This is a genomic window from Ruegeria sp. AH12 (assembly GCF_056541465.1).
Map to the genome: position 1 here is coordinate 56,506 of NZ_JBQFYL010000002.1, position 111,084 is coordinate 167,589.

General features: G+C 56.2%; 113 protein-coding genes, 2 tRNA genes and 1 pseudogene (2 of these 116 cut by a window edge). 61 read left to right on the forward strand and 55 right to left on the reverse strand.

Going from position 1 to position 111,084, the window contains the following annotated elements:
- The 3 genes from ACR0EL_RS04305 to pdxH all read right to left on the reverse strand — a co-directional run.
- A protein-coding gene (locus tag ACR0EL_RS04305) for a DUF192 domain-containing protein (RefSeq protein WP_480498999.1) crosses the window boundary here: on the reverse strand, positions 1–321 show its 5' portion. Its footprint begins 147 nt before the window's first position; 321 of the gene's 468 nt are visible here — the first part of the coding sequence; it begins with the start codon at positions 319–321; its stop codon lies off the left edge, out of view.
- A 7-nt stretch (positions 322–328) separates the two neighbouring features.
- Positions 329–835 (reverse strand): cold-shock protein, encoded by a 507-nt coding sequence (locus ACR0EL_RS04310; protein WP_353007746.1) that lies wholly within the window; start codon positions 833–835, stop codon positions 329–331.
- 142 nt (positions 836–977) lie between these two features.
- Positions 978–1,583, reverse strand: a complete 606-nt coding sequence (gene pdxH / locus ACR0EL_RS04315) for a pyridoxamine 5'-phosphate oxidase (protein ID WP_480498522.1) — start codon at positions 1,581–1,583, stop codon at positions 978–980.
- Between the two features lie 135 nt (positions 1,584–1,718).
- On the opposite strand from pdxH, the gene fabI reads away from it, so the two are divergent.
- The 5 genes from fabI to trpE all read left to right on the forward strand — a co-directional run bounded on the left by fabI (position 1,719) and on the right by trpE (position 7,739).
- Entirely contained in the window at positions 1,719–2,525 is an 807-nt protein-coding gene (fabI, locus tag ACR0EL_RS04320) for an enoyl-ACP reductase FabI (RefSeq protein WP_480498524.1), read from the forward strand.
- A gap of 4 nt (positions 2,526–2,529) precedes the next feature.
- Positions 2,530–3,039, forward strand: a complete 510-nt coding sequence (gene gpt, locus ACR0EL_RS04325; protein WP_353007750.1) for a xanthine phosphoribosyltransferase — start codon at positions 2,530–2,532, stop codon at positions 3,037–3,039.
- An 81-nt stretch (positions 3,040–3,120) separates the two neighbouring features.
- Entirely contained in the window at positions 3,121–4,296 is a 1,176-nt protein-coding gene (locus tag ACR0EL_RS04330) for an aminotransferase (protein ID WP_480498526.1), read from the forward strand.
- Between the two features lie 80 nt (positions 4,297–4,376).
- A complete protein-coding gene (locus ACR0EL_RS04335; RefSeq protein WP_480498528.1) occupies positions 4,377–6,218 on the forward strand; it encodes a peptidyl-prolyl cis-trans isomerase in 1,842 nt (613 codons plus the stop codon).
- 9 nt (positions 6,219–6,227) lie between these two features.
- Entirely contained in the window at positions 6,228–7,739 is a 1,512-nt protein-coding gene (gene trpE, locus ACR0EL_RS04340; protein ID WP_480498530.1) for an anthranilate synthase component I, read from the forward strand.
- Positions 7,740–7,785: 46 nt separating this feature from the next.
- Here trpE and ACR0EL_RS04345 read toward each other — a convergent pair whose 3' ends face one another.
- Positions 7,786–9,195, reverse strand: coding sequence for a divergent polysaccharide deacetylase family protein (locus tag ACR0EL_RS04345; protein ID WP_480498531.1), 1,410 nt, complete (start codon positions 9,193–9,195; stop codon positions 7,786–7,788).
- A 196-nt stretch (positions 9,196–9,391) separates the two neighbouring features.
- Here ACR0EL_RS04345 and ACR0EL_RS04350 point away from each other — a divergent pair, with 196 nt between their 5' ends.
- The 6 genes from ACR0EL_RS04350 to lexA all read left to right on the forward strand — a co-directional run bounded on the left by ACR0EL_RS04350 (position 9,392) and on the right by lexA (position 14,217).
- Positions 9,392–9,973 carry an anthranilate synthase component II gene (locus tag ACR0EL_RS04350; RefSeq protein ID WP_480498533.1) on the forward strand — a complete coding sequence of 194 codons (582 nt, stop codon included), beginning with the start codon at positions 9,392–9,394 and terminating at the stop codon, positions 9,971–9,973.
- Positions 9,970–10,989: an anthranilate phosphoribosyltransferase gene (gene trpD, locus ACR0EL_RS04355; protein WP_480498535.1), complete on the forward strand. Its 1,020-nt coding sequence runs from the start codon at positions 9,970–9,972 to the stop codon at positions 10,987–10,989. The genes ACR0EL_RS04350 and trpD overlap by 4 nt, the downstream gene beginning before the upstream one ends.
- Positions 10,986–11,798 (forward strand): indole-3-glycerol phosphate synthase TrpC, encoded by an 813-nt coding sequence (gene trpC, locus ACR0EL_RS04360; RefSeq protein WP_480498537.1) that lies wholly within the window; start codon positions 10,986–10,988, stop codon positions 11,796–11,798. The genes trpD and trpC overlap by 4 nt, the downstream gene beginning before the upstream one ends.
- Positions 11,798–12,271 (forward strand): cyclic pyranopterin monophosphate synthase MoaC, encoded by a 474-nt coding sequence (gene moaC / locus ACR0EL_RS04365; RefSeq protein ID WP_353007758.1) that lies wholly within the window; start codon positions 11,798–11,800, stop codon positions 12,269–12,271. The genes trpC and moaC overlap by 1 nt, the downstream gene beginning before the upstream one ends.
- Positions 12,268–13,440, forward strand: coding sequence for a molybdopterin molybdotransferase MoeA (locus ACR0EL_RS04370; protein WP_480498540.1), 1,173 nt, complete (start codon positions 12,268–12,270; stop codon positions 13,438–13,440). Before moaC ends, ACR0EL_RS04370 begins: the two co-directional genes overlap by 4 nt.
- A gap of 78 nt (positions 13,441–13,518) precedes the next feature.
- Positions 13,519–14,217 (forward strand): transcriptional repressor LexA, encoded by a 699-nt coding sequence (gene lexA, locus ACR0EL_RS04375; RefSeq protein WP_170532872.1) that lies wholly within the window; start codon positions 13,519–13,521, stop codon positions 14,215–14,217.
- Here the strand turns inward: lexA and ACR0EL_RS04380 are convergent.
- Entirely contained in the window at positions 14,211–16,262 is a 2,052-nt protein-coding gene (locus ACR0EL_RS04380; protein ID WP_480498542.1) for a ComEC/Rec2 family competence protein, read from the reverse strand. The genes lexA and ACR0EL_RS04380 overlap by 7 nt on opposite strands.
- A gap of 78 nt (positions 16,263–16,340) precedes the next feature.
- Between ACR0EL_RS04380 and gltX the strand changes: the two genes are divergently transcribed.
- Both gltX and gltA read left to right on the forward strand, forming a co-directional pair.
- Positions 16,341–17,741 (forward strand): glutamate--tRNA ligase, encoded by a 1,401-nt coding sequence (gene gltX, locus ACR0EL_RS04385; protein ID WP_480498544.1) that lies wholly within the window; start codon positions 16,341–16,343, stop codon positions 17,739–17,741.
- A gap of 122 nt (positions 17,742–17,863) precedes the next feature.
- Positions 17,864–19,159, forward strand: coding sequence for a citrate synthase (gene gltA, locus ACR0EL_RS04390; protein ID WP_170532864.1), 1,296 nt, complete (start codon positions 17,864–17,866; stop codon positions 19,157–19,159).
- A 45-nt stretch (positions 19,160–19,204) separates the two neighbouring features.
- On the opposite strand, the gene ACR0EL_RS04395 is transcribed toward gltA, so the two are convergent.
- Positions 19,205–20,272, reverse strand: coding sequence for a PA0069 family radical SAM protein (locus ACR0EL_RS04395; RefSeq protein ID WP_480498546.1), 1,068 nt, complete (start codon positions 20,270–20,272; stop codon positions 19,205–19,207).
- Positions 20,273–20,559: 287 nt separating this feature from the next.
- Between ACR0EL_RS04395 and ACR0EL_RS04400 the strand changes: the two genes are divergently transcribed.
- A complete protein-coding gene (locus ACR0EL_RS04400) occupies positions 20,560–21,258 on the forward strand; it encodes a corrinoid protein (RefSeq protein ID WP_170532858.1) in 699 nt (232 codons plus the stop codon).
- Positions 21,259–21,453: 195 nt separating this feature from the next.
- Positions 21,454–22,110, forward strand: a complete 657-nt coding sequence (locus ACR0EL_RS04405; protein WP_480498548.1) for a DUF1638 domain-containing protein — start codon at positions 21,454–21,456, stop codon at positions 22,108–22,110.
- A 9-nt stretch (positions 22,111–22,119) separates the two neighbouring features.
- Here ACR0EL_RS04405 and ACR0EL_RS04410 read toward each other — a convergent pair whose 3' ends face one another.
- Positions 22,120–22,530, reverse strand: coding sequence for a SufE family protein (locus tag ACR0EL_RS04410; RefSeq protein WP_480498550.1), 411 nt, complete (start codon positions 22,528–22,530; stop codon positions 22,120–22,122).
- A gap of 140 nt (positions 22,531–22,670) precedes the next feature.
- On the opposite strand from ACR0EL_RS04410, the gene ACR0EL_RS04415 reads away from it, so the two are divergent.
- Positions 22,671–23,195 carry a hypothetical protein gene (locus ACR0EL_RS04415; protein WP_353007770.1) on the forward strand — a complete coding sequence of 175 codons (525 nt, stop codon included), beginning with the start codon at positions 22,671–22,673 and terminating at the stop codon, positions 23,193–23,195.
- A 6-nt stretch (positions 23,196–23,201) separates the two neighbouring features.
- Here the strand turns inward: ACR0EL_RS04415 and rnd are convergent, their stop codons facing one another.
- The 3 genes from rnd to purM all read right to left on the reverse strand — a co-directional run bounded on the left by rnd (position 23,202) and on the right by purM (position 26,113).
- Positions 23,202–24,359, reverse strand: a complete 1,158-nt coding sequence (gene rnd / locus ACR0EL_RS04420; protein WP_480498552.1) for a ribonuclease D — start codon at positions 24,357–24,359, stop codon at positions 23,202–23,204.
- Between the two features lie 114 nt (positions 24,360–24,473).
- Positions 24,474–25,070, reverse strand: coding sequence for a phosphoribosylglycinamide formyltransferase (gene purN, locus ACR0EL_RS04425; RefSeq protein WP_480498553.1), 597 nt, complete (start codon positions 25,068–25,070; stop codon positions 24,474–24,476).
- Positions 25,067–26,113: a phosphoribosylformylglycinamidine cyclo-ligase gene (gene purM / locus ACR0EL_RS04430; RefSeq protein ID WP_480498555.1), complete on the reverse strand. Its 1,047-nt coding sequence runs from the start codon at positions 26,111–26,113 to the stop codon at positions 25,067–25,069. The genes purN and purM overlap by 4 nt, the downstream gene beginning before the upstream one ends.
- A gap of 107 nt (positions 26,114–26,220) precedes the next feature.
- On the opposite strand from purM, the gene ACR0EL_RS04435 reads away from it, so the two are divergent.
- A tRNA-Ile gene (locus tag ACR0EL_RS04435) sits at positions 26,221–26,297 on the forward strand.
- Between the two features lie 122 nt (positions 26,298–26,419).
- Here the strand turns inward: ACR0EL_RS04435 and ACR0EL_RS04440 are convergent.
- Positions 26,420–27,547, reverse strand: coding sequence for a Hint domain-containing protein (locus tag ACR0EL_RS04440; RefSeq protein WP_480498557.1), 1,128 nt, complete (start codon positions 27,545–27,547; stop codon positions 26,420–26,422).
- 605 nt (positions 27,548–28,152) lie between these two features.
- On the opposite strand from ACR0EL_RS04440, the gene ACR0EL_RS04445 reads away from it, so the two are divergent.
- The gene (locus ACR0EL_RS04445) at positions 28,153–28,653 is read left to right on the forward strand and encodes a flavin reductase family protein (protein WP_480498559.1); all 501 of its coding nucleotides are present in this window, start codon (positions 28,153–28,155) and stop codon (positions 28,651–28,653) included.
- On the opposite strand, the gene ACR0EL_RS04450 is transcribed toward ACR0EL_RS04445, so the two are convergent.
- The 3 genes from ACR0EL_RS04450 to ACR0EL_RS04460 are packed head-to-tail and all read right to left on the reverse strand — an operon-like array spanning position 28,650 to position 30,882.
- Entirely contained in the window at positions 28,650–29,129 is a 480-nt protein-coding gene (locus ACR0EL_RS04450; RefSeq protein ID WP_480498561.1) for a DUF6505 family protein, read from the reverse strand. The genes ACR0EL_RS04445 and ACR0EL_RS04450 overlap by 4 nt on opposite strands.
- Positions 29,126–29,824, reverse strand: a complete 699-nt coding sequence (locus tag ACR0EL_RS04455) for a biotin/lipoate--protein ligase family protein (protein WP_480498563.1) — start codon at positions 29,822–29,824, stop codon at positions 29,126–29,128. The genes ACR0EL_RS04450 and ACR0EL_RS04455 overlap by 4 nt, the downstream gene beginning before the upstream one ends.
- Positions 29,821–30,882, reverse strand: coding sequence for an Mrp/NBP35 family ATP-binding protein (locus ACR0EL_RS04460; RefSeq protein WP_480498565.1), 1,062 nt, complete (start codon positions 30,880–30,882; stop codon positions 29,821–29,823). Before ACR0EL_RS04460 ends, ACR0EL_RS04455 begins: the two co-directional genes overlap by 4 nt.
- A 108-nt stretch (positions 30,883–30,990) precedes the next feature.
- Between ACR0EL_RS04460 and ACR0EL_RS04465 the strand changes: the two genes are divergently transcribed.
- The gene (locus tag ACR0EL_RS04465) at positions 30,991–31,719 is read left to right on the forward strand and encodes a hypothetical protein (RefSeq protein ID WP_480498566.1); all 729 of its coding nucleotides are present in this window, start codon (positions 30,991–30,993) and stop codon (positions 31,717–31,719) included.
- On the opposite strand, the gene ACR0EL_RS04470 is transcribed toward ACR0EL_RS04465, so the two are convergent.
- Positions 31,713–33,668, reverse strand: a complete 1,956-nt coding sequence (locus tag ACR0EL_RS04470) for a 4Fe-4S binding protein (protein ID WP_480498568.1) — start codon at positions 33,666–33,668, stop codon at positions 31,713–31,715. The two genes, ACR0EL_RS04465 and ACR0EL_RS04470, sit on opposite strands and share 7 nt — an antisense overlap.
- Positions 33,669–33,927: 259 nt before the next feature.
- Between ACR0EL_RS04470 and ACR0EL_RS04475 the strand changes: the two genes are divergently transcribed.
- From ACR0EL_RS04475 to ACR0EL_RS04520, 10 genes are all read left to right on the forward strand, one after another.
- A complete protein-coding gene (locus tag ACR0EL_RS04475; protein ID WP_480498570.1) occupies positions 33,928–34,482 on the forward strand; it encodes a DUF3305 domain-containing protein in 555 nt (184 codons plus the stop codon).
- Positions 34,479–35,060 (forward strand): DUF3306 domain-containing protein, encoded by a 582-nt coding sequence (locus ACR0EL_RS04480; RefSeq protein ID WP_480498572.1) that lies wholly within the window; start codon positions 34,479–34,481, stop codon positions 35,058–35,060. Before ACR0EL_RS04475 ends, ACR0EL_RS04480 begins: the two co-directional genes overlap by 4 nt.
- Positions 35,061–35,063: 3 nt before the next feature.
- Positions 35,064–35,675 carry a TorD/DmsD family molecular chaperone gene (locus tag ACR0EL_RS04485; protein ID WP_480498574.1) on the forward strand — a complete coding sequence of 204 codons (612 nt, stop codon included), beginning with the start codon at positions 35,064–35,066 and terminating at the stop codon, positions 35,673–35,675.
- A 58-nt stretch (positions 35,676–35,733) separates the two neighbouring features.
- Entirely contained in the window at positions 35,734–35,922 is a 189-nt protein-coding gene (locus tag ACR0EL_RS04490; protein WP_170376587.1) for a ubiquinol-cytochrome c reductase iron-sulfur subunit N-terminal domain-containing protein, read from the forward strand.
- Positions 35,923–36,075: 153 nt separating this feature from the next.
- Positions 36,076–38,970 (forward strand): formate dehydrogenase subunit alpha, encoded by a 2,895-nt coding sequence (locus ACR0EL_RS04495; RefSeq protein ID WP_480498576.1) that lies wholly within the window; start codon positions 36,076–36,078, stop codon positions 38,968–38,970.
- A gap of 15 nt (positions 38,971–38,985) precedes the next feature.
- Complete coding sequence (gene fdh3B, locus ACR0EL_RS04500) at positions 38,986–39,582, forward strand: formate dehydrogenase FDH3 subunit beta (protein WP_039530246.1); 597 nt, start codon at positions 38,986–38,988, stop codon at positions 39,580–39,582.
- A 73-nt stretch (positions 39,583–39,655) separates the two neighbouring features.
- On the forward strand, positions 39,656–40,864 hold the full coding sequence (locus tag ACR0EL_RS04505; protein WP_480498578.1) for a formate dehydrogenase subunit gamma: 1,209 nt from the start codon (positions 39,656–39,658) through the stop codon (positions 40,862–40,864).
- Complete coding sequence (locus ACR0EL_RS04510) at positions 40,865–42,127, forward strand: c-type cytochrome (protein ID WP_480498580.1); 1,263 nt, start codon at positions 40,865–40,867, stop codon at positions 42,125–42,127. It begins immediately after the preceding gene.
- A gap of 13 nt (positions 42,128–42,140) precedes the next feature.
- Positions 42,141–42,266 carry a hypothetical protein gene (locus ACR0EL_RS04515; RefSeq protein WP_353007795.1) on the forward strand — a complete coding sequence of 42 codons (126 nt, stop codon included), beginning with the start codon at positions 42,141–42,143 and terminating at the stop codon, positions 42,264–42,266.
- Complete coding sequence (locus ACR0EL_RS04520) at positions 42,267–43,139, forward strand: substrate-binding domain-containing protein (protein ID WP_480498582.1); 873 nt, start codon at positions 42,267–42,269, stop codon at positions 43,137–43,139.
- Between the two features lie 39 nt (positions 43,140–43,178).
- Here the strand turns inward: ACR0EL_RS04520 and ACR0EL_RS04525 are convergent, their stop codons facing one another.
- From ACR0EL_RS04525 to ACR0EL_RS04575, 11 genes are all read right to left on the reverse strand, one after another.
- Positions 43,179–43,994 (reverse strand): ABC transporter substrate-binding protein, encoded by an 816-nt coding sequence (locus ACR0EL_RS04525; protein ID WP_480498584.1) that lies wholly within the window; start codon positions 43,992–43,994, stop codon positions 43,179–43,181.
- 19 nt (positions 43,995–44,013) lie between these two features.
- Positions 44,014–44,748 (reverse strand): ATP-binding cassette domain-containing protein, encoded by a 735-nt coding sequence (locus ACR0EL_RS04530; RefSeq protein ID WP_480498587.1) that lies wholly within the window; start codon positions 44,746–44,748, stop codon positions 44,014–44,016.
- Positions 44,741–45,454 (reverse strand): ABC transporter permease, encoded by a 714-nt coding sequence (locus tag ACR0EL_RS04535; RefSeq protein ID WP_480498589.1) that lies wholly within the window; start codon positions 45,452–45,454, stop codon positions 44,741–44,743. Before ACR0EL_RS04535 ends, ACR0EL_RS04530 begins: the two co-directional genes overlap by 8 nt.
- Before the next feature lie 159 nt (positions 45,455–45,613).
- Entirely contained in the window at positions 45,614–46,603 is a 990-nt protein-coding gene (locus tag ACR0EL_RS04540; RefSeq protein WP_480498591.1) for an ABC transporter substrate-binding protein, read from the reverse strand.
- Between the two features lie 62 nt (positions 46,604–46,665).
- Positions 46,666–47,511, reverse strand: a complete 846-nt coding sequence (locus ACR0EL_RS04545; RefSeq protein ID WP_480498593.1) for an ABC transporter permease — start codon at positions 47,509–47,511, stop codon at positions 46,666–46,668.
- A complete protein-coding gene (locus ACR0EL_RS04550; protein ID WP_480498595.1) occupies positions 47,508–48,440 on the reverse strand; it encodes an ABC transporter permease in 933 nt (310 codons plus the stop codon). Before ACR0EL_RS04550 ends, ACR0EL_RS04545 begins: the two co-directional genes overlap by 4 nt.
- Positions 48,437–48,874 carry an N-acetyltransferase family protein gene (locus tag ACR0EL_RS04555; RefSeq protein WP_480498597.1) on the reverse strand — a complete coding sequence of 146 codons (438 nt, stop codon included), beginning with the start codon at positions 48,872–48,874 and terminating at the stop codon, positions 48,437–48,439. The genes ACR0EL_RS04550 and ACR0EL_RS04555 overlap by 4 nt, the downstream gene beginning before the upstream one ends.
- Positions 48,864–49,652 (reverse strand): ABC transporter ATP-binding protein, encoded by a 789-nt coding sequence (locus tag ACR0EL_RS04560; RefSeq protein ID WP_480498599.1) that lies wholly within the window; start codon positions 49,650–49,652, stop codon positions 48,864–48,866. Before ACR0EL_RS04560 ends, ACR0EL_RS04555 begins: the two co-directional genes overlap by 11 nt.
- Positions 49,649–49,975: a hypothetical protein gene (locus tag ACR0EL_RS04565; protein ID WP_480498601.1), complete on the reverse strand. Its 327-nt coding sequence runs from the start codon at positions 49,973–49,975 to the stop codon at positions 49,649–49,651. Before ACR0EL_RS04565 ends, ACR0EL_RS04560 begins: the two co-directional genes overlap by 4 nt.
- Before the next feature lie 75 nt (positions 49,976–50,050).
- Positions 50,051–51,505 (reverse strand): dihydropyrimidinase, encoded by a 1,455-nt coding sequence (gene hydA, locus ACR0EL_RS04570; protein WP_353007810.1) that lies wholly within the window; start codon positions 51,503–51,505, stop codon positions 50,051–50,053.
- 91 nt (positions 51,506–51,596) lie between these two features.
- Positions 51,597–52,847, reverse strand: a complete 1,251-nt coding sequence (locus tag ACR0EL_RS04575; protein WP_480498603.1) for a Zn-dependent hydrolase — start codon at positions 52,845–52,847, stop codon at positions 51,597–51,599.
- A 170-nt stretch (positions 52,848–53,017) separates the two neighbouring features.
- On the opposite strand from ACR0EL_RS04575, the gene ACR0EL_RS04580 reads away from it, so the two are divergent.
- Complete coding sequence (locus ACR0EL_RS04580; protein ID WP_480498605.1) at positions 53,018–53,626, forward strand: TetR family transcriptional regulator C-terminal domain-containing protein; 609 nt, start codon at positions 53,018–53,020, stop codon at positions 53,624–53,626.
- 47 nt (positions 53,627–53,673) lie between these two features.
- On the opposite strand, the gene preA is transcribed toward ACR0EL_RS04580, so the two are convergent.
- The 3 genes from preA to ACR0EL_RS04595 are packed head-to-tail and all read right to left on the reverse strand — an operon-like array spanning position 53,674 to position 57,213.
- Positions 53,674–54,978 (reverse strand): NAD-dependent dihydropyrimidine dehydrogenase subunit PreA, encoded by a 1,305-nt coding sequence (gene preA / locus ACR0EL_RS04585; RefSeq protein WP_480498607.1) that lies wholly within the window; start codon positions 54,976–54,978, stop codon positions 53,674–53,676.
- 20 nt (positions 54,979–54,998) lie between these two features.
- Entirely contained in the window at positions 54,999–55,835 is an 837-nt protein-coding gene (locus tag ACR0EL_RS04590) for a class I SAM-dependent methyltransferase (RefSeq protein WP_480498609.1), read from the reverse strand.
- A gap of 43 nt (positions 55,836–55,878) precedes the next feature.
- A complete protein-coding gene (locus tag ACR0EL_RS04595; RefSeq protein ID WP_480498610.1) occupies positions 55,879–57,213 on the reverse strand; it encodes an NAD(P)-dependent oxidoreductase in 1,335 nt (444 codons plus the stop codon).
- A 300-nt stretch (positions 57,214–57,513) separates the two neighbouring features.
- Between ACR0EL_RS04595 and ACR0EL_RS04600 the strand changes: the two genes are divergently transcribed.
- From ACR0EL_RS04600 to ACR0EL_RS04610, 3 genes are all read left to right on the forward strand, one after another.
- A complete protein-coding gene (locus ACR0EL_RS04600; protein ID WP_480498612.1) occupies positions 57,514–58,509 on the forward strand; it encodes a hypothetical protein in 996 nt (331 codons plus the stop codon).
- A 71-nt stretch (positions 58,510–58,580) separates the two neighbouring features.
- Positions 58,581–59,873: an O-acetylhomoserine aminocarboxypropyltransferase/cysteine synthase family protein gene (locus tag ACR0EL_RS04605; RefSeq protein ID WP_480498614.1), complete on the forward strand. Its 1,293-nt coding sequence runs from the start codon at positions 58,581–58,583 to the stop codon at positions 59,871–59,873.
- 3 nt (positions 59,874–59,876) lie between these two features.
- On the forward strand, positions 59,877–60,587 hold the full coding sequence (locus tag ACR0EL_RS04610; RefSeq protein WP_480498616.1) for a GNAT family N-acetyltransferase: 711 nt from the start codon (positions 59,877–59,879) through the stop codon (positions 60,585–60,587).
- A 2-nt stretch (positions 60,588–60,589) separates the two neighbouring features.
- On the opposite strand, the gene ACR0EL_RS04615 is transcribed toward ACR0EL_RS04610, so the two are convergent.
- The gene (locus ACR0EL_RS04615; protein WP_480498618.1) at positions 60,590–61,285 is read right to left on the reverse strand and encodes an SIMPL domain-containing protein; all 696 of its coding nucleotides are present in this window, start codon (positions 61,283–61,285) and stop codon (positions 60,590–60,592) included.
- 163 nt (positions 61,286–61,448) lie between these two features.
- On the opposite strand from ACR0EL_RS04615, the gene ACR0EL_RS04620 reads away from it, so the two are divergent.
- Complete coding sequence (locus tag ACR0EL_RS04620; RefSeq protein ID WP_480498620.1) at positions 61,449–63,410, forward strand: hypothetical protein; 1,962 nt, start codon at positions 61,449–61,451, stop codon at positions 63,408–63,410.
- A gap of 106 nt (positions 63,411–63,516) precedes the next feature.
- Here the strand turns inward: ACR0EL_RS04620 and hppD are convergent, their stop codons facing one another.
- Entirely contained in the window at positions 63,517–64,614 is a 1,098-nt protein-coding gene (gene hppD, locus ACR0EL_RS04625) for a 4-hydroxyphenylpyruvate dioxygenase (RefSeq protein WP_480498621.1), read from the reverse strand.
- Positions 64,615–64,752: 138 nt separating this feature from the next.
- On the opposite strand from hppD, the gene ACR0EL_RS04630 reads away from it, so the two are divergent.
- Entirely contained in the window at positions 64,753–65,217 is a 465-nt protein-coding gene (locus tag ACR0EL_RS04630) for an Lrp/AsnC family transcriptional regulator (RefSeq protein WP_480499000.1), read from the forward strand.
- 19 nt (positions 65,218–65,236) lie between these two features.
- Positions 65,237–67,117: a cation:proton antiporter domain-containing protein gene (locus ACR0EL_RS04635; protein WP_353007828.1), complete on the forward strand. Its 1,881-nt coding sequence runs from the start codon at positions 65,237–65,239 to the stop codon at positions 67,115–67,117.
- Positions 67,118–67,145: 28 nt separating this feature from the next.
- On the opposite strand, the gene cobT is transcribed toward ACR0EL_RS04635, so the two are convergent.
- On the reverse strand, positions 67,146–68,156 hold the full coding sequence (cobT, locus tag ACR0EL_RS04640; protein WP_480498624.1) for a nicotinate-nucleotide--dimethylbenzimidazole phosphoribosyltransferase: 1,011 nt from the start codon (positions 68,154–68,156) through the stop codon (positions 67,146–67,148).
- 78 nt (positions 68,157–68,234) lie between these two features.
- Here cobT and cobS point away from each other — a divergent pair, with 78 nt between their 5' ends.
- Positions 68,235–68,999 (forward strand): adenosylcobinamide-GDP ribazoletransferase, encoded by a 765-nt coding sequence (gene cobS / locus ACR0EL_RS04645; RefSeq protein ID WP_480498626.1) that lies wholly within the window; start codon positions 68,235–68,237, stop codon positions 68,997–68,999.
- 341 nt (positions 69,000–69,340) lie between these two features.
- Here cobS and ACR0EL_RS04650 read toward each other — a convergent pair whose 3' ends face one another.
- The 5 genes from ACR0EL_RS04650 to ACR0EL_RS04670 all read right to left on the reverse strand — a co-directional run bounded on the left by ACR0EL_RS04650 (position 69,341) and on the right by ACR0EL_RS04670 (position 74,318).
- Complete coding sequence (locus ACR0EL_RS04650; protein ID WP_170532727.1) at positions 69,341–69,856, reverse strand: CarD family transcriptional regulator; 516 nt, start codon at positions 69,854–69,856, stop codon at positions 69,341–69,343.
- 283 nt (positions 69,857–70,139) lie between these two features.
- A complete protein-coding gene (fdxA, locus tag ACR0EL_RS04655) occupies positions 70,140–70,478 on the reverse strand; it encodes a ferredoxin FdxA (RefSeq protein ID WP_170532724.1) in 339 nt (112 codons plus the stop codon).
- Positions 70,479–70,543: 65 nt separating this feature from the next.
- On the reverse strand, positions 70,544–70,909 hold the full coding sequence (locus tag ACR0EL_RS04660) for an RNA-binding S4 domain-containing protein (RefSeq protein ID WP_480498628.1): 366 nt from the start codon (positions 70,907–70,909) through the stop codon (positions 70,544–70,546).
- A gap of 6 nt (positions 70,910–70,915) precedes the next feature.
- The gene (locus ACR0EL_RS04665) at positions 70,916–73,726 is read right to left on the reverse strand and encodes a helicase-related protein (RefSeq protein ID WP_480498630.1); all 2,811 of its coding nucleotides are present in this window, start codon (positions 73,724–73,726) and stop codon (positions 70,916–70,918) included.
- A 22-nt stretch (positions 73,727–73,748) separates the two neighbouring features.
- The gene (locus ACR0EL_RS04670) at positions 73,749–74,318 is read right to left on the reverse strand and encodes a tetratricopeptide repeat protein (RefSeq protein ID WP_480498632.1); all 570 of its coding nucleotides are present in this window, start codon (positions 74,316–74,318) and stop codon (positions 73,749–73,751) included.
- Between the two features lie 69 nt (positions 74,319–74,387).
- Here ACR0EL_RS04670 and ACR0EL_RS04675 point away from each other — a divergent pair, with 69 nt between their 5' ends.
- The 4 genes from ACR0EL_RS04675 (at position 74,388) to ACR0EL_RS04690 (ending at position 78,385) form a co-directional block, all read left to right on the forward strand.
- Entirely contained in the window at positions 74,388–74,678 is a 291-nt protein-coding gene (locus ACR0EL_RS04675; RefSeq protein WP_170532712.1) for an SCP2 sterol-binding domain-containing protein, read from the forward strand.
- Positions 74,678–75,625, forward strand: a complete 948-nt coding sequence (locus ACR0EL_RS04680) for an alpha/beta hydrolase (RefSeq protein ID WP_480498635.1) — start codon at positions 74,678–74,680, stop codon at positions 75,623–75,625. The genes ACR0EL_RS04675 and ACR0EL_RS04680 overlap by 1 nt, the downstream gene beginning before the upstream one ends.
- A 103-nt stretch (positions 75,626–75,728) precedes the next feature.
- Entirely contained in the window at positions 75,729–77,549 is a 1,821-nt protein-coding gene (locus ACR0EL_RS04685; protein ID WP_480498637.1) for a M3 family oligoendopeptidase, read from the forward strand.
- Positions 77,550–77,632: 83 nt separating this feature from the next.
- On the forward strand, positions 77,633–78,385 hold the full coding sequence (locus ACR0EL_RS04690; protein ID WP_480498639.1) for a hypothetical protein: 753 nt from the start codon (positions 77,633–77,635) through the stop codon (positions 78,383–78,385).
- 9 nt (positions 78,386–78,394) lie between these two features.
- Here ACR0EL_RS04690 and ACR0EL_RS04695 read toward each other — a convergent pair whose 3' ends face one another.
- The 4 genes from ACR0EL_RS04695 to ACR0EL_RS04710 all read right to left on the reverse strand — a co-directional run bounded on the left by ACR0EL_RS04695 (position 78,395) and on the right by ACR0EL_RS04710 (position 81,914).
- Positions 78,395–78,664, reverse strand: coding sequence for a DksA/TraR family C4-type zinc finger protein (locus tag ACR0EL_RS04695; RefSeq protein ID WP_480498641.1), 270 nt, complete (start codon positions 78,662–78,664; stop codon positions 78,395–78,397).
- Between the two features lie 56 nt (positions 78,665–78,720).
- Complete coding sequence (locus ACR0EL_RS04700; RefSeq protein ID WP_480498643.1) at positions 78,721–79,695, reverse strand: Gfo/Idh/MocA family protein; 975 nt, start codon at positions 79,693–79,695, stop codon at positions 78,721–78,723.
- Between the two features lie 141 nt (positions 79,696–79,836).
- Entirely contained in the window at positions 79,837–80,733 is an 897-nt protein-coding gene (rpoH, locus tag ACR0EL_RS04705) for an RNA polymerase sigma factor RpoH (RefSeq protein WP_353007844.1), read from the reverse strand.
- A gap of 146 nt (positions 80,734–80,879) precedes the next feature.
- Entirely contained in the window at positions 80,880–81,914 is a 1,035-nt protein-coding gene (locus ACR0EL_RS04710) for an RluA family pseudouridine synthase (RefSeq protein ID WP_480498645.1), read from the reverse strand.
- Between ACR0EL_RS04710 and ACR0EL_RS04715 the strand changes: the two genes are divergently transcribed.
- Positions 81,913–82,218, forward strand: a complete 306-nt coding sequence (locus ACR0EL_RS04715; RefSeq protein WP_480498647.1) for a DUF6476 family protein — start codon at positions 81,913–81,915, stop codon at positions 82,216–82,218. The two genes, ACR0EL_RS04710 and ACR0EL_RS04715, sit on opposite strands and share 2 nt — an antisense overlap.
- 12 nt (positions 82,219–82,230) lie before the next feature.
- On the opposite strand, the gene ACR0EL_RS04720 is transcribed toward ACR0EL_RS04715, so the two are convergent.
- The 4 genes from ACR0EL_RS04720 to ACR0EL_RS04735 all read right to left on the reverse strand — a co-directional run bounded on the left by ACR0EL_RS04720 (position 82,231) and on the right by ACR0EL_RS04735 (position 87,890).
- Positions 82,231–84,135 carry an ATP-grasp fold amidoligase family protein gene (locus tag ACR0EL_RS04720; protein ID WP_480498649.1) on the reverse strand — a complete coding sequence of 635 codons (1,905 nt, stop codon included), beginning with the start codon at positions 84,133–84,135 and terminating at the stop codon, positions 82,231–82,233.
- 25 nt (positions 84,136–84,160) lie between these two features.
- Positions 84,161–85,216: a glycosyltransferase family 2 protein gene (locus ACR0EL_RS04725; RefSeq protein ID WP_480498651.1), complete on the reverse strand. Its 1,056-nt coding sequence runs from the start codon at positions 85,214–85,216 to the stop codon at positions 84,161–84,163.
- Between the two features lie 31 nt (positions 85,217–85,247).
- The gene (locus ACR0EL_RS04730) at positions 85,248–85,910 is read right to left on the reverse strand and encodes a class I SAM-dependent methyltransferase (protein ID WP_480498653.1); all 663 of its coding nucleotides are present in this window, start codon (positions 85,908–85,910) and stop codon (positions 85,248–85,250) included.
- A gap of 96 nt (positions 85,911–86,006) precedes the next feature.
- Positions 86,007–87,890 carry a glycosyltransferase family 2 protein gene (locus ACR0EL_RS04735; RefSeq protein ID WP_480498655.1) on the reverse strand — a complete coding sequence of 628 codons (1,884 nt, stop codon included), beginning with the start codon at positions 87,888–87,890 and terminating at the stop codon, positions 86,007–86,009.
- A gap of 193 nt (positions 87,891–88,083) precedes the next feature.
- On the opposite strand from ACR0EL_RS04735, the gene ACR0EL_RS04740 reads away from it, so the two are divergent.
- From ACR0EL_RS04740 to ACR0EL_RS04770, 7 genes are all read left to right on the forward strand, one after another.
- Positions 88,084–89,352: a glycosyltransferase gene (locus ACR0EL_RS04740; protein WP_480498657.1), complete on the forward strand. Its 1,269-nt coding sequence runs from the start codon at positions 88,084–88,086 to the stop codon at positions 89,350–89,352.
- Complete coding sequence (locus ACR0EL_RS04745) at positions 89,339–90,121, forward strand: FkbM family methyltransferase (RefSeq protein WP_480498659.1); 783 nt, start codon at positions 89,339–89,341, stop codon at positions 90,119–90,121. Before ACR0EL_RS04740 ends, ACR0EL_RS04745 begins: the two co-directional genes overlap by 14 nt.
- 111 nt (positions 90,122–90,232) lie before the next feature.
- Entirely contained in the window at positions 90,233–91,033 is an 801-nt protein-coding gene (locus tag ACR0EL_RS04750) for a glycosyltransferase family 32 protein (protein WP_480498661.1), read from the forward strand.
- A gap of 172 nt (positions 91,034–91,205) precedes the next feature.
- On the forward strand, positions 91,206–91,970 hold the full coding sequence (locus ACR0EL_RS04755; protein ID WP_480498663.1) for a hypothetical protein: 765 nt from the start codon (positions 91,206–91,208) through the stop codon (positions 91,968–91,970).
- An 820-nt stretch (positions 91,971–92,790) separates the two neighbouring features.
- Positions 92,791–93,426, forward strand: coding sequence for a hypothetical protein (locus tag ACR0EL_RS04760; protein WP_480498665.1), 636 nt, complete (start codon positions 92,791–92,793; stop codon positions 93,424–93,426).
- A 565-nt stretch (positions 93,427–93,991) separates the two neighbouring features.
- Positions 93,992–94,390: a hypothetical protein gene (locus ACR0EL_RS04765; protein ID WP_480498667.1), complete on the forward strand. Its 399-nt coding sequence runs from the start codon at positions 93,992–93,994 to the stop codon at positions 94,388–94,390.
- Entirely contained in the window at positions 94,387–94,926 is a 540-nt protein-coding gene (locus tag ACR0EL_RS04770) for a hypothetical protein (protein WP_480498668.1), read from the forward strand. The genes ACR0EL_RS04765 and ACR0EL_RS04770 overlap by 4 nt, the downstream gene beginning before the upstream one ends.
- 811 nt (positions 94,927–95,737) lie before the next feature.
- Here the strand turns inward: ACR0EL_RS04770 and ACR0EL_RS04775 are convergent.
- A complete protein-coding gene (locus tag ACR0EL_RS04775; protein WP_480498670.1) occupies positions 95,738–97,054 on the reverse strand; it encodes a hypothetical protein in 1,317 nt (438 codons plus the stop codon).
- Between ACR0EL_RS04775 and ACR0EL_RS04780 the strand changes: the two genes are divergently transcribed.
- Positions 97,053–97,205, forward strand: a complete 153-nt coding sequence (locus ACR0EL_RS04780; protein WP_480498672.1) for a hypothetical protein — start codon at positions 97,053–97,055, stop codon at positions 97,203–97,205. The genes ACR0EL_RS04775 and ACR0EL_RS04780 overlap by 2 nt on opposite strands.
- Before the next feature lie 125 nt (positions 97,206–97,330).
- Positions 97,331–98,002 carry a hypothetical protein gene (locus ACR0EL_RS04785; protein ID WP_480498674.1) on the forward strand — a complete coding sequence of 224 codons (672 nt, stop codon included), beginning with the start codon at positions 97,331–97,333 and terminating at the stop codon, positions 98,000–98,002.
- Positions 98,003–98,262: 260 nt separating this feature from the next.
- Here ACR0EL_RS04785 and ACR0EL_RS04790 read toward each other — a convergent pair whose 3' ends face one another.
- Positions 98,263–98,493 (reverse strand): hypothetical protein, encoded by a 231-nt coding sequence (locus tag ACR0EL_RS04790; protein ID WP_480498676.1) that lies wholly within the window; start codon positions 98,491–98,493, stop codon positions 98,263–98,265.
- Between the two features lie 193 nt (positions 98,494–98,686).
- Here ACR0EL_RS04790 and ACR0EL_RS04795 point away from each other — a divergent pair, with 193 nt between their 5' ends.
- Both ACR0EL_RS04795 and ACR0EL_RS04800 read left to right on the forward strand, forming a co-directional pair.
- On the forward strand, positions 98,687–99,706 hold the full coding sequence (locus ACR0EL_RS04795; protein ID WP_480498678.1) for a hypothetical protein: 1,020 nt from the start codon (positions 98,687–98,689) through the stop codon (positions 99,704–99,706).
- Positions 99,707–99,984: 278 nt separating this feature from the next.
- A complete protein-coding gene (locus ACR0EL_RS04800) occupies positions 99,985–100,365 on the forward strand; it encodes a hypothetical protein (protein WP_480498680.1) in 381 nt (126 codons plus the stop codon).
- 346 nt (positions 100,366–100,711) lie between these two features.
- On the opposite strand, the gene ACR0EL_RS04805 is transcribed toward ACR0EL_RS04800, so the two are convergent.
- The 5 genes from ACR0EL_RS04805 to ACR0EL_RS04825 form a co-directional block, all read right to left on the reverse strand.
- Complete coding sequence (locus ACR0EL_RS04805) at positions 100,712–100,957, reverse strand: hypothetical protein (protein WP_480498681.1); 246 nt, start codon at positions 100,955–100,957, stop codon at positions 100,712–100,714.
- A 24-nt stretch (positions 100,958–100,981) separates the two neighbouring features.
- A complete protein-coding gene (drt2, locus tag ACR0EL_RS04810) occupies positions 100,982–102,316 on the reverse strand; it encodes an antiviral reverse transcriptase Drt2 (RefSeq protein ID WP_480498682.1) in 1,335 nt (444 codons plus the stop codon).
- A 519-nt stretch (positions 102,317–102,835) separates the two neighbouring features.
- Positions 102,836–104,104 (reverse strand): hypothetical protein, encoded by a 1,269-nt coding sequence (locus ACR0EL_RS04815; RefSeq protein ID WP_480498683.1) that lies wholly within the window; start codon positions 104,102–104,104, stop codon positions 102,836–102,838.
- Complete coding sequence (locus ACR0EL_RS04820) at positions 104,097–104,501, reverse strand: hypothetical protein (RefSeq protein WP_480498684.1); 405 nt, start codon at positions 104,499–104,501, stop codon at positions 104,097–104,099. The genes ACR0EL_RS04815 and ACR0EL_RS04820 overlap by 8 nt, the downstream gene beginning before the upstream one ends.
- Before the next feature lie 152 nt (positions 104,502–104,653).
- A complete protein-coding gene (locus ACR0EL_RS04825) occupies positions 104,654–105,373 on the reverse strand; it encodes a hypothetical protein (RefSeq protein ID WP_480498685.1) in 720 nt (239 codons plus the stop codon).
- A gap of 64 nt (positions 105,374–105,437) precedes the next feature.
- Here ACR0EL_RS04825 and ACR0EL_RS04830 point away from each other — a divergent pair, with 64 nt between their 5' ends.
- From ACR0EL_RS04830 to ACR0EL_RS04850, 5 genes and pseudogenes are all read left to right on the forward strand, one after another.
- Complete coding sequence (locus ACR0EL_RS04830) at positions 105,438–105,689, forward strand: type II toxin-antitoxin system ParD family antitoxin (RefSeq protein WP_480498686.1); 252 nt, start codon at positions 105,438–105,440, stop codon at positions 105,687–105,689.
- Entirely contained in the window at positions 105,686–105,982 is a 297-nt protein-coding gene (locus tag ACR0EL_RS04835; protein WP_480498687.1) for a type II toxin-antitoxin system RelE/ParE family toxin, read from the forward strand. Before ACR0EL_RS04830 ends, ACR0EL_RS04835 begins: the two co-directional genes overlap by 4 nt.
- Positions 105,983–106,210: 228 nt before the next feature.
- Positions 106,211–106,510 carry a hypothetical protein gene (locus ACR0EL_RS04840; protein WP_480498688.1) on the forward strand — a complete coding sequence of 100 codons (300 nt, stop codon included), beginning with the start codon at positions 106,211–106,213 and terminating at the stop codon, positions 106,508–106,510.
- Positions 106,498–107,385, forward strand: a complete 888-nt coding sequence (locus ACR0EL_RS04845; RefSeq protein ID WP_480498689.1) for a recombinase family protein — start codon at positions 106,498–106,500, stop codon at positions 107,383–107,385. The genes ACR0EL_RS04840 and ACR0EL_RS04845 overlap by 13 nt, the downstream gene beginning before the upstream one ends.
- A 23-nt stretch (positions 107,386–107,408) precedes the next feature.
- Positions 107,409–107,462 (forward strand): annotated as a pseudogene (locus ACR0EL_RS04850) (hypothetical protein); the annotation flags it as partial.
- A 556-nt stretch (positions 107,463–108,018) separates the two neighbouring features.
- Here ACR0EL_RS04850 and ACR0EL_RS04855 read toward each other — a convergent pair.
- Positions 108,019–108,105: transfer RNA gene (locus ACR0EL_RS04855), tRNA-Leu, on the reverse strand.
- A 141-nt stretch (positions 108,106–108,246) separates the two neighbouring features.
- Here ACR0EL_RS04855 and ACR0EL_RS04860 point away from each other — a divergent pair.
- From ACR0EL_RS04860 to lipB, 3 genes are read left to right on the forward strand one after another with little or no spacing between them, the layout of a single operon-like run.
- On the forward strand, positions 108,247–108,465 hold the full coding sequence (locus tag ACR0EL_RS04860; RefSeq protein ID WP_480498690.1) for a DsbA family protein: 219 nt from the start codon (positions 108,247–108,249) through the stop codon (positions 108,463–108,465).
- Positions 108,466–108,499: 34 nt separating this feature from the next.
- Positions 108,500–108,904: a DsbA family oxidoreductase gene (locus ACR0EL_RS04865; protein ID WP_480498691.1), complete on the forward strand. Its 405-nt coding sequence runs from the start codon at positions 108,500–108,502 to the stop codon at positions 108,902–108,904.
- A gap of 39 nt (positions 108,905–108,943) precedes the next feature.
- A complete protein-coding gene (lipB, locus tag ACR0EL_RS04870) occupies positions 108,944–109,600 on the forward strand; it encodes a lipoyl(octanoyl) transferase LipB (protein ID WP_480498692.1) in 657 nt (218 codons plus the stop codon).
- 482 nt (positions 109,601–110,082) lie between these two features.
- Here lipB and ACR0EL_RS04875 read toward each other — a convergent pair whose 3' ends face one another.
- Together ACR0EL_RS04875 and ACR0EL_RS04880 are read right to left on the reverse strand one after the other, a co-directional pair.
- Positions 110,083–110,502, reverse strand: a complete 420-nt coding sequence (locus ACR0EL_RS04875) for an HIT family protein (RefSeq protein WP_480498693.1) — start codon at positions 110,500–110,502, stop codon at positions 110,083–110,085.
- Positions 110,503–110,586: 84 nt separating this feature from the next.
- Positions 110,587–111,084: the 3' portion of a glutathione S-transferase family protein gene (locus tag ACR0EL_RS04880; RefSeq protein ID WP_480498694.1), read on the reverse strand. 258 nt of this gene lie beyond the right edge of the window; 498 of the gene's 756 nt are visible here — the last part of the coding sequence; the start codon falls outside the window, past its right edge; it ends in the stop codon at positions 110,587–110,589.

The window sequence follows — 111,084 nt, forward strand, 5'->3', positions numbered from 1 at the left end:
CGGAATCGCGTCTTCATGCACGCTGCTGACTGCGCCGGTTTTGTCGATGAAGATCATGTCCAGCGGAATCAGGGTGTTCTTCATCCAGAACGCCACACGCTGAGGCGGATCGAAAACAAACAGCATCCCCGACCTATTGGGTAGGGACTCTCGGAACATCAACCCACGCGAACGCTCTTGGGGCGTCATGGCCACTTCAACGTTGAAACGTATCTGAGTCTGATCACTCTTCAGCTCAACACGGTCAGGACGGCACTCCGCCAACGCACCCCCAGCCCAAACGATAAAGATCAGGGCAGGAACGGCGAAGCGAGATATCATGTTGGAATCATTCGTCCAGCGCGGCTTCCCAGGCAAGCACCTGTGCTGCCATCCGGCCTCGTTTTCCATCGATCACGCGCATGGCCAGCGCTTCGCCGGGTTGCAGATCGGCAAGGCCCGAGCGGCGCAAAACTTCAATATGCAAAAACACATCCTCACCGCGGCCAAACACATTGGCAAAGCCAAAACCTTTGCCCTTGTCGAACCATTTCACCCGCGCGGCCTCCATCGGGGCATCTGCGATCACGTCTGGATCAAGTTCGGCGAAATCGGCCAGCAGCATAGAATCTGCACGCGCCGGCGGATCAACACTGATCACCTCGACCGCCTGAACGCCCCGGTCTGTGCGATGCGTCATAATTTCGATGCCCGCGCCATCCGCGACAGAGCTTTGACCAAAATTGCGCAAGACGTTCACATGCAACAGAATATCCGGACCGCCTTCGTCAGACACAACGAACCCGTACCCTTTCGCAGGGTCGAACCATTTCACGTGTCCACGTACGCGATACATATTATTCAGATCGTCCGGCACTGTATTCCTTACGCGCATTTATTAAGATCGTTAAGGTTTGTTTGTTTATGGGAATGGCTCGTAAATTCAAGCTGAAAAAACCCATTGTTTTCTGAGTGTTGCATTTCACGTAACGCGAACATCATGGATTCAGCCTTTCCACTTGCCAAACTGATCCGGGCTCATCCCTTTGCCATCTAAAGCGGTCATGCAGGCGAAAAGCCCCATCTGCCCAGAATTCAATTTCAGTCGGCGCGATTCTGTACCCTCCCCAAAATGGCGGTCGCGCAGGGTTCGGCCCATGTTTCGCAGTTACCTTTGCAACCTCGGCCATTAACGCAGCGCGACTGCTCAGCGGCTGAGACTGCCGCGAAGCCCAGGCCCCCAATCGGCTTTTAAGCGATCTGGATGCATAATACTCATCCGCTTTCGGACCCGTTTCGCGGGTTATTGTACCACGAACTCGGATTTGACGCCGCAAAGATTTCCAGTGCATCACAAATGCCGCTTTGCCCGCACCATCCAGTTCTAACGCTTTGGTGCTTTCGTAGTTTGTGTAGAAAACGAAGCTGTCCGGTTCGATCTCTTTCAAAAGAACCATGCGAACATTGGGCAGACCGTCGTGATCGACAGTCGCCAACGCGATTGCGTTCGGATCGTTGACTTCACTCTCTTCAGCCTCAGCTAACCACCGAGCCGCTATTTCAAACGGATCGGAGCCAGCAAAGATGCCATCGCGCTCGTTCATTTCCATCCCCAGGAAAGTACTGAGTAGGAACCTAAGGCGATAACCCGCTACGGGCAAGAGCGGATGGCCTTGATGCAGCGCTAACGATGGCATAAACCAACGCAATACAACGCGAAGACAGGCGGAGAACCAAACATGGCAAATCAGTTGATGGCCGGCAAACGCGGCCTCATCATGGGACTGGCCAATGACAAATCAATCGCATGGGGAATCGCGCGCGCTTTATCCGATGCCGGGGCCGATCTGGCTTTTTCTTATCAAGGCGACGCTCTGAAGAAACGGGTCGACCCACTGGCAGCGCAACTTGGCAGCGAAATCGTCCTGCCGTGCGACGTCAGCGATGAGACGTCAATCGACGCATTGTTCACCGCGCTTGAAGCAAAATGGGGCGAGCTGGATTTTATCGTTCACGCCATCGGGTTCTCGGATAAGAACGAACTGCGCGGTCGTTATGTCGACACCAGCCGCGCGAATTTCAATTTGACCATGGATGTGTCCGTCTTTTCCTTCACAGCCGTGATGCAGCGCGCAGAAAAGATGATGGGCGAAGGCGGCAGCGCCGTGACGCTGACCTACTATGGCGCCGAGCAGGTCATGCCGCACTATAATGTCATGGGCGTCGCCAAAGCCGCGCTTGAAGCATCGGTCAAGTATTTGGCCGAGGATCTGGGCAAGGATGGCATCCGCGTGAACTCAATCTCGGCCGGGCCGATCAAGACACTGGCCGCCAGCGGCATCGGGGACTTCCGCTATATCATGAAATGGAACGAGTATAACTCACCCCTGCGTCGCAACGTAACCATCGACGATGTCGGCAACTCGGCACTCTATCTGCTGTCCGACCTCAGCAGTGGCGTGACGGGTGAGAATCTGCATGTAGATTCAGGCTATCACATCGTCGGCATGAAAGCCGTGGATGCACCGGACGTAGAAAAGGGCTGAGATCATGAGCGCCAAAGACCGCCTGCCCCACGAAAAAGGCTTTCATATCAGCTGGGATCAGATTCACCGCGATTCCCGCGCTCTGGCCTGGCGGCTGGATGGGCAAGGCCCCGATGATGGATCCTGGCGCGCGGTTGTCGCGATCACCCGTGGCGGAATGGCCCCGGCCATGATCGTCAGCCGTGAGCTGGACATCCGCACCGTCGACACGATCAGCGTACGCTCCTACCACCATCAGGAACAGGGCGAGGCCGAGGTGCTCAAGGCCCCGGATGCCCCGTTGATGGGCGATGGCGAAGGCGTTCTCATCATCGACGATCTGGTCGACAGCGGCAAAACCCTGGATCTGGTGCGCCGGATGTTTCCAAAGGCGCATTTCGCGACGGTCTATGCCAAACCCAAGGGCCGCCCGATGGTCGACACGTTCATTACCGAGGTCAGCCAGGACACCTGGATCTTCTTCCCATGGGATATGGCCTTGCAATATGTCGAACCCTATCGCGGCACGGACTAACTTCTTCTGTTCAAAAATACCTCGGAGCGCGAGGCAGAGCCTCGCACAAGCCCTGCTGGCACTGTCCAAGGACAAAACTCAATGACTCAAACCCGCACCAGCGTCACCTTTCCGCCCCCGGTGATGGAGGCGCGCCGCTGGCTGGACGGGGTTACGTTTTCGGATGACCAGCCGCTGATCAATGTCAGTCAGGCGGCCCCGGTCGATCCACCACCGCTGGCCATGCGTCAGGCCATGGCCGAGTTCGCAGTGGAGCAAGATAGCGCCCATCTCTATGGGCCCGTCTTGGGTAACAGTGATTTACGCGCGGAACTGGCTGATCAGATCAGCGCCCACTATGCCGCGACGGTTGCCGCGAACCAGGTTGCCATCACCTCGGGGTGCAATCAGGCGTTTTCGGCCGTCATCTCGGCGATCACGGATCAGGGGGACGAGGTCATCCTACCTACCCCATGGTACTTCAATCACAAAATGTGGCTGGACATGGCAGGCGTCCACGCTGTCGACTTGCCAACCGGCGCTGATCTTTTGCCTGATCCCGAACAGGCGCGTGCGCTGATCACCGACAAAACCCGCGCTATTTCCTTGGTCACGCCCAACAATCCCGGCGGGGTCGAATACCCGGCGGACCTGCTTCGCGCCTTTTACGATCTGGCGCGCGAGGCTGGCATCTACCTGCTGGTCGACGAGACCTACCGCGATTTCGACAGCCGTAGCGGCCCACCGCATGATCTGTTCCAACAGCCCGGCTGGGATCAGACGCTTGTGCATCTCTATTCTTTCTCGAAAGCCTACCGCCTGACCGGTCATCGCGTAGGAGCGATTGCGGCCAGCGCCGCCCTGCTGGCCGAGATCGAGAAGTTTCTGGATACAGTCGCCATTTGCCCCGGCCAGATCGGCCAATTTGCGGCCCTGTGGGGCATGCAGAACCTCGGCCAATGGTTGGCCGGGGAACGCGATGAAATCCTCGACCGGCGCGCCGCCATCACGGATGGGATGCCAAAGCTGACCGCCAATGGCTGGCGGTTGTTGGGCCTTGGCGCATATTTCGCCTATCTCGAACACCCGTTCGATATCCCTTCGGACGAACTTGCCCGCCGCCTCGTTCCAGAAGCCGGTATTCTCCTGCTACCCGGTACGATGTTCATGCCCGCAGGCGATCCTACCGGTCAGCGCCAGGTGCGCATCGCTTTTGCCAATCTGGATCGAGCTGGGATTGGGCAATTGTTCGACCGCTTGCAGGCAGTTTCCTTCTAAGCTTGCCCCCCGGCGGTGCCCGTCGTATTCAGGGCGGCGACCAACAGGGCAGAGACCTGCCAAAACACCAAGAGGGCATCATGGCTGCAGGCAAGAACAGTCTTTCGAAAACCTTTGTCTGGATATTGATGGGCCTTTTGTTCGTCGGTCTTGCCGGCTTTGGCGCCACCAATCTCAGCGGCACCATCCGCACTGTTGCACAGGTGGGTGACGAAAGCGTCTCGGTCGATGCCTATGTACGTGAGCTGCAGCGTGAGATCCGTGCCGTTGAGGCCCAGACCGGGCAATCTCTGCAGATGTCTCAGGCCCGAGAGCTGGGTTTGGAGCAGCGCGCCTTGTCCCGCCTGACCGCCCTCGCCGCGCTGGACAACGAAGTCAGCCAGTTGGGCATTTCGATTGGCGACGAAAACCTGCAGGAAGAGATCGTGGCGATCCCGGCCTTTCAGGGCGTTGATGGAACCTTTGACCGCGAAGCCTATCGGTTCCAACTGGATCAACTAGGTATCTCGGATACCGAATTCGAATCGGACCTGCGCAAGGAATCCTCTCGCACGATCCTGCAGGCAGCTATGACCAGCGGCGTGGTGATGCCCGACACGCTGACACAAACGCTGGTCGATTATCTGGGTGCGCGGCGCAGCTTTACCATTGCGACCCTCGGGGTTGAGGCGCTGACGACACCGGTTGCTGAACCAACCGATGAACAGGTTCAGGCGTTTTATGATGAACACACCGATTTGTTCACCCTGCCCCGCACCAAACGACTGACCTATGCGATCCTTTCGCCCGAGATGTTGATCGATACGGTCGAGGTCGACGAAGATACACTGCGCCGACTCTACGACCAGCGCGCGGCTGAATATCAACAACCCGAACGCCGGTTGGTCGAACGGCTGAACTTCCCCAGTGAAGAGGCCGCAAATGACGCCATAGCGCAGCTTGAAGTCGGGGGCATCACGTTCGAACAACTGGTGCGCGACCGTGAGCTTGAGTTGAGCGATATCGATCTGGGCGATGTCACCCGCGACGATCTGGGCGACGCCGCCGATGCTGTATTCGCGGCAGAACTGGATCAGGTTGTCGGACCTCTGCCCTCGGTCTTTGGCCCGGCTTTGTTCCGGATAAACGGCTCACTGGCCGCCAACAACGTTCCTTTCGAAGAGGCTGAACCAAGCTTGCGCGAAGAACAGGCTTCCGAGCGCGCGCGCCGCCTGATCGAAGCCCAATCTGAGGATATCAACGACCTGCTGGCCGGTGGTGCCACGCTGGAAGAGTTGGCTGCTGAAACCGAGATGGTGCTGGATCAGATCGACTGGACCCGCGACAGCAGCGAACAGGTTGCTGCTTACGACGGGTTCCGCGTGGCCGCCGAAGCGGTACAGGAAGGTGACTTCCCCGAGATCGCGTTCCTTGAGGATGGATCGATCTTCGCTCTGCGTTTGGAAGAAGACCTGCCCCCGCGACCCGAACCCTTGGATAGCGCGCGTGACCGCGTCGCTGCAGCCTGGATTGCGGCCGAGACAAACGCGGCGCTTCAGGATCAGGCCGCCTCGGTCCTGCTGGACCTGGCAACCAATGGCGATTTCACCGCAACCGGCCTGCCCTTCCGTGTGGAAAACGCCCTGACCCGCACCGCTTTTCTGGAGGATGTGCCCCCCAGCTTCATGGCAGACGTTTTCGAGATGGAGCCCGGCGAACTGCGCGTGATCAGCGGCAATGGTGCCGCCTTGATCGTACGTCTTGACGAGATCCTGCCACCGGATGAAACCGACGAGTTGCGGCAGCTGCAAGAGGCCCTCAGCGCTCAACTGGATCAGGCCTTGGCGCAGAACATCTTTGACGCCTATGTCCGCGACGCGCAGACCCGTGCGCGCCCAGTGGTCGATCAGCAAGCCCTGAACGCCGTGCAGGCGAGTTACTAAGGGACCACTATGGCACTGACACCCGATTTCGACACATTCGCCCGCGCCTATGAGGCGGGTGAAAATCAGGTCGTTTACACGCGCCTTGCCGCCGATCTGGACACACCCGTCTCATTGATGCTGAAGCTGACCGGTGCGCAAAAAGATGCCTTTATGCTGGAATCCGTCACGGGCGGAGAGGTGCGCGGGCGTTATTCGATCGTTGGCATGAAGCCTGATCTGATCTGGCGCTGCCGGGGCGAAACATCCGACTTGAACCGATCCGCCCGGTTCGATCCCGAGGCGTTTGAACCGCAAACCGGCAACCCAATGGACAATCTGCGCGCCTTGCTGGCCGAAAGCCGTATCGCGCTGCCCGATGATCTGCCACAGGCGGCTGCCGGGCTGTTCGGCTATCTGGGCTACGACATGGTGCGTCTGGTCGAGTATCTGCCGGATGTGAACCCTGATCCGCTGGGCCTGCCCGATGCGATCATGCTGCGCCCTTCGGTCGTGGCGGTTTTGGATGGCGTCAAAGGCGAAGTCACCGTTGTGTCACCCGCATGGGTCAGCGACGGGCAATCGGCCAAGGCGGCCTATGCGCAGGCCGCCGAACGCGTGATGGACGCTGTCCGCGATCTGGAACGCGCCATGCCAGCGGAAACCCGCGATCTGGGTGACGCGTCTGAGGTTGCTCCGCCCGTGTCGAATTTCACCAAATCCGGCTATATGGAAGCGGTTGAAAAGGCCAAGGAATACATCCGAGCAGGCGACATCTTTCAGGTCGTCCCGGCACAGCGCTGGACACAGGATTTCCCGCTGCCGCCGTTCACGCTCTATCGGTCTTTGCGCCGCACCAACCCTTCGCCGTTCATGTTCTACTTCAACTTCGGTGGCTTTCAGGTCGTGGGCGCCAGCCCCGAGATTCTGGTGAGGGTCTTTGGCGACGAAGTCACCATTCGTCCCATCGCAGGCACCCGCCCGCGCGGCGCGACGCCAGAGGAAGACAAAGCAAACGAGTTGGATTTGCTGGCCGACAAGAAGGAATTGGCCGAACATCTGATGCTGCTGGATCTGGGTCGCAACGATACGGGCCGCGTCGCCAAGATCGGCACTGTACGCCCAACCGAAGAGTTCATCATCGAACGCTACAGCCACGTGATGCATATCGTGTCGAACGTGGTAGGTGAATTGGCCGAGGACAAAGATGCGCTGGATGCCTTCTTTGCTGGGATGCCTGCGGGTACAGTCTCGGGCGCGCCAAAAGTCCGTGCGATGGAGATTATTGACGAGCTGGAACCTGAAAAGCGCGGCGTCTATGGCGGCGGTGTTGGTTATTTCAGCGCGGGTGGCGACATGGATATGTGTATCGCCCTGCGCACAGCCATCGTGAAAGACCAAAAGCTTTACATTCAGGCGGGCGGCGGCGTGGTCTATGACAGCGACCCCGAGGCAGAGTTTATGGAAACCGTTCACAAATCGAACGCCATCCGGCGGGCAGCAGCAGATGCGGCGCGGTTCACCTCAACAGGCAACAGCTAAACAGAAAAAAGGCGGCGATTCCGGATCAGCCGCCTTTCGTCAGCCCTTACTGAACCTCGCGCTTCATCACCGCAGAAATTGGCGCCATGGCGACCCGGCTGGCGCGATCCTCAAGCCCCCAAAGTAGCAAGGCAGAAATCGTTTCGGGACGCACACGGCCCAGCATCACCACAGTGCCCTCCTGCCCGGCGCGGAAGACGGCCTGATCCAGAAAACGGCGCATGATCTTGGGGTCCTGACGGGCCCCGTCAATATCTCGGAATATGACGCTGGATGGGATTCCGTTGCGCGCGGCGATCTGCTGGACGGTATTGAGCCCGTTGTCTTGTGTGATCAGCCCACGACCCGTGACACCTGCAATCTCGGCGACCTGGTCGGCCAGCTTGCGATTGCCCTGAATGCCGGTTTCAACCCCTTCCAGAATTCCTACAGTTTCCGGCAGGGTCTCCAGCCAGACGGCCATCGAAACTTCGGCATCCTGTGCGCTGGCAGCCTCGGGCAGATCGGCCAATGCCATCACCTCAAACCCGGCAGCGCGGTGGCGCGCCATTTTTTCAGCGGCGTTTGGATCAGACGGGCTGACGGCAAAGCTGATCGGATAGGGAAAGTCCTGCAAGGCCTCGGCCCCGAAGGATTGTTCATCATCGATCAGAATAATCGACATCAGCGGTTTGGATTCGGCATTTTCAAATGCGGCGGCGTAGGCTTCGATGGGTTTGCCCATAGGGATCAGCCCTGTGACATCACCTGTTTCCTCAGCCGGTGGATCGTCGCGTTCGGTCAGCGGCACTACGCGCTTGCCGACGATCGTGCTGGTGCTGGTCTCGTTCTCTCCACCAATCTGAGGCAAGGCGGCGATACGCGGCAAAGTGCGCGGCAGAGTATCCTCGTCCCCTTCGACAGCAATCGGGCTGTTTTCGAACGGGTTTTCTTCGGTGCTGTCTTCGGTTGAGCCTGGAACGTCGATGCTTGGCAAAGGTTCCAGAACCGCAACTCCTTCAGCTTCAGGCGCAGCGGGTGCCTCACCGATCACCTGTGGCTGCACTTCATCCTGAGGGGTTTCAGGCGCAGCTCCGGGCAGTGGCGGCGCAGCAGGCGGGTTTGTCAGCACCGCAACCTCGTCCGCTGCGCCGGGATCCGGCTGTTCGGGCTGTTGCCCCGGCCCCGTGATGTTTGGCTGGGCGTCTGTCTCTTGCTCAAGACCTGACAGATCGGCCACATCCTCTTCTTGGAAATCGGCAGCTTTTGGCCCAGCGGGTTGCGCATCGACCAAATCGGCGTCTGATCCGGTCTCGGTCACACTGGCCGAGGCTTCGGATGTAGTGACATCCTCGGGCTGTGGTGCCTCGGTTGCCACAACCGGTTTTTGGGTCAACGGTGCCTGCAACGACAAAACCGCGCCCAAGATCAAAACAACGACCGCACCCGCGACCATTCCTCCGACAAATCCGCCCATGTCCAACGCCTTTCGCCTGTCTACTGCTACGCCCGTTCTTACGTCATCTTTTGCAACGCTTGGCCTGATGGCGCGTCTGGAACGGGTTGTCCTCTTGACGCTGCCGCCCAAGCCTGAGCATGTATGTCCCGACATTATACCGTGGCCGGGGGCTGTATCGCCAGCCTGAAATGCCCAAGCTAAGATAAGTGCCCAAATGCTGCTGCTGATCGACAACTACGATTCGTTTACCTACAACCTGGTGCATTATCTGGGCGAACTTGGGGCCGAAATGGTCATTCGCCGAAATGATGCGCTGGATGTGCAGGAAGCCATGGCGATGAATCCTGCCGGTATTCTGCTCAGCCCCGGCCCTTGTGACCCGGATCAGGCTGGGATTTGTCTGGCCTTGACCGAAGCTGCCGCCGAGACAAAAACACCTTTGATGGGTGTATGTCTGGGTCATCAGACCATTGGCCAGGTCTTTGGGGGCAAAGTGATCCGCTGCCATGAGATCGTGCATGGCAAGATGGGCACGATGAAACACACGGGCAAAGGTGTCTTTGCCGGACTGCCCTCGCCCTTTGAAGCCACCCGCTATCATTCGCTGATCGTTGAGCGTGAGACCCTGCCCGACTGCCTTGAGATCACGGCAGAACTGGAAGACGGTACAATCATGGGGCTGCAACACAAGGAACTGCCCATTCATGGCGTGCAGTTCCACCCGGAATCTATCGCCTCCGAGCATGGCCACGCCCTGCTCAAGAACTTCCTGCAAGAACTGAAAGTCCCCGCATGAGCGACGCATTGAAACCGCTGATCGGTGCGTCTGCCGACCGGCCCCTGACCCGCGCCGAGGCGGAACAGGCCTTTGGCATTCTATTCGATGGCGAGGCCACACCCAGCCAGATCGGTGGGTTGCTGATGGCCATGCGAACACGTGGCGAAACCGTGGACGAATACGCCGCCGCCGCCGCTGTGATGCGCGCCAAGTGTAACGCGGTCACCGCCCCGGCGGGCGCGATGGATATCGTCGGCACCGGCGGGGATGGCAAAGGGACACTGAATATCTCGACCGCGACGGCCTTTGTCGTGGCGGGTACCGGTGTCACCGTGGCCAAACACGGCAACAGGAACCTCAGTTCAAAATCCGGCGCAGCAGATGCGTTGGGACAGATGGGTATCAACGTGATGGTTGGCCCGCAAGTGGTTGAAAAGGCGCTGAATGAGGCGGGTATCTGTTTCATGATGGCCCCTATGCATCACCCAGCAATTGCCCATGTCATGCCGTCTCGGCAAGAACTTGGGACGCGCACGATCTTCAACATTCTCGGCCCGCTGACCAATCCGGCGGGCGTCAAACGGCAACTGACTGGAGCCTTCTCGCGCGACTTGATCCGTCCGATGGCGGAAACGCTGGGCTTGCTGGGTTCAGATCGCGCATGGTTGGTCCATGGCTCGGACGGGACGGATGAGTTGACCATCACCGGTGTCAGCTGGGTCGCAGCCCTGGAAGACGACACCATAAAAGAGGTTGAACTGCACCCCGAAGACGCGGGCCTGCCCGTACATCCGTTCGAAGAGATCGTCGGCGGAACCCCGGAAGAAAACGCTGCTGCCTTCGGCGCATTGCTGGATGGTGCGCCGTCGGCCTATCGTGATGCTGTTCTGCTGAACTCTGCCGCTGCTTTGGTCGTGGCGGAGGCCGCGAGCGATTTACGCGAAGGCGTTGAAAAGGCAGCCGAAAGCATCGACAGTGGCAAAGCCAAAGAAAAGATCAACGCCCTTGCGCGGATCACACAGGAAGCTGCATGACCGAGACTGTTCTGGACAAAATCAAAGCCTATAAGCTGGAAGAGATCGAAGCGGACAAGGCACAAAAATCGCTGGCCGAGCTGGAAAGCGAAGCGCGAGATGCGACTGAGGTGCGTGGCTTTGCCGAGGCGTTGCACAACGCATCGCGCACCGGCTACGGTTTGATTGCCGAGGTCAAAAAAGCCAGCCCCTCCAAAGGTTTGATCCGCCCGGATTTTGATCCGCCCGTTCTGGCACAAGCCTATGAAAACGGCGGCGCAGCCTGTTTGTCGGTTCTAACCGACACGCCCAGTTTTCAGGGTGCCAAAGAATATCTGACTGCTGCGCGCGCTGCGACCGATTTACCCGCTTTGCGCAAGGATTTCATGTACGATCCCTATCAGGTCGTCGAAGCGCGGGCCTTGGGGGCAGATTGTATTCTGATCATCATGGCCTCGGTCGAGGATGCCCAAGCCGCCGAACTGGAACAAACCGCGTTTGACTGGGATATGGACGTTCTGATCGAAGTTCACGATGAAGCCGAGCTTGACCGCGCGACGCAGCTCAAAAGCCCGCTGATCGGCATAAACAACCGTAATCTCAAGACCTTCGAGACCACTCTTGATACAACCCGGCGCCTGTCAAAACTTGTGCCAGGAGATCGGACGATTGTCTGCGAAAGCGGTCTGGGCGCGCCGGAAGATCTGGCCGATATCGCTCGCTACGGTGCAAGGTGTTTCCTGATCGGCGAGAGCCTTATGCGGCAGGATGACGTCAGTGCGGCAACTCGCCAAATCCTGTCGAACCCGCTGATCCCAGGGGTGATGTGATGCCGCTTACGCATTTTGATGCCGAAGGTCAGGCGCATATGGTCGATGTCTCGGACAAGGATATCACTGACCGCGTTGCGGTGGCTGCCGGTTACATCAAAATGGCGGCAGAAACTTTTGATTTGATTTCAGAAGGCCGCGCCAAGAAAGGCGATGTTCTAGGCGTTGCGCGTCTTGCGGGGATCATGGGAGCCAAAAAAACGCCCGACCTGATCCCGCTGTGCCACCCGCTGCCCGTAACCAAGGTTGCTGTTGAACTGACGCTGGACCCTGATCTACCGGGTGTCCAAATCGAAGCCACGGTCAAAACCTCGGGCCAGACCGGCGTTGAGATGGAGGCGCTGACCGCTGTCTCGACCGCCGCGCTCACGGTCTATGACATGACCAAAGCCGTGGACAAGGCAATGGAGATCGGTGGCATACGCGTTTTGCTGAAAGATGGCGGTAAATCAGGGCGTTACGAAGCGCAATGATATCGGTCGAAGACGCACGCACCCTGCTGTTTAATCTGGTCGCCCCGCTTCCCTCCGAACACGTACCACTTGCCAAATCGGCGGGTCGCGTACTGGCCGAAAACGTCGTCGCAACCCGCGATCAGCCGCCCTTTGCCGCCTCATCGATGGACGGCTACGCAGTCAAAGCGGCCGAGGTCGAACGTCACGCGATGTTCAAAGTTGTAGGCGAGGCCGCCGCGGGCAATCGGTTCGATGGTAGTGTCAGCCCTGGACAAGCCGTGCGGATATTCACCGGCGCGCCGGTGCCGGAAGGGGCTGACTTCATTGTCATACAGGAAGATGTGGACCGTCGCGGCGATCTGATCACCATCACCGACGCGCCCGGCCCCAAGACTAATATCCGCCCCGCAGGGGTGGACTTTGCCAAAGGCACCACAATCGCCGCCCCGCGCCTGATCCGGCCCGAGGATCTGGCGTTTATGGCCGCCATGAACATCCCCCAGGTCCCGGTTGCGCGGAAACCGCAGATCGCCCTGATCTCAACCGGGGACGAATTGGTAATGCCGGGTGAGACCCCGGGCCCGGATCAGATCATCGCCTCGAACACGTTCGGCCTGCAGGCGCTGCTCGAAAGGGTTGGCGCCCATGTCCGCGTTCTGCCCATCGCACGGGACACGGTCTCTTCGCTGGAAACTGCGTTTGGACTGGCGGAAGGGGCTGATCTGGTGGTCACCATCGGCGGTGCTTCGGTCGGGGATTATGATCTGGTTTCCGAAGTATCCGAGGCGCTGGGAATGGAGCGATCCTTCTACAAAATCCGGATGCGCCCCGGAAAGCCGTTGATGGCTGGGCGGATGGGCGATGCCGCAATGGTTGGGCTGCCCGGGAACCCCGTCAGTGCGATGGTATGCGGCTATCTGTTCCTGATTCCGATGGTACGACGGATGTTGGGGCTCGATACGGTCGTGACACCCTTCCAGCATGCGGTTCTGGCCGAAGCGCTGCCTGCAAATGGGCCACGTGAACACTATATGCGTGCCATTATTGACGAAAACGGCATCCGCGCCTGTGCCGATCAGGACAGTTCTCTGCTAAGTGTTTTAGCCGAAGCCAACGCTCTGATCATGCGTCCACCCGAGGATCCAGAGTGCCCGATTGGGGCCGAAGTGCTCTATCTGCCGATCTAGAGCATCCTCAAATTCGTTGACACAAAACGTGAACATGCGTAGAACAAAAGAAAACGCATGAGCGACGAGGTGTGAGCGATGCTGACCAAGAAGCAGTTGGATTTGCTGGAATTCATCCACAAACGCGTACAGCGGGATGGCGTTCCGCCCAGTTTTGACGAAATGAAGGCCGCGCTGGATCTGCGATCCAAATCCGGCATCCACCGATTGATCACAGCGCTGGAAGAACGGGGCTTTATCCGCCGTCTGGCGCATCGAGCCCGTGCAATTGAGATCGTGAAGCTACCCGAAAGCCTTGGGGGCGAACCCACGACCGGATTTACCCCTCGGGTCATCGAAGGCGACAAGCCCGAAGGCCCGCGCCCTGCGAATTTCGAACCGGTCTCGGTCGATGCGCTGGAATTGCCTGTCATGGGCCGGATCGCTGCTGGTGTACCGATTGCGGCCATCAGCCATGAATCGCATCGTGTGGCCGTGCCCGGCCCGATGGTATCCGGCCAAGGATCGCATTACGCGTTGGAAGTGCAAGGCGACTCGATGATTGATGCTGGTATCAATGACGGTGATGTTGTCATCATCCGGGAAACGTCGACCGCCGACAATGGCGACATCGTGGTTGCACTGGTCGAGGATCAGGAGGCGACGCTGAAACGCTTCTTCCGCCGTGGCAACGCCATCGCGCTTGAAGCCGCAAACCCGGCCTATGAAACGCGCGTTCTGCCTGAAGACAAAGTTAAGGTTCAGGGGCGTCTGGTCGGGCTGATCCGCAGCTACTGATCACCAGACTTGCCACGGTCCCCGGTAGATTTCGGGGACCAGAGACGGTGTCCCGTCAGATCGGCACTGGTGATCACTTTACCACCCGAGATGGACAGGCTGCCTGTGTGGTACAGCCGATCCGGGTCAAACACCCCGCAATCACCCTGGATGGTCAACTCTACCGCCGAGACGACAATCTGGTTCGCGTTGCATTCCGTAAATCCGCGTGCAGCCCGTTTGCCAGTGATGTGAACAACCTCGGTCCCCTGCACGGCGATGCGCTGGATCAGATCGGCCTTGCCCGGCCAGCGCCCGGCCGCCTGCCCCTGATCCTGCCCGTCGCCGTCATTCTCCAGCCAGACGGTTGCGACAAAGCCGCTGCCTTTCTTCTTGCTCAGCGCCCGGCCTTCTTCAGTCATGACACCAACCAGCCCGCCGGATTCCGCGACCAAAACCTCGGGGCGATGATCCGAGGTCCACAGCAGGAACGCCGCTGCCACCGGGCCAAGGCCCACCCAGCGCATCCGCCCCTGCCAGAGCGCCAGCCAAAGCCCACCAAGGGCAATGATAGGCAACACGAACCAAGGCGGGCTGACCACGTAGCCTTGCGCCCCCTCAAGGCCCGAGACCCAATCAGCAACCAACAAAATCCAGCTTAGCCCGATCCCCATGACCTCGAGCGCGATCCAGTCCAGACCAAACGGCGCCAACAACGCAGCAACCACGGCAGACGGTACAACAACCGTCCCCATCACGGGCACGGACAGCAGATTCGCCAAAAGCCCGTAGTGCGACATGGTGTTGAAATGCGCCGCCCCAATCGGGGCGGTGGCAAGACCTGCTATGGCGGAAGACAACAACACACCCAGAAAGGGTCTGAGCCATTTCGGGCCCGGTGTCGGACCAAAATCGCGCAACGTGCCAAACACCGCCACCAAGGCGGTCGTGGCAGCAAACGACATCTGAAAACCAGGGCTGAGCAATGTCTCAGGGCGCAAGATCAACACGATCAGCGCAGCCACCGCCACCGCCCGTAACGAAATCGCCCGGCGGTCGATCAGAATGGCCCCGAACATGACGCTGACCATAATAAACGCCCGTTCTGTCGCCACATTGCCCCCTGACAGCATCAGGTAAATAACTGCAGCCACAAGAGCCCATCCGGCCGCCAGTTTTCGCACTGGCATCCGTAACGCGAGGGTTGGGATCATCGACAGTCCGATCCGGCAGGCCACGAAGACAAATCCGGTCAACAATCCCATATGCAGGCCGGAGATCGCCAGCAAATGCGCAAGGTTCGATGCCCGCAGCGCGTCCAGCGACGCCTGTCCCATGCCGCTGCGATCTCCGGTCGTGACCGCAGCGGCAAACCCGCCGACCTCACCCGGCAGGAGACTGTGCACATGGCCCGAGATCGCCATCCTGATCGCCGTGATCCGAACGCCATCCAGCGCATCCTGTGGCGGGGCGATCGTGAGGACCGGAACACGTGTGTATCCGACCGCGCCCAAGCGTTGAAACCAGGCATGGCGTCGGAAATCGAACCCTCCGGGCTCGACCGGGCCCTGTGGTGGTGACAGATGGGCCGTGGTCATGATCCGTTGCCCAGGTGCGATACGTCCAATGTCGGAATGGATGGAAAGGCGGATGCGCTGCGGCCGCCGGTCGTTTGGTACGTCCCCTAGTCGCACCTGATCCAGCGTCAGTCGCAGCGCATCCGAGGCAGACCGGTCCATGGCCACTACGCGCCCCTCAACTGGGCCGTAGTAACGCCATGACAGAACCGGTTCTGCCACCATATGGGCGCGCGTGCCGGCCAGCACAAAGCCCGCCGCAACCAGCGCCCCCCCGACTGCCAACGATCCCCAACCCGAAGGAAACACACGGCTCAACCAGATCAGCCCCAGACCTATACAGCCAAGGCCGAAATAGGCCGTCCAAACCGGCTCGAACCGAAGTCCGAAATAGAGGCCAATCCCGACCGCAAAGCATACCGGCGACCAGGGAAATAGAAACCCTGTCTGGTTCAACAGCGCCACCTGGGCCCGTGCAAGAACACGCATGGTTGCCCCCGTCCTTCGGGCTCGTTAGACAGGCGCCAAATTAAGCCCGACACGGTTACCAAAAGGTTAATCCACACAATGTCCGATCAGGTTGTCACCCGTTTCGCCCCCTCGCCCACCGGATTTCTGCACATCGGTGGCGCACGCACCGCGCTGTTCAACTGGCTTTATGCGCGCGGCCGTGGCGGCAAGTTCCTGCTGCGAATCGAGGACACGGACCGCGAGCGTTCGACACCGGAAGCAACCGCCGCTATCCTGCAAGGCATGGCCTGGCTGGGGTTGGATCATGATGGCGATGTGATCTCTCAGTTCGAAGGGGCCGCACGCCATGCCGAGGTAGCACATCACCTGCTGGCCGAGGGCAAAGCGTATAAGTGCTTCTCGACCCAGGACGAAATCGCAGCCTTCCGCGAGCAGGCCCGGGCCGAGGGCAAATCAACCCTGTTCCGCAGCCCCTGGCGCGATGCCGACCCTGCAACGCATCCGGATGCGCCCTTTGTGATCCGAATAAAGGCCCCGCAGGACGGTTCCACGGTAATCCGCGATCAGGTGCAAGGCGATGTGACGATCCGCAATGATCAATTGGACGACATGGTCCTGCTGCGTTCTGATGGCACGCCGGTCTATATGCTGGCCGTTGTGGTGGACGATCACGATATGGGTGTTACCCATGTTATTCGCGGCGACGACCATCTAAACAACGCCGCCCGGCAGATGATGATCTACGAGGCCATGGGTTGGCCCGTTCCCGTTTGGGCGCATATCCCGCTGATCCACGGGCCGGACGGCAAGAAACTGTCCAAACGCCATGGCGCATTGGGCGCGCAGGAGTATCAGGCGATGGGCTATCCCGCTGCCGGTATGCGCAACTATCTTGCGCGTCTGGGATGGAGCCACGGGGATGACGAGTTTTTCACCGATGCGCAAGCCAAAGAGTGGTTTGATCTGGACGGCATCGGCAAAAGCCCGGCGCGTTTCGATCTGAAAAAACTGGAAAATCTGTGTGGGCAGCACATTGCGATCTCTGACGATACTGCACTGCGGCATGAGATCGAAGGGTATCTGGCCGCTGCTGCGCTGCCTGCTCTCACACAGACACAATCGGGTGATCTTGAACGGGCAATGTTTTGTCTAAAGGATCGCGCGCGGACTTTCCCGGAACTCCTTGAAAAAGCATATTTTGTTCTGACTGAACGCCCGATCGTTCCAGATGAGAAGGCTGCTAAGGCTCTCACAAATGTATCCGATGGTATACTGGAAGAATTGACGCCGCAGCTGCAAAATGTTAGCTGGTCGCGAAACGAGCTGGAAGAGGCGCTGAATTCCTTTGCCGAAGCACGGGAACTCAAGTTTGGCAAGCTGGCAGGTCCACTCAGGGCCATCCTGGCAGGTCGGGCCGTCACACCTTCGGTTTTTGACATGATGCTTGTGCTGGGACGCGATGAAACCCTGGCGCGGCTTTCTGAGGCAGCGACATAAACCCAATCTTCATAAACGGGTAACGCTGCTCCGCTAACACCCGGACTGCGCGCCCGCGCGCAGTCATTGCCCGCATGGTTCGGCGACGATCCGGCCTGCGCACGAATGAAGAAGGGATAACCATGACTGATAGCAGCAAAACCGCCACTCTGACCGTCCACGGAAAAGAGTATGAGTTGCCGGTTCACTCACCGACGGCCGGGCCTGACGTTGTCGATATCCGCAAATTGTACGGTCAGGCGGGTGTATTCACCTATGATCCGGGCTTTACCTCAACCGCCAGCTGCGACAGCACCATCACCTATATCGATGGCGAAAAAGGTGAGCTACTGCACCGCGGCTATCCGATCGACCAACTGGCCGAGAAATCCCATTTCCTGGAAGTGTGCTATCTGCTGCTTTACGGAGAGCTGCCGAGCGCCAAAGACCTGGAAACCTTCGAGACCACGATCACACGTCACACCATGCTGCATGAGCAGATGCTGTATTTCTACCGTGGCTTCCGCCGTGACGCGCATCCGATGGCGATTATGGTGGGTGTTGTTGGCGCCATGTCGGCCTTCTACCACGACTCGACCGACATCGCTGACCCGCACCAGCGTGAGGTCGCATCGCATCGTCTGATCGCCAAGATGCCGACGATTGCGGCCTGGGCCTACAAATATCACATCGGTCAGCCCTTCGTGTATCCACGCAACGATCTGGACTACGCATCGAACTTCCTGCGCATGTGCTTTGCTGTTCCGGCTGAAGAGTATGAGGTCAACCCGATCCTGAGCCGCGCGATGGACCGTATCTTTACCCTGCATGCGGATCACGAACAGAACGCCTCAACCTCGACCGTGCGCCTGGCCTCGTCTTCGGGTGCTAACCCGTTCGCTTGTATTGCGGCCGGGATCGCCTGCCTGTGGGGGCCGGCGCATGGGGGTGCGAACCAGGCCTGTCTAGAGATGCTTAAAGAGATCGGCACCGTTGACCGTATCCCTGAATACATCGCCCGCGCCAAGGACAAGAACGACCCGTTCCGCCTGATGGGCTTTGGCCACCGCGTCTACAAGAACTTCGACCCGCGCGCCAAGGTTATGAAGCAGTCGGCTGACGAAGTACTGGATCTGCTGGGCATCGAAGACAATCCGAAGCTGCAGGTCGCCAAGGAACTTGAGCGTGAGGCGCTGGAAGATCCGTATTTCGCCGAGAAGAAACTGTTCCCGAACGTGGACTTCTATTCGGGCATCATTCTCGAAGCGATGGGCTTCCCCACCTCGATGTTCACCCCTATCTTTGCGTTGTCGCGCACCGTTGGTTGGGTCAGCCAGTGGAAAGAGATGATCGCCGATCCGCAGAACAAGATCGGTCGCCCGCGCCAGTTGTATCTGGGTGAGACGAACCGCAACTACGTGGATATCGAAAAGCGCTAAGCATCAGACCCAAGCAACGCCCCGGATCATCCGGGGCGTTTTGCTTTAGAGAAGGCTCAGCTGATCGCCTGCCTGCGGCGGCTTGGCAAATAGGTCCGCCCGCAAAGGGTGCGCGTCAACACGCAACCCCAATCGTTTGACCGCCAGCTTGAAGCGTTGCGCGATCACCTCGGCATATTCGCCCTCGCCCCGCATCCTATGGCCCCAACGCGGATCATATTCCCGCCCACCATGCATTTCACGCAGGCGTGACATGACTTTCTCCGCGCGCGCCGGTTCATGTTGCGCCAGCCAATCCTTAAACAGCACCGACACTTCGCGCGGCAGGCGTAGCATGATCCAACTGGCGGTATCAGCCCCGGCATCCCGTCCCGCCTCAAGCAGGTGTTCCAGTTCATGATCGGTTAACCCGGGAATAAGTGGAGAGGTCATGACCCGCACCGGAACCCCTGCCCCGGTCAGCCGTTCTATCATCTGCAAACGTCGCTTAGGCGATGGAGCCCGAGGTTCCATCCGGCGCGACAGTTTCGCATCCAGCGTCGTCAGCGATATGCCAACACGCACCAGCCCAAGCGCGGCCATCGGCGCTAAAATATCCAGATCGCGTTCAATCAAGACCCCTTTGGTAACGATAGCAAGCGGATGGTTGAAGTCGCGCAAAACCTCAAGACAGCCTCTTGTTATCAAACGGGTTTTCTCGATGGGTTGATATGGGTCGGTATTCGTACCCAGCGCCATTGTTGCCACGCGGTATCTGCGCGCCGAAAGCTCTTGCCGCAGCAGATCAGCCGCGTTCGGGCGCGCAATCAGGCGGGTTTCGAAATCCAGCCCCGGGGACAGCCCAAGATAGGCATGGCTTGGCCGGGCAAAGCAATAGACACAGCCATGCTCACACCCGCGATACGGGTTGATCGATCGGTCGAACGGCAAATCCGGGGACCGGTTATAGGAAATGATACTGCGTGCAACCTCCTCCCGAACTTCGGTTCGAAGCGGCGGAAGATCGTCGTCCTGCGGCCATCCATCATCGGTTTCCAACGTTGTAAAACGTTCGAAGCGCCCGGCATCATTTGATGCCGTTCCTCGCCCCCGTATCCTGGATTGATCGACCATATGTTCGCTCTTTGTTCTCGTCTCGACGATACGCAAAGAGCGCAGCTCCATCAAGAGCGCTTCAATAGTGTCGTGTTCAATTATCGAGATGAATTTGCCTAACAATCTGAACATTATGCAGAATGATCTTGCAGAAAATTCAGTCGCCCTGCGCAAATTTCTATCTTATAGGTCGGTCCCGAAACGACTGAGGTCGCAATCGTCACAGTCAAACTGCGGCGTTTTGGCCAAAACGGAAAAAATGCCATCTTGGTGCCATTGGCCCATACAGCTCAGGGAAACGCCCCATGTCTGATGAAGAAGATATCGTCCTGTCCGAACTGAATGACGATGAACTTGTCGAACAGATGTTCGATGATCTTTATGACGGCCTGAAAGAAGAAATTGAAGAAGGTGTAAACATCCTGCTGGAACGCGGATGGGTGCCCTACGACATTCTGACCAAGGCCTTGGTCGGTGGGATGACCATCGTGGGCCACGACTTCCGCGACGGTATCCTGTTCGTGCCCGAGGTTCTGCTGGCTGCCAACGCCATGAAGGGCGGGATGGCGATCCTGAAGCCTCTGCTGGCCGAAACCGGTGCACCGCGCGTTGGTAAAATGGTCATCGGCACCGTTAAAGGTGACATCCACGACATCGGCAAAAACCTTGTTTCGATGATGATGGAAGGCGCGGGTTTCGAAGTTGTCGATATCGGCATCAACAACCCGGTCGAAAACTATCTGGAAGCGCTGGAAAGCGAAGAGCCCGATATTCTAGGTATGTCCGCCCTGCTGACCACGACCATGCCTTACATGAAAGTCGTGATCGACACATTGGTCGAGCAAGGCGTGCGTGATGACTATATCGTTCTGGTCGGCGGCGCACCCTTGAACGAGGAATTCGGCAAGGCCATCGGTGCTGATGCCTACTGCCGCGATGCGGCTGTTGCGGTTGAAACCGCCAAGGAGTTTGTTTCGCGCAAGCACAATCAGATGGCGGGTTGATCCGGCAAAGCAATCCAAAACAAAGCCGCCCGATCTTGGGTGGCTTTTTTTTTGTGCGCGGCAGTGGCACGTTCCCGGTCTGTCGCCAGTTTGTGTAGAAAACGCGTCGGTGGCCACAGGCAGAAGGTCGGCACCAGACTTGCCTTCCTGTACGAAAGATCATTCTCTTAGCGAGAAGCTAATGGGTTCAAAGCCATGCCACAGAACACTTTACCTGACGATGCAAGCCTGACCACCGATGGGTATTCCGAGAACGAAGGCCAGCAGCAGATACTGCTGATCGCGTGCGGGGCTCTGGCGCGTGAGATTCTGGACCTGAAAAAACGCAACGGCTGGGACCATATGGCTCTGACTTGCTTGCCCGCGATCCTGCATATTCACCCGGACCGCATCACTCAGGCAGTCAAGGATGCGGTGGCAAAACACCGCGATGACTATGATCAGATCTTTGTCGTCTACGCAGATTGCGGCACCGGTGGGCTGTTGCAAAAAGCCTGTGAAGAGCTTGGGGTCGAGATGATCAAAGGCCCGCATTGCTATTCGTTCTTTGAAGGCAATCAGACCTTTGCCGACCGCGGCGATGATGAAACAACCGCTTTCTACCTGACGGACTTTCTGGCCCGGCAGTTCGACGCCTTTGTCTGGAAACCGTTGGGCCTGGACCGTCACCCAGAGCTGCGCGATATGTATTTCGGAAACTACACCAAACTGGTCTATCAGGCTCAGACGGATGATCCAGTCCTCACCGAACGCGCCCAGGCATGTGCCGAAAAAATGGGGTTGGCGTTCGAGCGTCGCCTGACCGGTTATGGCGATCTTGAAGTCACGCTAAAAGACTGGGCCAACCGCTAAGGCAGGCTGTCAGAGGTTTTGTTGTGCGACCTCGCGGATGCGCTCGATCATCGACCGCAAACCGTTTGAACGTTGTGCAGACAAGTGATCATGCAGGCCAAGACGGGCCAACTCACCCCCAGCATCCACCTTCAGAACCTCGGCCACCGGCAAACCGTTATACAAGGATCGCAATACCGCGATCAGTCCCCGCACGATCAAGGCGTCGCTATCGCCATCAAAATGGAACGTGCCATTCTCGATCATTGGTTGCAGCCAGACCTGACTGGCGCATCCGTCCACCTTGGTCGAAGGCACCTTGAAAGCATCGTCCAACGGTTCCATCGCTTTGCCCTGTTCAATCACATGACGATATCGGTCTTCCCAGTCTTCGAGAAACTCAAAATCCTCAACGATTTCTTCAAAGGCGGGCGTTGCCATGGTGGGGCGATCCTTGCGTTGTCTTCACAATTGTGACCTAAGCTCAGGCATCATCGCTGTCCAGCCCCTGCCGTGGCTTTTCAAGGCGTGGAAATTGCGCTAACCCATTGGCTGAACTGCCATCATAAAGCTGTGGGTCCATGCTGAAACCTCTGTCCCTACTTGTCGTTGTCTCACTGACCCTGTCTGCCTGCGGCTGGCGGGATTCGCGGGTAAACCCGTCAAACTGGTTCGGGGGCAGCAGATCAACCCCAGTAGAAGCCCCACCGGCAGATGATGCAAACGCGCTGATTCCGCAGGAACGTGAGCGCGGTGGCCTCTTCAAGCGACCCGAAGCAGAGGACACCAGCGTACCGATTGCCAAAGTCGATGAGCTGCGGATCGAACCGATCCCCTCGGGCGCCATCGTCTATGCCTCTGGCACGGCAATCCGGCAGGGAGCATTTGATGCGCGGCTGGTCCGGGTGGAGTCGGAAGAGAACCAGAAAAACGGCATCTTGGAATACACCTTCCGCGTCGACTATCCCAAAACCCAGACACCGCAAGGGTCTGAACGGACGCGTATGGTGTCGGATGCAATCAATGTCTCAAGCCAGGAATTGGAAGGCGTTCGCCTGGTGCGCGTGGTCGGACAGCAGAACGCATTGGAGTCGCGCCGGCGCTAGCCGTGCCTAAAGCGAGACAACTTTGACGTTTTCCCCATTGGCGGCCAGCGCGATCTTGCCTTCGCAAAGTTTCAGCGCATCTTCACCAAACACTTCAAAACGCCATCCGGACATGGCGGGCAATTCACGCTCGCCCGCCGCGATCTGATCCAGTTCCGAACTTGTTGCGATCAGCTTGGCCGCCACCCCGGAGCTTTCGGTCTTTGATTTCAAGAGCACGCGCAACAGGTCAGCCAGCGCCGGGTTAACCTTGAGCTTATCCCGCGAGTTATCAACTTTGGGCAACCTGTCCGCCGGGCAATTCACGCCGCGTTTCACCGCGGCCAGAATTCCGTCGGCAATCGCACCTTTGCGCGCTTCGCGCAGCAACAGGCGAGAGCCACCCAAATCAGAGGGTGTTTTGGGCTTGGTCGATGCCAACTCAATCAGGGCATCATCCTTGAACACCCGATTGCGCGGCACGTTGTTTTCCTGCGCATACGCCTCGCGGAATTGCGCCAACTCTCGCACAACGGCCAGAAACTTGGCCGAATTGGTGCGCGTCTTAACCCGTTTCCAGGCATCTTCGGGCTGTATGTCATAGGTCTGTGACTGGGTCAGGGTGCGCAACTCTTCCGCGACCCAGTGGCTGCGCCGGGTCTTTTCAAGCTCCGCCGCCAGATGCTCATAGATCTTGCGCAGATGCGTGACATCTGCCAGGGCATAAGTTTTTTGCGCATCCGTCAGCGGCCGACGGGACCAATCGGTAAAGCGAGACGTCTTGTCGACACCCTGTTTGCAAATTTTGCGCACAAGGGTTTCGTACCCCACCTGTTCGCCAAAACCGCAGACCATCGCGGCAACCTGCGTGTCAAACAAGGGTGTTGGGAAGACGTTGGCCTCGACCCAGAAAATCTCAAGATCCTGCCGAGCGGCGTGGAACACTTTGACTACGCTGTCGTTGCGAAACAAGTCGTAAAGCGGCTCAAGCGACAGACCATCTGCCAATGGGTCGACGAGAACGGCGCTGTCCTCATTTTCTGACGGCACGGCCAACTGCACCAGACAAAGTTTCGAGTAATAGGTCCGTTCGCGCAGAAACTCGGTGTCTACTGTCACATAGGGATAGCCTGCAGCAGCCGAGCAAAACTCGGCCAGCTCTTGCGTCGTCGTCAGGGTTTTCATGCGCCGTACTATTCTTGCTCTTGTTCTTTATGTGACTGCCCGTTTTTCCGCGTCCCGAGCGATAGATGCGACCATAGGACGAATTTTAGGGATCTGTAAATCACTCAGGGGCGATCAGGGCAGCATAAGGGGTGAACTGTTGCCATCCGCGAAACGACGCAGCACTGCGGGGTATAATTTGTGCTCCCACACCAGTACCCGTGCGGCCAGATCATCGGGTGTATCGCCCGGTGAAACCTCAACCCGCGCCTGACCAAGGATCGGGCCGTCATCCAATGCGGCGGTCACTTCATGCACGGTGCAGCCATGCTCGGCATCCCCCGCTTCAATGGCGCGCGCATGGGTATTCAGGCCCTTGTATTTGGGCAGCAGCGACGGATGGATGTTCAGCATTCGTCCCTGAAAGCGTGAGACAAAATCAGCCGTCAGAACCCGCATGAACCCTGCCAGGCACACGATGTCTGGCTGCGCTTGTTCCAGTGGTTTCAAAAGCTCGGCCTCAAAAGCGGCACGGTCGCCCTTGAAGGGGCGATGGTCCACCACAGCGGTTGCAATGCCACGATCCCGGGCTTTCGCTATCCCGCCCGCCTGCGCCTCATTGGACAAGACCAGACAGGGCCGCGCCGGATGATCGCCGGTCATGCTGTCGACCAGCGACACCATGTTGGAGCCACCCCCGGAGATCAGGATCGCAACGCGCTTGTGGCTCACAGCAGTTTGCCTGAATAGGCCACGCCTTCTGCGTCGGTGACAGTGCCGATGCGCGAGACGTCCTCACCCGCATCCGCCAACAAAGTTGACAGCGCGTCTGCTTGGTCAGCCGCGCAAACCACGATCATGCCAATGCCGCAGTTAAAGGTCTTCAGCATCTCAGCTTCAGAAATCCCGCCGGTTTCAGCCATCCAGTTGAAGACTTGCGGCATCTCCCATGCATTCAGATCAATCTGGGCCCCTAAACCTTCGGGCAAGACGCGCGGCAGGTTCTCGGTCAAGCCACCGCCTGTGATATGGGCCAGCGCATGCACGCCCCCTGCCCTAATCGCAGCCAGTGCTGGTTTCACATACAGCCGTGTCGGCGTCAGCAGTGCCTCACCCAACGCACCTCCACCAAAGGGTGAGTCTGTGTCCCAACCCAAACCCGAAATCTCAACCAGTTTGCGGACCAGAGAGTAGCCGTTGGAATGCACCCCATTCGAGGCCAGCCCCAGCAGAACATCGCCCGCCTGCACGCCATCAGGCAGATCAGCACCTCGTTCCATCGCGCCGACTGAAAAGCCAGCCAGATCGAAATCGCCATCGGGATACATACCCGGCATTTCGGCGGTTTCGCCACCGATCAGCGCGCAACCTGACTGCGCGCAACCTTCGGCAATCCCTTCGATGATCCTTGCAGCAGTATCCGTGTCTAGCTTGCCGGTTGCGAAATAGTCGAGGAAGAACAAAGGCTCAGCGCCCTGACAGATCAAATCGTTGACGCACATGGCGACCAGATCGATACCGACGCCATCGACAACACCGGTATCAATCGCGATCCGCAGCTTGGTACCGACACCGTCAGTCGCGCCTACCAAGATGGGGTCGTCATAGCCCGCTGCCTTCAGATCAAACAGCGCACCAAAGCCGCCCAGACCGCTCATCACACCGGGGCGGTTCGTCCGCTTGGCGGCGGGCTTAATCCGATCGACAAGAGCGTTGCCTGCGTCGATATCCACACCCGCATCGGCATAGGTGATTCCGTTCTTGCCCGCTGTCATGGTAGGTCCCTTAAGAATGCTTTGCGGGCGGGTTAGTCGATTGTGCGTCTTGTTGCAACGGTCAGGCTTGACGCGGGCGTTCACCGTGATACTCAAAGCGCTCAGGCGGGCCTGTAGCTCAATTGGTTAGAGCAGAGCGCTCATAACGCTTTGGTTGCGGGTTCAAGTCCTGCCGGGCCTACCAAAATCTCTGATTGACGCCGACAGTCTTTGTCGCGAGTCGGTACCCTCAAGACTTTTTCGTTCGCGATGGTCATGCCGGATTTGAAGGCGCGCATCGTCTTTACGTTGACCACTCCAGGCGACTCACCTCAACAATCTTGCCTCAGCACTTCGAACAAATGGTCGGGCGGGATGCGATGGTCCAACACCCTGGGCCAGCTCTGGAAATATCTCAACGAGCTCCTGATATACGGCACGATCTGCGTTCAAGATATGCTCGCCAGCAAAGAAGCTCTCCAGAGGAGCATTCTCGCAATATACGATCTCGTGTTGGTCGAACATGATATGGATGTATGTCACCTCGTCACATGGGCTGACATAAACCCGATCGCCGTCGCATAAGTGCTTGGCAGCGCAAAGCGCCTCGGGCATGTGCAGAAACAACTCACAGCGCCAACCCGAGATCAGAATCCGATGTTGTGGCGAAACCCTAAGGGTTTGCTCGTTTCCAATCGTGTGAGGTGCAAAACAGATCGGAGCATGTTTTCCACGGCCAGGTACGGTGCGTGTACTTATCCAACAGATCGGCCTCGGACCGTGGTCCAACGTCTCTACAAGATCACCAATCGCCAACTCCTCAATCAGACGGTCCCCGTCTGGGGTTCGGATCCGTGTTCCTTTGGTGAAACAGGCAATTTCGACATTCTCGATATTAACATAGGTAAAGGAACCACCGCCTGACAGAGTTACGGTGCCACCGGTCGAACCGGGCGAAAACGGAGTAAAGGTCGACCCTGCTGGCAAGATCAGTGTGTCGTTTCCGTTGCCACCGTTTACGAAACTCGTGTTCTGGCCTGCGTAAATGACATCTGCCCCACCACCGCCGTCCAGATTCCCACTTCCGTCTTCGGCAAAAAGGGTATCACGACCCCCGCCTCCACTGAGATTGTTGTTACCGGAACCACCACGCAGGATGTCCTGACCCTGGCCTCCAAAAATATTGTTGTTGCCGGAACCACCTTGCAGTACGTCGTTGCCGCGCCCGCCACTAATGCTGCCGCCAAGTGTGCCAGTGTCGGTGAACGTATCGTTCCCGCGTCCACCACTGTAGCCGCCCGCATTCAGGCCAACAGATCCGCTGACATTGTCGTCGTTGTTGTTTCCTGTGTATTCGACAAATTGGCTAAATGAGCCAGCGGTAAGGTCAGAATCTGTGTAACTGGTGACGGCACCCGTATTGATGTTCGTGAAGGTGATCGAATTCCCGGTCATTGTGACCTGGAACTGATTACTCAATCCAGAGACATCGATTGTGCTATCAGGGCCGATATCAAGCGACCCCCAGAACGCAGCGTCATTAATGTCTGCATCAGTTAAAGTTAAAAACACCGGCATCTTGAAACCCGCCTTCTGGCTCGGTGAGTTAAAGACTTGTTATAATAGATTAAACTGTATCGCGCAAAATCAACTTGGAACAACACTTGACACAAGTCTGAGCGTCATACTGCCGTCTCACTCTACGAGAGTCCGAATTCCAATCGGCTTCAATGGTCGCGAAATCATCTGAAATCAAGATGGCCTATCCGTTGATCAGCGTCAGATGCAATATCGCCAAACGCCGACGAAGAACATGTAAGCACCAGTTTTTATGGGTTTTTCACGTCCTAAAGTGTAATTTGGTTGGAGCAAAAACGATAAGTGTTTCGAGCACACCCACATCCGAGTATCAAGACGCTTCAACCTGATGAGTTGAGGTAAGTATCGTCTGTTGGCCAGGCAAATCTGGGAAACTTGATGACTTGGCATTGATCAAAGCTTTTGATGGACAAACCCTTTGCCGCATGGCACCTGAGGCGCGGCGAAGACAAGAGCGTGCGATGACCGAGAAAACCTTTATCCCCGGCCCCGATCAAAGCAGCGATTTTCGCGCGGCATTGGGCTGTTTCGGGACCGGTGTTACGGTTGTGACTACGCATACGGAAAACGGCCCCCGTGCGATCACCGTGAACTCTTTTGCATCCGTGTCGCTGGATCCGCCTTTGGTGCTGTGGTGTCTGGCCAAAGACTCGTTTCGCTTCAACGCGTTCAATTCCTGCCAGCACTACGCGATCCACGTCATGGCGCAGGAACAACAGGACGCCGCGCTGAAATTCGCCCGCGACGGCACCGATTTCTCACATGCCAAGTGGGAGTTGGACGCATCCGGTCGCCCTCAACTGGCCGAGTGTCTGGCACGGTTTGATTGCAAACTTCACGCCAAGCACGAAGCCGGGGATCACCTGATCCTTGTGGGTCAGGTCGAACAGGTGATGTACCGCACCGGCAAAGGCCTGATCTTTAAACGCGGTCAGTTCGGTGGTTTTGTCGACAACGTCTAGTCGTCAAGCGAGCCATGCACGGCCAGCGCCTCTAACTGCGTCTCTTGCGGTGTGATCACGCGAAACGCTTCATGCACGCCGCTTTCGGTCAACTCACGTGCAACGGTCAACAGCGTATTTGGCGCATGATCCACGCAAAGCTCCGACATATGATCGATTTCCGTTTGTGCCACGCCGCGTGCGGCTTCGGCTGAGGGCGCACCGTAGAACTGCACGAAATGCTCGGCCAGATTCCGAATGATCTGATCCTTTTCTGCCGCTTCAATCTGTGTCACCGCGACAAAGGTCACGCGCCCAAAGGTTTCCAGCCCCAACCAGCCATTGGCAAAGGCCTGCCGGGATTTCCCCTCCAGATCGCCTTGCCCCCAATTCGAAAACTCGAACCCGCCCGAGATGCACCATTCACCTGTCCGTGCAGGGGAATGAAATACATTCATATCGCTTTCATCGAAGTGGATCGCGCGGGCGAGTTTCATCGGCTTGCCTCCAATAGCTCTGTCAGCGGGCGCAGGTGGGTCTCTTCACCATTCCGGATCAACATGCCAAACCGCTCATCCGTACCCAAAAAAACACCCCCACCGGTCAGCGGCTCCCCAACGCCGCGCAAAAGACCCAGCCATTCGCCATGCAGCGGTGCGTTGCCGTCTTCTTGCCAGCGGTTGAGCCAGGTCAGCATGTGCCGCGACCAGCTTTCCACCAGTTGGGTCGCTGAGACATCGGCGCAACCTTCGTCGTAAAGCGCAGTGATATCAGGCGTGTTCCCCGGTGCGTCGCTGGTTTGCAGCAGTGCCAATTCCCACCCGATCACCAGCCAGTCGGGCATCTGAGTGGGTTCGGTGGTCGAAGCCGCCACATAGAACTGGCCACACTTCGCGCCGTTCACACAGATCAGACCATCCCATCCCAGATGCACAGCCACTTCGGGCGGGGCCAGCGCGCCCAAAGCGTTCTGAAACCCCACCGCACACAGCGGCAACATCGCCATCGCGTCTTGCAATGGCACCTCGGGCGCGAACACGATAGCCACGCGCAGGCGGTCAGCCTGAATGTTGTAAATCACCGTGCCCGCATCACAGCCCAAAGCCGCCATGGCCTGCGCTTTTTCGAAAGGGTCCTCGCCCCCCTTCGCGGCGAGACCTGACAGCAGCGGAGGGAAGACCGGATCACTCATGCGTTGCCTTTGGCAATCAGATCACGGGCAATCTTGCGGAAAGAATCTGCCTGAGCGCTGTCAGGTTTGCTTACTACAATTGGCGCGCCGCCATCTGCGGCCAGACGGATGTCCAGATGCAGCGGGATTTCCCCTAACAGAGGAACGCCCAGCCCCTCAGCCTCCGACGCGACGCCACCATGGCCAAAGATATGTTCCTCGTGCCCGCAGTTCGAACAGATGTGCGTCGACATGTTTTCGATCATCCCCAGGATCGGCGTCTTGAGCTGGTTGAACATATCAATCCCTTTGCGGGCGTCGATCAGGGCCACATCTTGCGGGGTCGAGACGACAATGGCGCCGTCCACCTGGAATTTCTGGCTCAGCGTCAGTTGCACGTCGCCGGTGCCTGGCGGCAGATCGACGATCAGCACATCTAAGGCACCCCATTGCACCTGGCTCATCATCTGTTGCAATGCGCCCATCAGCATCGGACCCCGCCAGACAACCGCTTGGCCTTCATTGGTCATCAGACCCATCGACATCATGGTGACGCCATGATTGCGTAGCGGCAGAATGGTCTTGCCATCGGGGCTGGCCGGGCGACCCGACACGCCCAGCATCCGAGGCTGCGATGGCCCATAGACATCCGCATCCAGCAGGCCCACCCGCCGGCCTTCGGCAGCCAGAGCACAGGCGAGGTTCGCGGATACGGTGGATTTACCCACCCCACCCTTGCCCGAGGCCACGGCGATGATCCGATCCACACCGGGTACGGCCTGCGGACCAGTCTGCGATGGTTTGGGCTTGAGCTTCAGATCCGGCGGGGCCTTATCGGAATGCGCGGTCATCATGGCCGAGACTTTGGCGACCCCATCCACCATCTGTGCGGCCTGTTCGGCTGCCGCGCGCACGGGTTCCATACGCTCGGCATGTTTGGGATCGATCTCGATGACAAACCGGACGGTATCGCCTTCGACATTCAGTGCACGGACAACGCCTGCGCTGACTATGTCCTGACCGGAGACCGGGTCAGTGATCTTTTTAAGGTTCGCCAGAACCGCGTCACGGACACTCATGCCTTCGTCCCCAAAACCTGCTCCATCGCATGGCTGCATTTCATCGCACCTGTCTCCGTCTTTCCTGGTTCATTTGACGCATTTGCCTGTTGGCCGTTAGGTTTGGCCATGCGCTTTGTCCTGTTGTGCCTCAGCCTGACGCTCACCGCCACCCCTTCCGGGTCGCAAGAGGCCATTGGGCTGGCTGCCCCGCCCGAGGTATCAGACACCGGCCTGTTGCAACATATTCTTCCGCGCTTTTCGCTCAAGACCGGGATACGCGTTATTGCAGACGAAAGCGGTATTATGTCGCTGACGGTAGGCTCAGCCGGTGATCCGGTCTTTGCCCGCGACGGTGTGATCTACCATCTGAGCATTCAGGACGACCCTCGGCAGACCCGATTCCGGGATTGGCTGACATCCGATATCGGAAAACGCACGGTCGAAAGCTTTACACCCGATCAGGGCCCGCCCTTTAGTGCCAGTTTTGAGGTTGCCGTCGCCGATAATGCTACCACAACCGATGGTGACGTGACCCTGGGCGAAGAGCTTTCGATGACTCATTGCGGTCGTTGTCACGTGATCGGTCCGAAAAACCGGATGAACGGGTTGGGCTCGACCCCCTCTTTCGCGGTTTTGCGCAGCCTTCCGGATTGGGATGAACGGTTTCAGGCCTTCTTTGCGCTGAACCCTCACCCCGCGTTCACCCAGATCGATGGGCTGACGCCACCCTTCGATCCGGCACGCCCATCGCCCATTCATCCGGTTGAGATGACATTGGACGACCTCGACGCCATCCTCGCCTTTGTTTCGATCATTGAAGCGGCAGATCTTGGCAAGCCGCTGCAACATCAATGATCCTTCCGCTTTGAGAAATAATCATCCGTCGTAACCACCCGAGGTTTGGGATTGGACTGGAACGGATTGTCCTCCATCTTGAATTGCGCGCCGACCCGGCAATTGTCACACATCTGGATCATCCGTGCCTGTTCGGACGAGGCAAACATCGGATGCGTGCCTGAAAGCTTCTCCATGATGCGTTCCACCGTCGATTTCACACCGAACAGGGCACCACATTCGACACAGGCAAAAGGTTCTTCTTCGTTCAACACTTGCTGAGACAGGGCCGTGTCGCTCAGATCCAGCTGCGGCACCAGTGTGATCGCATCCTCGGGGCAGATGTTGCGACACAGGCCGCATTGCAAGCAAGCATCCTGCTGAAAGTTCAGTTGCGGTTTGTCCGGATTGTCGATCAACGCCCCCGAGGGGCAAAGCGACACACAGCTGAGACACAAGGTACAGGCATCCGTATCCACTGCGACCGCACCATATGGGGCGCCCTCTGGCAAGGATAGCGGCTCTTCCATCATTGGGTTCAAAGCTTGTGCTGCCAGCCGCGTGATCTGTCGGCGATTGCCCAAGGGCAACACAGGATCTGTCAGCGGTGCCGGAACAGCCTGCTCATAAAGCAGATCGCACAACGCGTCCGGGTCGGCCTCATCAATAAGACTCAGACCGGCATCTGTGGCGATGGCCGAAGCCAGCGCGAGTTCCCGATCCAGTGCATCCCGCTCAGTCGTTGGTGCAAGCAGGATGTCCACCCGTGCAAACCCGTGGGCCAGACCCGCCAACATCTCGGCATGGCCGAACCCCGAGATGACACTCAGCTCCATCGGGATCACATCGGCGGGCAGGCCACGGCCAAAACGCGCGGCCAACCGGATCATCTCAGCCCCGTGGGCATCATGCACCAGCAAGCGCGGTGCACTGCCACCGGCCCGACGATAGGTGCGCGCCAGAACATGCATGCGAGACAGGATTGCGGATACCGGCGGATCCTCGTAGGTGATCGCTGTCGAAGGGCACAAGGCGGCGCAGGCCCCGCAACCTGCACAGATCATCGGGTCAATTGCGACATGCTCTCCGGCTGGTGTAATCGCCCCGGTTGGGCAGATATTAAGGCAGTTGGTGCAGGCGATCTGTTCGGCGCGCGAATGGGCGCAGAGCGTTTCCTCAAGCCGCACATAGAGCGGTTTTTCAAACGTCCCCACCAGTTGCGCCGCGTCGAACGCCAGGCGCGCAACAGCCAACGGATCGCGCGGATCGGCCCGCAGATACCCTTCGCGTTTGGAAGGGGCCTGAACCAACGGCGTGTCACCTACTAAATCAATTAGAATGTCACAGGCGGATCTGGCCCCATCACGCGGATCTGACCACGCGAAAGCGCCGCGACCCCCAGGCTCCATTTGCTGCAACTGGTCGATCCGCAGCGTAAATCCTCCCAACGCGCCAGTGACCGACCGTACCTCTCCATGTACCACGTCAAAAGACCGCGTCATGGGATGCCCGCCATCAGTTGTCAGAACTGTCACGGCCAGCACGCCGGCCAGACGATCCGCGAGTTCGAACGCAACTTCGGAGGGTCCGATGATGCAGCAGGTCCCTTCGCTAATCACATCCACGCTGGGTGTGATGGGCATCGGGATCATGGCCTCGGCCGCCAGAGCAGCCATTTTTGGGGCCGCATCCTGCGCCTGCTCTGACCAGCCCGCGCGATCCCGGATGTCCACAAATGCGGGCGATTCAACACCCAGATTCTCGGCAAGGTCCTGAAACACATCCTGCTCTTGCCCACAGGCAATCAGCACCGGGTCTTCGCCTGTCAGAACATCGGCCATCAAACCAAGTTCGCGGGTACACAATCCGGTGTGAACCTTCGAACACTCCAGATCGCAAGCCGATCCGATCCGCTCGGCATCGACGGATTGCGACCCTTCGCAGTCGCATAGAATAAGTTTGGTGGCCATGTCCCTCCCCCGGACAGCTTCCTTATCTTCCCACTTTAGATGGTATCCTGCAGCTTACAATCCACACTTCAAACGTAACCCAATTTGCTACCGGCATTCTGCAAGGCTTGTATTTTCTTATAGAAATACTCGGAATTTCACATGTTAAATTTTTGTCGATCACGCGGATTTGCACATAATACAGGCTTGGCAGATCGGTATTTTGTGTACCATAGTAGACGCAGGGTAAGGCACGGGAGAGCCTTACGGGGAGGAGCCAGTGGCCAAGGCCGCAAGCTGTATCGAAATGCCAGTTGGCGTCATTGTGCGCAAAACGCCCGGGGTCACCCGCTGGGCCAAGTGGAACTGGCGCGCGGTCGCTGCCCTGCCGGGTGCAGGCCCTGCGGATTGGGTTGAACTGCGCCGTGAGGGTGATGCTGTCGAATATCACGCCGCCACCCTGCCGTTGACCCTCTGGGTGGATGAGACTGAGGCCTACATGGTCAACCTGTCTGATGGGCAACCGTCGATCTATCTGGTTCTGCGCGATGCATTGGACGGAAAACGCCCGATGGATGCGGTACTGATCACAGCCTCTCCGTTCGAAGGCCAGGACTATGCGGATACGGGTGAGGAACTGGTCGAGAAAATCCCGATGTCCGAAGGTTTGATTGCCTGGGTTCGTGATTTTACCTTGGAACATCACCGCGATGACGTTTTCATCAAACGCCGCCGCGACAAGAAACGGACCGATCTGGTTGAGGATGGCAAAGGCGATGCGCGGATCCGGCAAGATTCTGACGTATACCGCGCGCCGCGGAGGGTTGTGCAATGACCCAGACCCGCGATTTCTGGTCCCGCCGCAAGGCTGCCGTTCAGGCCGAAGCTGAGGCCGAGGTCATCGCCGCAGAAGAACAAGTGATTGCCCTTCGGCAGGCCGAGCTCGAAGAAAAAAGCGACGCTCAAATACTGGCCGAGTTTGACCTGCCGGACCCCGATCAGCTGCAGGCGGGCGATGATGTATCGGGTTTCATGGCCAAAGCTGTGCCAGACCGTCTGCGCCGCCGCGCTCTGCGACGTCTTTGGCGGTTGAACCCGGTGCTGGCCAATGTGGATGGTCTTGTCGACTACGGCGAGGATTACACCGACGCCGCCTGCGTGATTGAGAACCTGCAAACCGCGTATCAGGTTGGCAAAGGGATGCTGGCTCATGTCGAAGCACTGGCGGCCGAGACCGAAGAACATGAAGTCGGGGTTGAGATTCAAGAGCCGGAGGATGAGCCTGAGGTCCAGCCAATCCTGGCTAAGGATTCAGCCCCGGAACCTGTCCCGATAACCGAGCTCGATGCGGAGGAAGAGATCACAGAGCTTTGCCCTGCCCCGCGTCGTATGAGATTTGAATTCGAAGGATAGCGCATGACCGCAGATAACGCGCAAACATTGGATATCTCAGCCGAGGATCGGCTGCGCGCGGATTTCTACAATTTCCTCGGTCTGCTTCTGGCCGGCCCGCCTGATCAATTGCTGCTGGACCAGATGGCCGGGCTAAGCGGCGATGAAACCGATCTGGGACAGGCCATTCAAGCGATGTCCCGCGTGGCCAAGGTCACCAAACCCGCCGCCGCCGAGCGCGAGTTCAACGCGCTGTTCATTGGCTTGGGGCGTGGTGAGTTGCTGCCCTATGCCAGCTTCTACCTGACTGGTTTCCTGAACGAAAAACCTTTGGCGCAACTGCGCAATGATATGGCCGTGCGCGGCATCACTCGGGCGCAGAACGTGTTCGAACCCGAAGACAACATCGCATCATTGATGGAGATGATGGCAGGCATGATCGTTGGACGCTTTGGCGCACCTGCCTTGCTGGAAGACCAAAAAGCGTTCTGGAACAAACATATCGGCCCCTGGGCCGCGCATTTCTATTCGGATTTGGAAGCCGCTGAAAACTCGGTTCTCTATGCTTCGGTCGGTACTGCCGGTCGGGTTTTCATGGAGATCGAGCGCGAGGCGTTCCGAATGACGGCGGCATAACCCGCCACTCGCCAGCGCCCGAATTGGCGCTAGATCGCAAATGGGAGAGGAGACACCCATGAGCAAGACCAAGGAAGAAGGCGCAACGCGCCGCGACTTCCTGAAACTGGCCGGAACCGCAGCGCCTGCTGCTGTTGCCGCTGCCAGCCTGAGCGGTCAAGCCGAAGCAGCCGAGCTGCCGACGGACGAGACCCGCATGCAGGACACCGCGCATACCCGCGCGTATCTGGAAAGCGCGCGCTTCTAAGCCACTTGAAAGCACGCTTTCAGCACGACGACTGCGCCCGGCGCACCAGCTGGACGATGTCACCACCCGACTGACGGTTGCGATTGGCCCTGACGTCGGTTTCGCAGTTACCAAGCCAGCCATGATCATCATGGCCAGCAAGGGAGGAAAACAATGCTTAGGAAAAAGACCAACGGGGTTGCGAGACGCCCCCAGCGGACAAGTATCCTGTCCCAGGTCGGCGAGAAAACCGTCGATCGCCGCGCATTCCTGCGTGGCTCGGGCCTGACGATTGGCGGCCTTGCCGCGATCAGCGCCACGGGTGGAACCGTGACGCCAGCCAGCGCCCAGACAGCGGCCAATCAGGCCGTTGAGAATATCAAATCCATCTGCACCCACTGCTCGGTCGGCTGTACAGTCGTTGCCGAAGTGCAGAACGGGGTTTGGGTCGGGCAGGAACCCGGTTGGGACAGCCCGTTCAATCTGGGTGCACATTGCGCCAAGGGGGCCTCGGTCCGCGAGCACGCCCATGGCGAGCGCCGCCTCAAGTATCCGATGAAAAAGGAAGGCGGGGAATGGAAACGCATCAGCTGGGAACAGGCGATCGACGAGATCGGCGATGGCATGATGAACATCCGTCAGGAATCCGGGCCGGACAGCGTGTACTGGCTGGGCTCCGCCAAACACAACAACGAACAGGCCTATCTGTTCCGTAAGTTCGCCGCCTACTGGGGTACGAACAACGTAGACCATCAGGCCCGTATCTGCCACTCGACCACTGTTGCGGGTGTTGCGAATACATGGGGCTACGGCGCCATGACCAATTCGTATAACGACATTCATAACTCTCGGGCCATCTTCATCATCGGCGGCAACCCGGCCGAGGCGCACCCCGTCTCGCTGTTGCATGTCCTGCGCGCGAAAGAGCAGAACAACGCCCCGCTGATCGTCTGCGACCCGCGCTTCACGCGCACCGCGGCGCATGCGGATGAATATGTGCGCTTCCGTCCCGGCACTGACGTTGCTCTGATTTGGGGTATCCTGTGGCACATCTTCGACAACGGTTGGGAGGACAAAGAGTTCATCCGCACCCGTGTCTGGGGAATGGATCAAATCCGCACCGAGGTCGCCAACTGGAACCCGGAAGAGACCGAGCGTGTGACCGGCGTTCCCGGCTCACAGCTCAAGCGCGTCGCCCGGACGATGGTCAACAACCGCCCCGGCACCGTGATCTGGTGTATGGGTGGAACCCAGCACACCAACGGGAACAACAACACCCGCGCCTATTGCGTGCTTCAGCTTGCGCTTGGCAACATGGGCACCTCGGGTGGTGGCACCAACATCTTCCGCGGCCATGACAATGTGCAGGGCGCGACGGACCTTGGTGTTCTGTCCCACACCCTGCCCGGCTACTATGGCCTGTCTAAGGGTGCATGGGGTCACTGGGCCCGTGTCTGGGGGGAAGATCCCGAATGGCTGGCAGGTCAGTTCGCCACGATCAAAGATAAGGACGGCAAGGATAAACCGTTGCAGAACGAGCGCGGTATCCCGGTTTCCCGCTGGATCGACGGTGTTCTGGAAGACCCGGCCAACATGGATCAGGACAATAATGTCCGTGCCATGGTTCTGTGGGGCCACGCGCCCAACTCGCAGACCCGGATGACGGAAATGAAGACGGCGATGGAAAAGCTGGACATGCTGGTCGTGATCGACCCGTATCCCACCGTTTCCGCCGTTCTACATGACCGGACCGATGGCGTCTACCTGCTGCCGGCCTGTACGCAGTTCGAAACCCGTGGCTCGGTCACGGCGTCGAACCGCTCGCTGCAATGGCGTGACAAAGTGGTTGATCCGCTGTTCGAAAGCCTGCCGGACGAGGTCATCATGGCCAAGTTCGCCAACAAGTTCGGCTGGGCGGATCGGTTGTTCCGCAATATCGAGATGGACGACCCGGAAACCCCGAATGTTGAAAGCATCACGCGTGAGTTCAACGCCGGTCTCTGGACCATCGGCTATACCGGTCAGTCGCCAGAGCGCCTGAAAAGCCATATGGCCAACCAGCACACGTTCGACAGAACCACGCTGCAAGCCATTGGTGGGCCAAACGACGGCGAATATTACGGTCTGCCCTGGCCTTGCTGGGGAACACCGGAAATGGGTCACACGGGGACACCAAACCTCTATGACATGTCCAAGCCGGTGGCCGAAGGTGGCCTGACCTTCCGCGCGCGCTTTGGCGTGGAACGGGACGGCGACAACCTGCTGGCCGAAGGGGTCTATAGCGTTGGATCGGAAATTCAGGATGGTTATCCCGAATTCACCATGCAGATGCTGATGGATCTTGGCTGGGATGGTGATCTGACGGCTGAGGAACGTGCAGCCATCGACGCCGTTGCAGGACCAGAGACCAACTGGAAGACCGACCTTAGCGGCGGCATCCAAAGGGTCGCAATCGAGCATGGCTGTGCGCCCTTCGGGAACGCCAAAGCCCGCGCGGTTGTTTGGACCTTCCCGGATCCGATCCCACTGCATCGCGAACCGCTTTATACAAACCGGCGTGATCTGGTGGCGGACTACCCAACCTACGAGGACCGTCAGGCCTATCGCCTGCCCACCCTTTACGCTTCGATCCAAAAGAACGACTTTTCAAAGGATTATCCAATAATCCTCACGTCAGGTCGTCTGGTCGAATATGAGGGCGGTGGCGATGAGACACGGTCGAACCCGTGGCTGGCCGAGCTTCAGCAGGACATGTTCGTCGAGATCAATCCGCGCGATGCCAACAACCTTGGTATTCGGGACGGATCACAGGTCTGGGTCGAAGGTCCTGAGGGCGGCAAGGTTAAGGTGATGGCGATGCTGACCAACAGGGTCGGTGCCGGCGTGGCCTTCATGCCGTTCCACTTTGGTGGCCATTTCCAGGGCGAGGACCAGCGGCACAAATACCCCGCCGGTGCAGACCCCTATGTTCTGGGTGAAAGTACAAACACCGCCCAGACCTATGGCTACGATTCAGTGACCCAGATGCAGGAGACCAAAGCGACTCTCTGCAAGATCTGGGCAGCGTAAGGAGGAGAAGAGAAAATGGCAGCAAGAGCAAAGTTTCTCTGCGACGCCGAACGCTGCATCGAGTGCAATGCCTGCGTCACCGCGTGTAAGAACGAGCACGAGGTACCGTGGGGCGTAAACCGCCGCAGGGTGGTGACGATCAATGATGGTGACCCGGGCGAACGCTCGATCTCGGTGGCCTGTATGCATTGTTCAGACGCGCCCTGCATGGCGGTGTGCCCGGTCGACTGCTTCTATCAGAACGAAGAAGGGGTTGTCCTGCATTCCAAGGACCTGTGCATTGGCTGTGGCTATTGCTTCTACGCGTGCCCGTTCGGCGCGCCGCAATATCCACAGGCGGGCAACTTCGGATCGCGCGGCAAGATGGACAAATGTACCTTCTGCGCTGGCGGCCCCGAAGAAACGCACTCGACCGCAGAGTTCGCCAAATATGGTCGCAACCGGATCGCCGAGGGCAAACTGCCCATCTGCGCCGAGATGTGTTCCACCAAAGCCCTGCTCGCCGGTGACGGCGACGTGGTCTCGGCCATCTACCGCGAGCGCGTCGTCGCGCGCGGGTTTGGCTCGGGCGCGTGGGGTTGGGGCACAGCCTACGACCAGAAAGACGGTTAAGACCGCTTTCATGAACCAAACAGGCGACCCGCAACCGTGGGTCGCCTGATCTGGAATTTTGACCGAGGTTCAGATGTTCCGCTTACTCATCGCATTGCTTTTGACCATTGGGATGGCCCAAGCCGTCGTCGCACAAACCGACGAGACCGAGGCGCCGGCCACCACAAATGAACGCACCTCGACCGGGGGTGCGTCAACGCTCGAAGATATCCTGGCCCGCCAGCGCGGCGAAAAAGTGGATAACAGTTTTCGATCGGAGAACACCGGCCAGGGCAATGTCGAAGGGTTGTTGGGGCAGTTTGGACCCAGCGGCGTATCCTCGGACAGCGATGTCTACCGCGCGCTGCGCTTTGGGTCGGCAGATGTTACCGTGTCATCGCGCGGCCCGGCAGACAGTGTTCTAATTCAAGACGGCGGGATGTGGTGGTGGCAATTCCGTACCGGACCATTGCGCGAATACGGCAGCTATATCATCGCCGGAATGCTGGGTCTGATCCTGCTCTTCTTCCTGATCCGCGGCCGCATTCGCATAGATGGTGAAAAAACGGGCCGTACGGTTACACGTTTCAAAAGTTTCGAACGCTTTGGTCATTGGCTTTTTGCCGGATCCTTTATCATCCTCGGAGTAACCGGATTGCTCACCCTCTATGGTCGCGACGTCCTGATCCCGATTTTTGGCAGGGAAGGGTTTGCGGTGATCGCCCAAGGGTGCAAATGGCTGCACAATAACCTGGCCTGGGCCTTTATGCTGGGCCTGATCATCGTCACGGTGAACTGGATTTCACATAACATTCCAAACCGGACCGACTTGAAATGGCTCGCCGCCGGAGGGGGGCTGTTCACCAAGGGCAGCCATCCGCCTGCCAAGAAGTTCAATGCGGGTCAAAAGATCATCTTTTGGGCCTGCATATTGCTGGGCACCTCAATCAGCCTGTCAGGTCTATCTTTGCTGTTCCCCTTCGAATTGCCGATGTTCGCCAAGACATTCGCCGTTGCCAATTCAACCGGCATTCCGCAGGCATTGGGCCTGAGCCTGCCCGTCCAGATGTCACCGCAGGAAGAGATGCAATACGCTCAGGTCTGGCACGTCATGGTTGCCTACGTGTTCATCGCGATCATCGTAGCGCATATCTACCTTGGCTCCGTCGGCATGGAGGGCGCGTTTGACGCCATGGGCACTGGTGAAGTCGAGGAGCAATGGGCGCGTGAGCACCACTCGCTGTGGTTGGAAGAGGTGCAGGAAAAAGAGGCCAGCAAGGCAGCGGCCTCACCCGCAGAATAGATGCGCGCGCTGGTTCTGGCGTTTGCTCTGATCCCCCTTCCCGCTTGGGCTGATTTCTTCACGCTCAAGGGGCATGGTGGCCCAATCATGGGAATTGCCACCGCATCGGATGGCCGGATCGCAACGGCCAGTTTCGACAACTCGGTCGGGGTGTGGTCAGACCAGACACCCAAATGGCTGGAAGGCCACGAAGCGGCGGTCAATGCGGTCGTCTTCAATGGCACTGCGATCTATTCAGCCGGGGACGATTTTACCCTGCGCCGCTGGCCGGGCGGAAAAGTCGTTGGCAAGCACAAAGGCAAGATCGTCGGCATCGCAGCCTCAAAAACGCATGTGGCCACCGCCAGTTGGGATGGCACCATAGGCGTTTGGCCCGTTGACGGGTCAGACCCAACACTGCTTGGGCCAACCGGCAGCGGGGTAAATGCGGTGGCATTTTCACGCGATGGTACCCAGCTTTATTCTGCCGGGGTCGATGGCAGCCTGCGGAAATGGGATGTCTCGAACGGGCAAGAGGTGCTGCGACTGGTCGAACATGGGTTTGGCTTGAACGAGTTGATCCTGAACGAAGATGACGGCTGGATCGCCTATGGCGCGGTCGATGGCGTGACCCGCATCCGCGATCTTTCAACAGGTGAGGAACGAGATTTCACACTGGATCGCCGCCCGATTCTGTCCCTTGCCCTCAGCCCGGATCGCTCGCTTTTGGCCGTCGGCGACGGCGAAGGCTATATCATGGTGATCGACACGGAAAACTGGCGCATCGCCAGCGATTTCCGCGCTACCCTGCGCGGCCCGGTCTGGGCCTTGGCGTTTTCAACAGATGGGCAGAACATCCATGCCGGCGGCATTGATGAGGCCATGTATAGCTGGCCGGTGTCTGCCCTTGGTGATCAGGAACAAATGGCGGCAGCCGAGCCCAGCTTTCTGAAAGATCCCACTGAAATGAGCAATGGAGAGCGCCAATTTGCCCGCAAATGCTCGATCTGTCACAGCCTGACACCTGATGGGCAACGCCGCGCAGGCCCTACACTTCATGGTATCTTTGGGCGGCAAGCCGGCACCCTACCTGGCTATTTCTACTCGGAAACGCTGCAAGACTCTGATATCATTTGGAATGACGAGACGATAAACGCTCTTTTCGACGTGGGGCCAGATCACTACATTCCAGGGTCAAAGATGCCGATGCAGCGGATCACACAAGTACAAGACCGGACCGACCTGATTGCTTTTCTGCGCAGCGCCACGGTTGATCGAAACTGAACCGGAGGAGACCATGAAAGCCTTTCTTGCCGCCTTGGCCGCGATGGTCGTCATCACCGTTGCCGCCCCCTACACGCTGGACCAGATGGGTTTCAGCGCTGAAGAAGCCACCTCTGGCGCAGCTGTACGTCTGGATTAAATGTCCGAATATCTGACCACCAAGGAACTGGCCGACCTGCTTCGGATCGGCGAGCGCAAGGCCTACGATCTGGCCTCATCGGGTGAGCTGCCTTGCGTCCGCGCCATGGGCAAGCTGCTGTTTCCCCGGGCCGAGGTCATCGCCTGGCTCAACGCCTCACGGTCGGGCCCGCATGTGGCCGAACCACCCCTGCCCCCGATCGTCGCCGGTAGCCACGATCCCTTGCTGGACTGGGCGCTGCGCGAAAGTGGATCGGCGCTGGCGACTTACTACGACGGTTCCTTCGACGGTCTGACCCGGCTTGCCGAGCGCAGCGCGCAGGCCGCCGCATTGCATATCCACGAAGAGCACGGGTTCAACACCCAATCCTTACGCGACACGCTGGGCGAGGCGCCTGTTGTGCTGGTTGAGGTCGCGCAACGCCAACGGGGTCTGCTTCTTGCGCCCGGGACCTCAGGCATCGCGGGTTTTGCTGATCTCAAGGACCGACGCGTTATCTTGCGTCAGGACAGTGCAGCCAGTCAGCGCTTGTTCGATGCGCAGCTTGAAGCTCATGGCATGACACGGGATGATCTGGACGCCCTGCCAAACTGCGCCCGCACCGAAGAAGAGCTGGCCATCACCCTGCATGATGGTAAAGCCGAGGCAGGTTTTGGCCTCGGGGCTTTGGCCGGCCTCTACAACCTTGGATTTTCACCGACCCATTCCGAAAGATTGGACCTGGCGATCTGGCGGCGCGCCTATTTTGATGCGCCCATGCAGAAACTGCTGGGCTTTCTGCGATCAGACCCGTTCAAAGCCCGCGCATCCGAGTTTGGCGGCTACGACCTGACCGGACTTGGACAGGTCCACCACAATGGTGCCAGCGGCTAGGGACTGATCCTATAAAGGACAGTCTAGCCACAAGTCCATTCAGCGCGCGTTGGGAAAGAACACCTGCTGCCCTTGCAAGCGGTATGACTCGATGGCTATCTGCCCGTCTGGCCCCGTCAGCCAATCGACAAACCGCTGCCCGGCCTTGGCCCGCACTTTGGGATGTTTGTCCGGGTTTACGAGAATCACCCCGTATTGGTTGAACAGGCGCGGGTCTCCCTCGACCAGTATCTCAAGATCGCCCCGGTTGCCAAAGGACAACCATGTAGCCCGATCTGTCAGCGTATACGCCCCCATGCCGCTGGCCACATTCAAAGTCGCCCCCATGCCCGAGCCGGTTTCGCGGTACCAGGTGCCAGACGCCTGCGTCGGATCAATGCCGGTATCCGCCCAATGCCCCATCTCGGCCTTATGCGTGCCGCTGTCATCCCCGCGCGAGACAAACACGGCACTTGCCGCTTCGACCGCCTTGAGCGCGGACAGAATGTCTGACCCACCTTTGACGCCAGCAGGGTCCGATTTTGGCCCGACCAGCACAAAATCATTATACATCAAATCAAACCTTTCAACGCCCCAGCCATCGGCCACGAACTTCTCTTCCGCGGGTTTGGAATGCACCAGCAATACGTCGCCATCCCCGTTTATCGCGTTGCGAATGGCCTGTCCGGTGCCGACCGCGACAACACGCACATCGATCCCGGATTCAGCCTCGAATCCCGGCAGGATATAGTCCAACAGGCCCGAATTCTGCGTTGAAGTAGTCGACTGCACAATGATGAACGGCTCCTCTGCAAAACCCGCCCCTGTCATCAGGCCAAGCCCCACCACCGCTGCGCGCAATACTGCCCGAACCATCATGATCTCCGATTTGTTGTTAAGTCACCAAGCCACCCGCCAGATAACAGCGAGAGGCTTCACTTTCTGGGGAATCCAGAACCTGTTTGGCAGGTCCGTGTTCAACCACACGACCGCCTTGCATCATGACAATATCTGCTGCCAACCGCCGCGCCTGCCCAATGTCATGTGTCACCATGACAATTCGCACGCCGCGTGACGACGCCCGCAGGATCATGCGTTCGATCATCTGCGTCGCGTTTGGGTCCAATGCGCTTGTGGGCTCATCCAAAAACAAGGTTTCGGGCGTTACCGCCAGCGCACGCAGGATCGCAAGACGCTGCGCCTCACCACCTGACAGAGAACGCGCGGACTGCCGCGCTTTGCCCTCAAGCCCGCCTTCGGCCAACAACTCAACGATCCGCGCCTGGCGCGCTGCGCGTTTCAGGCTGTGACGCTTGAGCACAAAATCCAGATTGGCTGACACCGAACGCCGCAGAAGAACCGGCTGCTGAAATACCATGGCCTGCCTGGCCATGTGATCGGCGTTCAACGCCTCATTATCCTGCAACACTCGCCCCTGATCTGGCACGATCAGCCCGTGCAAACAACGTAGCAGCAGGCTCTTACCCGCCCCGTTTGGGCCCAACAGCAAAGTTGGTCCCGGCCCATACAGAATCAGATTAGAAACATCCAGCAAGGCGGAGCCATTACGGCGGATTTGTACATCGCGCACCTGCAGGCAGTTCGTCATTTCCAACACCAGATCACGCATGGCGCAACCCCTCCTGCTCGGCCCGCAGGCTGGCCGCGCTGACCATGGCATTCACGGCCACCGCAATCCCGATCAGGATCGCCCCCAACGCCAGTGCCAGCGCCAAGTTGCCTTTTGACGTTTCCAGCGCAATCGTCGTCGTCATCACCCGCGTCACGTGGTTGATGTTGCCCCCCACGATGATCACGGCCCCAACTTCGGCAATCGCACGGCCAAATCCGGCCAGCAGCGCGGTGACCAAAGCAAGGCGCGCATCCCAGAGCAGAACCGGAACAGACGCCAATCGCGACACGCCCAACGAACGGAGCTGTTCCGAGTACTCCTCAGCCAGCATCTCAACCACTTGGCGGGTCAGCGCGGCCACAATTGGCGTGACCAATACGACCTGAGCAATGATCATTGCGGTTGGTGTGTAAAGCAGTTCCAACACACCCAAGGGCCCTGATCTCGAGAGCATCAGATAGACCAACAGCCCAACCACCACAGGCGGGAAACCCATCAGCGCGTTCATCAGCACGATCAAAACCCGCCGCCCAGGAAACCGTGCCACCGCCAGAGCCGCCCCAATGGGCATCCCGATCAGCGCGGAAATCAGCACGGCAAACAGGGAAACTTGCAGAGACAAAAGCACAATCGCCCAAAGCTCTGCATCCCCATTGAGGATCAGACCCATCGCTATCTTGAATTCTGATGCAAATCCTTGCATTCTACTCCATCTTCGAACTTAATTCGGATGAAATGCGAAATTCTACAGGTAAATACTAACCTGATTTGACCCCGAGTACACGCACAATTCCAACAGTTGGCACAAAAAAACGCGGCCCCAGTTGGGACCGCGCTAAAACGGCTTCGAGGATGAATTACCTTAGTTCAAGGCTGCATCCGTGATCTGGTGTGTCCAGGCCCCTTCGGGCTGTTTGGTGATGACCGGATCAGATCCACCTGCCAGCAATGTGCCCACGGTCCGCTCAAAATCCGCCGGGTCCAGCGCACCATTCGAACCAGCGGTCAGCTTGGCGATCTCACCCATCATACGCTTCTGATGTTCCTCGGTTTGCGCACCGGTTGCGTCATTGTCCAAAACGATCAGAGCGGCCTCTTCTGGGTTCTCTTCTGCATATTTCCAGCCTTTCATCGAGGCGCGCACGAAACGCTGCATCTTGTCGACAAAAGCTGCGTCGCTCAGGTTCTCTTCCAGCACGTACAGACCGTCTTCCAACGTTGCGACGCCCTGATCTTCGTACTTGAAGGTCACCAGTTCATCCGGGCTGACACCGGCATCGATGACCTGCCAGTATTCATTATAGGTCATGGTGCTGATGCAATCGGCCTGACGCTGCAACAAAGGATCAACGTTGAAGCCCTGTTTCAGGACCTCGACACCGTTCTCGCTTTTGCCGCCAGTATCGATACCCAAGCTGCTCATCCAGCTCATGAACGGGAATTCATTGCCAAAGAACCACACACCCAATGTGCGGTTCTTCAGATCCTCGGGCGAGGCAATCCCGGCATCCTTCCAGCAGGTCAGCATCATGCCCGAGCTTTTGAAAGGCTGGGCAATATTGACCAAAGGCAGACCCTTTTCGCGCGCAGCCAAAGCGGCAGGCATCCATTCGACGGTGACATCAGCCCCACCGCCCGCAATCACCTGCGTTGGCGCAATATCCGGACCACCCGGCAGGATGGTCACGTCCAGATCTTCTTCCTCGTAGAACCCCTTGTCCTTCGCCACATAGTAGCCTGCGAACTGGGCCTGCGTGACCCATTTCAACTGCAGGTTCACTTCATCTGCAGCCAGTGATGCACTGGCGGCTAGGCTAAAGGCGGCAACCGCCCCGCTGAGTAGCTTTTTCATCTTCATCTTCTCCTAGTTGCTTTGTGTGCCCCGTTTTCGAGGTCTGTTCAGTCTTATTTTTGTTATCCGCGTTGTGAGGGGTGCCAAAAGGTCACCACCTTTTCGATCCCTGCCACCAATGTATAGAACACCGTACCCGCCATGGCCGCCACTGCAATCTCGGCCCAGACCAGATCGATCGACAGGCTGCCCACCCCGGTCGAGATCCGAAAGCCCATGCCGCGCGTGGGCGATCCGAAGTATTCGGCGACAATCGCCCCGATCAGCGCCAGTGTTGTGGCAATCTTGAGCCCGTTGAAAATGAACGGCATCGCCGCAGGCAGACGCAGCTTGATCAGGGTCTGCATATAGCTGGCTGCATAAGTGCGCATCAGATCACGCTGCATGGTGTCCGCCTCGCGCAGGCCCTGTACCGTGTTCACAAGGATCGGAAAGAATACCATCACGACGACCACGGCCGCTTTGGATTGCCAGTCGAACCCGAACCAGCTGACCAGAATGGGCGCAATCCCCACGATGGGCAGAGCCGCGACAAAATTCCCGATGGGCAACAACCCACGTGTCAGAAACACCGACCGGTCGATAAGGATTGCTGTGAGGAAAGCTGCAGTACTGCCGATGGCAAACCCGGTAAGTGCCCCCTTGAACACCGTCTGTGTGAAATCCTGCCACAGAATATCCGTCGAATTCACAAAGGTCTGCGCCACCATCGACGGCGGCGGCAGGATCACGGGTGAGACATTCAGCCCGCGCACCAGACCTTCCCACAAGATCAGCAGTGTGACACCGAACAGCACAGGCACAAAGACCCGAACGCCCTTGGAATCGCAATAGATCGACCGCGCCAACCATGCATTCAGCCACCAGGCTCCGGCCCAGAAAATCAGCGCAAAGATCAACCAGCTCATGTGCTCATCCCCATGCGCTTCAGGGTCACTCTTTGCAGCACATCCAGCAAGGTCACGAGTATGCCCGCCAGAATAGCCGCCGCGAACAGAGCCGCCCAGATGGCAAGCGGCGTGCCAAACTGATCCCCGATTAATATCCGCGCGCCAAGGCCTGAAATTGCACCTGTTGGAAGTTCTCCGACAATTGTACCGACCAGAGCGGCCGCGATACCCACCTTCAAAGAGGTGAACAGATAGGGCACCGAGGACGGCAAACGCAGTTTCAGAAATGCCTGCAGACCGTTTGCATTGTAGGTTCTCAGCAAATCCAATTGCGAAGCAGCTGGCGACCGTAACCCTTTGACCATCCCCACCAGAACCGGGAAGTAACACAGATAGGCCGAGATGATAGCCTTCGGCACGCCGCGCCCTTCGATCCCAAGTTGCGAACTTAGGACAATGATCATCGGCGCCAAGGCCACAATCGGCACCGTTTGGCTGATAATGGCCCAAGGCATCAGGCTCATGTCCACAACGCGGGAATAGACAATAGCGACGGCCCCGAGAATGCCAACAGCCGTGCCCAGAACAAAACCCCAAAGCGTTGATTGAAGGGTGATCCATCCGTGGTAAATGAGCGACCGCTTGGACATGGCCCGCCCCCGCATCGCCATTTCACCGGTGGTTTTCCAAAGCTCCTGGCCAACTTGGACCGGGGTTGGCAAGCGCGGTCGATCCAATTCATAACCCCGTGCGATATGCGAAGAGTTCTGCGCCATCAAAACCCAGGCCGACACCTGCTGGCGATCCCGTGATAACTCGGGTGTCACTGTTTCCCCGGCGCGTTCCGCCTGATCCAGCGATACACGGATATTCATCGGCGCCACGGCCAAATACCAAAGCACAACAATGGCCAACAGAACCGCTATCACGGCAAGAGCCTGCTTCATGCGCGCCACTCCATCCGGAACACGGGAACCGTATCCGGGGGCACCGGCGGCTCCTCGGCTGTTACTTCGAACCCCTCACGCCGGTAGAACCTTTGCGCCGCTGTGTTGAGCGTATGCGTGGTCAACCAAAGAAAATCCCGCCCTTCCTTCGCCTTGTCGACAAAGTGTTTGCCAATTCCCTGCCCGGTTCGGCTGCAATACAGAGCGCCGATCTTCTGTTCTTTTGGGTCGATAGACATGTAGCAATCCACCGGTTCACCCGCGACCCAGATTTCACGCGCGTCGAACGCCTCACCGATCATTCCCGCCAATTGATCCACCGACAACTCTTCGGGCATCCACTCGGTCTGGCTGACCCAGTCGTGAACCACACGGGCGCATGCTTCCACATCCGCGGGCCTTGCGCGCCTGATCTGGAAATTGTCAATCATCATAGGAATGCCCTGCCCGCAGCCCGTCACGTACCCGGTGCGCGACCTCGATGAATTCCGGCGTATCGCGAATGTCCAACGGCCGTTCCTTGGGCAACGGGCTGTCGATCACATCTGTAATCCGCCCGGGTCGAGGGCTCATGACGACGATCTTGGTGCTTAGGTACACTGCCTCGGGGATCGAGTGGGTAACGAAGCCTATTGTCTTCTCGGTCCGCGCCCACAACGCCAGAAGCTGTTCGTTCAGGTGATCGCGCACGATCTCATCCAACGCCCCGAACGGTTCGTCCATCAGCAGGATATCGGCGTCAAAAGCCAAGGCGCGTGCGATACTGGCACGTTGTTGCATCCCACCGGATAGCTGCCACGGAAACTTCCCACCAAACCCTTCCAGATCAACCAGTTCCAAGACCTTCTTAACGCGTTCGTCTTGCTCTGCAGTCGAGTATCCCATGATCTCAAGCGGCAGTTTGATGTTCTTGGCAATCGTGCGCCATGGGTATAACCCAGCGGCCTGAAACACGTATCCATAGGCGCGCTTGCGTCGCGCTTCATCCGGGGTCATGCCATTCACCGTCAACGTTCCGCCTGTCGGTGTTTCCAGCGCCGCGATACAGCGCAGGAACGTGGTTTTACCACAGCCAGATGGGCCAATGAAGCTCACGAAATCGCCCTTGTCGATGGTCAGATTCACATCTTTGAGGGCATGGACAGGCCCGTCGTTGGTCTGGAAGGTGAGGTCGAGGTTTTTGGCTTCAATAACCGTTTCGCCAATTGTCATCTCGTAGTAATCCCCAAATTTTCGATCCAAAACCAGACCAACCCAGCAATAGCACCAGCGATGCTAAACAACAGCAAACCGGGCAAATCGACCGCCAATGGTCGATCAGTCATGTTTTCCGTATTGAGTAACAAATACACTGCTGCACCCGTAACCGTACCACCAGCCCCAGCTGCTACCGGGTGAAAAATGCGAAATATCGCAGCGATCATTCGAAGGGCAAATGCCGGAACAGCTGAGAAAATGACAGCCAACGGCAACATTATTCCCGTCTGAATGACCAGCCCTAACTGTGCTGGCCATGGCTGTTCAAAGATGCTCATTTGCCAACCCCAAATTATTAGAGACGCGCAGAACACTGCTGCCAAATACCCCAAAACGCCCCGAATGACTGCCACTTAGACCCCCGTTGCCGGGATACCCGTGCGCTCCACCGGGCGTGGTGCTGTAAGCTCTTTCCAAGTGCTCAGCGCTTTGTTCACATGTGTATTGGCCTCACGCGAGACGAACTTTCCGTGCCCTTCTTGCGTCTGGATATCACCATCATGCACAGCAACCGCACCACGGGTCAGCGTGAACCGCGGCAGTCCGCGCACTTCCTTGCCTTCAAACACGTTGTAATCGATCGACGATTGTTGCGTCTCGGCCGAGATCACCTTGGCCTTGTCGGGATCCCAAACCACCAGATCAGCATCAGCACCGACAAGAATCGCGCCTTTTTTAGGATAGCAATTCAATATTTTGGCGATGTTAGTTGAGGTCACGGCCACGAACTCATTCATAGTCAAACGCCCGGTATTCACCCCATGGGTCCAGAGCATCGGCATCCGATCCTCCAACCCGCCAGTGCCATTGGGGATCTTTGTGAAATCCCCCACGCCATAGCGTTTCTGCTCGGTCGTAAAGGCGCAATGGTCCGTTGCGACCACACTCAACGTGCCCGATTGCAGACCGTTCCATAGGCTATCTTGATGCTGCTTGTTCCGGAACGGAGGGCTCATGACCCGCCGCGCCGCATGCTCCCAGTCATGGTGGAAATACTCACTCTCATCCAAGGTTAGGTGCTGGATCAAAGGTTCTCCCCAAACCCGCTTGCCCTGCATCTTGGCGCGCCGAATGGCCTCATGCGCCTCCTCACAGGAGGTATGCACTACGTACAGAGGCACACCGGCCATATCGGCAATCATGATCGCACGGTTGGTCGCTTCACCTTCGACCTGCGGCGGACGGGAATAGGCGTGTGCCTCGGGGCCAGTATTGCCCTCAGCCAGTAGCTTCGCACTCAACTCAGCGACCACATCGCCGTTTTCGGCGTGCACCATGGCGGTGCCACCCAGTTCAGCCAGACGTTTGAACGAGGCAAACAGCTCGTCATCATTCACCATCAGCGCGCCTTTATAGGCCATGAAATGCTTGAACGTGTTGATACCGCGCGTCTCGATGACAGTCTTGATGTCGTCGAACACCTGCTCCCCCCACCAGGTCACCGCCATGTGGAACGAGTAGTCACAATTCGCCCGCGTCGATTTATTGTCCCAACGCTTGAGCGCATCCAGCAAGCTCTCGCCCGGATTGGGAAGTGCGAAATCCACCACCATCGTGGTACCACCGGCCAAAGCCGCACGCGTGCCGCTTTCGAAATCGTCGCTGGAATACGTCCCCATGAACGGCATCTCAAGATGCGTGTGCGGGTCGATCCCACCGGGCATCACGTAGCACCCAGAGGCGTCCAATTCCTTGTCGCCACGCAGGTCCGGCCCAATCTCGGTGATCACACCGCCCTCAACTTTCACATCCGCCTTATAGGTCAGATCAGCGGTTACGATGGTCCCGTTCTTGATGACAGTACTCATTTCAAACTCCCTGTTGCGGTCTGCGCCGCTTGCTTCATCTGGCTAAAAATATCCCGGGGGAGTCGCCCTTAGGCGACGGGGGCAGCGCCCCCTATTCCACGATCTCCGCCGTCTCAACGACGGCATGCAGCAAAACATCCGCACCGGCAGCCGCCCAGTCCTTGCTGATCTCTTCAGCCTCGTTGTGGCTCAGGCCATCTACGCAAGGGCACATCACCATCGCGGTCGGCGCGACCCGATTGATCCAGCAGGCATCATGACCCGCGCCCGAGATGATATCTGTATGGGAATAGCCCAGCCGCTCTGCCGCGTCGCGCACGGCGGCCACACAGCCCTCATCGAATTTGACCGGATCGAAACCACCGACCTTTTCGAATTCAATCTGTAGGCCCATCTCATTCACGATATCCTCAGCCGCCACACGCAGGCGGTTTTCCATATCGGTGATCACCTCCAACTCTGGCGAGCGGAAATCGACCGTAAACACCACCTTGCCAGGGATCACGTTGCGTGAGTTCGGGTACACATCAATATGCCCCGCTGCCCCAACGGCATGCGGTGCATGCGACCAAGCGATCTCATCCAGTTTCTCAAGAATACGCGCCATGGCCAGCCCTGCGTTCTTGCGCATTGGCATCGGGGTCGAACCGGTATGAGCATCTTTGCCGGTCACGGTGATTTGCGTCCAGCTCAGGCCCTGTCCGTGGGTGACAACGCCGATATCCTTACCCTCGGCTTCTAGGACTGGGCCCTGTTCGATATGCAGTTCAAAGAAGGCATGCATCTTGCGGGCGCCGACCTCTTCCTCACCGCGCCAGCCGATCCGCTGTAGTTCATCGCCGAACTTTTTGCCTTCCGCGTCTTCACGGTCATAGGCCCAATCCTGCGTGTGCATGCCCGCAAATACGCCCGAGGAAAGCATGGCCGGCGCGTACCGTGTCCCCTCTTCATTGGTCCAGTTTGTCGCGATAATCGGATGTTTTGTCTTGATGCCCAGATCATTCAACGTGCGAATGATCTCTAGCCCACCCAGCACACCCAGCACGCCGTCATACTTGCCACCTGTCGGCTGAGTATCGAGATGCGAACCCACATAAACTGGCAGAGCGTCTGGGTCTGTGCCCCCGCGCATGGCAAACATATTGCCCATCTGGTCCAATCCCATGGAACAGCCCGCTTCCTGGCACCAGCTTTGGAACAGCGCGCGCCCTTCGGCATCTTCATCCGTCAAAGTCTGGCGGTTATTGCCACCCGCAATGCCGGGGCCGATCTTGGCCATCTCCATCAGGCTGTCCCACAACCTATCGCCATTGATCCTGAGATTCTGCGCCGGAGCTGCCATAGTCACTTTCCCTGTTGCTTGCGATTTGCTCGCTACTGCTGTCTTGATTTGACCATCTGGTCAAACTCACGCTATCACGGGTTCGACATCAGTCAAGAAATTGCGGTGCACCACCAAACTTTTTGGCCTAGTCCATGCGTGCCTGACGAAAAAAGAGACAGTCCGAACAGATGCCCAGCGACCGCGCCCCAACCCGTATTCAGAAAAAGAACCGCGCTGCGATTCTAGAGGCCGCATTGAACGTTTTTTCGTCGCATGGGTTTCGCGGCTCGACTGTTGATCAGATCGCGGCAGAATCCGGACTGAGTAAGCCGAATCTATTGTACTACTTCCCGTCAAAAGAAGCGATCCATACGGAGCTTCTGTCTGGCCTTCTGGAAACCTGGCTGGCGCCGCTGCACGATCTGGACGAAAACGGCGATCCGCTTGAGGAGCTGCTGTCCTATATTCGCCGAAAGCTGCAGATGAGTCAGGAGTTACCACGAGAAAGCCGTCTGTTTGCCAACGAGTTGGTTCAGGGCGCGCCGCGCATTCACGAGGCTTTGTCTCAGGATCTCAAAGCATTGGTCGATGAGAAAACCGCGCTTCTGACCGGATGGATGGATCAGGGCAAAATCGCGCGGGTGCATCCTTATCACCTGATGTTTTCGATCTGGGCCCTGACCCAGCACTATGCAGACTTCGAAGTTCAGGTCCGCGCGATCCTGGGCGACGAAGACCCGTTCGAAGGCGCAGAAACGTTTGTCGACACCCTGTATCGCAAGCTTTTGACACCTTGAACTAAGGGGCCGTACCAACGGCCCTTCAAAGATCTGCGCAAACCTGTTCATTCCGCGGCCTTGGCCATCGGATTGTTGGGATGCGTTGTCCAGTTTGCATAGTCCGGCTGAACCTCGCGCCCGGTACGCGGGTCAACCTCTCCTGCTGCCATCGGCTCCATCGAGATACAGCCCTCGACCGGGCAGACATCGACACAGAGGTTACAGGCCACGCATTCTTCGTCGATCACCTCGAACACCCGGTCCGGTGACATGGCAATTGCCTGATGGCTGGTGTCTTCGCATGCGGCATAGCAGCGACCGCATTTGATGCACTGGTCCTGATCGATCTTGGCCTTGGCGATGTAGTTCAGGTTCAGATACTGCCAATCGGTTACGTTGGGGACCGCGCGACCAACAACTTCCGAGACGTTGGAATAACCCTTCTCGTCCATCCATTTGGACAGGCCTGCCGTCAATTCATCGATGATCTTGAAGCCGTAGGTCATAGCCGCCGTGCAGACTTGAACGTTGCCACAGCCCAGCGATATGAACTCTGCCGCATCGCGCCATGTGGTAACGCCACCGATGCCGGAAATCGGCAGACCATGCGTTTCCGCGTCCCGCGCAATTTCCGAGACCATGGACAAGGCAATCGGCTTTACCGCCGGACCGCAATAGCCGCCATGGCTGCCCTTGCCATCAATCGAGGGCTCGGGGCTGAACGTGTCCAGATTGACGCTGGTGATCGAGTTGATTGTGTTGATCAGCGACACCGCATCTGCACCGCCATTCTTGGCCGCCGCCGCAGGTTTGCGAATATCGGTAATGTTCGGCGTCAGCTTCACGATCACCGGGCGGTCATAGTACATTTTGCACCAGCGGGTGACCATTTCGATGTACTCAGGCACCTGACCGACAGCCGCGCCCATGCCCCGCTCGCTCATCCCGTGCGGGCAGCCGAAGTTCAATTCGATTCCATCCGCGCCGGTCTCAGCCACGCGGGGCAGGATGGCTTTCCACGCGCCCTCCTCACACGGCACCATGATCGAGGCGATCAGTGCCCGGTCTGGATAGTCCGCCTTGACCCGCGCCATTTCCTCTAGGTTTACCTCAAGTGGTCGGTCGGTGATCAGTTCGATATTGTTCAGGCCCAGCAACCGCCGGTCTGCACCATAAATCGCGCCGTATCGAGGGCCGTTCACATTCACGACCGGCGGTCCCTCAGCCCCGAGTGTCTTCCAGACCACGCCGCCCCACCCGGCCTCGAAGGCGCGGCGGACGTTGTATTCTTTGTCGGTTGGCGGGGCCGAGGCCAGCCAGAAAGGGTTGGGGCTGGAAATGCCCAGAAAGTCTGTCGTCAGGTCAGCCATGGGGACTCCTTTCCGGCTCCTCAGCCGGTTTTCTTGAAAATCATCTCGGTCGGGCGAATCCGCCCGGCATGCAGGTTTGCGACGTAGTTTTGGAACTTCTCGGGCGCCGTCTCGCCCATCATCAGGTGGATACCTAACGGCGCAGGGCCGCTTTCGGAAATCTTTGCAAAGACTTCCTCGAAGAACTTAATCGCAAACTCGGTGCGATCCGTCTCTGCCTCCAACTCAAGCCCCGCCGCTGCGGCCGCGTCCTTGTAGAGCTCGGGCGCGTCTACAAAGGATGTCTCAGCGACGCTTGACCAGGGCAAAGGGAACGCCAGAGGCTCGTCTGTTTCACCGGCCATCACATCAAACAGAGCAAACTGCCCATCTGTCGCCAAAGCGCGCGCGACTTCAGCGAACAGCCCGGCCTTGTCTTCGATGTTCATACCGACATGCAGCATCACCGCCAGATCGAACCCGGCATCCGGCACTGGCATGTCCAAAGCGCTGCCGACATGGAACTCGACCTTGTCGGAATGCCCCACGATCTCGCTGAGTGCAGCTGCCGTTTCGACAAACTCGGGTGTCAGGTCGACCCCCGTCACCGTCGAGTCATACCGATCCACAACATAACGCGACGTCCCGCCGATCCCGCAACCCACATCCAGCACCCGCGTCGCATGGGTCAAGGACAATTGGTCAAACAGGTGATCGGTGGCCAGAACGCCGCCCGTGTGGAACTCGTCTCCGGCTTTCAGATCGGCGACCGTGGCCGCATCCGGGTCCACACCGCTGGCTTTCAGCGCATCGCGCACGCGGTCCGTCAGGGCACCGGTGGTATAATGTTTGGCAACTGCGTCTTCGATCTGGGACATAACGATACCTCAGCGAATAGGTTGGCTTGAAAGCCTCACCCTATCACGAAACCAGGCTCGCGTGGATGTCCATCGCCGCATCACGGCCTTCGGCCACGGCGGTCACGGTCAGGTCTTCGCCCCCGGCCGCACAATCTCCACCAGCCCAGACACCGGAGATGGAAGTACGCCCAGCACCGCTGACCGCAATCTTGTTGCCGTCCAGTTCCAGCCCTTCGGGCGCGCCATCCAGCGTCTGACCAATGGCTTTCAGAACCTGATCCGCAGGCAGCCGAACCGTCTCACCGGTTCCGGTCAACTGACCGTTTTGGCTGGAGGTGTATTCCAACTCGATCTCGACTGCCGCACCGTTGCCATGCACCGCGACAGGCTGAACATTGGTCATGATCCGCACGCCATGCGAGGCCGCGAGGTCCTGCTCGTATCGGCTGGCCCCCATCGCGTCGCGCCCACGGCGATAGGCGATCGTGACCTGCTCGGCCCCTAGCAGCTTCGACTTCACTGCCGCATCAACAGCCGTCATGCCGCCGCCGATCACAACTACATTTCGGCCAACCGGTAAATCCGACAGATCCGAAGCTTGCCGCACGTCTGAGATGAAATCGACTGCCGGGCGCACGCCGTCCTTGTCCACGCCTTGCGCCCGCAGAGCATTCACACCGGCCAGGCCAATGGACAGGAAAACGGCATCATAATTTTCAATCAGCCCCTCCAGAGAGAGGCCTTCGCCCAGCAAAGAACCGGTTTCGATAGCGATACCGCCGATTTTCAGCAGCCAGTCGACCTCGGCCTGTGCAAAATCGTTGGTCGATTTATAGGCCGCGATCCCGTATTCGTTCAGACCGCCTGGCTTGGGCTTGCCTTCGTGGATCACCACATCATGGCCCAGCATGGCCAGCCGATGGGCGCAAGCGAGACCCGCTGGTCCTGCGCCAACAACGGCCACGGTTTTGCCGGTCGCCGCAGCGCGTTCAAAAGGATGTTCACCAGAGGCCATCACATCATCGGTTGCGAAACGCTGAAGCCGCCCGATCTCAACCGGTTTGCCTTCGGCGGCTTCGCGCACGCAGGCCTCTTCGCACAAGGTTTCGGTCGGACAGACCCGAGCACACATGCCACCCAGGATATTCTGGTCGAGAATGGTCTTTCCCGCCGATTGCGGCTGACCCGCCTGTATCTGGCGGATGAACAACGGAATATCGATATCAGTCGGACAGGCCGTCACGCATGGCGCGTCGTAACAGAAATAGCAGCGATCTGCGGCCACAGCGGCCTCATGCGGGGCCAAAGGCGGATGCAGATCCGAAAAATTCGATGTCAGTTCATCGCTGGAAAGCCGCCCGGAAACGATTCCGGGTGCCATCTGGCCCTGTGCCATCGCTCTACTCCCTGTAGATATGTTTGTTGTAACCTCAGCTTGCCACAAATCGAAATTTTATCAATTGGTAAAATTTATCAATTGGTCAAAATTTTGAAATTGCACGAGATTTCGTTCGAAATATCGGCGTTTTCGTGGGGTTATGACCACAAACCAAGCAGGACCGACACACTGAAGTGCTCTAACTCGGGTTCGCCTTGGACAACCCGCGCACCACAAACGACTTTTGACGCCCTACACCGGTTGCTGTAAGCCCAATCTCAGATGCGTGAGATCAACGCATGTTTAGGACGGGCACAGATGCGGGCAGCTTCGCAAGACTTCAATATTGTCATCATTGGTCAGAACAACCGCCTGCAATATGAGGCGGTCCTGTTCGCCGCCTCGCTGCGCCATTCCGCGCCCGACTTCAAAGGACGTCTGTTCGTCGCCACACCCAAACCCGGTCCGCGCTGGAACCAGAGCCCGGCCATTCAAGACCAAGACGTACTCAAGGCCCTGAAACAGCTTGATGCGGAGATCCTGCCTTTTGACAATCATGTCTTCGGCGAGAGCTATCCCAACGGGAACAAGATCGAAGCGCTTCTGGCCCTGCCCGAAGGGGAACCCTTTGTTTTCTTTGATACAGATACCCTGATCACCGGCGAGCTGAGCAGCGTTCCGTTTGATTTTGGCCGCCCCGGTGCCTCGCAAAAAGTCGAAGGCACATGGCCCAAGCCCACGCTTTACGGGCCAGGGTTTGAGGGCATCTGGTCTGCGCTTTATCGCCGTTTTGATCTGGATTTCGACGGCTCGATTGATACCGACCAACCGCAGGGACACTGGCGTCGGTATCTGTATTTCAACGCAGGCTATTTCTTTTACAAATGCCCACGTCAATTTGGCGAGCGATTTCTGGAGTATGCGCGCACCATCCGGGATGATCAGATCCCGGAATTGATCGGGCAGAACCTTGACCCTTGGCTGGATCAGGCCGCTCTGCCCCTTGTGATCCACTCTTTCGGCGGAGGGCGCGATGCACTGCCCGACGGATTGCTGGATGGCTCGGTCAGTTGCCATTATCGCCTGTTCCCGCTGCTCTACGCCCGCGAGAGTGATCATGTGATCGACGTTCTGGAAACCGTCGTGGCCCCGAACAAGGTCAAGAAGGTCCTCAAGCAATATGATCCGATCAAAAAGCTGGTGATTCAGGGCAAGGGTCAGAAAATCCGGGACCTGTTTGATCGCGACGCCCTGCCCAGCCGCGAACAGGTGATCCGCAACAGGATCAAAGCACAGGGCCTCTGGATGCGCTGAAAGCGGCGTTGTGTGACGGCGGGCAATGTCCTACAGATTTCGCAAGTTCTATTTCGACAGGAGAGTTTACGATGTCCGACGGTCCTACCTATGGTTTCGACACCCTACAGATTCACGCGGGCGCACGCCCTGATCCGGCAACTGGTGCGCGCCAGACTCCGATCTATCAAACTACCGCCTATGTTTTCCGCGATGCAGATCATGCGGCGGCGCTGTTTAACCTGCAGGAAGTGGGCTTTATCTATTCGCGCCTGACCAACCCGACCGTTGCGGTGCTGCAAGAACGTGTTGCGACGCTGGAGGGCGGCGTTGGCGCGGTCTGCTGTTCCTCGGGTCACGCGGCGCAGATCATGGCGCTGTTCCCGCTGATGGGGCCGGGCTGCAACGTGGTGGCCTCGACTCGATTGTACGGCGGCACCGTCACGCAGTTCAGCCAGACCATCAAGCGCTTCGGCTGGTCGGCCAAGTTTGTCGACACCGACGATCTGGACGCCGTAAAGGCCGCCATCGACGAAAACACCCGGGCGGTATTCTGCGAATCCATCGCCAACCCCGGCGGCTATGTCACCGACATCCGGTCGCTGGCTGATGTCGCAGACGGCGCAGGCATTCCGCTGATCGTCGACAACACCTCGGCCACGCCCTACCTGTGCCGGCCCATCGAGCACGGCGCGACTCTGGTCGTGCATTCGACCACCAAGTACCTGACCGGCAACGGCACCGTCACTGGCGGCTGCATCGTGGATTCGGGCAAGTTCGACTGGTCGGCGAATGACAAATTTCCCTCGCTTAGCCAGCCAGAGCAGGCCTATCACGGGCTGAAATTCCATGAGACCTTCGGCCCGCTGGCCTTCACCTTCCACGGCATTGCCATCGGCCTGCGCGATCTGGGCATGACCATGAACCCGCAAGCGGCACATTACACGCTGATGGGGATCGAGACGCTGTCGCTGCGGATGGAGCGCCACGTCGAGAACGCGCAAAAGATCGCCGCCTGGCTCGAGGCGGATGACCGCGTCGACTACGTGACCTATGCGGGCCTGCCCTCATCGCCCTATCACGACCGGGTCAAGGCGCAGTATCCGCGTGGTGCCGGTGCGCTGTTCACCTTTGCGGTCAAGGGCGGCTATGACGCTTGCATCAAGCTGGTGAACGCTTTGGAGATTTTCAGCCACGTTGCCAACCTCGGCGATGCGCGGTCGCTGATCATCCACTCGGCGTCGACCACACACCGTCAATTGACGCCCGAACAACAAGAGGCCGCTGGCGCAGGCCCCAATGTGGTTCGCGTCTCGATCGGAATCGAGGATGCCAACGACCTGATCGCTGATCTGGATCAGGCGCTCAACAAAGCTAGCGCATAGATCATGAGCGGGCACGATACCAACGCACTTGGTCAACCCATCGGCAAACCGGTCACGGGCGAGTTCCCTCGCCCCACACCACCCTATACCCCGATGGAGGGCCAGTATTGCTCAGTCGTGCCACTTGATGTGAACAGGCACGCGCCCGGGTTGTTCCGGGCGTTTGCCAATGACGCCAATCACCGCAACTGGACCTATCTGCCCTATGGGCCGTTTGATACCGAACAGGCGTTTGAAACCTGGGCGCGCGCCACCTGCATGGATGCGGACCCGATGTTTCATACGATACTTGATGCGGATGAGGTGCCTGTGGGTATGGCCTCCTACTTGCGGATCGAACCGGCCGGGGGGGCGATCGAGGTCGGGCATATCCATTTCTCGCCGCTGCTACAGCGCAAACCTCAGTCCACCGAAACTATGTATCTGATGATGAAACGCGTCTTCGACGAGCTAGGCTATCGCCGCTACGAATGGAAATGCGATGCGCTGAACGCACCGTCTTGTGCGGCGGCCAAACGGCTGGGCTTTACCTTCGAAGGGATATTCCGCCAGGCGACCCATTACAAAGGACGCAACCGGGATACGGCGTGGTTTTCCATTCTCGACAGTGAATGGCCCCGCATTCGGGGCGCATTCGAGTCTTGGTTGTCGCCTGACAATTTCGACGCGGCGGGCCAGCAACGACAAAAGCTGATGGCCCGCGCCGATGGCTGAGTTTATTCCGAAATCTCAAACTCCATCGAGACGCTGACCGATACCGTGATCTCGCCGCCTGCGACGGGCACTCCACCAGTATCGGCGACGCTAAAGGCGCGCATCTCTGCCATGGGCCGGACCCCTCCGGTGCGCTCGGAAATCGACTGAACCGGACCCAGCGTGACATTGGCCGCTTGGGCCAGTTGCTCGGCCTTTGACGTGGCTTCGCCCACGGCTTTGGCGCGTGCCTGAACCTCAATCGGTTTGGTGTCCTGCAAACCAAAGCTCAGCCCGCCAAAATCATTCGCCCCGTCCTGAATGACCGCATCCATGATCTGCCCAAGCTGGGACAGGTCGCGCACCCGGACAAAAACACGGTTCGAAGCGACAAACCCGGTGATCTCGGGCGGCTCTCCGTTCTGCTGATTGCGATTCGACCAAACCGGTGAGAGCGACAGGTCGCGTGTTTGCACATCCCGGTCCTCGATCCCCATATCTGTCAGGCGGGACAACACCTGTGCCACTGCATCTGACGTCGCTTTCATCGCAACCGACGCTTCGGCATCCTGATTGGTCACACCCAGCGTGATCGTCGCCATATCGGGTGCAACTTGCACGGTTCCAATCGCGTCAACAGAAATGCGACGTTCTTCCGCATGGGCCAGCCCAGCGGCAGTTGCGGCCATCATGGCGGCCAGAAAAGCGAATGTCTTCAAGGTCATCCCTCCAATTTACTCCCGTTCAACATGGGTTGGCAGGGCTTTGCCATACAAGGGGAGAGGTTGCGTTTTTCTTTCCCTCGGCGGGTTCCTGCTCTACTGTCACTCTGCAAGCGTGTGATCGTTTGCGCTGATGATATAGTTATGGTTCTCCGGGAATATGAAACCCGCCTTTACACTATCTTTTTCTGCAACCGGTATTTCGTTGCACCACCTGTCCGAAGGTGAGTGGTACGAGATCGGCACTGTATCGCTGGATACAGACGACCTGAACGGGCAGATACAGGCGCTGCGAGATCAGGGTTTTGCACTGGAAAACGACCTGAGTTGTAATGTGGTCATCCCGGCGGATCAAATCCGCTATCTCATGATTCCATCGGAAGATCTGTCTGCTGACGAAAACGCGCAAATGGTGCACGACGCGTTGGTCGATGCCACGCCATATGAGCGCGATGAACTTAGTTTTGCCTCGATCACCAAAGACGGCCTGGTCTATGGGGCGGCAGTGGCACGCCAGACCTTGAACGAAGCGCATAGCTTTACCACCGAGCATGGATTCGTACCTGTCGCTTATACCGCTGAGCCGAGTGATGACGAGTTCCCTGGAGTGCCGGTGTTTGACCTGGATGCGAAGCCGCTTACAGCCACTCCGGTTGCTGCACCAGAGGCTAGCCCTGCCCCCGCAGTACCGGAACCTAAGGCAGACACCGATCCACCCGAGCCCAAGGTTCATGCTATAGCAGAAACTGCCGCGCCCGACGCGTTTCGCGCGCCTGCGCCGTCGCAGGGTGACTCAGCAAGCACCGGCGCGGGTCTCAACAAATTTGCCCTGCCTGCGATCGCAGCGGCCGGTTTGTTTGCCATAGTGATCGGAGCGTGGTCCCTTCTCGGATCGCCGGAAGAGGAGATTGTGGCCGAGGGGGACTTGGAGCCTGAAACCACATCCCCTGAGGCTGAAATGGCCGCTGATCTGGCGGTAGGCATCCTGCCGGAGGTACCTCAGGCGGAAAGCACTGAACCTGCAATCGAACCGGTGCCTGAAGACGATCAAGTGACAGCTGCCGAGCTTGCGCCCGAGGCGACACCCGAAGACCAACCCGCCTTGTCTGCGACCGATGCCGCGATCCTTGAGGCATTGAAAGTAGAACCCACGCCGGTCGAGGACGTTGCACAGGAAACCGAGACTGCTCCGCAATCTGAAATCACCACCGGTGTTGTCGAGACCGCCCCAGCACAGCCCGAAGAACCAGTAGCCGTTGAACCGGACGATCTGTATCTGGCTTCGGTGGACAAGTCCGATTTCTCCAACGACGCGGTGGCCCTAGCACCTTCTGCGAGTTTTGAAACAGATCAGCCTTTTGATCTGCCCGCTCTGGCGCGCGCCTCCATCCCCGGGTTTGATCTGGATGAGCGAGGGCTTGTCACCCCATCGCCCGAAGGTACGCTGAACCCTGATGGCGTGCTGGTCTATCTGGGCCGCCCCTCATCCGTGCCGCCAGCAGTACCGTTACGGTTCGAAGAAGAACCGGTGGTCGAGGAAACGACCTCGCGCTTAGCCGGAATACGGCCCAAACCCCGCCCTGAGAACCTGCAAGATCAATTCGAACGTCAGCAACTGGGCGGCAGATCGCTGCAAGAACTGTCCGTGTTGCGGCCCAGGCAACGCCCCGCTTCGCTACAAGCCAGCCCCGAGGTGGATGACACCCCGACTGCCTTAGCCGTCGTCCTTGTTCCGCGTCCCAAGGCACGCCCTGCGGGGCTGGTTCGGACCGCAGCGGCCGCACCGGCGACCAATCTGGGATCAACCGCCGGGCTGGATCAGAACAGTGGTGGGGCAGAAACCTTCGAGCCTAAAACAGTTGCCCCCAAGATCCCCACGACCGCATCAGTGGCGCGGCAGGCGACCATCGACAACGCGATCAACCTGCGCCGCCTGAACCTGATCGGGGTATACGGCACGCCAGCCAACCGGCGCGCCTTGGTACGCTTGCCCAGCGGACGATACAAGAAACTGAAAGTGGGCGACCGGGTCGACGGCGGCAAGGTCGTCGCAATCAGCGACAGTGAATTGCTATATCAAAAGAAGGGTCGCAACGTGTCCCTCAAGATGCCGCGTGGATGATCGCTGCGCGCTGGTAGCAAAGCCTTGGTCGCTCCGACCATGCTTCCCTTCAAGAAGGAAACAGACATGCCGGAGTGATTTGGACTAAGCTTGTGTTCGGCGCGAATTAAGCTGCTGAAATCTCGCCACTTTCGATCTGCTCGCGTTCGATGGATTCGAACAAGGCCTGAAAATTCCCTTCGCCAAACCCGTCATCGCCTTTGCGCTGAATGAACTCGAAAAAGATCGGGCCGATCACGGTTTTCGAAAAGATTTGCAGCAGAATCCGCGTCTCACCGCCATCCACCACGCCTTCGCCGTCGATCAGGATGCCATGCTTCATCATCCGATCCAGCGGCTCGTCATGATCTTTCACGCGGTCTTTAGACATATCATAGTAGGATTGGTTTGGGCCTGGCATGAACTTTAGCCCCTTCTCGGCAATCGCGTCGGTCGAGGCATAGATATCCTCGCTGCCCACCGCGATATGCTGGATGCCTTCGCCGTTGTATTTCTTGAGGTACGAAACGATCTGGCCCGTTTCGCCGCGATCTTCGTTGATTGGGATGCGGATACGTCCACAAGGCGAGGTCAACGCGCGGCTGTAAAGCCCCGTGAACTTGCCCTGAATATCAAAGAACCGGATTTCGCGGAAGTTGAACAGGTCGCCATAGAACTTGAACCACTTGTCCATGTTGCCCTTGAAGACGTTATGGGTCAGGTGGTCGAGGTAGTAGAACCCATCACCGCGTGGTTTGGATTCCTTGATCCATTCGAATTCCTGGTTGTAGGGCGATGTGTCGTAATACTGATCAATGAAGTAGATCAGCGACCCGCCAATCCCTTTGATCGCGGGTACATCCATGGTTTTGTCCGCGCCATCATAGGGTTCAGCCCCTTTTGAAACCGCATGCTCATACGCCTGCTGCGCATCGACAACCCGCCAGCCCATTGCAGGCGCACAGGGGCCGTGTTCGGCGACAAACTTCGCGGCATAACTCTCAGGAGCGGCATTGAGGATATAGGTCACGTCCCCTTGCTGCCACAGCTCGACCAAGGGTTTTTTCTTGTGACGCGCGACAAGGTCATAGCCCATGGTCGCAAACAGATCCCGCAATTCCTGCGGGTTGGGATGAGCGAACTCGACGAACTCGAACCCGTCGGTTCCCGCCGGGTTCTCTGCGGTGATGATGGATTTCGGGGCGTTATGTGGGAAAGGACCCATGGCGCGTCTCCTTTGAAAACAGGAATTTCTTTGCTGATTCCAAGATATGTCTTAAACAACGCTGTTTCTGCGCATTGTTTTCAGGTAAACTATGCTCATACGCGCAAAACACGCGTAATTTTGAATAAATACGGTGAAATGCCGCAAGCGCTGGATCATATCGATATCGGATTGCTGGCCGCGCTTCAGCGCGATGCGCATCTGACCGCGCAACAGCTGGGCGAGGTGCTAAACCTGTCTGCAAGTCAGGCCGGTCGCCGCCGCCAACGGCTGGAGGCCGAAGGATACATCACTGGTTATACCGCACGGTTGGACCCGCTGAAACTGGGCCTGCAAGTCCAAGGGTTTGTTCAGGTTCACCTCGGCACGCATGGGCCGGATCAATCGGCCAGCTTTGCCCGTATGGTCGATGCCCGCCCTGAAATCACCAGCGCCTGGACGATGACCGGAGAGGCAGATTACCTGTTGCATGTCTATTGCGACGATCTATCTGCGCTCAACAGCTTGCTTCATCAGGTGATCCTGCCGCATCCTGCAGTTGCACGGGTTCAAAGCCAGATCGTGATGGACCAATTGAAACGCGACGCCCCCCTGCCGACCTGAGCAGGCAAAGAGGACACATATGGACGATTTCCTATACCAGGCTTCTATCTATCTCGCCGCTGCGGTGATTGCCGTTCCGTTATCGGCGCGTCTGGGATTGGGATCGGTTCTGGGATATCTGGCTGCCGGTCTTATCATCGGCCCGGTTCTGGGCCTTGTTGGGGCTGAAACCGAAGACCTGCAGCATGTGGCCGAGTTCGGCGTGGTCATGATGCTGTTCCTGATCGGGTTGGAGCTGGAACCGCGCGCCCTTTGGGATATGCGGGACAGGTTGTTGGGACTGGGCGGTTTGCAGGTTCTACTGTCCACCGCAGTGATTGCGGGCGTGGCGATTTATGCCAGCCACCCGTGGACCGTGGCGCTCGCCGTCGGCCTGACCCTCTGCCTGTCCTCAACCGCGATAGTACTGCAAACCCTGTCTGAAAAGGGGCTGATGCAAACAAATGGCGGGCGCGCGACCTTTTCAGTCCTGTTGACACAAGACATCGCCGTCATCCCGATCCTGGCGATGTTGCCCTTGCTGGCCCTGCCTGCAATCCCTCATATCGAGGCCGACGGGTCGATTGACCGCAGCGCCGCAGAGCATTTGCATGATGCGCATCACAGCCTGTCCTTGGTTGAGGGATTACCTGGTTGGGCCGTCACATTGGTGACAATCGGAGCCATTGCCTTTGTTATTCTGGCCGGTGTCTACCTCACCCGCCCTCTGTTCCGCTTCATCCACGCCTCGCGCCTGCGCGAGATGTATACGGCATTGGCCCTGATGATCGTGGTTGGCATTTCCTTCCTGATGACACTGGTTGGCCTGTCACCCGCTCTGGGCGCATTTCTAGCGGGCGTTGTGCTGGCCAGCTCGGAATTCCGGCATGAGATGGAAAGCGACCTTGAGCCCTTCAAAGGCCTGTTTCTGGGCCTTTTCTTCATCACAGTCGGGGCTGGGATCGACGTTGGGTATTTCTTCAACGATCCGTTTGATCTGATTGGCCTAGCCCTTCTGGTGATCCTGGCCAAAGGTGTCATCCTCTATATCGTCGGCAAAGCCTTCAAGCTGAAAGGCCGGGATCACTGGCTGTTCACCCTCGGCTTGGCGCAGGCAGGTGAGTTCGGCTTTGTCCTTTTGGCCTTTTCGCGGCAACAGAATGTGATCCCTCAGGACCTGGCGCAAAAGCTGCTTATGATCATCGCATTGACGATGCTGATTACGCCGCTTTTGTTCATCATCTACGATCTGCTGTCGCGGAAACTTGGTGAACCGACAACGACGATGGAACCGGATGAGATCGACGAAAAAGGCCCTGTGATCATCGCGGGCATTGGACGGTTCGGTCAGATCGTCAATCGCCTTGTGGTGGCCAGCGGGTTCAAGACCATCGTTCTGGACCACGATATCGAAACGATCCAGCTGATGCGTCGGTTTGGCGTCAAAGGCTTTCTGGGTGACCCAACCCGGCCCGAGCTTTTGCGCGCAGCGGGGCTGGATAAGGCGTCGGTTCTGGTTGCGGCGATGGATGATCGTAAGACGGTAACGCGTTTGGTCGGTTTCGCCCGCCGCCAGCGCCCAGACCTACATATCATCGCCCGCGCCCATGACCGGACCCATGTATACGAGCTGTATCAGGCTGGGGCCAACGACATCGTGCGAGAGATGTTTGACAGCTCCCTACGCGCCGGTCGATACGTATTGGAGAATATCGGGCTGAGCGAATACGAAGCTGCGCAGGCGGAACAGACCTTCTATCATCACGACCGGGCATCGGTACGCGAACTGGCCGAGCTCTGGGTGCCCGGCATGCCCACGGCAGAGAACAAGAAATACATCGAACGGGCGCAGTCTTTGGAGAAAGACCTGGAGACCGCGCTTCTGGAACTGGCCGAGGAACACGCCAAGAAATCCGCCTGACCGGGGGCTACCCAGCCGGGCGATCAGGTCATCCGTCTGCCACGCCAGCCTCGGCAAAGGTGGCCATGCCGGAATGGCAGGCCACGGCGCTTTTGAGGATATTGATGGCCAACGCCCCGCCAGAGCCCTCGCCTAATCGCAGGCCAAGGCTCAACAGAGGCTCTTTGCCCAGATTCGCAAGCATGGCCCCATGGGCACCTTCAGCGCTTTGATGTCCTGCAACCGCATGGTCCAACGCCGTCGAAGACACACGCGCCAGACAGGCAGCTGCGGAGGTGCAGATAAACCCGTCTAGAATGACCGGAATGAGCAGCACGCGGGCGGCGGCAATGGCTCCTGCCATCGCCGCAATCTCGCGCCCACCCAAACAGCGTAGGACCTCCAGCCCATCGTCGGTGGCATGGCGCGCAACGCCTTCGGAAACAACGCGGGTTTTGTTAGCAAGGCCAGCATCGTCAACACCAGTGCCGCGCCCGGTCCAATCGGCAGCCTCACCCCCGAACAATGCACAGGCGATGGCCGCAGCGGGGGTGGTGTTGCCGATCCCCATCTCTCCGACCACCAGCAGGTCAGCCTGAGCGTCGACCGCGTTCCAGCCGGTTTGCAGCGCGCTCAGCAGCTCGGCCTCGCTCATGGCCGGGCCTTGCGTGAAATCTGCCGTCGGACGATCCAGCTTCAACGCATGGACATCCATCTTCGCTCCGGCCGCCTTGGCCAGCTGATTGATGGCGGCCCCGCCATGTTCGAAATTCATCACCATCTGGACGGTCACCTCTGGCGGAAAGGCCGACACGCCCTGCGCCGTGACCCCATGATTGCCTGCAAACACAATGACCTGAGGCTGTTCGATCTGAGGACGCGCATCGCCGCGCCAGGACGCGTACCAGATCGCCAGATCCTCAAGCCGTCCCAACGCACCCGGAGGTTTGGTCAGCTGGCCATTGCGCGCGGCGGCGCCGTCTGCGGCCGCTGTGTCCGGACCCGGCGCGTTGATCAACGCATAGCGGAAGGTGTTCAAATCATTCAGTTCAGGCAGCATCAAAGCCTCATTGCATCAGAGTGGCCCTGCGTGTTTAACCGAAGCTGAGAGACCAACAAGACCCTGAAAGGCGCGAAGGTGCATAAAAACGACACCAATCCAGTTTCTGCGTGGGATATCCCGCTGGCGCTGGTTCTTCTGACACGCCTGCCCTTGCCCCGTCTGCCGGACCATGTCTTTGCTCGGCAGGCGCGCACGGTTTGGGCTTTTCCGTTGGTCGGGCTTGTCGTCGGCGGGCTGGCCTGTGCGGTGGGCTGGGTCCTGCTGGCGCTGTCTGTATCCCCATTCATTTCCGCTGTTCTGGTTGTTGGGGCCCTGATCATGATGACGGGCTCAATGCATGAAGATGGTTTGGCCGACACTTTTGACGGTCTTTGGGGCGGATTCACAGCAGAACGCCGGCTGGAAATCATGAAGGACAGCCATATCGGGACATATGGCGTTTTGGCCCTGATCAGCGCGCAACTGATCCGCATCTCGGCGATTGCCGCGCTTTTGTCTACCGGGGCGTTCTGGGCAATCCTTACCGCCTGCGTGCTGTCCCGCGCTATGATGCCGCTTCTGATGGCAGCCTTACCCAATGCAAGGCAATCAGGTCTGAGCCATTCGGTTGGAAAGCCAAATGCGATGGCGGTCAGCCTGTCTCTGGGCCTCGCAATCGTGATCAGCCTGTTGATGATTGGTACGAGGTTTCTATGGCCTGCGACTTGCGCTGCGGTCGTTGTTTTTGGCATTGGACTGGTGGCCAAGAAGAAGATCAGCGGCCAGACCGGCGACATTCTTGGGGCGTCTCAACAACTGGCCGAGATTACATTCTTGGTCGCAATCAGTGCTCAGCTGTAAACATCAGGCCCGCCTGCGCCTTTGGCGAACATGCCCAATCAGCAGGTAAAGCGCAGGGACAAGGGTAAGTACCGCTGCTGATCCCCACACCAATCCCGCTTGCTGCAAAAGCACCTGACCGGCCGCGGGGTCGTAGCACCGGCCCAGTTCGTTGAAGCAATCACGCCACTTGAAGTACCTGGAATAATAGACCGCCCAAAACAGACCGGACAGGGCAAGCAAAGCGCATCCTACGATTATCCTGATCACGACCGGTTCCTAAGCCATTCGCCAAAGCCCAACCTAAATAGAAAAAGCCGCCCTGAAGTCAGAGCGGCTTTGAGAAATTAGCGTAAGTACATTCAGGCAGCGGCAGCGCGCGAGGTCAGAACCTCATCCACCTGCTTGGCCGCCGACAGCTCACCCGCGCCCGATACAGCCGCAACCTCACGGGTCAGGCGCTCCAGTGCGGCTTCGTAGAGCTGACGCTCGGAATAGCTCTGCTCGCGCTGATCATCGGTGCGGTGCAGGTCACGAACCACTTCGGCGATCGAGATCAGATCGCCCGAGTTGATCTTTTGTTCATATTCCTGCGCCCGGCGCGACCACATGGCGCGTTTTACCTTGGCCTTGCCTTTCAGCGTCTTCATCGCCTGGCTGATCACGTCCGGCGAACTAAGCGAACGCAACCCGGATTCGGTGACCTTGTTGGTCGGCACCCGCAGGGTCATCTTGTCTTTCTCGAATGAGATGACAAACAGCTCAAGCGAATAACCCGCGACTTCCTGTTCCTCGATCGAGATGATCTGTCCCACGCCATGGGCGGGGTAGACAACATAGTCGTTGGGGCGGAACTCAAGCTTTTTCGACTTTGTCATTCAGTGTATTCCTTGGTTTTGGACCGGTAAGCAGACGACAAAACACCACAAGCGGGGACTGTTTCAGCCCCGACAGGCGGCGTATTTGTCATAAATTCAGAACTCCAAAGCGAGCATACTTACGGAGTGCATCCCGATCTCAGTCATCATGTATGGACAGAGTATATCACAAAAATGCGACACCCGAAAGTTTACCTTAGGTAAAATCGCAATATTCGCCCTGATTTCAGAGAATTACTACGCCGCATTGAAGAACATCGTCCCAGGTCAGGCGGCGAATCGCTTACCCGCCCTCACCGGGCGCTTCGGAGAAGTATTTCTCCATCTTGCCTTCTTCGCCGTCCCGCTCCTCTGCTTCGGGCAGAGGATCCTTCTTGGTCACGATCACCGGCCAAACTTCCGAGAACTTGCGGTTAAACTCGACCCATGTCTCCATCCCCGGCTCGGTGTCCGGGCGGATCGCATCGGCGGGGCATTCGGGTTCGCACACGCCACAATCGATGCATTCGTCGGGATGAATGACCAGCGCATTCTCACCTTCGTAAAAACAGTCCACCGGGCACACTTCGACACAGTCGGTGTATTTGCAGGCTATGCAGTTTTCGGTGACGACATAAGTCATTGCTGAGTTCCCGTATGATCTTTGGCGATTAGCTAATTCAGACTGGCCTTATCTTCAAGGTCAGATCAGTCATCGAGCCTGCGAGAAAGATCAATCGCTCGCCGATCTTTCTTGGTTGGACGACCTTTTCCTTCGAAACCGGGATTCGTGGGCCTTCCCTCCTGTTTCGGGGTCAAATCCGAATACAGCGTTTGTGCCTCTGAGGCTGGACCACGCCTATCACCCAGCGCCTCAACCTTGACGACCCGAACAATGCGCGCCTGTGGGAAGGTCAGAACATCGCCGGGTCCCACCACTTGGGCAGGTTTCAGCACCCGGTTTCCGTTCAATCGCACATGGCCGCCGCTGACCTGTTTGGCGGCCAGGCTGCGGGTCTTGAAGAACCGCGCCTGCCAGAGCCATTTGTCGATCCGCAGCTTGGCCTGATCCATGACGGATCAGTTACCGTCCTTCAAACCCATCAGCGCTGCTGCAAACGGGTTGTCAGGATCGATCGCCTTTTCTTTCTTCGGAGGCCGGGACGAGAAGGATTTTGCGCCCTGTGGCTTGCCCCCCTTTTTGCCTTGCGGCTTGCGACCGTCCTGAGGTTTGCCACGCGGCTTGCCTTTGCCCTGCCCCTGCTCACGGCGCGGTCCGCGATTTTGCTGGCGCTGGCGACCCCAAGTGAAGGTGTAGAACACCTCGACCTCGGGTTCATCACTTGCGGGTTCTACGGCCGGAGCCTCGGCTGCTGCCTCGGTGCTTGTCGAGGCCTCGGCTGACGCCTCGGCGGGTGCGGCGACCTCATCTGTCGCGGCCTCGACGGCCGGGTTTTCTTCGGCGGCGGGTTGTTCTGCCGCTTCAGTCGCAGGTGCCTCAGCCGGTGCAGCTTTGACCTTTTCACGCTCACCGCGTTCGGCCTTGTAGCCCAGCCCCTGCATCAGATCCGCAAACTGATCCAACGTCATACCGGTGATCGAGAGCATGTCAGGCTTGGCTTCAAAGCCGCCACGACTGTCTTCGGACCGCAGCATGTCGGCCAGACGCTCAAGCATGTCGATCCGGATCGAGCGCTCGCCCGCGTCGCGGTAGCCACACATTGTGTCATAACCCTGCGGTGCATCCTTGGCGACCGGTACAGTGACCAGACCCGGAGGCGGTGCCTCGGGGAATTCCTGTAGGCCACTGGACAGCGCCCAAAGAACTAGGCGCAGGCGCGTGGGCGCGGGTTTCAGCAGCAGTGGCATGAAGATGGTGAACTGGCCAAAACGGATGCCGTGCTTGCGCAGCGCGCCACGGGCGTCCTGATCCAGGTCCTTGACCTCTCGCGCGACCTGCGCACGGGGCAGAACGCCCAGCGCCTCGACCATGCGGAAGGCAAAGCCTTTGGCCAGTCCGGACAGTTCCTCGTCCCGCGACAGGTTCAGCAGCGGTTCGAACAGTGCGGCCACTTTGCGGTCGATGAAGTGCTGCAGACGGCGCTGCACCTTCTGTTCGACGTCCGGCCCTGCGGCCTCATCCACAAAAACCTCGACCATCGGCTTGAGCGTTTCGGCCCCGGCAACCAGCTTGCCGACGGCATATTCGCCCCACATCAGGCCGCCCTGATCGGTGAAATCAATTTCGGTATCGGGTGCATTGTAGAAGCGGTCGGCACGCAGATGGAATTGCGGCGCGAGGGCTTGCATAGACGCCGATTTCAAAGCTTTCGCCTCAGCCCCCTGCGCAGCCTTGTCCGGAGAAAACCGGAACCCTTCCAGACGACCGACGAATTCGCCTTCGACGGTCACTTCACCCTTGTCATTTACTTCGGCCAAAAGGGCCTCCTTCTGTTTGAGCCGGCGCAGCAACACGGATGTGCGCCGGTCCACAAATCTTTGAGTCAAACGTTCGTGAAGAGCGTCTGACAGCCTGTCTTCTACAATGCGCGTCTCGTCCCGCCAATGCGATTCGTCACGCACCCAGCCGTTTCGTTGCGCAACATAAGTCCAGGTGCGAATATACGCCAACCTTTTGGAAAGAGCATCGATATCACCATCAGTCCGGTCGATACGTCGCACCTGCCGGGCCATGAAATCATCGGGGATAGACCCGCGCTCGTGCAGGTGGCCAAAGATCACGTCGAGCAAACCTGCATGTTCGGCGTGACTGATCCCCCGAAAATCGGGAATACGGCACACATCCCATAGCAAACGGACCGATGGCCCATCGCTGGCACGCGCCATAACCTCGGTCACTTGTGACAGGGATTTCAGGGCATTCAGGTCGTCAGCCGGACGCGCCTTAACCAGGTTTTCGCCCTGCGGACTGGCCTCAAGCGCGTCGATCAGCGCCTCAATCGAGCCAAAACGGAGGGCAGCATTCCGCCAGTTCAGCTTTTTCATCGGCGTAAACCGGCTGTCCATTATCGCCTGCGCCACGCCTTCATCCAGCGGCGCGGCCTCACCCGTCACGCCGAAAGTTCCATCTGACATACCGCGCCCTGCCCGGCCTGCGATTTGTGCTAACTCATTCGGCGCGAGCGGGCGCATCCGGCGGCCATCGAATTTGGACAGGGACGAGAACGCCACGTGGTTCACATCCAGGTTCAGCCCCATCCCGATGGCATCGGTCGCGACCAGATAATCGACCTCACCATTCTGATAGAGGTCGACCTGTGCATTGCGTGTGCGCGGGCTAAGCGCCCCCATGACCACGGCCGCCCCGCCCTTTTGGCGGCGCAGTAGTTCAGCAATGGCATAAACATTGTCGACCGAGAAGCCGACGATGGCGCTGCGTGCGGGCATCCGACTGATTTTCTTCGAACCGGTATACACCAGTTGCGACATCCGCTCGCGCCGTACGAACTGCACCTCGGGGACCAGCGCAGCGATCGGACCGCGCATGGTGTCCGAGCCCAGAAACAGGGTCTCATGTGTGCCACGCGATCGCAGCAACCGATCTGTAAAAACGTGACCGCGTTCCGGATCAGCGCAAAGCTGGATTTCATCGATGGCAACAAAATCAGCCCCCATCCCCTCGGGCATCGCTTCGACCGTAGAGACCCAATACTGAGTACGGGGCGGCACAATCCGTTCTTCGCCCGTGACCAGAGCCACAACAGACGGACCGCGAATGGCGACGATCTTGTCATAGACCTCGCGCGCGAGCAGCCGCAGCGGCAGGCCGATGACACCTGTTCGATGCCCCAGCATGCGTTCGATTGCGTAATGGGTTTTGCCTGTATTCGTCGGGCCAAGTACGGCCACTACTCGGGATGACCCGCTCACCTGTGCCCCCTGCCCCAGTGTCTCAGAGAGCTGAGCCTTCGACCTGAGGCTTTAGTCGATTCACCGCATTGGTTACTTCTTCATGATGGGGATGTATAGCCAGTGCACGCTGATAGGCATCGAATGCGCGCTTGGGCTTGCCCACAACCTCAAAAATCAGGCCCAGCCCATAAATGGCTTCGTAGTTATTGGAGTTCAGGGTCAAGGCGTATTCCAGATCGGCAGCGGCCATGCCGAACCGCTCCTGCCCAAAAAATGCCGATGCCCGCAGGTGCCAGCCTTCGGCGAAATCAGGGGCGTGATCTGTCAGGGCTGTCAGATGCTCAATTGCGGTTTCGACATCCCCATCATCCAATGCCTCTCGCCCGCGCTCTAGCAGCAAGTCCGCCGAGGCAGAGCCGGATTGCGACCAAAGCGCCTGAAGCTGCCGATCCAAACCAATTGCCTGCTGCGGCGTTGATTGCGCCAGTTGCTGTAACAACTGAGTCTCATCCCGGGAATCAGCCTCTTGCGCGACGCAAGTTCCGGAAATCATGACTAGCAGCGCGATTGCCGCAACGGTACCTTTGAGATTGTTTGTTGCAATACCCATAACAATGCTCAGTGTAGCGTTGCGACCGGGGATGTCCATTCACGGCGCACAAACAAAATGAGGAGCACGATGAGCGACACTTTGGAAGCAGCCGTATCCGCGCTGAATGAAAAACTGGCGGGTGGCGAATTCGACGCCTCGGCCAAATTCGCGATTGCCGATCTGGGCGCAATCATTCTGGATTCAGACGGTGCGCGCATCAGCGATGACGAGGCAGACGTCACCCTAAGCGCCGATGCCGATACGTTTCAGGAGATTCTCAGCGGCGAACTGAACCCCACGGGCGCGTTCATGTCTGGCAAGCTGAGCGTTGATGGCGACATGGGCGTGGCGATGAAGCTCGCCTCGGTGCTGGCCTGATGGAACTGTCGCCGGCCCCCTTTTTCGAAGATGTGGCCGGCGGTCCCGCCGGTGGTGCGGCTCATTGGCTGCTGACGACGGACGGGCCCCGTATTCGCATGGCCCATTGGCGGCCTCAGGGTGATGCAAACGGCACGGTGTTTATGTTTCCGGGCCGAACCGAATACATTGAAAAATACGGTAGCACAGCCGCTGAATTTGCCCAACGCGGGTTCGCCATGCTGGCCGTAGACTGGCGCGGTCAGGGCTTGGCAGATCGGTTACTGGACAACCCGCGCATTGGCCATGTCGACCGTTTCCCGGACTATCAGCATGACGTGCAGGCCGTCATCGATCTGGCCACGCAGCTTAACCTGCCGAAACCCTGGTATGTGATCGGGCACTCGATGGGTGGGGCCATCGGGTTTCGCGCGGTTGTCGAACAGGGATGCTTTGCCGCCTGTGCCTTCACCGGCCCGATGTGGGGCATTTTCTTCACCCCTGTCATGAAGCCGCTCAGCCGTTTGACGGCTTATTGGGGCACTGCACTTGGCCTGGGCGAACGGACACCGCCGACGACCTCGTTAGAAAGCTATGTGCTGTCGCAGCCTTTCGAAGACAATATGCTGACCCGCGATCCGGCAATGTACAAAATGATGCAGGATCAGTTGACCGCACATCCCGATCTGTCACTTGGCGCCCCGTCCAACCGGTGGCTGCGCGAGGCGCTTTCAGAATGCGCCTGGCTAATGGATCAGCCTGCCCCTGATACACCTTGCCTGGCCTTCCTGGGCAGCCACGAACAAATCGTGGACCGCAAGGCGATACGCGCCCGGATGGCAAACTGGCCGAACGGCACGCTGGTTGAGATCCCCGATGGTGAACACGAAGTGCTGATGGAAGCGCCTGATGTGCGTGGCCCGGTGCTGGATCAGCTGGCGGCTCATTTTCTGTCACACCAATCGTAGAGCGCAACTTGGGCCGAGTTGAGCCCCAATGCGCCAACTGTCCGCTTGTGATCCCGACGCGGCAGCCCTAGATGTTTGCCAAAGCAGTTTCAAAAGGTGATCTATGCGCGACCTCCCTTTTCCCGTCCGTGATGCAAATGCTGTCGGTGGTACCGACAACCTGGGCAACCTGCCGGAATGGGATCTGAGCGATCTTTATGCCTCAGAAGACGCACCCGAACTGGCACATGATCTGGATTGGCTGGACGGCGAATGCGCCTCTTTCGCGTCAGACTACGAAGGCAAGTTGGCCGATCTGGATGCCGATGGCCTGCTGACCTGCGTATTGCGCAACGAGAAGATCAATGGAATTGCCGGACGGATCATGTCCTTTGCTGGCTTGCGCTATTATCAGCTGACCACCGATGCGGATCGCGCGAAATTCCTGTCGGACATGCAGGAAAAGATCACCATCTTTACCACGCCGCTGGTGTTTTTCACGCTGGAACTTAATCGCATCGACGATGATGTGCTCAAAGCGCATTTCGCGGCCAATGCTGATCTGGCGCGGTACGAGCCCGTCTTCCGTCGCATCCGTGCGATGAAGCCTTATCAACTCTCTGACGAATTGGAAAAATTCCTGCACGATCTAGGCGTTGTTGGCGATGCCTGGGAACGCCTATTCGACGAGACCATCGCGGGTCTGACCTTTGACGTTGACGGCGAAGAGCTTAACATCGAAGGCACCCTGAACCTGCTGACCGAGCAGGACCGCAGCAAACGCGAAGCCGCCGCGCGTGAATTGGCAGCCGTGTTTCAGGACAATGTCAAAACCTTCGCTCGCGTCCACAACACGCAAGCCAAGGAAAAGGAAGTCGTCGACCGCTGGCGCAACATGCCAACCGCGCAGACCGGTCGCCATCTGTCGAACGATGTGGAACCCGAAGTGGTCGAGGCCCTGCGCGAAGCGGTTGTGGCCGCCTACCCCAAGCTGAGCCATCGGTACTATGAGCTGAAACGCAAGTGGCTGGGTCTGGACGTCATGCAAGTCTGGGACCGCAACGCACCCTTGCCAATGGAAGACACACGTATCGTCGGCTGGGATGAGGCCGAAAAGACGGTGATGGACGCCTACAACGCCTTTGATCCGCGCATGGGTGAGATCGCCTCACCCTTCTTCTCAAAAGGTTGGATTGATGCGGCCGTAAAGCCCGGCAAAGCGCCGGGTGCCTTTGCGCACCCTACCGTGACTGACGTGCACCCATACGTGATGCTCAACTATCTCGGCAAACCGCGCGACGTGATGACCCTGGCGCACGAGCTGGGCCATGGTGTGCACCAGGTACTGGCTGCTGATCAGGGTGAAATGCTGTCCTCGACCCCGCTGACACTGGCGGAAACTGCTTCGGTCTTCGGCGAAATGCTGACCTTCCGTAAAATGCTGGATCAGGCGGAGACTCCGGAACAGCGCAAGGTTCTGCTGGCCGGTAAGGTCGAAGATATGATCAACACGGTGGTCCGCCAGATCGCGTTTTACGACTTCGAATGCAAACTGCATGCCGCCCGGCGCGAAGGCGAGTTGACCCCCGATGACATCAACGCCCTGTGGATGAGCGTACAGGCCGAAAGCCTTGGGCCTGCATTTGAGTTCATGGACGGCTATGAGACCTTCTGGGCCTATATCCCCCATTTCGTCCACTCGCCCTTCTATGTCTATGCGTATGCCTTTGGCGACGGCCTCGTGAACGCACTCTATTCGGTTTATGAAAGCGGCGCCGAGGGGTTTGAGGACAAGTATTTCGACATGCTGCGTGCCGGAGGTTCCAAGCACCACAAGGATCTGCTCGCCCCGTTTGGACTGGATGCCAGCGACCCGAAATTCTGGGACAAGGGCCTATCGATGATTTCCGGCTTCATTGATGAGCTGGAGGCGATGGAGGGGTGAGGCAAACAAATGCATCTATCCTGACAAGAAAGAGTGCTGGGGGGTACTCTCCTAGCGCTTGGATAAATGAGGGAGATGGTCTTTTGGCTACCTCAGAAGCATTGCGAAACCAATGGCGTGCAATGCGTTCTGACATGGCATCGCGCGAAAAGGAGCAGCCAAATCGGTCTATTGACTGGAGTTTGTTGAAGGGTTTGCCCCGCGCCTCGATGCTAACACTTGGTTACGCAGTCGAAATGTTTTTGAAAGCAGGTTTGGCAAAAGCTTACATTGGCTGTTCTGAAACCATGTTTTCAAGAGATGTCAAACGCTTGGGACACAACTACAAAAAGCTGGCAAAGTGTGTCGCTTTCCCATCCGTTGAAGGCGACAACGCTCGGTTCAAAAAGCTCCAAAATTTTGTTTTAGCCGACGCTCGATATCCCGTTTTTACTTCTGATAACAGCAATGTAGTGGACGAAATAAATAAGCAAACCAGCGAGATCTGGTCAGAAGACAACTATTCTGCCCTACGATCACTGGTTCTTAGAGTTAAAGAGCACTCTGGCTCAATCGACCAAGATTCAACCTGCCCAGCTCACTTTATGACTTATAATTTGGATAAAGACGGCTACATCGCAGTTCGATTGGGCGGCAAACTCCCTCCTCGTATCACCTTCCAAAGAAGCACAGAAATGCGCAGGTCCAGCATGGACGACGTATCGTTTCTACAATCGCTTTTTTCTGGATCATCCTTGAACGAGGTTTTGATAGCCAAAAACTGGGACGATATGACGATACTGGAAGACACCGAAGAAAAAACTGTTACGATAAAGAACCCGCAAAATGGTGCATAGTTAGCCACTTCACCGCAACTGACTATCCTTCGACCCGCGCCGATTGATCCCAACGCGCGCATTGAACGCGCCATCCCGCTCCTGCTGACAGTCCAGGCACAATTTCACGCCCGGCAAGGCGGTGCGGCGTTTTTCGGGAATCGGTTCCTCGCATTCCGCACAATGAGTCAGGCTTTCACCCACAGGTTGCTTTTGCGCCTGCATGCGGGCCAGCTCGTCCGATATCGACGCCTCGATCTGTTCGCTTACCGCGCCGTCGCGTGCCCAACCGCCTGCCATAGCCTCTCTCCTGTGTTCAAGGCGGTCAGGATAACCAAGCCAGCAGGTAAGGCAAGTTACAGGGCCACCGCCCCTTCAAACACCTGATCAATCATCCGTTGCGTCCCGTGCGAGAATTCCAGCGGGCATGGGTAGTCGCCACCGTCGCGCGCAGACCGGCAAAACGCTTCGACCTGCAGCTTATAATGGTCATCGCCCGGAAAGCGCGTGACCTGTACCTCAAGCCCGGGGCGGTGCAGCTCCACCCGAGCCTCGCCAAAGACCCGCGCGTTGAACGGGGCGGTCAGGCGGATCACGCCGCCTTCGCCGTGAAACACCATCTCCTGATGCGGGTGCATCCGGATCGAGACATAGGCTGAATACGTGAAGTCTGGGAACTGCGCGCGGATTTCAGTGAAGATGTCGATGTCGTTTTGCCAGCGGATGGCGGATTGAACGCTGTCGGGTTCCTGCCCCGTTGCAAAACGCGCCGAGCCAATCACATAGACGCCAATGTCCCGCAGGCCGCCGCCGCCCGTTTCCGCCTTGTTGCGGATGTTTCCAGTATCCGCGCGGTTGTCAAAGCTGAACGCGCCGGTCACATGCGCCAGTTTGCCGATGGCTCCATCGGCGATCAGCTTACGCACCAACTGCCACTGCGGATGATGAACGATCATGTAAGCCTCAGCCGCCAACAGACCGGTCTGGTCGCGTTTGTCGATCAAGGCGTCGAACTCTGTTGTGCGCATGGTCATCGGTTTTTCACACAGAACATGCTTGCCTGCGTCCAGTGCCTTCAAGCTCCATTCCACATGCATGTGATTTGGCAAAGGGATGTAGACTGCATCAATCTGAGGGTCCGCCAGGATTGCATCGTAGCTGTCATAGATATTAAGGTCAGGGCAGAACGCCTGAAACGGGGCGGCCTTGGTCGGGTCCGAAGTCGCAAGCCCATAAAGCTGTGCGCCGTCCGCTGCGTGGATCGCAGGGGCCAGATACTGTTGCGCGAATTTCGAGGCGCCAAGAACGCCCCATCGAACCGGTTTCTGCATTTTCCCCTTCCGTTAGCGCAACCATTGCGGATTTCTATGTAGCGGGAGATGACGGTGTTGTCATGCCGCTTTCCATCCGATCAGCCAAAAGAAAACCGGCTCAACGGGATAGAGCCGGCTCGATCTACATTCAATGTACTTTTAGTTCGTACTGAGCATGCCCTTTTCGCGGGCCAGTTCGCGCATCTTTTTCTGCAGCTTTTCAAAGGCGCGCACTTCGATCTGGCGAATGCGTTCGCGACTGACATTGTACTGCGTGCTCAATTCTTCCAGCGTGACAGCCTGATCCATCAGACGGCGCTGTGTCAGGATGTCTTTTTCGCGATCATTCAGCACCTCCAGCGCAGCTGCCAGCAGCTCTCGCCGTGCGTGCAACTCATCACGGGCCTCATAATCGCCGGCCTGGTCGGCATCTTCATCCTCAAGCCAGTCCTGCCACTGCATTGTGCCTTCGCCCTCGGACCCGACGGTCGCGTTCAACGAGGCATCACCACCGGACATACGGCGGTTCATGCTGATCACTTCTTCTTCGGTAACGCCCAGATCTTCGGCGATCTGTTTGACGTTTTCCGGCCGAAGGTCTCCTTCCTCAAGCGCACCGATACGCGCCTTTGCCTTGCGCAGGTTAAAGAACAGCTTTTTTTGCGCCGAGGTGGTGCCCAGCTTGACCATCGACCATGACCGCAGAACGTATTCCTGGATCGAAGCGCGAATCCACCACATCGCATAGGTCGCCAGCCGGAATCCTTTTTCGGGATCGAACTTTTTCACGGCCTGCATCAGGCCCACATTTGCTTCGGAAATCACTTCGGCCTGCGGCAGACCATAGCCGCGATAACCCATAGCGATCTTGGCCGCCAGACGCAGATGCGACGTGACCATTTTATGTGCGGCTTCAGTATCTTGCTCTTCCACCCAACGCTTGGCGAGCATGTATTCTTCTTCCGGCTCCAGCAGGGGAAATTTGCGGATTTCCTGCATATAGCGGTTCAGGCCGCCCTCGGGCGTCGGTGCGGGGAGATTTGCGTAATTTGCCATATTTGATGTCCCTCCGACAAATGTTTACTTCTTTAACATAGGAGATAGGTAAGGAACCCACCCCTTTCAAGAGGTACCGTTAACAGTTTGGAATTAAGCTTTGGTAAAGGAAAGATAAGAAAGACTTACTCACAACAGTTTGCGGATTATGTCAGTGGAGCGCGCAGAGTGTCGATCAAATTCTGCATATCGGCGGGCAATTCAGCCTCAAACCGCAGGTTTTCACCCGTTACAGGGTGCTCAAAGCCTAAAACAGCAGCATGCAGCGCCTGTCGCGGAAAGGCGCGCACGGCCTCGGCAGTAATGGCGCTGAAGGCTTTGGCCGTCAGCTTGCGCTTGCCGCCATAGACCGGATCGCCCACCAGCCCGTGCCCGGCATGGGCCATGTGCACCCTGATCTGATGTGTGCGACCGGTTTCCAGCCAGCATTCGATCAACGCCAGCCCCGCCGGGTTGCCAAAGCTTTCAACGACTCGTGCCCGCGTGACGGCATGACGCCCGCCATGGAACAGCACGGCCTGTCTTTGTCGATCCGTCTTGTGCCGGGCCAGTTGCGTGGTTAGCCGCATGATGTTGCCTGGCTCGAAGCTAACGCCTTTTACCCCGCGCAGTCGCGGATCGTTGGCATCGGGCACCCCATAGCAGATGGCGCGATAGTAGCGCTCGACACTATGCGCCTCGAACTGGGCGGCCAACCCGTGATGCGCGGAATCTGATTTAGCTACGACCAGCAAGCCGCTGGTTTCTTTATCTATTCTATGAACGATGCCAGGGCGTTTGACGCCACCAACACCTGAAAGATCGTCGCCGCAATGATGCAGCAGCGCATTCACCAGCGTGCCATTGGGTGAACCCGGTGCCGGGTGAACCACCATGCCCGCCGGTTTGTTCATCACGATCAGGTCGGGGTCTTCAAAGACAATCTCCAGCGGAATATCCTCGGGGCCGATATGGCTGTCTTCGGCTTCGGCGACCCTGATGGTCACCGCAGCCCCCTCGGGCACTTTGTATTTCGGATCGAGGATGAGGGCACCGTCAATTGACACAGCACCTTCTTCGATCAGTCGCGCCAGACGCGTGCGCGACAGGTTCTCATCGGCTGGCACATCCCGCGAAAGCGCCTTATCAAGACGAGGCGGCGGATCGGCCGCAATCTGAAACTCTATCTGGCGGGTGCCCATGACTGTTCCTTCCGACCCCCAAGACCAACCGCAAGAGACGCCGCAATTGCGATTGCTGCGGCGCATGGTCATGCTGCTGACCGCGGTGATGATTGGCGGGGTTCTAGTGACATTCGCACTGATTGTCATCCGCCTATCGGACCGCACGCCCACCCTGCCCGATCAGGTCGAGTTGCCCGATGGGGCACGCGCACAGGCGGTGACGATTGGCAGCAACTGGTATGCCTTGGTGACCGACGACAACCGCATTCTGATCTTCGACAAGACGACCGGCAACCTGCGGCAAGAGATATCCCTAGACTAAACCAGTGTTGCTTTAGTTCGGGAACAGTCGCGTGCCCGTCCACGCATCGCCCAACTGAGTGTCCAGCTCTGGCGTGCGCATCTGGCGTTTCCCGCCAAACGGACAGAGCGTGATTTCACCAAGGTAAATCTTGTCGCCAATCGCATAAAGATCGACCCGTGCGAACTCGACCCGCTGACCTATCGCTTCGGCGATCTGCACCATATCGTCATAGCGTTCTGGCTTCGGCTCCGTATCTTCGCTGGTCTTGAAGTACAGCTCTTTGGGAATAAAGCTGAAATCCCGGTCGTGGATCATCTGCACGTGCCCGCGCGAGCGATCTCGGTCGACCTGAACCAGCTGAACCCGCCCGGCGACAACCCAGAATTTCCAGTCGATGATATCTTCACCTTCAGCAGCGAGGTCTTCTTCTATAAAATACCGCGTGTCGATGGTTGAATACCACCATTCGGCCGCCCAGTAGCCATGCGGAACCGGGCTCTTGCTCCAAATTTCAAGGTTCCGGTTCGCGTGGCGCAATGCCTCTCCGGAAATAGGCCATGTTAGACGAAGATTTTTTCCCTGAGCATTATTGCACTTAAGCCAATAACTTCCCGCACTGAGGTCAAGTTCGGAAAGGACCGGATCAGATGAGACCCAATATCTCTGAACCGGCGTCAGCAAAGCTCTTGCCTCATCAGGCACAAACTCCTCTGCGGTCAGCTTGTCAGCCGCACTGACAACAGGAAACTCGGCAAAAAGCTTCATAATCAACAGCTTTTCAGTCAACGTGGCAGGCGCTGACAGGTCAGGCAAGTAGCGGTGATTTTTGGCAAATCGAAACAGCGACAGCATCAACGCATTCAGTCGCGCGGGGTCGCTATGGTAATGGTCCCAACCGCGCAGATGGCCAGCGCGCGGTTTTTCGTGCACTTGGTAGAGACCTTGATCTTTTATTCTGTCCAACTCGCGTTGAGCAAACCTTAGGTAGTCTCGGCGGTCCGACAAAAGTGCAACGGGCATCTTTCCCTCCGTTGCCGCACTAATTTGTTCGTCGGTCACGCGCAGATCAGGAAGCATATCTGGGAACTGAATAGCCTTAGGAGCGCCCCTGCCCTTAATTGGTAAAGGCGCATCAGCGGGCCGAATACCCAATCCACGCAGGCGCCGATCCAAGAAAGAATGCCGCTTTATGCCTTTGGCAATCCACCACCGCATGCGGCGCCCCCAAAGATGCACGGCCAGTGTTTCATCTTTGATGTAGGTGTTGCGAAATTCGCGGACAGAAATGTCATTTGCTTGCCCCGTCTGACGAAACGGCAAAGGGTAAAAGACCGGTGGCGGGCTGGCGTGCTCTATCTCTCCGTGATGCCTGAGAAACCAAGTCATGACGTCAGGCCCGTAAACGCTGTGATCTTGATCCGATGCGTGTGGCAGTTCCCCAGACTGTTTCATCTTTTCAAGCCGCTGTCTCTCCTCGCCTTCAACCCAAGGCCGGATGGGAAATGAATCCAAACTGTATTCGGTGTAAGCTTTCAAAGCAGGACTGTCTGACGGCAAACGCATCACAGCGTTGCAAATTGTGGTTTTGTTGAAAAACCCAAAGATGTGATCCGCTTTTGGTATCGGCGCCAAAGCAATCACATCTGTATCGCACCAGAGGAAATCGGTTTTCTTCATCAACTGAAGTCTGAAGATATCAGACTGAGGCACCGGTGTATTGAACGTATTGCTCATGATGAACTGTTTGGGCTCGTGAATCTCATTCGCCGATACCAGTTCAATGCCTTCAGGGACGTTTTCGACCTCGCCATAGTGGAACAGAACTACTTTGTGTCCATTCGCAACGAAAGACAGCAGACACATCTGCTCAAGAAAGCTCAGCGAGCCTTCCAACCAGAGCATTCCAATCGTCGGGAGCTTGGGGTCGACAACCATTGCGTTGATACTCCGGGGTCTTAGGTCACATTTCCGGTTGATTTTGGCTGGATGAGCGCGGCACATCTTGGCTGGTGACGCGATCGCGCACACCGCGATCCTGTTTCACAAAGCTTGCGGCGGGTTTCTCCACAAGTCGTTGATATAGTTGCTCATACTCTGGGATCTGCATCAGGTTCGAGATCAGCTCTTTATGCCAGCGGAACGCCTTACGATGCAAACGCTGAAGGGTTTCGTCTGATTTGAACTGCTCCAATATCTCGGCCGTTTCGTCCTGATAACGCAGGATAGTTTCGTCCTTGGAGCCGCCTCTGTTCCAGCGATCCCAATAGTCGGTTCCAAGTGTCTGAGACGAATGATTTGCCCGTCCACGGCTACGCTTGGCCAGATACGCCTGGGTTGAGCGCACGGCATAGTGGTTGATCTGTGCAATCTCAAACCCAAATGGCGGCGAGACATGGTTGCCGAAAGGTGCGGGCTCTCTGGCATGCCCACCCGCCACGGACCGGAATACGCTGGACTGGAATTCGGGTTTAGGATGTGGGTTGTGTAAACCGAAACGATTATAAAACTCGCCTTGCCGGAAAATCGACTTCACGAAACGCCGCCCGGCTCCGCCCTGCTCGAAATCCAGTTCGCCGTCATCGAATTGAGCCGTAATCGGTGCATCACGCAACACATGTCGACTATTGTTTGAGAATATCTTCCAGGGGACCGAGATCACATCCACGTCGGGCGTCGCCTCGATCAGATCGTCAACCTTGCAGTTGCCAACGTGAATATTCAGAAACTCGTCCGCGTCGCAAACATAAATCCACTTTGCGTCTTTCACGATCGGCAATCGACGCGCCTGCCTGAGGGCTGATCGGTGAATTCCTCCGGCCCCGACCCGGTTGCGTCGAAATTCGACATGCCCAAGCTCTTGCAACCGTCGCAGGATACGGTTTGTCCCGTCCGAACAATCGTTGGTGTAGACGATGATGTTGTCAAAGCCGAGCACCTTATGATGGGCCACCCATTCAAGGATGTAAGGCCCTTCATTTTTCATGGCCGAGATGACGATTTTCTCAGGGTTTTGCATCTGATGCGCTCGGTCTCAATACGTGGCCAGATCAGTCCTTACTATCGACCTGAGGTTCGATTTTCTCGATCGCAATTTGCGCACCCGCAATGGCTCTGATGCGCAGATGCCTTGGATACTGACCCAGGAATTCGTTCACGGCGCGTATGACCCCATCCCCCCACCAGCCGCGGCGATGGTAATCGTCGAATGCCATGATGCCGCCAATCTTCATCTTGGGAAACAGCGCAGCCAGATCCGCCGAAACACCTTCGTAAGAATGGTCACCGTCCACATAGGCAAAGGATATGCTTTCATCATCGAACAGGTTCAGAGCCGGGACTGAGAAGTCACGTATAATGCCAACCTTTCCGTCTTCGATCTCTTTCTCAAACGACTTTTTTACCTTCTGGAAGATGGCTTCCATCTTCTCGTCTTCGGTCCGGCCGACAAAGGCTGTGGTGTGCGACTCTTCCCCGATATGTTTCCAAGGGTCGATCAGGAACAACTGACTGGGCTCCAACAGCTTCAGTATGGTCGGAGAAAACTCACCCTGCCAGACACCGATCTCAACCGCGACCCCACCTTTGGGCAAGCGGGACAGAAAGGTCCGCCGGATGGCGTCTTTCGAGTTTTTGCGCTTGGTCGCCTTGTCCGCCTTCGGTTTGGGCTGGCTTCCCGGCGCTACGCCAATCACCTTGGGTTCTTCTGACATCTCGACCTCACATCGCAGACGGGTTTAAGCCTTGCACAGAACCCGTTTTTGTTCTTTGAGCCATCGTTATCACGCCAGCCCTTCAAGAACCAGAAGCTAAGTCTCTTCTGCGTTAAGTGGTGGTAATTTGTCGATCCCAAGCCACGGTGGTTGCAGGCTGGTTATCCTGTATCGGCTGGCATTCTGCCCCAGAAATGTGTTGATGGCCGCATTCATCCCGCCATATGAGCCACCCCCGCGACGGCGATAAGTGGTGAAGGCGATGCTGCCCCCAGGGGCCAGCACACGGTCAATCCTGCGCAGCAAACCATTCATAACCCGCTCGGACCGGACGCCTCTGATTACTGCCACTCCTACGGATTCAACCGGAAACAGCTTGAGCATAAGGGGCGGCATCGCCCGATAGACACGCAATCGACCAGACAGAATGGGTTCGCGAAAACACTCCAGAAATGCATAGAACGCGCGATCCAACGCCTGCAGTTCGGGATTTCGCGTTGTATCGGCACAGGCGAAACCGTTCCACGTCAGCCCCCATGGCGCCAGTATCGAAAGTTTCGAGACAGATGGCAGCGCCAATATTTCCTCGACAATTTCGGTTTCAACCTGCCCGATCAGGACCCAGGATTTCTTGCCACTGATTGATTTTAGAAAACTGCGTCGCTGCTTAGCGGTCCTTTCGATCTCGGGCGAGACAGCCGGGAGATGGCTTACGTCCTTTGGATCAAAGGGCACGGAAACCTGCGTTGGCTCAGTGATCTGTGCATGCAATGCGGCTGCTTGTTCATGCACGAAAGGCGTGTCCAACGCGTCCAGCCGCACGAACCAAGGGTAATTGTTCGGCTTGGAATTTTGTGCGTTCGCCATCTGCCCAATGCGATTCCACTTGGCAACCTGCGCAAAGGTAACATTCGGGTCTTTGTAAGTTTCTGGATCGAAGGACACATTGGCCTCTTCGACGACGCCCAGATCAAGGGCCTTTACATTCTGGCCGCCTTTGAAGCTTTTGTATTTCTTGACAAAACCAATGGCGGCCTCGGTTTCTCGAATTGCGCCGATCCGGTTCTTATGAAACGCCACTGCCTGTTGGTGTAACGTATCCAATTCATCGTCTGAACGTAGTCGCTCGTAGGTTTCGCGAAGACGCGCAACTTTCGACAGGATCGAAGTTTCTTCGACTTCGTTGTAGCAGTGAAGGTGCCAGTACGCCTGTCCGGTGGTCTCCATCTTTGGGTGAAAGGCTGTGGTGTTCACGTCGCCGCGGACGCGTTTCATCAAATAGCTTTCGATGGATCGCACAGCATAGTGGTTCATCCGAAACAGGCTGCCCCCGAACCCGGCGCCGGTTGTCGAAAAGGCCCACCCCCTGCGACGCATCGCGGGCGGCAAAGGGTCCCCATCTCCATCAATCCAGGCGAAACTCTCTGCTTTATTCGCTACCGGCCCACGCGGACGGTGTGTGTTTAGAGAATGATAAGACCCGTTGTTTCGGATCAGGGACTTAAACGCGCGCAGGTTCTGCGGCAGAACCGCACCCAATTCGCAAGCTTTGGTGAATTGTTCGATCACAAAACGATCTTCAAAATCGACAACCCCATTGTGCCCAAACAACTGCCATAGCGCTGCAAACCCGTCGGCATTGGGCTGAGCCTGGAACAAGTCATCGAGAGTTCCGTCACCGATGCGAATGTCAAAAAACTCATCCACATCGCAGACCATGATCCACTCGGCTTCTTTGTACCAGGGATGCTTCATCGCGTTTGTGTAGGCAGAGGCCTGCGGACCGTGTTCCCAAGGTCCTGGATTATCGATATGGGTCAGAAAGCCAAGCTCTGCGCAGCGTTTGAGGATGGCATCTGTCCCATCCGAACAATCGTTCGAATTGACAATGAAATGCGTGAACCCAATCGAAAGATAATAGGCGATCCACTCAAGAATAAACGGCCCTTCGTCTTTCATCGTGGATACGACAAGTCTCATCTATTCTCATCCTTGAACCGCGTTCGGTGCTTCAAGACCGCAAGTAAAACCATGGCTTAGGTGACTTGCGCAACAGTCCTGGCTGCTCTGCTTTGTTACGGGTCCATATTGTGCTTTGCAAGCGCACGCACGTGATCGCATAGACACGATAGGTCAACAAATCCGCCCCGCCCCTCAAGATGCAACTTGCCACTTGGTCCGTGCATCGTGCACCACCAATAAAGACATTGAGCGGCTGTTTGTTGGCCCCATGGATGTCGCAGGCCGCGCGTCAGAAGCGGTTCCAGAAGACAGGCGGGCGCAGCAGATACATTGCACTGCGTTGAAACGCCTGAAACAAGAGGTCGAGCACATGCCAACGATTTTTTCCAACGCACCGCTGGGAAACAATCCGTATCAGCGCATGATCTACAGCAGCTTCACGGAATATGACGTCCGGGTTGTCCGGTTAAATGCCTTCTACACAGATGGATTACCCCCTATGCAGGCCGGTGATATCTACTGGATTCACTGGGAAACGGTCGAATTTGGCAGCAGGAATGAAATTCCCGCTGAGGAGCGTTTTGCCAAGATCGAAGCTGGTCTTGCAGCGCTTCGGGACAAGGGTGTGAAAATCATATGGACGGTTCACAACTTCCACCCGCATAACTCTGGCAGGGATATGGACGCGATCCACAAAGGTCGCGCCGTGCTGGTGCGCCAAGCAGATAAAATTCACCTGCACACGCCCCACGCGGTCACCTTGATGGCTCAGACTTATCGCATCCCACAGCATATGATCCTGCGCGTCGCCCATCCCAGTTACTTGGGGGTTTATGAACCTGCCGAAGACACTCTGGCTCGACGCGACACCCTGCCGCCCGCAGAACACCGCCGTTTCGTGCATATCGGCAAAGTACAGGAAAACCGCGGCGGTCGGTTTATGTGGCAGGCTCTGAAAGCACTCAATATCCGCGAGCAAGCTTGGGAATTGGACATCGCAGGCGCTGTCATCGCAGGCGAGCGTCGGGGGCAGCAGCCGATCAGAGCGATGCCCAATGTCCGGTTTCATGACCGGTATCTGCCGGATGAGGAACTGCGCGACATCCTCGCCAACAGCCATGTGTGCGTTGCGCCCTTCAGCCGTATTCTCACATCGGGATCGGTCAATCTGGCGCTGACCTTCGGCCTTCCTGTCATTGGGCCAAATGTCGAGGCACTCAGGGACCATCTGCCCGAAGCCGCGCACCAGGCATTGTACACCGATGGCAAGGTGCGGGGCATGATGTTCCAGATGCGAAAACTTATTGATATCGACACAGAAGAACTGTTGGCACTGCGCGCGGCTTGCATGGATCATGCCATTTCAATTCGACCAGAAGTTCAAAGCCAGGCTTTGCGCGAGGCAGTATTGCAAGACACCCCCGCTGCTGCCACACAAACCTGCTCTGCCCCCGAGGGTGTCAAACATGCCGAAGATTGATGCATTCTCTTTTCGCCGATTGCTGCGATCCGTTGGCCTGAAAGTCGTCGACTTCGAAACCGGCGAGTTTCTTGGCCCGCGCCCAGTCATGCGCCGGCTCAACTCTGCCGGCCTTTCTGTCATTCAGGGCGGTGTAACATCGGCAAACCTTGGGAGTTTTGAGTTCGAGGTCGATACAGTCCTTGACGTTGGTGTCGATGCCGGTACGCCCTTCTTGTACGAAGCATTTCCCGACAAAAAGTTCATCCTTTTCGATCCCATCGAAGAAACAACCCAACGGGTCGCATCCTGGCGCGATCGTATTGACTATGACCTTCACATTGTCGCGCTGGACGCGGATGAAGGTGAGGTCGAACTGATCATTCCCACAACGGATCGCAAACGACGGTCATTGGCGACAGTTGCGGGTTTTTCAGCGGAATATGAGAACCGTATCGTGGATATGGAAAAACGCATTGTCCTTAAAAAACGCCTCGACAGCTACACCAGTGACATCCCCGGCCGTTTTGGTTTGAAAATCGATACCGAAGGCAATGAGCTGGCCGTGATCCGAGGGGCTCGCGAAACCCTGAAACGGACGGAATTCGTTCTTGCAGAGGTTTCGGTGAAACGGCGTTTCAAGGATGGCTACCGCTTCAGCGAGTTTGTCGCCGAGATGGGCAAACACGGTTTTGAACTGATCGAGGCCCCGCGCCCGATAGACAGGGACGCTCCTGATTGCGATCTGCTGTTCGTGCCGTGGGACTCGAAATGGTTCGATCTGACGTAACCGTTAGACCTCTATGTTGCTGTATTGCTGAGCATATGTTGGTTGACGCGCAAGTCTGATAATCACTAGTCACATCTGAACCCAATCTCGCCATAAGTAAGGATTACAACTTTGGATTTTGAAGTCGCCAGCTTTTGGTCCGGTTCCGCCTTGTCATGTGTGGAGCGAGTATGCATCCAGTCTTTTCTGGATCATGGGTACACCTTTCACCTGTATGTTCTAGACCTGAGCCTCGATGTGCCCATCGGCGTTATTCTACATGACGCCAGAGAGATCTATTCAGACGAAAACACGGAAAACCTGGCAGGTGGCCGCCGGCGCATGGCAGTCTATTCAGACATCTTCCGTATCTACATGCTAAAAGAGACCGACTACGTTTGGGTCGACCTAGATATCTATTGTGTTAACCCGCTAGATATCAAATCCGACTATCTGTTCGGGGTCGTAAGAAGAAAAAGCGCGATAAACAATTGCGTTTTGCGCCTCCCCAAAAACTCTCTGGCCTTGAAACTGGTTTTGAACTTCTTGGAGTCCGAAGTTCCGATCCCTTTCTGGTTGGGGCGTGACCATTTGGATAAACTGGTGAGCAAATATGAAGCAGGAGAAACGATAACTTTGTACGACCTGCCCTGGACGACGACCGGACCCAGTGTCACACGCTGGGCACTAAGCGTCACCGGTGAAATCAACCGTGGTCAGCATTGGCATCTGTACTGGCCCAGAAGAGGCTTCCTGGATCCGACCCGTGAAATTGAAGACTACGAACCTGATTGGGCTCGGTTCCATCACTTCTTAGGTGAAACTCGAAGCAACATCCGCTCTCAGTTTGGAGGTATTCCGCCCAAAGGAAGCTACATCGATTTTGTTTGTCAGAGGCACGGAGTAAATCCTGAAAAATACCCAGTCGTTTAGGCGGTCGAAACAGACGCCTGTAGAATTGTCGGACAAACGAAAACGCTTCTGCACAGGTTCTTGCTTCGGCTGAATTCTTAGACAATCAAATTAGCCATGGGTGAATGACTGATTTGAGCCTTTGAAACTTAACGCAGACCTTTCCGTTTCGGTGAACACAGAAGGTAGAAGAATGCACTTTCCAAAAAGGCGTTTTCGACACGTCAAAAGTGTCGTACGAAAATTCCGCAGCGAGTTTTCACAATATGTGTTGGAACAGAGCCGTTCGCAGGTTTTATGTGGACCTCTGGCGGGGTTTCGCTTCGCCGAGAACGCTTTCTGGGGTCAGCATTCTGATACAGCCACGAAGATCTTTGGCCTGTACGAGCAGCAAAACCTGGAAATCTTGAGCCGGTCAAAGAAGCGAGTTCTGGTGGATATCGGAGCCGCAGACGGCTTTTGGGGCGTCGGCCTTGTAGCTGTCGGTCAGTTCGAAAAGAGCGCCTGCTTTGAAATCTCGGAAAAGGGTCGTGAGGTAATCCTGGAAACAGCCAAACACAATGAGGTTGAAGAGCGGGTTAGCATTTTTGGCAATGCCCTAGACAATGCAGTTGACAAAATCTCGACCGTGTCCCCCCAACCTGACGAGATTTTCTTTTTGATTGACATCGAAGGCGTTGAATTCGACCTCTTAACTGAGGAATTCCTACACCACTTTCGCAGGTCAGAATTTCTGGTCGAGCTTCATCCACAAATGGTTGAAGATGGAGATGCAAAGCTAAAGGCAATAGAAGAGTTCTGCGGTCCATATTTTAACATCGAATATGTCGATGGCAGCGCTCGAGACACCTCAGAAATGGACAAAATCATAAAACTCGGTGACGATTTCAAATGGGCGCTTCTGTCAGAAGGTCGCGGGTTTCCAATGCAATGGCTGCACTTGATGCCTCGGAATTAGGTTGCAGCATTGACAGCCTGAGAGGCGCAAAGTGGAGAGGGTCTGCCTCGCAGACAAACCGCAGGTAGATCGATTGCAACTACTGCCTTGATCGCAACTCGCGACCAAACTGCCTTTGATCTCTGCGAACATCACAGACCAGGCCCATGAAAATCCGACTCAATGCAAGAAAATCAAGAATTATAAGGCCGGACGAACAATCTATGTTTCCAATTGCTCCGACGCCCCAAGCCCCAAAGGTAAAACTGGTGCGCGAGAGAAACTCCAGTTAGTTTGAAATCAAAGACTTAGTGACGAGTTGGTGGCAAAGCTATGTGTCGTCCCACATCTGATTTGATTAGAGAAATTGGCAGAATTTACCAGCTACCCGCCAAAACGCCCTCCAAAACAGCAAACGCTATCAGACGGTTAATTGTCAGTCTCCTTTAGTGTTGATGTAATGAATTCGCCCTTTCTGGCAGGATACATTGTGTTTTGCGGAATTTTCCCGGTATCGGCGTAAAATTGTTTCAAAGTCAACCTCAGCGGATCGTGCATTTGGGTCGTGACCGGTAATTGTAACAAAATGCTGTGGAACTCGCTGACGAATACATGTTGGCAGAGTGTTGCCGGTTCCGATAACATTAAGGTCAATAAGGAAAAAATTTTTTAGTGGATTTTGATGAGTGATCCCGCGTTCGAAGCAATTGGAAAACTCTTTCGCCCCCTCACCCTTGTTCGAGGCTACTTGTACACTAGGCGATTGATAAAGTCGGACCCGACCCTGAAAACTCTACATCGTGCTTCAGATGACCGGGTTATGGGGCCATGGGAGTACAATTTGACTGAAACAGCACTAGCTGGAATACCCGCAGCAATACTGACCTATCTATCAAAATTCATTGCAAGCAATACTGAACTCCTACCGAACACAAACAACGTCGTGTTAAGCATTGGCGAGCAAGTTGGAACTGATGTTTTTGCACTTCTCGCGTCGCTAACAGTTCCGATTTCATTTACGCTGACAGCGTTTGGACTGGCATTTTGTTCGCTATGGATACGAGACTATTCTCGTGCAAAATTTAAATCGACCCTTCAAGCTTGGCTATACTTTGACGGAACATATGGTCTTGTTGCTCAATCTGCTACGCAAGTCATATTGTCCGGCTCTGTTCTATCTTTCATGATGTTCAATAGTTTACCGGGTTTCGTGGGCAGTATCGCTATGTTTGCTGCAGGTCTAGCCACGTTCGCTGCATTCTATAGGGTTGCAGATGACACGTTTCGGTTCAATGGATATACAGCGGCAGCGGGGGAAGAGTGGGTAAATGCCCCGGATCGAAGACCACCGTGGGGGCGTTATGTTGTCGCCAGCCTTATCTTCATACCGGTTGCTTTGGTAGTGTGGGTAGCGTTTTGTAGTTATTCTTCGCTCGCTGTTACATGGCTGGTCGATAGCGTTCTGAGTCGCTTCTGATGAAAGTAGAGCAGCCGCAATAACACTCAATCTTCTGGCAAAATGCGAGCTGTAGCAAATTGATATCCAGAAGTTTCACTCGGTGTTATGAGAAAAATCAAAGGTCTAACCTCTGATTTCTAGAGATATCGCGAGCAGGAACTTTCGATCGAGGTTCCCAATCACGTTGTGATTACATTGACGGCTAACCTGCTGGGCCAGAGTATAGGCTTGGCCTCCGCCGAGGAACGGGGGTGCAAGGATCAAAAGCTTGTGCTTGCCACACGGGACCAGAGCCACGCGGAGCTGCAATGCTCATGAAGCGAGCATGGCGAGGACCCACCCTTTGAGCCGCGCTGGGGGGCGGTAGCCCTAAGGCAATCAATACAGTTGGAGTTTTGGATTAAGGTCGGCGTCGCAGGCCAAAACTGCTGTTGATTTACGTCTGTTTGAAGAGTTTGAAGCTGTGAAAACAATAATAATCAGGAAAAGAATGAAGCGACGGTTGACATCAGAGTTGACTCGCGACTTCGGAAGTGGAAGCATATTCAGTATTTACGCCTTGAAATAATTTGGGGTGGCTATTTTGAGTGATTTGGATACTGCGAAAGCTCTGATTGAGAGCATTCAGAATCAATCTGGACTTCTTCTCTCGCTAAGCACCGCGCTGCTGGGTGGCACGGCGGCGTTGATGGTTCAGTTGAAAATACGCGAGGGAGATATACTTCCACTCAAACTCAATTGGGCGCTTATCGTTGGAGTCGCGTTACTGGGTATATCCTGCTTGGCGTCGTGGGCGGTTGTCGGTGCTCTGATAAACAAAACGCCAGTCATAATGGCACTTGAGTTCGATGGTACAGACTTCAACAAAATTCAGGAAATTAAAGACTCAACCGCGCTTACTTCAATAGCGAATGGTCAGTTTTTTACATTTATTATTGGAGCGCTTTTAACCATTCTCGGACTTACGTGGCTCAAAAGATGACAAAACTCTATCACTGTATTGCAGTCGTAGCTTCTTTACTATGGCTTCCCGGCAAGACACTTGGGCAAGACTTTTCCAATGACCCGCAGGGTGCAATTGATCGGTCAGTGATTTTAGCATCTGATGCTATCAGCGACCCGTTAATCTTTGCAGGCCTTAGCTCCATAGTTTCTCGATTCAATCGAGCGCGGGTTGAGTTTTCTCCTGCGGGTTACGAAAACACAGAGTGGCTTCAGGGCCCAATATTTGGCACGATAGGTGGAGTAAGCGCAGGCGTGGCTACCGTAGATGAAGTATCGCCACTCCCCGAAGAAGACGTTGCGGAAATGCTGAAGGCTTTCAGTGAAAACTCCGAAACCTATTATGCCTTTTATGACGAAATTCAGAATCAGAATGGATTTCAAGATATATCTCCGAACCAAATGCTGTCCTATCTCGCGGCTTACGCGGTGGTCGCTGAAAACGTAGATAGCACTCTATGGGATACACTGGCTTCATTTACTGGCGTTTGGCCCCTTTGCTTTTGGCAGGGCTGATACTCGACTCCCCATAAGATCGCGCGGATTGAGCACAAAGGGATATCTTCAGAAGTGCGTGTAGGCCTCGTGAGATTGGACTTCTGTTGGGTTACTTCTTAAGCTGAAGATGGGTTCGCCAAACACAGCCACCCCGCATTGCTCGCATTTTTTTTGGGTTCTGCCGATAGAACTTATTTGTTGCCGAAGTGGTGTAGTCCCCATGAACATGGTCTGGGGTCTTGGGGGCAGGAACGCCTCCCAAGTCGATGGGTGCAGGGAGAGTGAAATCTCCTTGCTCGGGTTCAGCTTTGACAAGCTGACGGCATTCAATCCGCGCAGGGTTGATCTATGGGGTGTTGGGGAGAGATGAAGTCTCCCCGACGAGGGATCAAACACCGATATGTTTGCTGGCTGGTTCAGGGCTCAATGCCCTAAACCAGCCACAACCTAGGGGGATGCAACGGGGGCGCGCAGCGGACCCCCTTGCCAAGATGTGCGGTACTACCGCACACATCTTGCGGTATTCATCAATGCCATAAAGCGGTATTCATCTATGCTGTAAAGTGCCCGAATAGGTTACAGTGCAAACGGGTTCTGATGAACCACATCACGTGGTCATCCCTAAGTTAAGCGCTACTCAACAATGCCGTAAGATGTCCAAAGTGTTGCGGCATAAATGGGCCAGCGCAACACACAACACGCGACTTTTCTTAAGGTCGGCAATTACAATAGTTGATCCGTCGAGCTGACCGATTGGCGTATGAACTGGGATGAAGTCCGAACTTGTACTACAGTAGAGCCATCGAAGTTCATACTAGATTTGATCTTCTCACTGGTTCTTATTGTTTCTCTCAAGAGACAAGCGATTCAGCTTCTCAAATTCGGAATCTAGTGCCGCTTTAATGGCACTCATATCTTCAGCGTTCTCGGGTTTGAGGTGACTAGGCATCTTGTAACCAATTATCTCTCTTTTGATTTGGTCATCGTGTCTTGTGACATATCCAGAAAGATGGGGCTCCTCTCCTATCGCATGGAAACGGTATCCACAGGTTCCGCTTATCGTTCCATCCAGTTTATTATCTTCTAAGTATTCGAAGTGAATTCGATCTTTATAGTGAGAAATTTCCTTAGAGTGGCCTATCTTGTTAAGCATTTCTCTTTGGCCATCAAATATGTAACCTATTATTTTCGTTCCGGTTCCTTCAAACACAACTCTAAAAACCCCGTAGCGAGTCACTGTGTTTCCTTGCCTACTGCACGTAACCCACCACCCTGCTTTATCAACCAAATCGATCCCGCTTATCACTTTAACGGAGCTTCTCGCCCCATTCGCAACAACTTCAGCATCAACGTACTTATCGCTCCATCCATAGGTTTTCGAAAGGATATCGCGTTCGTTGTCAAACAAATCAACAATGTCTTCATCACAGGAATAAAAAAACGCTTCGTCCTTTTCGATTCCACCGATCCAGCCAAAATAGACCTCTCTAAAGTTCTTTACTCCATTCTTTTCGGGGTATTTCAATACTATGAAATTAATAAGAGGCGGGCTGTGCCTAAGAATTTTGATAGTAACTTTTGCGTTCGTTTTATTGAGATTTAGCTTTCGATAGCGCTGGGAATAAATCTCTGAAATACCCACAACATCCCTCCATTCCACAGCGTTCTCCCCACGCAGAAACTTCTTATAGAGTTGTTGAGGAGCAAGTCTTTGAGCCCCAAGTGCTCTTTCCTGATCTCTATCACCGATAAATAGATTCTTTACCTCTGACGCATATGAAATATCTCTATAAATCGAAGATACCGCCGAGTCTAAATCTGGGAATTTGACTACCTCGCTTGCACCCCGTATGTTTGAGATAATCTCGTCAGAGAATTTTCCTATGGAGACACCCATGTCCTCCTGCGTCTTCGACATTTTTTCTGCTAGGTCAGAGTTATTCAGAATCGCACCAATTCTCTCTCCTAAGAATACGACAAATGCAGGATAGAAAAATAGCAGTTCGATTTCTGTAACACCCGAAAGGATGTTTACTCCCAGAACTATGCCAGCAGCAATAAGCGCAATAAATGTTGAAACAGCATGCCGATTTATGCTACCATCGTGATTTCTAAGTATAAAACTTTTTTTTGGAGATTTTTTCATGACCAATGACACTCAAGAATTTATTGCAAAAACGGCCTTTGCGGCCGCAGCGATCACATTGTTTTCGCTTACGCTAGTCGCGAACAACATAGTCGTCAATGAATGGAAGAAAGAGCAAGCAAACGTTGCTGCGCAACGTCCAACCCCATGAAGTCTTGAAGACTTCTTCGCTAAACTCAGTTGCAGATGTCAGTGTTTCATTTTCGGACTGCAACAGTTCTTCTATGTGTTGAGTTCAAGCGGGCCTCAGGCCATCGTTTGGCTCGGAGGTGCTCAATGCTCAAAACCGACAAATCAACATTTCTTCGAGCTCTTACACTTTTCAACCCCACAATCGCTAGAACTCCATCACCCGCCGCTTACTCTCGAATTGCCGAAAGCATTGAAAACTATGACGCGACAGGTGGTGGTACTTGGAACTATGATAGCCTTTTCGTGTGTGTGCGCAGTGTGCTCAAAGGTCTGCCAGTTGAGCAAGCACGGTTGAGCTTGAAGGCATGCATTGGTCCGGGCGAAGCAGAGGCCAAAATCGGGCTGTTCGACGCGATGAATAAGTCACTTGGTTTTGCTAATGCTGAATATATCGATGCTGAAAGCACACTACTCAAAGTGTCGGACAGTCGCAGCTTAGTCCTCGCGCCAGATTTTTCACTTCGAAACGAAGAAGGTATTAGGGAGGTATTTGTCTATCCTAAGGCAGAACCTCCCCTTAAGCGTGTGCAATTTGATATGATAGTCGCGGCTCTAGCGCGGCCAAAAATCATGGCTCGCGACCAATACAAGCTTAGTATCGTTGAATACCCAAAAATCAAAGGGGTTCGGAAGTACCGTATCCAGAACTTCGACTACGAATACCGCGAGCTACGCCAAGACTTTCTAGACCACTTGTTCATGTTTTATAGAGAGCTAGACAGAGACGGTGATCAGGGCGGTTTATTTGATACTTAGCCGAATGTGTGACTAAGCTCACAGAAATCCCGTCAAAGCCACGCACTTCGGCACAAGCGTACGAGCTTGTCGTGTGAAGCTAGGCGAGCTAAGGCCACAGTCTCCGTTGGGGTGCGACCTAGTAATTTGATTTCGCATCGTTGCATAGGATAGCGCGGCGGAACCTACACCGTCATCGCAAGCGGCAATATGAACTATGTTGGGTGTTAGGAGAAAGCCGGATGTTCCGACTTTCCCAACTGATACGTACCATCACGCTGCTAAGTGTCAGTCGCTTTGTTTACGACATCTGCCGCCGGAAACAGATAGATATCGTCAGCGATGATCTGTGTGCCTGCGATGCGTATGCAGATACCTTCATCTTTGTCTCGATTCCATGCGACGCCGATCCGCTCCAATTTGGGATTGCGACCGTAAGCCTTCGGAGTTTTGACGACCCAATCTGGCGCGTTTTGAGTTTCGGTTTGGGATGTTTTGTTTTCGTTTGTCATGGCATGTCCTTTCTGTTGATCTCGGCCAGCCATTTGGCCGATGGCAAGGGTAAAAGCCGATCAATCCTTTCTCCGCATGCGCCACCCGGTCCGAGCGTCCAGCGAGGAGTGGTGCGGGCCGCGCCTTGCGGTGAAAGGGATTATCTGCTTCCCATGAAAAAGCGGCACACGGCGGGGCGAGAGTGACAGTGGAATGACGAAAGTGACGAGCGAAGCAACCTCATCAAACAATGAAAGAAAAGAACAGACATGCCCGTCAGTCGAAGAACGGTTGTATCAAGCGATGGAAGCTGCGCTGACACAGTACGAGACCACAACAGGTTCGACGTTCCCGTCAGTTCCAAGACTAGAAATGTCACCTTCACCCGAGTTCTGGGCGACTGCCGACATTGAAAGCGAAGAGTTGGTGATTACGATATCACTCGGAATGCTTGAGACGGTTGTCAGTTTCTGGACGGCAGCGCACAAACATTGTGGGATGCCAAGCACAGTCGATGACATGATCCAAAACAGCCTGACTTGGCTGTTGGCGCACGAACTGCTGCATTATGATCTTGGACATTTTGATCTCACTGGACGGCTGAGCCTTTCTGAGGTCAAAAACGCCAACATGTTCAGTATTGCGTCGCGGGTTTCAAAGGCACCAACAAGACACCTAGAGGGCATAGCGCTCGAAGACTTGCCAAGAGTTGAGCCTTGTCTCGAGTTGCAAGCCGATGCGGAAGCCAGTGAGATGGTGCTGGATGCATATTCTCGTGATGGCTGGGAAACTATTCGGGCGCGCGCGACGGCTATATCTGGCATGATGATGCTGATTGAATGCGAAGATGAAAAGCTCGGGCACGGCTTGTCTTCCCACCCCAAAACTGCAACGCGGATATTCCAATTGCTTGGGCACGTGATTGAGATGCCAACCATCCAAGCAAAACACGCCCACCAGCATCCCGAGTTCGGGATTGAACCAACGATCCCGTCGGATGGCGAGCAATCTCGCTATAACCGTCAAGTGAGCATCCCAGCATTTCTTGATGCCCTAGAATTAGCGCGCTTTGCGGAGTGCAGCATCATCCTGGATGACCTCGGCCAACCAGCTGAATTCTTCGGCGATGTTCAAGTTGCAAAGCTTGGCGCATCAAATGGCTGCAATAATATGGCTACGACAGGTGGTGCGCAATGGACCGACTTAGCGGAAATTAATGGACAGTTACTGTAAACATTGCAGATGAAGTGCCGCGCACTTGCGAACCAAGCAACGGTGGAACTGCCACTAACGCGATGATTAACAGTATTCGCGGGCAGGTTTAAGCTCACAGGTCGAGACGACCGCCTCCAACTACCTGCTCGGGCATGCGAAGCAGCGCGGAACTTAACACCATTGAGAACCTCCTTAAGGAAACACATCCTTCGGAGCGTTAGCCAAATTTTCTAGTGGCTCGCAGACGGGTATCGGATACTGTATGTCCATAAACTATTATCAGGCGAGATACTGAATTGGCCGAAAATCCTTTGCTTTTGGGAGCCATTGCCGTTGGCCTAACGATCACCGGCGTAGGAATCACTTATGTTATCGACTATGAAAAACGTATCTCGCTTCTCGAGTCGCGGCTAAATGCATTGTCGGGAATCGCCGCGACGAGCGCATCTGCTTCTGAACCTGATCCCACGCCTCCTCAAGTTCAGGATGAATCAAAGGCTGTGCCAGAGGATACTATTTTCAGCCGAGCTATCGCTGAGGGCTGCCTAAAACTGATTGCATCCTATGATGAAATAGTCGGTAGCGGGAACATCTACAGTGGCGAGCAAGAGCGCCTCGATGCACTCAAAGCCCAAATGAGCGCTTTGGGCTGCACATCTCTGGGACAATCGCAATAGCTGAAATCAGCAGTCTGTATGATTTTCGAGTTTTGCACACTTTGCCCGCATTCCGCACGGGACTAACGCACCTATGAGCCCCGCCATGTTTTGAACCAGCTACAACATGGTACCCGAAGCACGATCAACGCACCGGGCCTTCAAAAGAAACGAAAGTAGGTCATGGCAAGACCCAAGACCGCAAGCAACGTTCCTATCACCCATTTCCACTCCCGAGATACAAAACTGACCACGACGCGCGCAAGTCGTGCAGACCAGTGCCGTTCGTATGTCCCTCCGACAATGAAAACCCCTCTGTCGTCGTCGTTGTCATAGGGGACAAAAGTGCCATTCCACCAATGCTTGATCACTCAACGGCCTCCTCGTGAGGTTTATGAACCTGCCACTCGTTCACATCGACATACACCACGTCGGCAGTATAGTCGTAGTGCGGCGGAAACTCTTCACTGACCGTAAATGTCAAAACAGTCCCTGCCTCTAGCCCTTTTTTGTACGTGTCCATACGTATCGTGACCTCTGTGCCAACAGGCGGAACGATGCCAGTTTCACTCTTAGCAACGACACTTCCGCTTATACAAAACCATACTTCCATAATTTCCTCTTTGCTTTTTAACTGCTATGTCGAAGTGACCAAGCCGCCATAGACTTTGACCACTTCGCGATCCCAAGCTTTGTTGAACCACTTGATGTGGTTTCTAACCTGATGCCTAATCTCTGGCGCATCGAGAATATCAGCCGATTTATAAGCGTACTGAATAAAGTTACGCCGTATTCCTTTGTGCGTGTATCGACTCAACAATTCCCGTTTGAACACCTTAAACGATGGAATTCCTTGCTGCTTCGCCGCTACCAATTTCGCATGGATGCCGTGTTTCATCTTTGAGCGGTATGCATCCATAGACGAGGGCCGGATCAATGTCTGTTCTCCATCGAAAGTGAATCCTAGGTACTGAATCGGTTTATCGCCTACCAAGGCACCGCCGTTGAAGTCTGCTGTTTCCGTTTTGTCGGTAGACAGCGCGAGCGCAAAGTCTGCGATGAACTTTTCAATAAGTCCGACAAAATGATCTTGCTTTGCTCCTAGCGGCAGTGTGACCGCGATGTCATCGGAATAGCGACGGTAGGAACCACCAATACTGGTCACCAATCGCAGAATTTCCTGATCAAAAGTCCGAAGGTAAATGTTGGCATACAGCCCAGAGACAGGGGTTCCTTGGGGGATACCAAAATCGAATTCATGCTTACGGACCAAGCCGCTTTTGCGACCCCTGACATGCGATTTGAATTGATCGGGTGTACACACCCTCCCGTGCCGCTTACGTTTTTTACCGAGCAACGTATCCAGATCATCGCTTTCCACCCAAGAGTATCGGGTGAGATTGTGGAAGACTGTCCAGTCGTGTCCATTCAACCGATCTACGCCGACCAATCGCGAAACTTCATACTTCAGATGATCATGGTTGAGGCAGTCAAAGAACCCAGAGATGTCCAAGGCGAATACACTGCAATTTTGGCGCTGTGAGATTTCGTCAAAGAGCGACTTTGCGTGGCGAATATTGGTTCCCCCTCCACGGCGGTAGGCAAGGACACTGCCGCTCGTTCCGTCCTTCACAAGTGCCGCCTCATAGATCGGTCCAAGGTGATCAGTGTATGCTTGCAGGTATGCGGCGTCTTCGTGAGCCGCAAAACGAATACGCCGCATCTTAATTTTCTCGTGTCGGTTGCCGCTATCGTCCCGAACAAATTTCCGGGTGATATCTGTGTACCCCAACAGTGGGAGAAAACGATGTGGCGCGACCTCGGACGAAAAGTCGAACTGTCGGTTTCGAGCTTCGTCTGATAAAGGGAGATCGAAATGCTGATATTGGCGTTCTTTTGCGAGGAAATGAAGAATGAAAGCGTCGGTGTGGGGATCGAATTCTTCTTCAGTAGGTAGGTAAAACCCGGGCATAGCGACTCCGTTCGTCAAAAACTGCCCGGGCTATTTGAACCTAGCTCCCATCAACAGGCGCAAGCGCCCTCCGGTACGGAATAACCTAGCGTGGTATATTACAACCACATTGTGCCAAGTAGGATGCGACATGAACCCAATCACGCCGATGATCCCGCCGCGCGCGAAGATAACGCTTGCGGTCCTTAACACGGTTCATCCGGGTCCTATGCCCCGAAGCGCTATATACTTAGGTACTATAGAATCCGTTTCAAGAGTTTAGTGATACAAAATCTTGTGCCCAAACTTTATTTGAATATTAGCGTTTGTATCGGGACTTTTTTACCATCTACCAAGCTACTGACCTCATACATTTTAAAAACAGAGCGTGCGCAATCTTCCTGAAAGCCAGCGATATGCCGCTGGACCAGCAGCAAGACAGACAGAACAGATCGAAACTCTTTGGTCCATTCCCACCTTAGTTCTTCGCAGATCAAGCTGCCTTCATGGTCGGCAAATAATGCATCGCGGATTAGTCATTCATCCAACTAGCTCGGGCTCTGATGGGAAAAGAGCATCGCTTGAGCTTTTTAGGAATCTACCGGTAGATGGCAAGAGCATGAGCGCGACCCGTACGCTTGGCTTTAACACAAGCGCGATTCCTCGATTTCGAAGTCTTTCTGCGATCATAGGTGGCGTTGGAGGTATCATATCTTGTATCAACGAATGAATTATTTCGTCTAAAACTTCGTATGTGACCTCGGCTGGTAAGACTGAATTTAAGATCGCGTCCAAAACGATTGCGTTGAACCGACCGTCAAGCGCGGCTTGCCCTGTACCTGACAGGCTGAGCCTAGAGTTCTCTTCATAGACCAATTTGCTTTCGAGCAAAAAGTCGCAGTATTGCCGAGCGCGATCAGCACTAAGGTACTTTCCATCTCCTTCTTCCCCTTCCACCAGAAACTCTCGACGGCGCTTGATAAAACTTGGGAACTCAAATTTTAGGCAGGTTGTCTCCGAGAGCAGTTCCAAACAAGTATATACACGGCCATACACAGTCCGTTTTGGCACAAGGGTATTGTATCCCTCAGTAATTCTGACCGGTGCAGCTGTAATCAACTCGTATTGCAGACCACCCTCGAAGCTTGTGGGCAGGAACTCCTCGCTAAGCGACTTTGCGACAAAGGGCGATCGCGCTACTTCGAAAAGCCTTTCATAGGTGAAGCCTTGTCTTTGACGGTCGATTCGTTGGTCTCGCTTTGAAGGCGCACGCTCCAAAGTGCTTATGATGGAATCCGAAAAGTCACAGTTGAAAGCATACCCTGTTCCTGTTGCTAACATCACGAACGAGCCTTGGGGAAATTCGTCATAGAGGCGTAGTGTTCGACCTGCGTGGCAACAGTCTAAAATCAGAACCAGTTTACTGAAATGCCCATCGCGAACTATGTTTAGCAACGTGCTCAGATTCATATATTGAGCGGCGCCTTTGGACTTGTATCGCAACCGCAGCCGCAAGTCGTTGTCGCCTGAGCCAACAGCATGGCCAATATAGTGGATTAACAAGAGCGAATTTTCATTCACCTGTTCTGGTTCATCACTGATCTTCTCAGTTAGTTCAGCCGCACTAGGATTGTGCAATACATCTGGTCCATTGGCTGCCCCCGACATAGCAAGAAACGGGTAAGGACTCTCTTGTCCAAGAACTTTTTCAAGTCTTTGCGTAACCCCGCGAACACGTGAATTGTTGGGCGTAGTGCCTTCGGGACCCCAGTGCCCAATTATGAGGGCACGACGATCTAGGTTAACCATCCTTTGTTACTTCTTCTATAAATTGCTTAATCACTGCCACTGAAGCGGGCAATGCGATTTCTTTACCTAGTAACTTCATTCGTATAGACTTTTTTTCGTCATCGTCTTCTTCGTTAGATTTGCTTTTCGCGCTAGAGATTTCGTTAGCGCCGTAAATAAGCGCGTTGATTGCTGCCTTTATTGCTATCGGTTCCTTCGCAACCTCTATGATGAACTGGATAAGTTCAAACTCGCTCTGAGCATCTTTTGGAGCAGGCGTGCGATTGGACGTTGGCTTGGAGGAATCAACGTGACTGGCAAAATTATCGACCTCTGCTTGTAAATCGGCTTCAAGATCAGAGACGTTTGCTCCCTGTTGCGTAGCTACTGTCCCAAGAATATCAATTTCGATCTTCATAAATACCTCATTTGCAATATTACCTTCTCTGAAGGTAATGCAGTCTAAGCTGAATGGCGAGTAGGTTGAACAGCTTCAATTTAGTTTTCTTGGCATTCCGATTACGCAACCGTTTTGAAACACAAGTCTTTGTATGTGGATTCTCTGCTCGCCTAAGGAGCAACCCGAACTATCGCAATATAGAGATGGCAATGGACCTCGTGAGCCCAAGTCACAAGCCGTGGTAGTTCAGTTGGGATGTCCGCTCTAGCGGAAACGATCAACACGAACTCGTGCATACCCTGATCATGGTTTTCAACTAAGGGGTCCGGTCGTGCATCTGAATGTCCCGGCAAGAGGTTTTTGCCAGCCAAAACAGGAGTTGAGAAAACCCCATTCTGCCCAAGCGGTATTGGATGCCATTGCCCTCTCACGCCTTGCAGCGCAGTAGCATAGCCATTGATGTCACTTGTGAGCTCAAGCAGGAATGGTTGCCCCAGCTTCAGTGTTGTTCCTGCCGCTTCCAACTGGCTTTCGCGCTGCACAATCCCAAACTGCGATTTGGCCAAAACGATCCGCAAGCGATCCGATATCGCGCGCGCGTCCAAAATCTCCCGCCACCGCATCTCAGGTGTCTGTGGAAATATCTCTGGTGCCTCCAGATGCGCAACATTGAAGTGATGATTGAGCAGGAAATCATACAACACCTTCGCCCGTATCGCTGAGTATTCACCCCGTTGCAGATTGCGCCGATAGTTGTCTGCCAAGCTCCAAGGCGGGTTGAGCGGCGTTTGCAAGAACTGGTCAAACGGTTCATTTGCCAGTTCCGCCGCTGCGACTAGTGCTTTGTAAAGCTTCGCTTTATGCGCCTTGCTCTTTGGATCAAATGACATCAGGACTATGTTCCTATGGCAATATTTGTCATTTTGTGACATACTATGCGTAGGAGGACCAGATATGGCCAGTATGAATATTTCCCTGCCTGATCCAATGCGGGACTGGGTGGAACAGCAGATGAAATCCGGGCGTTACGACAACGCCAGTGAGTACATGCGTGACCTCATCCGTCATGATCAGGATCGTGCCTCCAAGATCGCTGCCATGCAACGTCTGGTCAATGAAGCGATGGCTAGTGAGGACAGCAGTAAATCCCTCGCCGAAATCCGCGCCATTGCCCGACAACAGGCAGGAATTACAGCCTCAGAATGAACTACCGCCTTTCTGCAAAGGCGGAAGCCGATCTGATCCAAATCTATATTGATGGCGTTCAAGACTTTGGCGTCGTGCAGGCCGAAGCCTACCAAGACAAAATCGACCAAACGATTGAACTGATTGCCGACAATCCAGAAATGGCACGGTTGCGGGATGAGATCACTCCTCCCGTTCGCATCCATCCGGTGCATGCGCATGTAATCATCTATCTGGTTGACGATAACCGAATGGTCAGAATTTTGCGTGTGCGGCACGGACGTGAGAACTGGCCGGAAAACCCCATCGGGTAATCGTTTCAGCGCTCCCGATCACCCGTTTACACCCTCCTTTCACCTGAGATCACCGTGGGCCTGCCACGGTATGGTCACATCTAAGCGCATAGGATGATTGAAGAATTATTCTTGCGTGAGGCAAGATGATGTGGTTATATGTTCTATATTTGTTCTCATTCCAATTTATGGCGAGACCATAGTGGAACGAACCCATCACCAAAACATTTTGAAGAAAGGAGCGCGTGCATGACCTGTCCGCCAGATAAAAAAGATATGCCTATTCGACCCAGCCTCTCTGTAGACTGGGAAGTCTATGCAGCCATGCTGGAAGACAGCGATATGCCACTGGATCAGCAACAGGAACTGATCGAAACTCTATGGTCCATCGTCGTGATGTTTGTCGATCTCGGCTATGACATGCACCCCGTCCCGCAAACCTGTGGAGAAGATGAAGAAGCATTGGATCAGGATTCCACGGATTTGGTATCCTTGTTGAACAACAAATGGGCGCAGACCCGCGCAGAGGAGGACCAATGGCAGGAGTAACATCAAAACCAACAAAGGCCGTGATCTATGCCCGCGTATCTGGGGCGAAGCAGGTGCGCGAAGGTGATGGTCTGGCCTCTCAGGAAAACCGTTGCCGTGAATACGCCACCTACAAAGATTATGATGTGGTCGAGGTGTTCAAAGACGATATGTCGGGCAAATTTGAACGCCGTCCTGCTATGGATCGGATGCTAGCCTTCCTGCGTCTGCATCCGAAGAACAGCGTTGTTGTCATCATTGACGATATCAGCCGCTTTGCGCGCAACGTGCAGGCCCACATTGCTCTGCGCGAAACTCTCTCGGACGCGGGCGGCATTCTGGAAAGCCCGTCCATTGAGTTTGGTGAGGACAGCGACTCTCGCCTTGTTGAACACATGCTGGCCTCGGTCGCCCAGCACCAACGCGAGAAGAACGCGGAACAGACCTCCAACCGGATGAAAGGGCGAATGATGAACGGCTATTCCGTCTTCGCCGCCCCTATCGGCTACGAGTACAAGAAAACCGGATCGCACGGCAAATTGCTGACCCGCGTTGAACCCGTTGCCACCATCATCAAGGAAGCATTGGAAGGCTATGCCTCTGGTCGGTTCGCGGCGCAGGCGGATGTGCGGCGCTTTCTAGAAAGCCAGCCTGATTTTCCCAAAGACCTGCCGGATGGGAAAATCCGACAGCAGAAAGTAACGGACATGCTGAACCGCGTGATCTATGCGGGCTATGTTGAGCATGAACCTTGGGGCATCACACGCCGCAAAGGTCATCATGAAGCTCTGATCTCGCTCAAACCTACAAGCTCATTCAAGAGCGCCGTACTGGCCGAGGCGTTGCGCCCAAGCGCCCTGACATCAACGAAGACTTCCCATTACGCGGTGCGGTGAACTGCGCGTGCTGCGACAAACCCATGACCGCGTACCATGCGCGGAGCGCCACAGGCAGACGCTATCCCTACTACAACTGCCAGACAAAAGGCTGCTCTGAATATCGCAAAGGTATTCGTGCAGAGAAAATCGATACAGGTTTTGAGGCCATCCTGCACTCGCTGACCCCGAGTGAAAACATGCTAGATATCGCTTTGTCGATGTTGAAAGACGCGTGGGACCAGCGTGGAGATCAGGCCAAGCAAGCGAAGGCCGAAATCAAACGCCAGCACAAAGAGTTGGACAAGCAACAAGACACCCTTGTCGAGCGCATGATTGAGACGTCGAATCCAAAAGTCATGGCGGCGCTTGAAAGCAAAATCGCCAAGCTGGAAGAGGACAAGCTACTGCTGACCGATAAGCTGTCCTACACCACGAAACCCACACGCAGCCTCAGTGAAATTATCGAACTCTTGAGGGACTTTCTCTCAAACCCTTGGAATATCTATGAAAACGGATCGCTGCTCGTGAAGAAAACCATCATAAAAGCGACCTTCAAAGCCCCATTGGCATATGAACGCCAAAACGGATATCGAACTCCGCAAACGTCTGTAATTTTTGATTTTTTAGCGGATTTCACATCAAAATGTGAAATGGTGCGGTCGAGAAGACTCGAACTTCCACGGGTGTTACCCCACAGCGACCTCAACGCTGCGCGTCTACCAATTCCGCCACGACCGCACTGCCAGTGACTTGGTAGAGGGGCGTATAGACGCAGATGGGGGCGATGTGAAGAGGCAAATCAGCGTTGGTTTAAATTCCATCTGAACCGACATATCTGTTGGGTCAGGTGAAACAAAAACAGACTGACTGGACCTTATCATGAGCACCTCTGACCCACGGCCCGTTCTTCAGGTGGATATCGTCTCGGATGTTGTCTGCCCCTGGTGCATTGTCGGATTCCAGCAGCTCGATCTGGCCTTGCAACAGCAACAGGTTTTGGCCCGTCTCAGGTGGCATCCTTTTGAATTGAACCCGACCATGCCTCCGGAAGGTCAAAACTTGCGCGCATATTGCGGAAAAATATGGCTCGACGACTGAGCAAAGCCAACAAGCCCGCGACAAGTTGACCACCTTGGGGTCGGAGCTTGGGTTTACTTTTAATTTCAATGACGAAAGCCGCATTGTTAATACGTTCGCGGCACATCAACTGTTGGATTGGGCCGAAACACAAGGGCGGCAGCACCCGCTGAAACTGGCCTTGTTCGAGGTGTATTTCACTCAGCAAAAGGATGTTTCAGATACCGATGTTCTGATCGAGGCTGTTTCTGCGGCGGGGCTCAACCCCGATGATGCCCTTACAGCGCTTGAATCCGGGGCCCATTCCGCTTCGGTGCGCGATAAACAGCAGTTCTGGACCAGTCGTGGCATTTCGGGCGTTCCATCCATGGTATTCGGGGGCAAATACCTGCTGACCGGAGCGCAGGGCACCGAGACCTACGCACAGGTGTTGCAGCGCTGCCCGGCCGAGGCGGCCTGACCCCTTCCCCCTACTCCGCATGCGCGATATGAGGCCGGCATGGAATGGAAAGTCACCGATGGTTTGACCCGGTATGAAGATGCCGTTGCCTTTATGGAGGCGCGCGTGGCTGCAATTGCGACGGGCGATGCAGAGGAATGCGTCTGGCTGCTGGAACATCCCCCGCTTTATACCGCCGGAACCTCGGCCAAAATCGCGGATCTGAAGGACCCGGACCGCTTCCCCGTGTACGAAAGCAAGCGTGGCGGGGAATATACCTATCACGGCCCGGGGCAACGCGTGGCCTATGTAATGCTGAACTTGAACACACGTGGCCGCGATGTGCGGCAGTTTGTGAAACAGTTGGAAACCTGGGTGATCACGGCGCTGGGTGAATTCAACGTTCAGGGCGAAATCCGCGACGGCCGGGTTGGCGTGTGGGTCCAGCGAGACGATAAGCCGCTGACCACTACGGGCCAGCCCGCCGAAGACAAAATCGCCGCTATTGGTCTGCGCCTGCGCAAATGGGTCAGCTATCACGGCATCTCAATCAATGTCGAACCGGAACTGGATCATTTCACCGGGATCGTGCCCTGTGGCATCACCGAACACGGGGTCACTTCGCTGGTTGATCTGGGCTTGCCCGTGACGATGGCGGATGTGGATGCAGCGCTGCAGAAGACCTTCTACGAGGTTTTCGAAAGCCCAGCTAAGTAGTCACTTCGAGTGATTCGAATCGCAATTTGATAGCATGCAGACACAATCCCATGGGCTCAGATCGCTCTGTTTCCCAATTTTCTAGGTCTTGCATAATTTTGCAACGATATTAACTCTCATTTTAACCAACGTTCACTTCTGTGAATACAATGCCAACGTTTACGAGTAGCATGGAACAGCCAATCTAGAGTGAGTGGTATGTTAAACCGGTGATCCAGGGCTTGCCCTGTGAAATCCGATCAGTGTTTGGTTACGAGTCTGCCGTTCCGACCCCAAATCGGAACGGCAATTCTCTTTCTAAGCATTCGACTGTCTGGATCACCCTTTCAGAACCAAACCATCCCTATTGGAAGATCATGGCGCTATCGTTCGTCGCGGCAGGCTAAGCATTGTATGCAAAGGCTTTGAGTGCTCAAAAGTTGTGCGTTTGCACTTAACTCTGGGCCATACCCACCTTGGACGGCGCGTTTCCGTCGCCTCACTCAGTTCAGCGCCTTCCTGATCTTTTCCGCATGCTCGGCAATCAAATCAAAATCCCCCATATTGCCAGGCGGGCGCATTGAAATACCTTCGTGTCGGGGCAGAACATGAAAATGAAGGTGAAACACCTCTTGCCCACCAGCTGCTTCGTTGAACTGCTGGATAGTGACCCCGTCGGCCTCAAATGCTTGTTTCACCGCATGGGACAGCTTCTGCACCGTCGCCATCACTGCAGATAGTTGTTCGGGCGTAGCATCCAGCATGTTGCGGCACGGGCTTTTGGGGATGACCAGCAAATGGCCGTCTGATCGCGGCATGATATCCATGAAGGCCAGCGTGTCTTCATCCTCGTAAACACGGGTCGACGGGATTTCACCGCGCAGAATCTTGGCGAAGATGTTGTCGGGGTCGTAGCTGGACATATACAGGCTCCGGTTGGATGCTGGTTTCCTACCTGCGTTTGTGCGAGGCCCCATCGATGCGGTCAAGCCGCAAAAAAACGGGTGCTACAGCGACAAGGGCGTCGCCAACCAGTCCTGATACATCCTGTCCCGGTGCGCCAACAAACCAGATGACAAAACTTCCCTCGTTTCATCCGAGACATGCGCGAACACAGCTCGGGTGCTGGGCCGCATGGCGCAGAGCACATCTGGCAAGGGTGAGAACAGGGCCATGAAGGCGGCGCAGTAGATATCTGCGGCGGTCAGACAATTGCAGAATAGAAAATCTCCACCGGCATCAAGCTGAGCGCTGACGCGTTTCAGGATCTCATTTGCACGCTCTTCGGCCAAAGCGCCTGCCTCTGGGTCATACCCGTATTTTGCGCCCAGATAGGCGGCGATTTTGGGGTGAAATCCACCATCGTGCCCCTCAAGCCCCGCATGGATCTGCTGCAACCGCCTGTGCCAGCCCAGCCCGTCGGGGGCCGCCAGTAAGTTTATGAACTCCATGATCTCAGAGGCTGCCGCCTCAGGAACCAAATCTGGGTCAGGCGCGATGCGCTG

What these genes read in the sequence shown, in the direction of transcription:
- ACR0EL_RS04685 (WP_480498637.1), top strand. Translation starts at nt 75,729, where the DNA reads ATGCGCGACCTCCCTTTTCCCGTCCGTGATGCAAATGCTGTCGGTGGT.
- ACR0EL_RS04605 (WP_480498614.1), top strand. Translation starts at nt 58,581, where the DNA reads ATGTCCGACGGTCCTACCTATGGTTTCGACACCCTACAGATTCACGCG.
- ACR0EL_RS04530 (WP_480498587.1), bottom strand. Translation starts at nt 44,748, where the DNA reads ATGCGTGATCTGGTGTTGGAAATGACGAACTGCCTGCAGGTGCGCGAT.
- ACR0EL_RS04755 (WP_480498663.1), top strand. Translation starts at nt 91,206, where the DNA reads ATGCACTTTCCAAAAAGGCGTTTTCGACACGTCAAAAGTGTCGTACGA.
- hydA (WP_353007810.1), bottom strand. Translation starts at nt 51,505, where the DNA reads ATGAGTACTGTCATCAAGAACGGGACCATCGTAACCGCTGATCTGACC.
- ACR0EL_RS04840 (WP_480498688.1), top strand. Translation starts at nt 106,211, where the DNA reads ATGACCTGTCCGCCAGATAAAAAAGATATGCCTATTCGACCCAGCCTC.
- ACR0EL_RS04400 (WP_170532858.1), top strand. Translation starts at nt 20,560, where the DNA reads ATGTCTGATGAAGAAGATATCGTCCTGTCCGAACTGAATGACGATGAA.
- ACR0EL_RS04670 (WP_480498632.1), bottom strand. Translation starts at nt 74,318, where the DNA reads ATGGGTATTGCAACAAACAATCTCAAAGGTACCGTTGCGGCAATCGCG.
- ACR0EL_RS04725 (WP_480498651.1), bottom strand. Translation starts at nt 85,216, where the DNA reads ATGCAAAACCCTGAGAAAATCGTCATCTCGGCCATGAAAAATGAAGGG.
- ACR0EL_RS04445 (WP_480498559.1), top strand. Translation starts at nt 28,153, where the DNA reads ATGACCGAGAAAACCTTTATCCCCGGCCCCGATCAAAGCAGCGATTTT.
- ACR0EL_RS04485 (WP_480498574.1), top strand. Translation starts at nt 35,064, where the DNA reads ATGACCGCAGATAACGCGCAAACATTGGATATCTCAGCCGAGGATCGG.
- ACR0EL_RS04795 (WP_480498678.1), top strand. Translation starts at nt 98,687, where the DNA reads ATGACGAAAGTGACGAGCGAAGCAACCTCATCAAACAATGAAAGAAAA.
- ACR0EL_RS04440 (WP_480498557.1), bottom strand. Translation starts at nt 27,547, where the DNA reads ATGACCGGGAATTCGATCACCTTCACGAACATCAATACGGGTGCCGTC.
- trpC (WP_480498537.1), top strand. Translation starts at nt 10,986, where the DNA reads ATGACCGAGACTGTTCTGGACAAAATCAAAGCCTATAAGCTGGAAGAG.
- ACR0EL_RS04720 (WP_480498649.1), bottom strand. Translation starts at nt 84,135, where the DNA reads ATGGTTGTCGACCCCAAGCTCCCGACGATTGGAATGCTCTGGTTGGAA.
- ACR0EL_RS04550 (WP_480498595.1), bottom strand. Translation starts at nt 48,440, where the DNA reads ATGAAGCAGGCTCTTGCCGTGATAGCGGTTCTGTTGGCCATTGTTGTG.
- ACR0EL_RS04345 (WP_480498531.1), bottom strand. Translation starts at nt 9,195, where the DNA reads ATGGGCGGATTTGTCGGAGGAATGGTCGCGGGTGCGGTCGTTGTTTTG.
- ACR0EL_RS04875 (WP_480498693.1), bottom strand. Translation starts at nt 110,502, where the DNA reads ATGTCCAGCTACGACCCCGACAACATCTTCGCCAAGATTCTGCGCGGT.
- ACR0EL_RS04450 (WP_480498561.1), bottom strand. Translation starts at nt 29,129, where the DNA reads ATGAAACTCGCCCGCGCGATCCACTTCGATGAAAGCGATATGAATGTA.
- ACR0EL_RS04555 (WP_480498597.1), bottom strand. Translation starts at nt 48,874, where the DNA reads ATGATGATTGACAATTTCCAGATCAGGCGCGCAAGGCCCGCGGATGTG.
- ACR0EL_RS04595 (WP_480498610.1), bottom strand. Translation starts at nt 57,213, where the DNA reads ATGGCACAGGGCCAGATGGCACCCGGAATCGTTTCCGGGCGGCTTTCC.
- ACR0EL_RS04580 (WP_480498605.1), top strand. Translation starts at nt 53,018, where the DNA reads ATGCCCAGCGACCGCGCCCCAACCCGTATTCAGAAAAAGAACCGCGCT.
- ACR0EL_RS04350 (WP_480498533.1), top strand. Translation starts at nt 9,392, where the DNA reads ATGCTGCTGCTGATCGACAACTACGATTCGTTTACCTACAACCTGGTG.
- ACR0EL_RS04535 (WP_480498589.1), bottom strand. Translation starts at nt 45,454, where the DNA reads ATGCAAGGATTTGCATCAGAATTCAAGATAGCGATGGGTCTGATCCTC.
- ACR0EL_RS04590 (WP_480498609.1), bottom strand. Translation starts at nt 55,835, where the DNA reads ATGTCCCAGATCGAAGACGCAGTTGCCAAACATTATACCACCGGTGCC.
- ACR0EL_RS04405 (WP_480498548.1), top strand. Translation starts at nt 21,454, where the DNA reads ATGCCACAGAACACTTTACCTGACGATGCAAGCCTGACCACCGATGGG.
- trpE (WP_480498530.1), top strand. Translation starts at nt 6,228, where the DNA reads ATGGCACTGACACCCGATTTCGACACATTCGCCCGCGCCTATGAGGCG.
- ACR0EL_RS04770 (WP_480498668.1), top strand. Translation starts at nt 94,387, where the DNA reads ATGACAAAACTCTATCACTGTATTGCAGTCGTAGCTTCTTTACTATGG.
- lipB (WP_480498692.1), top strand. Translation starts at nt 108,944, where the DNA reads ATGGAATGGAAAGTCACCGATGGTTTGACCCGGTATGAAGATGCCGTT.
- ACR0EL_RS04780 (WP_480498672.1), top strand. Translation starts at nt 97,053, where the DNA reads ATGACCAATGACACTCAAGAATTTATTGCAAAAACGGCCTTTGCGGCC.
- ACR0EL_RS04600 (WP_480498612.1), top strand. Translation starts at nt 57,514, where the DNA reads ATGCGGGCAGCTTCGCAAGACTTCAATATTGTCATCATTGGTCAGAAC.
- ACR0EL_RS04455 (WP_480498563.1), bottom strand. Translation starts at nt 29,824, where the DNA reads ATGAGTGATCCGGTCTTCCCTCCGCTGCTGTCAGGTCTCGCCGCGAAG.
- ACR0EL_RS04675 (WP_170532712.1), top strand. Translation starts at nt 74,388, where the DNA reads ATGAGCGACACTTTGGAAGCAGCCGTATCCGCGCTGAATGAAAAACTG.
- ACR0EL_RS04460 (WP_480498565.1), bottom strand. Translation starts at nt 30,882, where the DNA reads ATGAGTGTCCGTGACGCGGTTCTGGCGAACCTTAAAAAGATCACTGAC.
- ACR0EL_RS04465 (WP_480498566.1), top strand. Translation starts at nt 30,991, where the DNA reads ATGCGCTTTGTCCTGTTGTGCCTCAGCCTGACGCTCACCGCCACCCCT.
- pdxH (WP_480498522.1), bottom strand. Translation starts at nt 1,583, where the DNA reads ATGAACGAGCGCGATGGCATCTTTGCTGGCTCCGATCCGTTTGAAATA.
- ACR0EL_RS04650 (WP_170532727.1), bottom strand. Translation starts at nt 69,856, where the DNA reads ATGACAAAGTCGAAAAAGCTTGAGTTCCGCCCCAACGACTATGTTGTC.
- rpoH (WP_353007844.1), bottom strand. Translation starts at nt 80,733, where the DNA reads ATGGCAAATTACGCAAATCTCCCCGCACCGACGCCCGAGGGCGGCCTG.
- ACR0EL_RS04515 (WP_353007795.1), top strand. Translation starts at nt 42,141, where the DNA reads ATGAAAGCCTTTCTTGCCGCCTTGGCCGCGATGGTCGTCATCACCGTT.
- ACR0EL_RS04330 (WP_480498526.1), top strand. Translation starts at nt 3,121, where the DNA reads ATGACTCAAACCCGCACCAGCGTCACCTTTCCGCCCCCGGTGATGGAG.
- ACR0EL_RS04845 (WP_480498689.1), top strand. Translation starts at nt 106,498, where the DNA reads ATGGCAGGAGTAACATCAAAACCAACAAAGGCCGTGATCTATGCCCGC.
- purM (WP_480498555.1), bottom strand. Translation starts at nt 26,113, where the DNA reads ATGACAGCGGGCAAGAACGGAATCACCTATGCCGATGCGGGTGTGGAT.
- gltA (WP_170532864.1), top strand. Translation starts at nt 17,864, where the DNA reads ATGACTGATAGCAGCAAAACCGCCACTCTGACCGTCCACGGAAAAGAG.
- ACR0EL_RS04815 (WP_480498683.1), bottom strand. Translation starts at nt 104,104, where the DNA reads ATGGTTAACCTAGATCGTCGTGCCCTCATAATTGGGCACTGGGGTCCC.
- ACR0EL_RS04630 (WP_480499000.1), top strand. Translation starts at nt 64,753, where the DNA reads ATGCCGCAAGCGCTGGATCATATCGATATCGGATTGCTGGCCGCGCTT.
- drt2 (WP_480498682.1), bottom strand. Translation starts at nt 102,316, where the DNA reads ATGCCCGGGTTTTACCTACCTACTGAAGAAGAATTCGATCCCCACACC.
- ACR0EL_RS04830 (WP_480498686.1), top strand. Translation starts at nt 105,438, where the DNA reads ATGGCCAGTATGAATATTTCCCTGCCTGATCCAATGCGGGACTGGGTG.
- ACR0EL_RS04730 (WP_480498653.1), bottom strand. Translation starts at nt 85,910, where the DNA reads ATGTCAGAAGAACCCAAGGTGATTGGCGTAGCGCCGGGAAGCCAGCCC.
- cobT (WP_480498624.1), bottom strand. Translation starts at nt 68,156, where the DNA reads ATGCTGCCTGAACTGAATGATTTGAACACCTTCCGCTATGCGTTGATC.
- ACR0EL_RS04715 (WP_480498647.1), top strand. Translation starts at nt 81,913, where the DNA reads ATGACTGTTCCTTCCGACCCCCAAGACCAACCGCAAGAGACGCCGCAA.
- ACR0EL_RS04805 (WP_480498681.1), bottom strand. Translation starts at nt 100,957, where the DNA reads ATGGAAGTATGGTTTTGTATAAGCGGAAGTGTCGTTGCTAAGAGTGAA.
- ACR0EL_RS04480 (WP_480498572.1), top strand. Translation starts at nt 34,479, where the DNA reads ATGACCCAGACCCGCGATTTCTGGTCCCGCCGCAAGGCTGCCGTTCAG.
- ACR0EL_RS04560 (WP_480498599.1), bottom strand. Translation starts at nt 49,652, where the DNA reads ATGACAATTGGCGAAACGGTTATTGAAGCCAAAAACCTCGACCTCACC.
- fdh3B (WP_039530246.1), top strand. Translation starts at nt 38,986, where the DNA reads ATGGCAGCAAGAGCAAAGTTTCTCTGCGACGCCGAACGCTGCATCGAG.
- ACR0EL_RS04495 (WP_480498576.1), top strand. Translation starts at nt 36,076, where the DNA reads ATGCTTAGGAAAAAGACCAACGGGGTTGCGAGACGCCCCCAGCGGACA.
- ACR0EL_RS04410 (WP_480498550.1), bottom strand. Translation starts at nt 22,530, where the DNA reads ATGGCAACGCCCGCCTTTGAAGAAATCGTTGAGGATTTTGAGTTTCTC.
- ACR0EL_RS04335 (WP_480498528.1), top strand. Translation starts at nt 4,377, where the DNA reads ATGGCTGCAGGCAAGAACAGTCTTTCGAAAACCTTTGTCTGGATATTG.
- ACR0EL_RS04610 (WP_480498616.1), top strand. Translation starts at nt 59,877, where the DNA reads ATGAGCGGGCACGATACCAACGCACTTGGTCAACCCATCGGCAAACCG.
- ACR0EL_RS04370 (WP_480498540.1), top strand. Translation starts at nt 12,268, where the DNA reads ATGATATCGGTCGAAGACGCACGCACCCTGCTGTTTAATCTGGTCGCC.
- ACR0EL_RS04470 (WP_480498568.1), bottom strand. Translation starts at nt 33,668, where the DNA reads ATGGCCACCAAACTTATTCTATGCGACTGCGAAGGGTCGCAATCCGTC.
- ACR0EL_RS04825 (WP_480498685.1), bottom strand. Translation starts at nt 105,373, where the DNA reads ATGTCATTTGATCCAAAGAGCAAGGCGCATAAAGCGAAGCTTTACAAA.
- ACR0EL_RS04735 (WP_480498655.1), bottom strand. Translation starts at nt 87,890, where the DNA reads ATGAGACTTGTCGTATCCACGATGAAAGACGAAGGGCCGTTTATTCTT.
- gpt (WP_353007750.1), top strand. Translation starts at nt 2,530, where the DNA reads ATGAGCGCCAAAGACCGCCTGCCCCACGAAAAAGGCTTTCATATCAGC.
- ACR0EL_RS04415 (WP_353007770.1), top strand. Translation starts at nt 22,671, where the DNA reads ATGCTGAAACCTCTGTCCCTACTTGTCGTTGTCTCACTGACCCTGTCT.
- ACR0EL_RS04635 (WP_353007828.1), top strand. Translation starts at nt 65,237, where the DNA reads ATGGACGATTTCCTATACCAGGCTTCTATCTATCTCGCCGCTGCGGTG.
- ACR0EL_RS04775 (WP_480498670.1), bottom strand. Translation starts at nt 97,054, where the DNA reads ATGAAAAAATCTCCAAAAAAAAGTTTTATACTTAGAAATCACGATGGT.
- trpD (WP_480498535.1), top strand. Translation starts at nt 9,970, where the DNA reads ATGAGCGACGCATTGAAACCGCTGATCGGTGCGTCTGCCGACCGGCCC.
- ACR0EL_RS04310 (WP_353007746.1), bottom strand. Translation starts at nt 835, where the DNA reads ATGTATCGCGTACGTGGACACGTGAAATGGTTCGACCCTGCGAAAGGG.
- ACR0EL_RS04575 (WP_480498603.1), bottom strand. Translation starts at nt 52,847, where the DNA reads ATGGCAGCTCCGGCGCAGAATCTCAGGATCAATGGCGATAGGTTGTGG.
- ACR0EL_RS04510 (WP_480498580.1), top strand. Translation starts at nt 40,865, where the DNA reads ATGCGCGCGCTGGTTCTGGCGTTTGCTCTGATCCCCCTTCCCGCTTGG.
- ACR0EL_RS04395 (WP_480498546.1), bottom strand. Translation starts at nt 20,272, where the DNA reads ATGGTCGATCAATCCAGGATACGGGGGCGAGGAACGGCATCAAATGAT.
- ACR0EL_RS04680 (WP_480498635.1), top strand. Translation starts at nt 74,678, where the DNA reads ATGGAACTGTCGCCGGCCCCCTTTTTCGAAGATGTGGCCGGCGGTCCC.
- hppD (WP_480498621.1), bottom strand. Translation starts at nt 64,614, where the DNA reads ATGGGTCCTTTCCCACATAACGCCCCGAAATCCATCATCACCGCAGAG.
- fdxA (WP_170532724.1), bottom strand. Translation starts at nt 70,478, where the DNA reads ATGACTTATGTCGTCACCGAAAACTGCATAGCCTGCAAATACACCGAC.
- moaC (WP_353007758.1), top strand. Translation starts at nt 11,798, where the DNA reads ATGCCGCTTACGCATTTTGATGCCGAAGGTCAGGCGCATATGGTCGAT.
- ACR0EL_RS04695 (WP_480498641.1), bottom strand. Translation starts at nt 78,664, where the DNA reads ATGGCAGGCGGTTGGGCACGCGACGGCGCGGTAAGCGAACAGATCGAG.
- ACR0EL_RS04745 (WP_480498659.1), top strand. Translation starts at nt 89,339, where the DNA reads ATGCCGAAGATTGATGCATTCTCTTTTCGCCGATTGCTGCGATCCGTT.
- ACR0EL_RS04860 (WP_480498690.1), top strand. Translation starts at nt 108,247, where the DNA reads ATGAGCACCTCTGACCCACGGCCCGTTCTTCAGGTGGATATCGTCTCG.
- ACR0EL_RS04785 (WP_480498674.1), top strand. Translation starts at nt 97,331, where the DNA reads ATGCTCAAAACCGACAAATCAACATTTCTTCGAGCTCTTACACTTTTC.
- fabI (WP_480498524.1), top strand. Translation starts at nt 1,719, where the DNA reads ATGGCAAATCAGTTGATGGCCGGCAAACGCGGCCTCATCATGGGACTG.
- ACR0EL_RS04660 (WP_480498628.1), bottom strand. Translation starts at nt 70,909, where the DNA reads ATGGATCAGGCCAAGCTGCGGATCGACAAATGGCTCTGGCAGGCGCGG.
- ACR0EL_RS04380 (WP_480498542.1), bottom strand. Translation starts at nt 16,262, where the DNA reads ATGCGTGTTCTTGCACGGGCCCAGGTGGCGCTGTTGAACCAGACAGGG.
- ACR0EL_RS04835 (WP_480498687.1), top strand. Translation starts at nt 105,686, where the DNA reads ATGAACTACCGCCTTTCTGCAAAGGCGGAAGCCGATCTGATCCAAATC.
- ACR0EL_RS04710 (WP_480498645.1), bottom strand. Translation starts at nt 81,914, where the DNA reads ATGGGCACCCGCCAGATAGAGTTTCAGATTGCGGCCGATCCGCCGCCT.
- ACR0EL_RS04525 (WP_480498584.1), bottom strand. Translation starts at nt 43,994, where the DNA reads ATGGTTCGGGCAGTATTGCGCGCAGCGGTGGTGGGGCTTGGCCTGATG.
- rnd (WP_480498552.1), bottom strand. Translation starts at nt 24,359, where the DNA reads ATGAAAACCCTGACGACGACGCAAGAGCTGGCCGAGTTTTGCTCGGCT.
- ACR0EL_RS04540 (WP_480498591.1), bottom strand. Translation starts at nt 46,603, where the DNA reads ATGAAAAAGCTACTCAGCGGGGCGGTTGCCGCCTTTAGCCTAGCCGCC.
- ACR0EL_RS04490 (WP_170376587.1), top strand. Translation starts at nt 35,734, where the DNA reads ATGAGCAAGACCAAGGAAGAAGGCGCAACGCGCCGCGACTTCCTGAAA.
- preA (WP_480498607.1), bottom strand. Translation starts at nt 54,978, where the DNA reads ATGGCTGACCTGACGACAGACTTTCTGGGCATTTCCAGCCCCAACCCT.
- ACR0EL_RS04700 (WP_480498643.1), bottom strand. Translation starts at nt 79,695, where the DNA reads ATGCAGAAACCGGTTCGATGGGGCGTTCTTGGCGCCTCGAAATTCGCG.
- ACR0EL_RS04820 (WP_480498684.1), bottom strand. Translation starts at nt 104,501, where the DNA reads ATGAAGATCGAAATTGATATTCTTGGGACAGTAGCTACGCAACAGGGA.
- gltX (WP_480498544.1), top strand. Translation starts at nt 16,341, where the DNA reads ATGTCCGATCAGGTTGTCACCCGTTTCGCCCCCTCGCCCACCGGATTT.
- ACR0EL_RS04505 (WP_480498578.1), top strand. Translation starts at nt 39,656, where the DNA reads ATGTTCCGCTTACTCATCGCATTGCTTTTGACCATTGGGATGGCCCAA.
- ACR0EL_RS04520 (WP_480498582.1), top strand. Translation starts at nt 42,267, where the DNA reads ATGTCCGAATATCTGACCACCAAGGAACTGGCCGACCTGCTTCGGATC.
- ACR0EL_RS04545 (WP_480498593.1), bottom strand. Translation starts at nt 47,511, where the DNA reads ATGAGCTGGTTGATCTTTGCGCTGATTTTCTGGGCCGGAGCCTGGTGG.
- ACR0EL_RS04565 (WP_480498601.1), bottom strand. Translation starts at nt 49,975, where the DNA reads ATGAGCATCTTTGAACAGCCATGGCCAGCACAGTTAGGGCTGGTCATT.
- lexA (WP_170532872.1), top strand. Translation starts at nt 13,519, where the DNA reads ATGCTGACCAAGAAGCAGTTGGATTTGCTGGAATTCATCCACAAACGC.
- ACR0EL_RS04790 (WP_480498676.1), bottom strand. Translation starts at nt 98,493, where the DNA reads ATGACAAACGAAAACAAAACATCCCAAACCGAAACTCAAAACGCGCCA.
- ACR0EL_RS04620 (WP_480498620.1), top strand. Translation starts at nt 61,449, where the DNA reads ATGAAACCCGCCTTTACACTATCTTTTTCTGCAACCGGTATTTCGTTG.